The sequence below is a fragment of the Pseudomonas sp. GNP012 genome (assembly GCF_054343835.1).
The window spans coordinates 3,756,048-3,871,390 of sequence record NZ_JBTGUU010000001.1 but is presented as its reverse complement, the minus strand read 5'-3'; the positions used below and the strand labels follow the sequence as shown (position 1 = coordinate 3,871,390).

94 protein-coding genes (2 of these 94 cut by a window edge) are annotated in these 115,343 nt (G+C 60.9%); 49 read left to right on the top strand and 45 right to left on the bottom strand.

Features of this window, described 5'->3' with window-relative positions; all coding sequences use genetic code 11:
- The 3 genes from aceK to ACXX83_RS17355 all read left to right on the top strand — a co-directional run.
- A protein-coding gene (aceK, locus tag ACXX83_RS17365; protein ID WP_116580286.1) for a bifunctional isocitrate dehydrogenase kinase/phosphatase crosses the window boundary here: on the top strand, positions 1-1,651 show its 3' portion. The gene continues 68 nt to the left of window position 1, outside the view; the window shows 1,651 of its 1,719 coding nt (coding positions 69-1,719); the start codon falls outside the window, past its left edge; the stop codon is at positions 1,649-1,651.
- 188 nt (positions 1,652-1,839) lie between these two features.
- Positions 1,840-5,751: an ATP-dependent RNA helicase HrpA gene (gene hrpA / locus ACXX83_RS17360; RefSeq protein WP_458549170.1), complete on the top strand. Its 3,912-nt coding sequence runs from the start codon at positions 1,840-1,842 to the stop codon at positions 5,749-5,751.
- Positions 5,752-6,092: 341 nt separating this feature from the next.
- Complete coding sequence (locus tag ACXX83_RS17355) at positions 6,093-7,214, top strand: beta-ketoacyl-ACP synthase III (RefSeq protein WP_458549169.1); 1,122 nt, start codon at positions 6,093-6,095, stop codon at positions 7,212-7,214.
- Positions 7,215-7,610: 396 nt separating this feature from the next.
- Here ACXX83_RS17355 and ACXX83_RS17350 read toward each other — a convergent pair whose 3' ends face one another.
- Positions 7,611-8,942 (bottom strand): putative porin, encoded by a 1,332-nt coding sequence (locus ACXX83_RS17350; protein WP_458549168.1) that lies wholly within the window; start codon positions 8,940-8,942, stop codon positions 7,611-7,613.
- A 279-nt stretch (positions 8,943-9,221) separates the two neighbouring features.
- On the opposite strand from ACXX83_RS17350, the gene ACXX83_RS17345 reads away from it, so the two are divergent.
- Complete coding sequence (locus ACXX83_RS17345) at positions 9,222-10,346, top strand: GNAT family N-acetyltransferase (protein ID WP_458549167.1); 1,125 nt, start codon at positions 9,222-9,224, stop codon at positions 10,344-10,346.
- Positions 10,347-10,364: 18 nt separating this feature from the next.
- Here the strand turns inward: ACXX83_RS17345 and aqpZ are convergent, their stop codons facing one another.
- From aqpZ to ACXX83_RS17320, 5 genes are all read right to left on the bottom strand, one after another.
- Positions 10,365-11,063, bottom strand: coding sequence for an aquaporin Z (gene aqpZ / locus ACXX83_RS17340; RefSeq protein WP_015096343.1), 699 nt, complete (start codon positions 11,061-11,063; stop codon positions 10,365-10,367).
- Between the two features lie 298 nt (positions 11,064-11,361).
- Positions 11,362-13,194 carry an ABC transporter ATP-binding protein gene (locus ACXX83_RS17335; protein ID WP_458549166.1) on the bottom strand — a complete coding sequence of 611 codons (1,833 nt, stop codon included), beginning with the start codon at positions 13,192-13,194 and terminating at the stop codon, positions 11,362-11,364.
- A 94-nt stretch (positions 13,195-13,288) separates the two neighbouring features.
- Complete coding sequence (locus ACXX83_RS17330; RefSeq protein WP_217836049.1) at positions 13,289-13,846, bottom strand: peptidylprolyl isomerase; 558 nt, start codon at positions 13,844-13,846, stop codon at positions 13,289-13,291.
- Between the two features lie 3 nt (positions 13,847-13,849).
- Positions 13,850-14,653, bottom strand: a complete 804-nt coding sequence (locus ACXX83_RS17325; RefSeq protein WP_095963784.1) for an alpha/beta fold hydrolase — start codon at positions 14,651-14,653, stop codon at positions 13,850-13,852.
- A 14-nt stretch (positions 14,654-14,667) separates the two neighbouring features.
- Positions 14,668-15,591 (bottom strand): PA3225 family LysR-type transcriptional regulator, encoded by a 924-nt coding sequence (locus tag ACXX83_RS17320; protein WP_458549165.1) that lies wholly within the window; start codon positions 15,589-15,591, stop codon positions 14,668-14,670.
- 49 nt (positions 15,592-15,640) lie between these two features.
- Here ACXX83_RS17320 and ACXX83_RS17315 point away from each other — a divergent pair, with 49 nt between their 5' ends.
- From ACXX83_RS17315 to ACXX83_RS17305, 3 genes are all read left to right on the top strand, one after another.
- Complete coding sequence (locus ACXX83_RS17315) at positions 15,641-15,955, top strand: hypothetical protein (RefSeq protein ID WP_015096340.1); 315 nt, start codon at positions 15,641-15,643, stop codon at positions 15,953-15,955.
- 229 nt (positions 15,956-16,184) lie between these two features.
- Positions 16,185-16,784 carry an FMN-dependent NADH-azoreductase gene (locus ACXX83_RS17310; protein ID WP_015096339.1) on the top strand — a complete coding sequence of 200 codons (600 nt, stop codon included), beginning with the start codon at positions 16,185-16,187 and terminating at the stop codon, positions 16,782-16,784.
- A gap of 345 nt (positions 16,785-17,129) precedes the next feature.
- A complete protein-coding gene (locus ACXX83_RS17305; protein WP_217836047.1) occupies positions 17,130-17,996 on the top strand; it encodes a carboxylate/amino acid/amine transporter in 867 nt (288 codons plus the stop codon).
- Positions 17,997-18,112: 116 nt separating this feature from the next.
- On the opposite strand, the gene ACXX83_RS17300 is transcribed toward ACXX83_RS17305, so the two are convergent.
- Positions 18,113-19,000 carry a LysR family transcriptional regulator gene (locus ACXX83_RS17300; protein ID WP_046043699.1) on the bottom strand — a complete coding sequence of 296 codons (888 nt, stop codon included), beginning with the start codon at positions 18,998-19,000 and terminating at the stop codon, positions 18,113-18,115.
- 158 nt (positions 19,001-19,158) lie between these two features.
- On the opposite strand from ACXX83_RS17300, the gene ACXX83_RS17295 reads away from it, so the two are divergent.
- A complete protein-coding gene (locus ACXX83_RS17295; RefSeq protein ID WP_008018228.1) occupies positions 19,159-19,803 on the top strand; it encodes a hydrolase in 645 nt (214 codons plus the stop codon).
- Between the two features lie 135 nt (positions 19,804-19,938).
- Here ACXX83_RS17295 and ACXX83_RS17290 read toward each other — a convergent pair whose 3' ends face one another.
- Complete coding sequence (locus ACXX83_RS17290; RefSeq protein WP_217836046.1) at positions 19,939-21,237, bottom strand: mechanosensitive ion channel family protein; 1,299 nt, start codon at positions 21,235-21,237, stop codon at positions 19,939-19,941.
- A 191-nt stretch (positions 21,238-21,428) separates the two neighbouring features.
- Here ACXX83_RS17290 and ACXX83_RS17285 point away from each other — a divergent pair, with 191 nt between their 5' ends.
- Complete coding sequence (locus ACXX83_RS17285; protein ID WP_007972492.1) at positions 21,429-22,769, top strand: DEAD/DEAH box helicase; 1,341 nt, start codon at positions 21,429-21,431, stop codon at positions 22,767-22,769.
- Positions 22,770-22,832: 63 nt separating this feature from the next.
- On the opposite strand, the gene ACXX83_RS17280 is transcribed toward ACXX83_RS17285, so the two are convergent.
- On the bottom strand, positions 22,833-23,111 hold the full coding sequence (locus ACXX83_RS17280) for a hypothetical protein (RefSeq protein ID WP_458549164.1): 279 nt from the start codon (positions 23,109-23,111) through the stop codon (positions 22,833-22,835).
- Positions 23,112-23,299: 188 nt separating this feature from the next.
- Positions 23,300-24,034, bottom strand: coding sequence for a DUF899 domain-containing protein (locus ACXX83_RS17275; RefSeq protein WP_458549163.1), 735 nt, complete (start codon positions 24,032-24,034; stop codon positions 23,300-23,302).
- Between the two features lie 194 nt (positions 24,035-24,228).
- Between ACXX83_RS17275 and ACXX83_RS17270 the strand changes: the two genes are divergently transcribed.
- Entirely contained in the window at positions 24,229-24,621 is a 393-nt protein-coding gene (locus ACXX83_RS17270) for a transcriptional regulator (protein WP_458374127.1), read from the top strand.
- Positions 24,622-24,758: 137 nt separating this feature from the next.
- Here the strand turns inward: ACXX83_RS17270 and ACXX83_RS17265 are convergent, their stop codons facing one another.
- The 3 genes from ACXX83_RS17265 to ACXX83_RS17255 all read right to left on the bottom strand — a co-directional run bounded on the left by ACXX83_RS17265 (position 24,759) and on the right by ACXX83_RS17255 (position 26,824).
- Positions 24,759-25,628: a DUF6279 family lipoprotein gene (locus tag ACXX83_RS17265; protein ID WP_458549162.1), complete on the bottom strand. Its 870-nt coding sequence runs from the start codon at positions 25,626-25,628 to the stop codon at positions 24,759-24,761.
- A 77-nt stretch (positions 25,629-25,705) separates the two neighbouring features.
- Complete coding sequence (locus tag ACXX83_RS17260) at positions 25,706-26,428, bottom strand: TorF family putative porin (RefSeq protein ID WP_458549161.1); 723 nt, start codon at positions 26,426-26,428, stop codon at positions 25,706-25,708.
- Positions 26,429-26,635: 207 nt separating this feature from the next.
- Positions 26,636-26,824 (bottom strand): PFL_1563 family small protein, encoded by a 189-nt coding sequence (locus ACXX83_RS17255; RefSeq protein ID WP_015096330.1) that lies wholly within the window; start codon positions 26,822-26,824, stop codon positions 26,636-26,638.
- A gap of 351 nt (positions 26,825-27,175) precedes the next feature.
- Here ACXX83_RS17255 and ACXX83_RS17250 point away from each other — a divergent pair, with 351 nt between their 5' ends.
- Positions 27,176-28,012: a CvfB family protein gene (locus ACXX83_RS17250; protein WP_458549160.1), complete on the top strand. Its 837-nt coding sequence runs from the start codon at positions 27,176-27,178 to the stop codon at positions 28,010-28,012.
- A gap of 220 nt (positions 28,013-28,232) precedes the next feature.
- Positions 28,233-29,165: a DMT family transporter gene (locus ACXX83_RS17245; protein ID WP_458549159.1), complete on the top strand. Its 933-nt coding sequence runs from the start codon at positions 28,233-28,235 to the stop codon at positions 29,163-29,165.
- Here ACXX83_RS17245 and ACXX83_RS17240 read toward each other — a convergent pair.
- Positions 29,110-30,291 (bottom strand): MFS transporter, encoded by a 1,182-nt coding sequence (locus tag ACXX83_RS17240; RefSeq protein WP_458549158.1) that lies wholly within the window; start codon positions 30,289-30,291, stop codon positions 29,110-29,112. The two genes, ACXX83_RS17245 and ACXX83_RS17240, sit on opposite strands and share 56 nt — an antisense overlap.
- Before the next feature lie 104 nt (positions 30,292-30,395).
- Between ACXX83_RS17240 and ptrR the strand changes: the two genes are divergently transcribed.
- Entirely contained in the window at positions 30,396-31,289 is an 894-nt protein-coding gene (ptrR, locus tag ACXX83_RS17235) for a putrescine utilization regulator PtrR (protein ID WP_458549157.1), read from the top strand.
- 135 nt (positions 31,290-31,424) lie between these two features.
- Positions 31,425-31,553 carry a PA1414 family protein gene (locus ACXX83_RS17230; protein WP_263986899.1) on the top strand — a complete coding sequence of 43 codons (129 nt, stop codon included), beginning with the start codon at positions 31,425-31,427 and terminating at the stop codon, positions 31,551-31,553.
- A 228-nt stretch (positions 31,554-31,781) separates the two neighbouring features.
- On the opposite strand, the gene ACXX83_RS17225 is transcribed toward ACXX83_RS17230, so the two are convergent.
- The 6 genes from ACXX83_RS17225 to speB form a co-directional block, all read right to left on the bottom strand.
- Positions 31,782-32,033, bottom strand: a complete 252-nt coding sequence (locus ACXX83_RS17225; protein ID WP_217836038.1) for a phosphopantetheine-binding protein — start codon at positions 32,031-32,033, stop codon at positions 31,782-31,784.
- Positions 32,034-32,103: 70 nt separating this feature from the next.
- On the bottom strand, positions 32,104-32,829 hold the full coding sequence (locus ACXX83_RS17220) for an MBL fold metallo-hydrolase (RefSeq protein WP_458549156.1): 726 nt from the start codon (positions 32,827-32,829) through the stop codon (positions 32,104-32,106).
- Positions 32,830-32,915: 86 nt separating this feature from the next.
- Entirely contained in the window at positions 32,916-34,295 is a 1,380-nt protein-coding gene (locus ACXX83_RS17215) for a sodium:solute symporter family protein (protein WP_458549155.1), read from the bottom strand.
- 165 nt (positions 34,296-34,460) lie between these two features.
- Complete coding sequence (locus ACXX83_RS17210) at positions 34,461-35,972, bottom strand: purine-cytosine permease family protein (RefSeq protein WP_458549154.1); 1,512 nt, start codon at positions 35,970-35,972, stop codon at positions 34,461-34,463.
- 54 nt (positions 35,973-36,026) lie between these two features.
- Positions 36,027-36,449, bottom strand: coding sequence for a YybH family protein (locus ACXX83_RS17205; RefSeq protein WP_015096319.1), 423 nt, complete (start codon positions 36,447-36,449; stop codon positions 36,027-36,029).
- A gap of 9 nt (positions 36,450-36,458) precedes the next feature.
- Complete coding sequence (speB, locus tag ACXX83_RS17200) at positions 36,459-37,409, bottom strand: agmatinase (protein WP_007972517.1); 951 nt, start codon at positions 37,407-37,409, stop codon at positions 36,459-36,461.
- Positions 37,410-37,756: 347 nt separating this feature from the next.
- Between speB and ACXX83_RS17195 the strand changes: the two genes are divergently transcribed.
- Together ACXX83_RS17195 and ACXX83_RS17190 are read left to right on the top strand one after the other, a co-directional pair.
- A complete protein-coding gene (locus ACXX83_RS17195; RefSeq protein WP_007972518.1) occupies positions 37,757-38,650 on the top strand; it encodes a LysR family transcriptional regulator in 894 nt (297 codons plus the stop codon).
- Positions 38,651-38,654: 4 nt separating this feature from the next.
- On the top strand, positions 38,655-39,251 hold the full coding sequence (locus tag ACXX83_RS17190) for a tRNA-uridine aminocarboxypropyltransferase (RefSeq protein ID WP_458549153.1): 597 nt from the start codon (positions 38,655-38,657) through the stop codon (positions 39,249-39,251).
- Between the two features lie 145 nt (positions 39,252-39,396).
- Here ACXX83_RS17190 and ACXX83_RS17185 read toward each other — a convergent pair whose 3' ends face one another.
- The 3 genes from ACXX83_RS17185 to ACXX83_RS17175 form a co-directional block, all read right to left on the bottom strand.
- Positions 39,397-40,764, bottom strand: a complete 1,368-nt coding sequence (locus tag ACXX83_RS17185; RefSeq protein ID WP_458549152.1) for an HlyD family type I secretion periplasmic adaptor subunit — start codon at positions 40,762-40,764, stop codon at positions 39,397-39,399.
- A gap of 9 nt (positions 40,765-40,773) precedes the next feature.
- On the bottom strand, positions 40,774-42,933 hold the full coding sequence (locus ACXX83_RS17180; RefSeq protein ID WP_458549151.1) for a type I secretion system permease/ATPase: 2,160 nt from the start codon (positions 42,931-42,933) through the stop codon (positions 40,774-40,776).
- Between the two features lie 149 nt (positions 42,934-43,082).
- Positions 43,083-44,441, bottom strand: coding sequence for a TolC family outer membrane protein (locus tag ACXX83_RS17175; protein ID WP_458549150.1), 1,359 nt, complete (start codon positions 44,439-44,441; stop codon positions 43,083-43,085).
- Positions 44,442-45,027: 586 nt separating this feature from the next.
- Here ACXX83_RS17175 and ACXX83_RS17170 point away from each other — a divergent pair.
- Entirely contained in the window at positions 45,028-57,405 is a 12,378-nt protein-coding gene (locus tag ACXX83_RS17170; protein ID WP_458549149.1) for a retention module-containing protein, read from the top strand.
- A 121-nt stretch (positions 57,406-57,526) separates the two neighbouring features.
- Here the strand turns inward: ACXX83_RS17170 and ACXX83_RS17165 are convergent, their stop codons facing one another.
- The 5 genes from ACXX83_RS17165 to ACXX83_RS17145 form a co-directional block, all read right to left on the bottom strand.
- Complete coding sequence (locus ACXX83_RS17165; RefSeq protein WP_458549148.1) at positions 57,527-58,744, bottom strand: carboxypeptidase regulatory-like domain-containing protein; 1,218 nt, start codon at positions 58,742-58,744, stop codon at positions 57,527-57,529.
- Between the two features lie 102 nt (positions 58,745-58,846).
- Entirely contained in the window at positions 58,847-60,817 is a 1,971-nt protein-coding gene (gene lapD, locus ACXX83_RS17160; protein ID WP_458549147.1) for a cyclic di-GMP receptor LapD, read from the bottom strand.
- 22 nt (positions 60,818-60,839) lie between these two features.
- The gene (lapG, locus tag ACXX83_RS17155; protein WP_458549146.1) at positions 60,840-61,547 is read right to left on the bottom strand and encodes a cysteine protease LapG; all 708 of its coding nucleotides are present in this window, start codon (positions 61,545-61,547) and stop codon (positions 60,840-60,842) included.
- Between the two features lie 110 nt (positions 61,548-61,657).
- A complete protein-coding gene (locus ACXX83_RS17150) occupies positions 61,658-62,053 on the bottom strand; it encodes a YbaN family protein (RefSeq protein ID WP_102673847.1) in 396 nt (131 codons plus the stop codon).
- Positions 62,054-62,063: 10 nt separating this feature from the next.
- Positions 62,064-62,651, bottom strand: coding sequence for a UPF0149 family protein (locus ACXX83_RS17145; protein ID WP_007975277.1), 588 nt, complete (start codon positions 62,649-62,651; stop codon positions 62,064-62,066).
- 386 nt (positions 62,652-63,037) lie between these two features.
- On the opposite strand from ACXX83_RS17145, the gene recQ reads away from it, so the two are divergent.
- From recQ to ACXX83_RS17125, 4 genes are all read left to right on the top strand, one after another.
- A complete protein-coding gene (gene recQ, locus ACXX83_RS17140) occupies positions 63,038-65,164 on the top strand; it encodes a DNA helicase RecQ (RefSeq protein WP_095963810.1) in 2,127 nt (708 codons plus the stop codon).
- 119 nt (positions 65,165-65,283) lie between these two features.
- A complete protein-coding gene (locus tag ACXX83_RS17135) occupies positions 65,284-65,718 on the top strand; it encodes a MarR family transcriptional regulator (protein ID WP_007975279.1) in 435 nt (144 codons plus the stop codon).
- 127 nt (positions 65,719-65,845) lie between these two features.
- Positions 65,846-67,096, top strand: coding sequence for a type IV pilus assembly protein FimV (locus tag ACXX83_RS17130; protein WP_458549145.1), 1,251 nt, complete (start codon positions 65,846-65,848; stop codon positions 67,094-67,096).
- Positions 67,097-67,129: 33 nt separating this feature from the next.
- Complete coding sequence (locus tag ACXX83_RS17125) at positions 67,130-67,417, top strand: Rdx family protein (RefSeq protein ID WP_015096307.1); 288 nt, start codon at positions 67,130-67,132, stop codon at positions 67,415-67,417.
- On the opposite strand, the gene ACXX83_RS17120 is transcribed toward ACXX83_RS17125, so the two are convergent.
- Together ACXX83_RS17120 and ACXX83_RS17115 are read right to left on the bottom strand one after the other, a co-directional pair.
- Positions 67,411-68,304: a DMT family transporter gene (locus ACXX83_RS17120; RefSeq protein WP_217836026.1), complete on the bottom strand. Its 894-nt coding sequence runs from the start codon at positions 68,302-68,304 to the stop codon at positions 67,411-67,413. The genes ACXX83_RS17125 and ACXX83_RS17120 overlap by 7 nt on opposite strands.
- Before the next feature lie 71 nt (positions 68,305-68,375).
- The gene (locus ACXX83_RS17115) at positions 68,376-69,140 is read right to left on the bottom strand and encodes a helix-turn-helix transcriptional regulator (protein ID WP_458549144.1); all 765 of its coding nucleotides are present in this window, start codon (positions 69,138-69,140) and stop codon (positions 68,376-68,378) included.
- Between the two features lie 134 nt (positions 69,141-69,274).
- Between ACXX83_RS17115 and ACXX83_RS17110 the strand changes: the two genes are divergently transcribed.
- Complete coding sequence (locus ACXX83_RS17110; protein ID WP_126046831.1) at positions 69,275-70,090, top strand: UDP-2,3-diacylglucosamine diphosphatase; 816 nt, start codon at positions 69,275-69,277, stop codon at positions 70,088-70,090.
- Between the two features lie 152 nt (positions 70,091-70,242).
- Here ACXX83_RS17110 and ACXX83_RS17105 read toward each other — a convergent pair whose 3' ends face one another.
- Both ACXX83_RS17105 and ACXX83_RS17100 read right to left on the bottom strand, forming a co-directional pair.
- The gene (locus ACXX83_RS17105) at positions 70,243-70,833 is read right to left on the bottom strand and encodes an HD domain-containing protein (protein WP_126046829.1); all 591 of its coding nucleotides are present in this window, start codon (positions 70,831-70,833) and stop codon (positions 70,243-70,245) included.
- A 27-nt stretch (positions 70,834-70,860) separates the two neighbouring features.
- Entirely contained in the window at positions 70,861-71,172 is a 312-nt protein-coding gene (locus ACXX83_RS17100; protein WP_458549143.1) for an Mpo1-like protein, read from the bottom strand.
- A gap of 160 nt (positions 71,173-71,332) precedes the next feature.
- Between ACXX83_RS17100 and ACXX83_RS17095 the strand changes: the two genes are divergently transcribed.
- Positions 71,333-72,394, top strand: coding sequence for an AraC family transcriptional regulator (locus ACXX83_RS17095; RefSeq protein WP_458549142.1), 1,062 nt, complete (start codon positions 71,333-71,335; stop codon positions 72,392-72,394).
- On the opposite strand, the gene ACXX83_RS17090 is transcribed toward ACXX83_RS17095, so the two are convergent.
- Entirely contained in the window at positions 72,351-73,805 is a 1,455-nt protein-coding gene (locus ACXX83_RS17090; protein ID WP_458549141.1) for a TrkH family potassium uptake protein, read from the bottom strand. The two genes, ACXX83_RS17095 and ACXX83_RS17090, sit on opposite strands and share 44 nt — an antisense overlap.
- 121 nt (positions 73,806-73,926) lie before the next feature.
- Here ACXX83_RS17090 and ACXX83_RS17085 point away from each other — a divergent pair, with 121 nt between their 5' ends.
- Positions 73,927-74,493, top strand: coding sequence for an NAD(P)H nitroreductase (locus ACXX83_RS17085; RefSeq protein WP_458549140.1), 567 nt, complete (start codon positions 73,927-73,929; stop codon positions 74,491-74,493).
- A 136-nt stretch (positions 74,494-74,629) separates the two neighbouring features.
- Here the strand turns inward: ACXX83_RS17085 and ACXX83_RS17080 are convergent, their stop codons facing one another.
- The 6 genes from ACXX83_RS17080 to ACXX83_RS17055 form a co-directional block, all read right to left on the bottom strand.
- Positions 74,630-75,973 carry a sensor histidine kinase gene (locus ACXX83_RS17080; RefSeq protein ID WP_458549139.1) on the bottom strand — a complete coding sequence of 448 codons (1,344 nt, stop codon included), beginning with the start codon at positions 75,971-75,973 and terminating at the stop codon, positions 74,630-74,632.
- Between the two features lie 237 nt (positions 75,974-76,210).
- Entirely contained in the window at positions 76,211-76,660 is a 450-nt protein-coding gene (locus ACXX83_RS17075; protein ID WP_458549138.1) for a Spy/CpxP family protein refolding chaperone, read from the bottom strand.
- Positions 76,661-76,909: 249 nt separating this feature from the next.
- Complete coding sequence (locus ACXX83_RS17070; protein ID WP_007975295.1) at positions 76,910-77,587, bottom strand: response regulator transcription factor; 678 nt, start codon at positions 77,585-77,587, stop codon at positions 76,910-76,912.
- A gap of 7 nt (positions 77,588-77,594) precedes the next feature.
- Entirely contained in the window at positions 77,595-78,014 is a 420-nt protein-coding gene (locus ACXX83_RS17065) for an SH3 domain-containing protein (protein ID WP_458549137.1), read from the bottom strand.
- A gap of 111 nt (positions 78,015-78,125) precedes the next feature.
- Entirely contained in the window at positions 78,126-78,425 is a 300-nt protein-coding gene (locus ACXX83_RS17060; protein WP_102699473.1) for a YciI family protein, read from the bottom strand.
- 1 nt (position 78,426) lies between these two features.
- A complete protein-coding gene (locus tag ACXX83_RS17055) occupies positions 78,427-79,023 on the bottom strand; it encodes a septation protein A (protein WP_217836020.1) in 597 nt (198 codons plus the stop codon).
- A gap of 87 nt (positions 79,024-79,110) precedes the next feature.
- On the opposite strand from ACXX83_RS17055, the gene ACXX83_RS17050 reads away from it, so the two are divergent.
- The 7 genes from ACXX83_RS17050 to arfB all read left to right on the top strand — a co-directional run bounded on the left by ACXX83_RS17050 (position 79,111) and on the right by arfB (position 86,848).
- The gene (locus ACXX83_RS17050) at positions 79,111-79,974 is read left to right on the top strand and encodes a PHP domain-containing protein (RefSeq protein WP_015096293.1); all 864 of its coding nucleotides are present in this window, start codon (positions 79,111-79,113) and stop codon (positions 79,972-79,974) included.
- A gap of 13 nt (positions 79,975-79,987) precedes the next feature.
- On the top strand, positions 79,988-80,617 hold the full coding sequence (locus ACXX83_RS17045; protein ID WP_258684840.1) for an L-threonylcarbamoyladenylate synthase: 630 nt from the start codon (positions 79,988-79,990) through the stop codon (positions 80,615-80,617).
- Positions 80,618-81,436 (top strand): segregation and condensation protein A, encoded by an 819-nt coding sequence (locus ACXX83_RS17040; protein ID WP_007975301.1) that lies wholly within the window; start codon positions 80,618-80,620, stop codon positions 81,434-81,436.
- An 11-nt stretch (positions 81,437-81,447) separates the two neighbouring features.
- Complete coding sequence (scpB, locus tag ACXX83_RS17035; protein ID WP_458549136.1) at positions 81,448-82,419, top strand: SMC-Scp complex subunit ScpB; 972 nt, start codon at positions 81,448-81,450, stop codon at positions 82,417-82,419.
- Positions 82,420-82,713: 294 nt separating this feature from the next.
- The gene (gene rluB, locus ACXX83_RS17030; protein WP_015096290.1) at positions 82,714-83,934 is read left to right on the top strand and encodes a 23S rRNA pseudouridine(2605) synthase RluB; all 1,221 of its coding nucleotides are present in this window, start codon (positions 82,714-82,716) and stop codon (positions 83,932-83,934) included.
- An 869-nt stretch (positions 83,935-84,803) separates the two neighbouring features.
- Positions 84,804-86,216 carry an amino acid permease gene (locus tag ACXX83_RS17025; protein ID WP_126046814.1) on the top strand — a complete coding sequence of 471 codons (1,413 nt, stop codon included), beginning with the start codon at positions 84,804-84,806 and terminating at the stop codon, positions 86,214-86,216.
- Positions 86,217-86,434: 218 nt separating this feature from the next.
- Complete coding sequence (gene arfB, locus ACXX83_RS17020; protein ID WP_007984117.1) at positions 86,435-86,848, top strand: alternative ribosome rescue aminoacyl-tRNA hydrolase ArfB; 414 nt, start codon at positions 86,435-86,437, stop codon at positions 86,846-86,848.
- On the opposite strand, the gene ACXX83_RS17015 is transcribed toward arfB, so the two are convergent.
- The 6 genes from ACXX83_RS17015 to phhA all read right to left on the bottom strand — a co-directional run bounded on the left by ACXX83_RS17015 (position 86,845) and on the right by phhA (position 91,252).
- A complete protein-coding gene (locus ACXX83_RS17015) occupies positions 86,845-88,044 on the bottom strand; it encodes an MFS transporter (RefSeq protein ID WP_116580334.1) in 1,200 nt (399 codons plus the stop codon). The genes arfB and ACXX83_RS17015 overlap by 4 nt on opposite strands.
- Positions 88,045-88,143: 99 nt before the next feature.
- A complete protein-coding gene (locus ACXX83_RS17010) occupies positions 88,144-88,341 on the bottom strand; it encodes a hypothetical protein (RefSeq protein ID WP_102699463.1) in 198 nt (65 codons plus the stop codon).
- 74 nt (positions 88,342-88,415) lie between these two features.
- Positions 88,416-88,547 (bottom strand): hypothetical protein, encoded by a 132-nt coding sequence (locus ACXX83_RS17005; protein WP_015096286.1) that lies wholly within the window; start codon positions 88,545-88,547, stop codon positions 88,416-88,418.
- Positions 88,548-88,811: 264 nt separating this feature from the next.
- On the bottom strand, positions 88,812-90,005 hold the full coding sequence (locus ACXX83_RS17000; RefSeq protein WP_458549135.1) for an amino acid aminotransferase: 1,194 nt from the start codon (positions 90,003-90,005) through the stop codon (positions 88,812-88,814).
- Complete coding sequence (locus ACXX83_RS16995) at positions 90,005-90,361, bottom strand: 4a-hydroxytetrahydrobiopterin dehydratase (RefSeq protein WP_007975310.1); 357 nt, start codon at positions 90,359-90,361, stop codon at positions 90,005-90,007. The genes ACXX83_RS17000 and ACXX83_RS16995 overlap by 1 nt, the downstream gene beginning before the upstream one ends.
- A gap of 105 nt (positions 90,362-90,466) precedes the next feature.
- On the bottom strand, positions 90,467-91,252 hold the full coding sequence (gene phhA / locus ACXX83_RS16990; RefSeq protein ID WP_095963831.1) for a phenylalanine 4-monooxygenase: 786 nt from the start codon (positions 91,250-91,252) through the stop codon (positions 90,467-90,469).
- A gap of 384 nt (positions 91,253-91,636) precedes the next feature.
- On the opposite strand from phhA, the gene ACXX83_RS16985 reads away from it, so the two are divergent.
- From ACXX83_RS16985 to pseC, 18 genes are all read left to right on the top strand, one after another.
- Positions 91,637-93,196 carry a sigma-54-dependent transcriptional regulator gene (locus ACXX83_RS16985; RefSeq protein WP_458549134.1) on the top strand — a complete coding sequence of 520 codons (1,560 nt, stop codon included), beginning with the start codon at positions 91,637-91,639 and terminating at the stop codon, positions 93,194-93,196.
- Positions 93,197-93,514: 318 nt separating this feature from the next.
- The gene (locus ACXX83_RS16980; RefSeq protein WP_458549133.1) at positions 93,515-94,255 is read left to right on the top strand and encodes a flagellar basal body rod protein FlgF; all 741 of its coding nucleotides are present in this window, start codon (positions 93,515-93,517) and stop codon (positions 94,253-94,255) included.
- Positions 94,256-94,300: 45 nt separating this feature from the next.
- Positions 94,301-95,086, top strand: coding sequence for a flagellar basal-body rod protein FlgG (gene flgG / locus ACXX83_RS16975; protein ID WP_007975316.1), 786 nt, complete (start codon positions 94,301-94,303; stop codon positions 95,084-95,086).
- A gap of 52 nt (positions 95,087-95,138) precedes the next feature.
- Positions 95,139-95,834, top strand: coding sequence for a flagellar basal body L-ring protein FlgH (gene flgH / locus ACXX83_RS16970; RefSeq protein WP_015096281.1), 696 nt, complete (start codon positions 95,139-95,141; stop codon positions 95,832-95,834).
- 18 nt (positions 95,835-95,852) lie between these two features.
- On the top strand, positions 95,853-96,962 hold the full coding sequence (locus ACXX83_RS16965) for a flagellar basal body P-ring protein FlgI (protein ID WP_217838458.1): 1,110 nt from the start codon (positions 95,853-95,855) through the stop codon (positions 96,960-96,962).
- Positions 96,963-96,973: 11 nt separating this feature from the next.
- Positions 96,974-98,260: a flagellar assembly peptidoglycan hydrolase FlgJ gene (gene flgJ, locus ACXX83_RS16960; RefSeq protein ID WP_458549132.1), complete on the top strand. Its 1,287-nt coding sequence runs from the start codon at positions 96,974-96,976 to the stop codon at positions 98,258-98,260.
- Positions 98,261-98,283: 23 nt separating this feature from the next.
- Positions 98,284-100,329 carry a flagellar hook-associated protein FlgK gene (flgK, locus tag ACXX83_RS16955; protein WP_217836014.1) on the top strand — a complete coding sequence of 682 codons (2,046 nt, stop codon included), beginning with the start codon at positions 98,284-98,286 and terminating at the stop codon, positions 100,327-100,329.
- Positions 100,330-100,342: 13 nt separating this feature from the next.
- Complete coding sequence (locus ACXX83_RS16950; RefSeq protein WP_217836013.1) at positions 100,343-101,914, top strand: flagellar hook-associated protein 3; 1,572 nt, start codon at positions 100,343-100,345, stop codon at positions 101,912-101,914.
- 115 nt (positions 101,915-102,029) lie between these two features.
- A complete protein-coding gene (locus ACXX83_RS16945; RefSeq protein WP_458549131.1) occupies positions 102,030-105,623 on the top strand; it encodes a glycosyltransferase in 3,594 nt (1,197 codons plus the stop codon).
- 441 nt (positions 105,624-106,064) lie between these two features.
- Positions 106,065-106,838, top strand: coding sequence for a glucose-1-phosphate cytidylyltransferase (gene rfbF, locus ACXX83_RS16940; RefSeq protein ID WP_458549130.1), 774 nt, complete (start codon positions 106,065-106,067; stop codon positions 106,836-106,838).
- Positions 106,820-107,902, top strand: coding sequence for a CDP-glucose 4,6-dehydratase (gene rfbG, locus ACXX83_RS16935; RefSeq protein ID WP_015096274.1), 1,083 nt, complete (start codon positions 106,820-106,822; stop codon positions 107,900-107,902). The genes rfbF and rfbG overlap by 19 nt, the downstream gene beginning before the upstream one ends.
- Positions 107,899-108,459, top strand: a complete 561-nt coding sequence (locus ACXX83_RS16930; protein WP_458549129.1) for a dTDP-4-dehydrorhamnose 3,5-epimerase family protein — start codon at positions 107,899-107,901, stop codon at positions 108,457-108,459. Before rfbG ends, ACXX83_RS16930 begins: the two co-directional genes overlap by 4 nt.
- A complete protein-coding gene (locus ACXX83_RS16925; protein ID WP_458549128.1) occupies positions 108,456-109,682 on the top strand; it encodes a methyltransferase domain-containing protein in 1,227 nt (408 codons plus the stop codon). Before ACXX83_RS16930 ends, ACXX83_RS16925 begins: the two co-directional genes overlap by 4 nt.
- Positions 109,679-110,800 carry a DegT/DnrJ/EryC1/StrS family aminotransferase gene (locus ACXX83_RS16920; protein ID WP_458549127.1) on the top strand — a complete coding sequence of 374 codons (1,122 nt, stop codon included), beginning with the start codon at positions 109,679-109,681 and terminating at the stop codon, positions 110,798-110,800. Before ACXX83_RS16925 ends, ACXX83_RS16920 begins: the two co-directional genes overlap by 4 nt.
- A complete protein-coding gene (locus tag ACXX83_RS16915; protein WP_015096270.1) occupies positions 110,797-111,462 on the top strand; it encodes an acetyltransferase in 666 nt (221 codons plus the stop codon). Before ACXX83_RS16920 ends, ACXX83_RS16915 begins: the two co-directional genes overlap by 4 nt.
- 30 nt (positions 111,463-111,492) lie before the next feature.
- Complete coding sequence (locus ACXX83_RS16910) at positions 111,493-112,221, top strand: cephalosporin hydroxylase family protein (protein ID WP_015096269.1); 729 nt, start codon at positions 111,493-111,495, stop codon at positions 112,219-112,221.
- Between the two features lie 52 nt (positions 112,222-112,273).
- On the top strand, positions 112,274-115,198 hold the full coding sequence (locus tag ACXX83_RS16905) for a TIGR00180 family glycosyltransferase (protein WP_458549126.1): 2,925 nt from the start codon (positions 112,274-112,276) through the stop codon (positions 115,196-115,198).
- A gap of 134 nt (positions 115,199-115,332) precedes the next feature.
- Positions 115,333-115,343, top strand: partial view of a UDP-4-amino-4,6-dideoxy-N-acetyl-beta-L-altrosamine transaminase gene (pseC, locus tag ACXX83_RS16900; protein WP_458549125.1) — the 5' portion only. The gene runs 1,180 nt beyond the window's last position; the window shows 11 of its 1,191 coding nt (coding positions 1-11); the start codon lies at positions 115,333-115,335; its stop codon lies off the right edge, out of view.

Genomic DNA, 115,343 nt, shown 5'->3' with positions numbered 1-115,343 from the left:
GCATTTCCGGCAGATCACCGACGGTGCCCGGGCCCGCTTCGAACAGGCCCGGTGGCAAGAGACACAATCGGCGTCGGCAGCGCGGATCAATCTGTACGAAGATAAAGTCAGTGAAACGGTGGAGCGACTGCGCACCGCGTTTGACGCCGAAACCCTGGACGTCAGCTGCTGGCCACTGGTGAAAAGTGCCTACATCAGCCTGATCGACCTGCGCTTCGACGATGAATTGTCCGAGACCTGGTACAACTCGATCTTCTGCGGGCTGTTCAGCCATGACCTGATCAGCGACGGCTGCATGTTCATCCACACCACCCGGCCGAGCCTGCGCCGTGCCCGGGCCGCGCAAACCCGCACCTACAAGCCACAAGGCCAATTGTCGGCGATGCTTGCCAGCATCTTCGCCGACTACCGCTTCAGCGAGGATTACGCCGACCTGTCCGGTGACCTGAAACGCCTCGAAGCGCAATTGCGCGAGAACCTGCCGGACTGGGTGTGCAAGGACCCGGAGCTGAGCGTCGAGCTGTTTTCCTCAGTGCTGTACCGTAATAAAGGTGCGTACCTGGTGGGGCGCATCTACACCGCCGACGAGCAATGGCCGCTGGCAATTCCCTTGCTGCACCTGGAAGGTCGCGGCATCCAGATCGATGCGCTGATCACCGACGAAGCAGACGTGTCGATCATTTTCTCCTTCACCCGCTCGTATTTCATGGTGGATGTGCCGGTGCCGGCGGAGTTCATCGGCTTCCTGCGGCGCATCCTGCCGGGCAAGCACATTGCCGAGCTGTACACCTCGATCGGCTTCTACAAGCACGGCAAGTCGGAGTTCTACCGGGCGCTGATCAATCACCTGGCCAACACCGACGACCAGTTCATCATGGCCCCCGGCGTGCGCGGCATGGTCATGAGCGTGTTCACCCTGCCGGGGTTCAACACCGTGTTCAAAATCATCAAGGACCGTTTCTCGCCATCGAAAAACGTCGACCGCGCCACGGTGATCGAAAAGTACCGCCTGGTGAAAAGCGTCGACCGGGTCGGGCGCATGGCCGATACCCAGGAATTCGCCGACTTCCGTTTCCCGCTGAGCAAGTTCGACCCGGCGTGTCTGGAGGAGCTGCTGGACGTTGCGCCGTCCACGGTGTCGGTGGAAGGCGACACGGTGCTGATCCGTCACTGCTGGACCGAACGGCGCATGACTCCGCTGAACCTGTACCTGGAAAACGCCAACGAGGCGCAGGTGCGCGAAGCCCTGGAAGACTACGGCCTGGCGATCAAGCAACTGGCGGCGGCCAACATCTTTCCCGGTGACATGCTGCTGAAGAACTTTGGCGTCACCCGTCACGGCCGGGTGGTGTTCTACGACTACGACGAAATCTGCTTTCTCACCGAGGCCAACTTCCGCCACATTCCACAACCGCGCACGCCGGAAGACGAGATGGCGTCCGAACCCTGGTACTCGATCGGGCCGCTGGATGTGTTCCCGGAAGAGTTTCCGCCGTTCCTGTTTGCCGACTCGGGGCAGCGCAAGTTGTTCGATCAGTTGCATGGCGAGCTGTACAACGCCGATTACTGGAAAAGCCTGCAGGAGGCGATTCGGGCGGGGAAGGTGATTGATGTGTTTCCGTATCGGCGCAAGGGCCTCGATAACGAGTAGTTCTCTGCGGTTGCTTCGCAATCGATCGCGAGCAAGCTCGCTCCCACATTTGACCGTGGCGTGCCCCGATTTTGTGGTCGCTATAGATCCAGTGTGGGAGCGAGCCTGCTCGCGATCGGCCGCGCAGCGGTCGTAAAATCTGCGACAATCGCCACCCTGCGCCACTAGACGACTGAATTGCGTACCCGATGACCGACGAATCGCCCTCCATCGACAAACTGCTGAAAAACCTCGATCACGCCATGCTCGCCGACCGCCACCGGCTGCGGCGGCAGTTGCTTGAGCTGCGCAAGAAACCCGATGAGGCCAAACTGGGCCAGTGGGTGGCGCGCATGCAGGCGTCCTGTGACCAGGTGCTGGCGCGCCGCGCCAGCCTGCCGGTGATTCGTTACGACGACAGTTTGCCGATTGCCGCCAAGCGCGACGAAATCAAGACGGCGCTGGAAAAGCATCAGGTGCTGATCATCGCGGGCGAGACCGGCTCGGGTAAAACCACCCAGTTACCGAAGATCTGCCTGGAGATCGGTCGCGGCCAGCATGGCTTGATCGGTCACACCCAGCCACGGCGGATCGCCGCGCGCAGCGTGGCCAGCCGGGTCGCCGAAGAGCTGGGCACGCCGTTGGGCGCACTGGTCGGCTATCAGGTGCGCTTCGAGGACCAGAGCGATTCCAATACCCTGATCAAACTGATGACCGACGGCATCCTGCTGGCGGAAACCCAGAACGACCGCTATCTGGAACGCTACGACACGATCATCGTCGACGAAGCCCACGAACGCAGCCTCAACATCGACTTCCTGCTCGGCTACCTGAAAACCCTGCTGCCGCGCCGCCCGGACCTGAAGGTCATCATCACCTCGGCGACCATCGACCTTGAGCGTTTCTCCAAGCATTTCGACGATGCGCCGATTGTCGAGGTGTCCGGCCGTACGTTCCCGGTGGACACCTGGTATCGCCCGCTGACCCTGGAGCAGGACGAAGAGGGTAACCGCGTCGAGGACGACCTGACGGTGGATCAGGCGATCCTCGCCACCCTCGACGAAATCGCCGCGTATGAGCGCAGTGAACGTCGCAGTCCCGGTGACGTGCTGGTGTTCCTGCCCGGTGAACGCGAGATTCGCGACGCCGCCGACATGCTGCGCAAGGCCCAGCTCAAGCACACTGAAATCCTGCCGTTGTACGCGCGCCTGTCGCCGGCCGAGCAGCAGCGGATTTTCCAGTCGCACCCAGGGCGTCGCGTGGTGCTGGCGACCAACGTCGCGGAAACCTCGCTGACGGTGCCGGGCATCCGCTACGTGATCGACAGCGGCACCGCGCGCATCAGCCGCTACAGCTACCGGGCCAAGGTCCAGCGCCTGCCGATCGAAGCCGTTTCCCAGGCCAGCGCCAACCAGCGCAAGGGCCGTTGTGGACGGGTCGAGCCGGGTATTTGCGTGCGCCTGTACAGCGAAGAGGATTTCCTCGGTCGCCCGGAATTTACCGATCCGGAAATCCTGCGGACCAACCTCGCGGCGGTCATTTTGCAGATGTTGCACCTGCGCCTTGGTGAGGTCAGCGCGTTCCCGTTCATCGAGCCGCCGGATGGCAAGGCCATCAGCGACGGTTACAACCTGCTGCAGGAACTCTCGGCAGTGGATCGCAACAGCCAGCTGACGCCGCTCGGTCGCCAATTGGCGCGGCTGCCGGTGGACCCGCGCATGGGGCGCATGTTGCTGGAGGCGGCGAAGCTCGGCAGCTTGCAGGAAGTGCTGATCGTCGCCAGCGCCATGTCGATCCAGGACCCGCGCGAACGTCCTCCGGAGCGTCAGCAAGCGGCGGATCAGGCCCACGCCCAGTGGAAAGACGCCGACTCGGACTTCGCCGGCCTGGTCAACCTGTGGCGCGGATTTGAGGAGCAACGCCAGGCGCTGACCGCCAACCCGCTGCGCAACTGGTGCCGCAAGAATTTCCTGAATTACCTGCGCCTGCGCGAATGGCGCGACTCCCATCGCCAGTTGAGCCTGATCTGCCGCGACATGCAGCTGAGCCTCAATAAAGAGCCGGCGGATTACCCGAAACTGCACAAAGCGGTGCTGGTGGGTTTGCTCAGCCAGATCGGCCAGAAAACCGAAGAGGGCGATTACCTCGGCGCGCGTCAGCGGCGGTTCTGGATTCATCCGTCGTCGGGCATCGGCAAGAAGCGTCCGCAGTGGCTGATGACCGCCGAACTGGTGGAAACCACCAAGCTTTACGCGCGCATGGTGGCGAAGATCGACGCCGACTGGATCGAACCGCTCGCCGGGCACCTGATCAAGAAAAACCACTTCGAGCCACATTGGGAGAAGAAGCGCGGCCAGGTGGTTGCGTTCGAGCAGATCACCCTGTTCGGGTTGATCGTGGTCGGGCGGCGGCCGGTGCATTACGGCCCGGTGGACCCGGTGGTTTCGCGCGAATTGTTTATCCGCGAAGCGCTGGTGCGCGGCGAGATTCAGTCCAAAGCCAAGTGTTTGACCGCCAACAAACAGTTGCTGGAACAACTCGACGAACTGGAAGCCAAGGCCCGCCGTCGCGACATCCTGGCGGATGAAGAAACTCTGTACGCCTTCTACGACGCGCGCCTGCCGGCGGAGATTCATCAGACCGCGACCTTCGACAGCTGGTACCGGATCAACAGTCAGAAAGATCCGCAGCTGTTGATCATGCGCGAAGAAGACGTGCTGGCCCGTGAAGCCAGCGAGGTCACCGCACAGCATTACCCGGATACGCTGCACATCGGCGATCTGGAGTTGGCCCTCAGCTACCACTTCGAGCCCAACCATCCACGGGACGGCGTGACCCTGCGCGTGCCGGCACCGCTGTTGCCGATGCTGCCGCCGGAGCGCCTGGAATGGCTGGTGCCGGGTGTCATCGAAGCCAAGTGCATTGCCCTGGTGCGCAACCTGCCCAAGGCCCTGCGCAAAAACTTCGTGCCGGTGCCGGACTTCGTCAAGGCCGCCCTGCAGCGCATGACCTTTGCCGAGGGCTCGCTGCCCCAGGCCCTGGGTCGTGAGTTGCTGCGCATGACCGGAGCGCGGGTCAGTGATGAAGCCTGGGCCGAGGCGGCACAGCAAATCGAAAGCCATCTGCGGATGAACCTGGAAATCGTCGACGGGCAGGGCAAGTTCCTCGGTGAAGGGCGTGATCTGGCCGAGTTGACGGCGCGTTTCGCCGAGGCCAGCCAGGCCGCATTGGCGGTGCCGCAAACCGCGAAGAGCCAGCAGCCGGTGGAGCCGAAAGTCTTCGCCGCGGTGGCCGAGAAAACCCAGCAGAAGATCGCCGGGCTGTCGATGACGGTCTATCCGGCACTGGTGGAAGAAGCCGGCACGGTCAAGGAAGGGCGTTTCTCGACGCCGGCCGAGGCCGAGTTCCAGCATCGCCGTGCCCTGCAACGCCTGCTGATGCAGCAACTGGCCGAGTCGGCGAAATTCCTCCGTGGCAAGTTGCCGGGCCTGACCGAGCTGGGCCTGCTGTACCGCGACATGGGGCGTGTCGATGCGCTGGTGGAAGACATTCTGCTGGCCAGCCTCGACAGCTGCATTCTCGAAGGTGAAGACCCGCTGCCACGCGATGGCGCCGGATTGGCGTCGCTGGCCGAACGCAAGCGTGGTGCCTGGACCGAGCACGCCGAGCGCATGGCGAAGCTGACCCTGGAAATCCTCAAACTCTGGCATGGCCTGCAAAAACGCTTCAAGGGAAAGATCGACCTGGCGCAGGCCGTGGCCCTGAACGACATCAAGCAGCAGCTCAGCCACCTGGTCTATCCGGGGTTTGTCCGGGAAACACCGATGCAGTGGCTCAAGGAGTTGCCGCGTTACCTCAAGGCCATTGAGCAGCGCTTCGAAAAAATCGCTGCCCAGGTGCAGCGCGACCGGGTCTGGAGCGGCGAATTGAGCGGCCTGTGGACGCAATACCAGACTCGCGCCAGCAAACATGCCCAGGAAGGCAAGCGCGATCCGCAGCTGGAGTTGTATCGCTGGTGGCTGGAGGAATACCGGGTTTCGCTGTTTGCGCAACAACTGGGAACCAAGGTGCCGATCTCCGACAAGCGCCTGAGCAAGCAGTGGAGCCAGGTCGAACCCTAGACCTGAGACCACTGCAATACCCTGTGGGAGCGAGCTTGCTCGCGATGGGGGCATCACATTCAACATCTATGTTGCCTGTCAGGCCGTAATCGCGAGCAAGCTCGCTCCCACAGTTTTGCATGGCCCGCAGGTAGGGTTCATCCAGCAAAAAGGCGCCAAAACCCAAGGTTTATGGCAAACTTCGCGACCATAAACGCCGGTTTCGCGACCTAGAGCCTTCGGCCAGGTCACGTCACGGAATAAAGCGATGCCAGGTTTGCGTCCCCGGACGGGAATAGACCCTTTGTGTGTTGGTACGACGGTACCAATACTTTCTGCCTGAACAGATTAGAGACACGACCATGCATAACGTCGTCATCAGTGGCACCGGCCTGTACACCCCGGCCAACAGCATTTCCAATGAAGAGCTGGTCCAGTCTTTCAATACTTACGTCGCGCAATTCAACGCCGACAATGCCGACGCCATCGCACACGGTGAAGTGCAGGCGTTGACCGAGTCCAGCGCCGCATTCATCGAAAAAGCCTCCGGCATCAAGAGCCGCTTTGTCATGGACAAGGACGGCATTCTCGACCCGCAGCGCATGGCCCCGCGCCTGCCGGAGCGCTCCAACGACGAATGGTCGGTGCTTTGCCAGATGGCCATCGGCGCGGCCGAACAAGCCCTGCAGCGTGCCGGCAAGACCGCAGCGGACATCGACGGCGTGATCGTCGCCTGCTCCAACCTGCAACGTGCCTACCCGGCCATTGCCATCGAAGTCCAGGAAGCGCTGGGCATCCAGGGTTTCGGTTTCGACATGAACGTGGCGTGCTCCTCGGCGACCTTTGGTATCCAGACTGCCGCCAACAGCGTGCAACTGGGCCAGGCCCGCGCGGTCCTGATGGTCAACCCGGAAGTCTGCACCGGCCACCTGAACTTCCGTGACCGCGACAGCCACTTCATCTTCGGCGATGCCGCCACCGCGGTGATCATCGAGCGTGCCGACCTGGCGACGTCCCCGTACCAGTTCGACGTCGTCAGCACCAAGCTGCTGACCAAGTTCTCCAACAACATCCGCAACAACTTCGGCTTCCTCAACCGCGCGGCGCAAGAGGGCATCGGCGCCAAGGACAAACTGTTCGTGCAGGAAGGCCGCAAGGTGTTCAAGGAAGTCTGCCCGATGGTGGCCGAGCTGATCGCTGAGCATCTGCAACAGAACCAGCTCAACATCAGCGACGTGAAGCGCTTCTGGCTGCACCAGGCCAACCTCAGCATGAACCACCTGATCGTCAAGAAACTGCTGGGCCGCGATGCGACCGAACAGGAAGCCCCGGTGATTCTCGACACCTACGCCAACACCAGTTCCGCCGGTTCCGTGATTGCGTTCCACAAGAACCAGGACGATCTGGCCGCCGGTTCGCTGGCCGTGCTCAGCTCGTTCGGCGCCGGTTACTCGATTGGTAGCGTGTTGCTGCGCAAGCGCTGATACTGCGGCTAAAAAGATCGCAGCCTGCGGCAGCTCCTACGGTTTCAACGTGACATCGCGATGAATCCGGTCCTGTAGGAGCTGCCGAAGGCTGCGATTTTTTTGCGGGGAGTTTTTGTCTTGAGGGCTTTTGTGGCGAGGGGGCTTGCCCCCGTTCGGCGACGAAGTCGTCGTAAAACAGGCAGAGGCGGTATGTCTGTCAAATCGCGGTGGCTGGTTCCGGGACCGCTTCGCAGTCCAGCGCGAGCAAGCTCGCTCGCCACATCAAGCTGATTCGAAGGGGGGAGAGAAAACAGTCTCGCGTTGATGCATCGGAGGATGATGGGGACCGATACATCAACGCCAGGCTGTAAAAGGGGCCCGGGCTTCCTTGCCCGAGTCGTGTAGCGGGGTGAATCAGAACTTGGCTTCGGCATCCAGTTGCAGGGTGTTGATGTCCGAATCCTTCTTGTTGATGTTGGCGTTGGTCTGATCCGAGGTCGCCATGTAGTAGGTCGCGCCCAGGGCAAAGTTCTTGTCCAGGTCGTAGCTCACTTTCAGCTTGCTGCCGCGCGAACCGGTGAAGCCGTTGGCGAAGTCGGAGTCGGTGAAGGCGCCCACCACAGAGTTACGCTGCACGTCGCGGTAGTTGTAGTCCACGTTGAAGCCGTAGAGCTTGGACTTCACACCGGCCAGCCAGCCAGTGTCCTGGTCGTTGCTGGCATCGGCGTTGTTCACGTACTGACCGTAGATCGACAGCGGAACCGGCAGGTTGCTGAAGTCCAGCTGACCAAAGCCTTCGTACAGTTTGAACTGTTCGCCCGGGCTGTTGCCGTTGACGGCCAGTGCGCATGGCGTAGTAACGGTACCCGAGGTCGGGCAGGCGCTGCTGTCATCGTTGTCGTAGGCATAGAGACTGCCGCCCAAGGTCATTTTCATGCTGTCGGTGATGGCGAAGCGCGCACCCAACTGGCCGGCGTACAGACGCAGGTCGTGCTTGAATTGCACGCCTTCGCCGTCGACGTTGTCCTTGAGGGTGTAGTGACCGGCGCTACCGAACAGCTCGGTGCGGCCGCTCAACGGGTATTTGTAGGTGACGGCCAGACCTTCCGGGTTGATGTCGCTATCCCAGATGATGTCGCCCATGCTCACCCATTGTTGTGGCATCTTGCCGCCAACCAGGTGCAGGTTCTTGATCGCATCCGGGTGGTAGTCGATGTAACCCTGATCCAGCCAGATCTGCTTCTTGTCGAAGTAGTTGTTCAGGTCCTGGTTGGTCGAGCGAGCGTCGTCGTTGCTGCCGGTGGCGATACGGATGCCAGTGTCGACCTGCGAGTTGATTTCGCTGTAGGCACCCAGGCGGGCACGAATGCGCTGACGATCCTGGTCCTTGTTGTTTGGCACGCCATCGTTGTGGACGTTTTCCTGACGAAAGCGCACATCGCCCTTGAACTGGGTCTTTGCCGCCCATGCAAGCTTCTGGTCGAAGGCGCTCAGTGTGTCGGTTTTCTTCGCGGTGGCCGCGATTTGCTCGTTGGTCTCTTGCTGAGCCTGACGGGCAATCTGCTGTTCTTTCTGATCCCTGGCCAGCTCGGCTTGCAATTCGCTGTACTGCGCGTTGGTGATCGAGCCGTTAGCCTTGAGCATGTCGAGCAGTTTGGCGTCGACTGCGGCACTGGCCGGAACACTCATGGCCAGCAACAGGCCACCGCACAAGGCCGCCGCAGTTTTCGTGGAAGCAAGACGCATATCAATCTCCGAAGATGAGAGGGGATGACAGAGCCATCCGGGACACAACCGACCGTAAGGGCGGAAAACTGTGGCCGGGTATAACCCGGCGCTCTAAAAACAGGCGCCATTATTGCGATGGTTTATTACAGAGCAGTGGCAATGTGATGTCGTGTCGATGACGATACAAAGCTGCCGTGAACTATTGAGTTAGAGCACTGTCGTCGCTTTGCCCGTGTGCAATGTGGAGCGATAGGCGATACTCGCGGGGCTTTCACGCCACGAAGAGTGAGGATGGTGATGCCGTTGCAACGCCTGCAAAAACTGTCAGAAATCGCCCCGCAGACCTGGGATGCAATGGTGCCGGAGAGTCAGCCTTTTCTGCGTCACGCTTTTTTGAGCGCACTGGAAGACAGCGGCAGTGTCGGCCCCCATTCCGGCTGGCAGCCCGAGCATCTGCTGCACGTTGAAGGTGATCGCCTGATCGCCGCGCTGCCCGGTTATCGCAAGTGGCATTCCTACGGCGAGTACGTGTTCGATCACGCGTGGGCCGATGCCTGCGAACGCGCCGGCATCGATTACTACCCCAAGCTGTTGACCGCGGTGCCGTTCAGTCCTGTCGCCGGGCCGCGACTGTTGGCAGCCACGGTCGAAGACGGTTTCGAACTGTTGAAAAGCCTGCCGGGCTATCTTGAACTCGAAGGGCTTTCCAGCGCCCACATCAATTTCACCGATCCATTCACCGATGCGGCATTGAGCGAGCAGCCCGGCTGGTTGCAGCGCGTTGGCTGTCAGTATCACTGGCAGAATCGCGGTTATCGGGATTTCCAGGACTTCCTCGACGTGCTCAGTTCGCGCAAGCGCAAACAGATGCGTAAGGAGCGCGAGCAGGTGGCCGGGCAGGGTTTCGAGTTCGAATGGCTAGAGGGGCGGGAGTTGAGTCAGGCGCAATGGGATTTCGTCTATGCCTGCTACGCCAATACCTACGCGGTGCGCCGGCAAAGGCCGTATCTGACGCGGGAGTTTTTCAGTCTGTTGGCCGAACGCATGCCGGAGTCGATTCGCGTGGTGCTGGCCAGGCAGGGGTCACGGCCGGTGGCGATGGCGTTCAGTCTGGTGGGGGGCGACAGCTTTTATGGCCGTTACTGGGGATGCCTGGCGGAGTTCGATCGCCTGCATTTCGAGACCTGTTTCTACCAGGGGATGGACTACGCCATCGCCAACGGTTTCCAGCGTTTCGATGCCGGTGCGCAAGGCGAGCACAAACTGATTCGTGGATTCGAGCCCGTCATCACCCATTCCTGGCACTACCTGCGGCATCCGGGGTTGAAGGCGGCGGTGAAAGACTTTCTGGAGCAGGAGCGGCTGGGGGTGCTGGCTTATGCTGAGGATGCAAAGTCAGCCTTGCCTTATCGACAAGGCTGATCTTCACCCTATGACGTGTCAGTTGTCTTCCTTACCCAGCCAGCGATACAGCACACCGCCGGCGACTGCGCCGAGTAGTGGTGCGACCCAGAACATCCACAGTTGTTGAATCGCCCAGCCGCCGACGATCAGCGCCGGGCCGGTGCTGCGCGCCGGGTTGACCGAGGTGTTGGTGACCGGGATCGAGATCAGGTGGATCAGCGTCAGCCCCAGGCCGATGGCAATCGGCGCCAGTCCTGCCGGTGCACGTTTATCGGTGGCGCCGAGGATGATCAGGATGAACATCGCGGTCATCACCAGTTCACAGACAAACCCTGCCGCCATTGAATAGCCGCCAGGCGAGTGTTCGCCGTAGCCGTTGGACGCCAGGCCTCCCGCCAGTTCGAAACCGGGTTTGCCGCTGGCAATGAAGTACAGCAGGGCGGCTGCAATCACGCCGCCAATGACCTGGGCGATGATGTAGGCCGGCAATTCCTTCGCCGGAAACCGCCCACCGACCACCAGACCGAGGGATACCGCAGGATTGAGATGACAGCCGGAAATATGGCCGATGGCGAAGGCCATGGTCAGTACGGTCAGGCCAAACGCGAAGGACACCCCGAGCAAGCCGATCCCCACCTCTGGAAAAGCCGCCGCCAACACCGCACTGCCGCAACCACCCAATACCAGCCAGAACGTACCTACCAACTCAGTCGCCGAACGTTTTAACAGAGACATAAGAGAGTGCCCTTTCGAGATTATGCTGCCTTGAGCATCCAGCCGATGGACTGCAGAACCACCTCCAGAACGTTGAAGTGAGTACAGCACGGTTTTTTCAGAATTCCAGCAGGCATGAAAAACCGCCAGGCCCCGTGTTTGACAGGGCCTGGCGGTTTTTCAATCTTCGGTATAACGCTTATCCCTGTGGGAGCGAGCTTGCTCGCGATAGCGGTGGATCAGACGCCATTTCTGTCGACTGACACTCCGTCATCGCGAGCAAGCTCGCTCCCACAGGGGCGGTGTGTTGTTCCGGGACTCAATCGATCCCGACAAACCCGCCGGTCTGGTGTTGCCACAACCGCGCATACAAGCCTCCATGGGCGAGCAATTCGGCGTGGGTTCCGGTTTCGGCGATCTTGCCGTTTTCCAGCACCACCAGCCGGTCCATCCGGGCGATGGTCGAGAGCCGGTGAGCGATGGCGATCACGGTCTTGCCCTGCATCAGGGTTTCGAGACTTTCCTGGATCGCCGCTTCGACTTCCGAATCCAGCGCCGAGGTGGCCTCGTCCATGATCAGGATCGGCGCGTCCTTGAGCAACACACGGGCAATGGCGATGCGCTGGCGCTGGCCGCCGGAAAGTTTCACCCCGCGCTCACCGACATGGGCATCGAAACCGGTACGGCCTTCGGCGTCGGACAGCAAAGGAATGAAACCGTCAGCCCGGGCCTTGTGCACCGCTTCCCAGAGTTGGGCATCGGTGGCGTCGGGTTTGCCGTACAGCAGGTTGTCACGGATCGAGCGGTGCAGCAGCGAGGTGTCCTGGGTGATCATGCCGATGCGTTCGCGCAGGCTTTCCTGGCTGACGTCGGCGATGTTCTGGCCGTCGATCAGGATGCGTCCGCCTTCGACGTCGTACAGGCGCAGCAGCAGGTTGACCAAGGTCGATTTGCCCGCGCCGGACGGGCCGATCAGGCCGATTTTCTCGCCAGCCTTGATGGTCAGGTTGAGGCCGCCGATGATCCCGCTCTTCTTGCCGTAGTGGAAGTCCACTTGCTCGAAACGCACTTCGCCACGGGCCACCGCCAGGGGTTTGGCCTGGTCGCGGTCGGTGACGCTGACCGGTTGCGAAATGGTCTGCAGGCCATCCTGCACCATGCCGATGTTTTCGAAGATGCCGGTCACCACCCACATGATCCAGCCGGACATGTTGACGATGCGGATCACCAGGCCGGTGGCCAGGGCGATTGCCCCGACGCTGATCAGCGACTGCGTCCACAGCCACAGGGCCAGGCCGGTGGTGCAGACGATCAGCAGGCCGTTCATGCTGGTGATGACCACGTCCATGCTGGTGACCACGCGGCCGGCCAGTTGGGCTTTTTCGGTCTGTTCCTTGATCGCTTCGCGGGCGTATTGCTGCTCGAAGTGGGTGTGGGCGAATAGCTTCAGGGTGGTGATGTTGGTGTAGCCGTCGACAATGCGCCCCATGAGTTTGGAGCGCGCATCGGACGCCACCACCGAGCGATCCTTGACCCGTGGCACGAAGTACCAGAGGGCGCCGATGAAGGCGAAGATCCACGTCAGCAGCGGAATTATCAGGCGCCAGTCGGCTTCGGCGAACAGCACCAGCGAACTGATGGCGTAGATCAGCACATGCCACAACGCATCCACCGCTTGCACGGCGGAGTCACGCAGTGAGTTGCCGGTTTGCATGATGCGCTGGGCGATGCGCCCGGCGAAGTCGTTCTGGAAGAAGTTCAGGCTCTGCTTGAGCACGTAGCTGTGGTTCTGCCAGCGGATCATGCTGGTCATGCTGGGGCTGAGGGTCTGGTGCACCAGCAGGTCATGCAGGCCCACGAATATGGGGCGCAGCACCAGCGCCACCACCACCATCCAGGTCAGTTCGAGGGCGTGCTCGCGAAACAGATTGACGTTCGGCGAGCCTTGGGCCAGGTCGATGATGCGGCTCAGGTAGCTGAACAGCGCCACCTCGATCAATGCACCAATCAGGCCGACGATCAACAGGGCGGCGAAACTCGGCCAGACCTGTTTGAGGTAATAGGTATAAAAAGGGAATACACGATCCGGCGGGGACGCCGTCGGTGCTTCACGGAAAACGTCGATCAGTTTTTCAAAGCGGCGATAAAGCATGGGTCATTCGCCCGCGAGCGGGCTCTCCTTTTAACGTTTTGAGCGTTGCCGGCAAACACCGGCAACGGCTCGGACATCCTTGTCCAGCTTAGTCTCAGTCGATGCGCTTGGCCGACTTGATGAACACCGGGTCGGCCGGCACGTCACGCATACCGTTTTTGCTGGTGGTAGGCGTGTTGACGATGATATCGACCACGTCCATGCCTTTGACCACTTTGCCGAAAACAGCGTAGCCGTCACCCTGGTCAAGGAAGTCGTTGTCCTTGACGTTGATGAAGAACTGGCTGGTGGCCGAATCAGGCACGGAAGTTCGGGCCATGGACAAGGTGCCACGAACGTTGACCAGGCCGTTGTTGTGTTCGTTCTTGATCGGCGCCTTGGTTTCTTTTTGCTGCATCTGTTGAGTGAACCCGCCGCCCTGAACCATGAAACCGGGGATCACGCGGTGGAAAATCGTGTTGTTGTAGAAGCCGCTGTCGACGTATTCAAGGAAGTTCTTGGTACTGATCGGCGCCTTGACCGGGTCCAGTTCGATTTCGATCTGGCCGTTGGTGGTTTCCAGCAAAACGTGCGGCGCCTTGGCGGGCGTTGCGGCCATCAGGTTGGCGGCAAACAGGACGGTGCCAGCGGCGAGGGCGATTTTTTTCAGCATGGGTCAGTGATCCTGAGTGGTGGTGTCGACTGCGGTCAGAAAATCCAGCAGCGTTTGGTTGAAGTGTTCCGGCTGGTCCAGTGGCGTGGCGTGGCGTGAATCGGCGATTACCACCAGCCGCGCATCGGGCAGCAGTTTTACGTAGTTTTCCTTCAGCGCCACCGGTGTGTAGTCGCGGTCGGCACTGACGATGAGGGTTGGACAGGTGACCTTGGAAAGTCGTTCCTGGACCCCCCAGCCAACAATGGCATTGAAGCTGGCGAGATAAGCATGTTTGTCGTTTTTTGCCCAGCGCTCGGCCATTTTTTGTCGCAAGTCGGCCTGTTCGGGTTTCGGGAACAACTTGCTGCCCAATGCCTTGCCGATGGTGCGCAGGCTGAGTGCGTGCATCAGGCTCCAGCGCTTGAACCACTGCCAGTAATCGTCGCGGCTGCGCAGTTTGACCTCTGGCGCACTGTTGACGATGCACAGGCTTTTCAGCAGTTTCGGCTGGTCCACACCCAGCTGGAAGCCGATCATGCCGCCCATGGACAAGCCGACGTAGTGTGTCGGGCCGAGATTGAGGTGCTCGATCAGTGCGATCAGGTCGGCGCTGAAACCGGCAATGCTGTAGCGCTCCCGGGGTTTGTCCGAACGGCCGTGACCGCGTACATCCGGGACGATCACCCGGTAGCGGGTGGCCAGTGCCGGGATCTGCTTTTCCCAGTCCAGGGTGCTGGAACCGAGGCCGTGGACCAGCAGCAGCGGCGTGCCGTGGCCATACTCCTCATAGTGCAGGTTGCAACCTTCGTGTTCGAAATAGGCCATGCATACACTCCGTGTCAGGCTTGTTCGGGGGCGGCGAACGGGGCGTCCAGTGGTGCGGTGTCGAAGGTGCGCAGCAGTTCGATGAGAATCTGCGTGGCAGGTCCCAGTGGTTTGTCCTTGTTCGAATACAGGTAAAAGCTCGGGTTGCGGCTGCCGCCCTGATCCAACGGTAGCAGCTTGAGCGTACCTTCCTTGAGTTCCCGTTCGATCAGGTGCCGGGGCAACCAGGCAAAACCCAGGCCGCTGCCGACGAAGGTCGCGGCGGTGGCCAGGCTGCCGACGGTCCAGCGTTGTTCGGCCCCGAGCCAGCCGACGTCCCGAGGTTGCTGGCGGCCCGAGTCGCGGATCACCACTTGCATCTGGCTTTCCAGGTCCTGGAAGCTCAGTTCGCGGTTGAGGCGGTGCAGGGGATGTTCGGGGTGGGCGACCGCAACGAACTCGACGTCGCTCAATTCCGCGCCCAGGTAACCGGGAATACTGAAGCCCGTGATGGCCAGGTCGGCCACGCCTTCGAGCAGGACTTCCTCCACGCCCGACAGCACTTCCTCACGCAGGCGCACCCGGCAGCCACGGCTTTGCGGCATGAACGCGGTCAAGGCGCGGACGAGGCGGGCGCTTGGGTAAGCGGCATCGACCACCAGGCGCACTTCGGCTTCCCAGCCCTGTTCCATGTGATGGGCCAGGTCTTCGAGTTGGCTGGCCTGTTTCACCAGTTGCCGGGAGCGGCGCAACAGCACGCCGCCGGCTTCGGTCAGCACGGCTTTGCGTCCGTCGATGCGCAGCAGCGGCACGCCGAGCTGATCCTGCATGCGTGCCACGGTGTAGCTGACCGATGATTGCGAGCGATGCAGCGCCTCGGCGGCCTGGGCGAAACCACCGTGATCGACCACGGCTTGCAGCGTTCGCCATTGATCAAGGGTCACGCGGGGCGCTTTCATGTTGAGCTCCTCTTGTCCTAAGCTGGCAGCCCTTACTGGAGGCTGCTGAATGAAAAAAATCTGTTGTGTGCTGCTGGCGCTGCTGCCGTTGACGGCGATGGCTTACCCGATCGATGTGAAGAAAGACCTCAACGGCATGAAGATCGATTACCAGACCTACGACACGGATAGCGACATCGGCTCCATCCAGGTGGCCAACTACGGCGACGTCGATGCAAGCTGCAAGGCCGTCTTCATCAATGGCCCGGAAGCACCGCGTACCCGCAAGATCGACGTACCGGCCGGCAAGCACAAAAATGCCACCGCCAAATTCAGCCGCAACATCATCAAGCTGCGCATCGAGCTGACCTGCACCCCGAAATAACAGCAATCTCCTGTGGGAGCGGGCTTGCTCGCGAAGGCGGTGCGTCATTCAACGTTCATGTCGATTGACACGGCCTATTCGCGAGCAAGCCCGCTCCCACAGAGTATGTTGAGCTTATAAACGAATTTATTGATGGGTTATAGCAGTTATTTGCGCTTTTTCATCGATATGACTCTGTTTAACCTTCACTCCATCGACCTACAGCATTCTCAGATGGAGGCTACATCCCATGTCCCGCGTTCTGATCATCGAAAGCAGTGCCCGTCAGCAAGACTCGGTTTCCCGTCAACTGACCCAGACGTTCATCAGTCAGTGGAAAGCCGCTCACCCGAATGACCAGATCACTGTCCGGGACCTGGCGGTCAATCCGGTGCCACATCTGGATATCAACCTGCTGGGTGGCTGGATGAAACCCGCCGAGCAGCGCAGCGACATCGAACAGGCGTCCCTGGAACGCTCCAACCAGCTGACCGACGAATTGCTCGCCGCCGATGTACTGGTCATGGCCGCGCCCATGTACAACTTTGCGATCCCCAGCACGCTGAAAGCCTGGCTTGACCACGTGCTGCGTGCCGGCGTGACCTTCAAGTACACCGAAACCGGTCCACAGGGCCTGCTCAGCGGCAAGCGCGCCTATGTGTTGACGGCTCGTGGTGGCATCTATGCCGGCAGCACCGCCGATCACCAGGAACCGTACCTGCGTCAGGTCATGGGCTTCATCGGCATCCACGACGTGACGTTCATCCACGCCGAAGGCATGAACCTGGGCGGTGACTTCCAGGAGAAAGGCCTGAACCAGGCGAACGCCAGGCTTGCGCAAGTGGCCTGATCCATTAATCGCCAGATAATCGCTGGATGGTCTAGTGACCTGGCGCACCCCTTCAAGCCTGTACGCGCATCGAACCTCCCTTCGCACTTGTTGCTCCTGAGTGCTCTGGCCCGATTGAACGCTTTAGCGAGATCGGGCTTTTTTTTGCCTGTGATTTAACAAGCACCTAAAAAACCCGTGGGAGCGAGCTTGCTCGCGATGACTGAGTGTCAGTCGACAATGATGTTGACTGATCCGCCGCTATCGCGAGCAAGCTCGCTCCCACAATGGATTTTTGTATGGTTTGGGTGTTCGCGATCAGTAGCAAAACCCGCTATCGTCGCCGCCATTCAAAACGAGGCGAGCATGGGCTATCTACTTTTTGTCACGCTGATCCAGGCGTTTTCCTTCAGTTTGATCGGCGAATACCTGGCCGGTCATGTCGACAGTTACTTCGCGGTGCTGGTGCGCGTGCTCCTGGCAGGGCTGGTGTTCATCCCGCTGACCCGCTGGCGCTCGGTGGAGCCGGCGTTCATGCGCGGCATGCTGCTGATCGGCGCCTTGCAGTTCGGCGTGACCTACGTCTGCCTGTACCTGAGCTTTCGCGTACTCACGGTGCCGGAAGTGCTGCTGTTCACCATCCTCACGCCGTTGCACGTGACCCTGATCGAAGATGCACTCAATCGTCGCTTCAATCCTTGGGCCCTGGTCGCGGCGCTGGTGGCGGTGGCGGGGGCGGCGGTGATTCGCTTTGACCGGATCAACCCGGATTTCTTCATGGGTTTCCTGCTGCTGCAACTGGCCAACTTCACCTATGCCGCCGGGCAGGTGCTGTACAAACACCTGGTCGCCCGCCACCCGAGCGATCTGCCGCATTACCGACGTTTCGGCTACTTCTACCTTGGCGCATTGGCGGTGGCGTTGCCGGCGTTTCTGTTGTTCGGCAAACAGAACTTCCTGCCCGAAGCGCCTTTGCAATGGGGTGTGCTGTTGTTCCTCGGTCTGGTCTCGACTGCGCTGGGTTTGTATTGGTGGAACAAGGGGGCGTGCATGGTAAATGGCGGGACCCTGGCGGTGATGAACAACCTGCATGTGCCCGTGGGGTTGCTGATCAATCTGCTGATCTGGAACCAGCATGAAGAACTTGGGCGATTGTTGCTCGGCGGTTCGGTGATTTTGCTGGCGGTGTGGATCAGTCGGTTGGGTATACGCAAGCCTTTGGCCGTTCATTGAGCCTTGTGGGAGCGAGCTTGCTCGCGATGACGGCATGACAGTCGGAAAAGATGTCGGCTGTGAAATAGCTATCGCAAGCAAGCTCGTTCCCACAGGAAGTTGTGTGAATTAATAAATCACTTCGGCGCCAGTTGCCCCACCAGAAACTCGATAAACGCCCGGGTCTTTTGCGGCACCCGCCGCGCCGACGAATACACCGCGTTGATGGTGATCGCCGGGGCCTGCCATTCGCACAGCACCGGCACCAGTCGCCCGGCCGCCAGCGCATCCTCGACGATGAAGTCCGGTAGCAGGGCGATGCCCATGCCGGCTTCGGCGGCCTGGGCGAGCAGGTCGCCGTTGTTGGCGTGCAGTGGGCCGGTGACGTTCACTCGCTGGGTTTCCTTGCCATTGCACAGTTGCAGGCTGACACCGCTCTGCAGATACCCGTAGTTCAGACATTGATGGGTGCGCAGATCCTGCGGAGTCTGTGGAACGCCCGCGCGTTCGAGATAAGCCGGGGACGCCACCATGATGCGCGGTGCGGGCGCCAGTTGTCGGGCGATCATGGTCGAGTCGGGCATGCTGGCGATGCGGATGGTCACGTCAAAGCCGCCCCGCACCGGGTCGACCTGCTGGTCGCTGAGCACCAGTTGCAGTTCGATGTTCGGGTGCTGTTCATGAAACAGCGGAATCAACGGCCCCAGCCGCCGAAGACCAAACGACATCGGTGCATTGACCCGCAACACACCGCGTAACTCGCCGATGCCGTCACGGGCACGTTGCTCGGCCTCATCCAGTGCCGCCAACACTTCCCGTGCTGCATCGAAATACTCGGCTCCGGCCTCGGTCAGGTGCAGGCTGCGGGTGGTGCGTTGCAGCAATTGCACACCGATGGCTTCTTCCAGCGCCTGAATCTGTTTGCTGACTTTCGAGCGCGGCACGTCCATGGCCCGGGCGGCTGCGGCGAAGCCGTTCTCGCCGACCGTGACGACGAAGGCGCGCATGCATTCGATGCGATCCATATTGTCCCTGTTTTAGAATCAATTATTCTCGATTTTAGGTAATTGTCCCTTTTATCGCCAGCCCCTAAAGTGACATCCAAGCCGACAACAACGCCGCTGAAGGCAACGTCGACTAACCCCTTACCCATTCGAAGTATCGACATCAAAAGGAACGCGCCATGTCTATTCGTGAACTGCTCAACCCAACCAACTCCGCCCTGATCCTGATCGACCACCAGCCGCAAATGGCTTTCGGCGTGCAGTCCATTGATCGTCAGACCCTGAAGAACAACACCGTGGGCCTGGCCAAGGCGGCGAAGATCTTCAACGTGCCGACCATCTACACCTCGGTCGAAACCGAAAGCTTCAGCGGCTACATCTGGCCCGAATTGCTGGCGGTGCACCCGGATCAGAAGCCGATCGAGCGCACTTCGATGAACTCCTGGGAAGACAAGGCACTGGTCGACGCGGTGAAAGCCACCGGCCGCAAGAAACTGATCATTGCCGCGCTGTGGACCGAGGTCTGCCTGACTTTCCCGGCATTGGAAGCCCTGGCAGAAGGCTACGAGGTGTACATCGTCACCGACGCTTCCGGTGGTACCAGCAAGGAAGCCCACGACATGTCGGTGCAACGGATGATTCAGGCCGGCGCGGTACCGGTGACCTGGCAACAAGTGTTGCTCGAATACCAGCGTGACTGGGCACACAAGGACACTTACGAGGCGGTGATGGAACTGGTGCTCGAACACAGCGGCGCGTACGGCATGGGCGTGGATTACGCCTACACCATGGTGCACAAGGCACCGCAGCGGCAGGTCAAGTAACTCGCAATTTCTGAAAACGATGTAATTCCGGTGGGAGCGGGCTTGCTCGCGAAAGCGGACTGTCAGTCGACATCAATGTTGAATGACGCACCGCATTCGCGAGCAAGCCCGCTCCCTCATTTGTTTTTTGTGGTGTTACACCCTGCGCTTTTCAGCTTCGGGAATATGGCTCGCGCCCAGTACCGCCGGCAATATCCCCGCCCGCAAATCCGTCCCGCTCGGCTGCTGATACAGGTTCAATCCGAACTCCGGCAGCACCGCCAGCAGGTAGTCGAAAATATCTCCCTGGATCCGCTCGTAGTCGGCCCACGCCGTGGTGCGGGTAAAACAGTAGATTTCCAGTGGAATGCCCTGGGCCGTGGTCTGCATCTGGCGGACCATGCAGGTCATGTTCGGCTGGATCCCCGGATGACTCTTCAGGTAGGCCAGCGCATAGGCGCGCAAAGTGCCGATGTTGGTCATCCGCCGGCGGTTGGCCGACATGGCCGCGACGTTGCCCTGGGCTTCGTTCCAGGCCTTGAGCTCGGCCTGCTTGCGGGTCATGTAGTCGGTGAGCAAGTGCACCTGCGACAGCTTCTGCTCCTCGTCGTCGCGCAGGAAGCGCACGCCGCTGGCGTCGATGAACAGGCTGCGCTTGATCCGGCGGCCACCGGAAGCCTGCATGCCGCGCCAGTTCTTGAACGATTCGGACATCAGGCGCCAGGTCGGAATCGAGACGATGGTCTTGTCGAAATTCTGCACCTTGACCGTGTGCAAGGTGATGTCCACCACATCGCCGTCGGCGCCCACCTGGGGCATTTCGATCCAGTCGCCGACCCGCAGCATGTCGTTGCTGGTCAATTGCACGCTGGCGACGAACGACAGCAGCGTGTCCTTGTAGACCAACAGAATCACCGCCGACATGGCACCCAGGCCCGAAAGCAGCAACAGCGGCGAGCGGTCGATCAAGGTCGCGACGATGATGATCGCGCCAAACACGTACAGCACCATTTTCGCCAGTTGCACATAGCCCTTGATCGAGCGGGTGCGGGCGTGTTCGGTGCGCGCGTAGATGTCCAGCAGGGCATTGAGCAGGGCGCTGACCGCCAGCAGTAGAAACAGGAAGGTGAAGGACAGGGCGACGTTGCCGAGGAAATTCAGACTGGTCTTGCTCAGGTCCGGCACCAGATTGAGGCCGAACTGGATTACCAGCGAAGGCGTGATCTGGGCCAGGCGATGAAACACCTTGTTCTGTAGAAAATCATTGACCCAGTGCAGGGCCGGCTGGCGGCTGAGCATTTTTGCCGCGTGCAGTATGAGGTAGCGCGCCACCCGTCCGAGGAACAGCGCAATGGCCAGCAACAGCAGCAGCGCCAGGCTTGAATGTAAGAGCGGGTGCTGGTCGAGGGCACCCCAAAGGTCCAGGACGTTGATCCAGAGCTGTTTGATATCCATGGTCAAAACGATTCTTCTGTAGGGCGCGAGAGGCGATTAGAGCATTTAAGACGCTTTGTATTGCGTTTCGGGAAAAACAAGGCAACAAAAAACCAACTGTTTACCGCCATTTGCATAAAGAAACTCGGCCTGAGCGCTCGAAACCGTTACCCTATGCAGCTGTTTTTTTGCATTTCTTCGAGGTAGCACCCGTGTTTTCCCAATTCGCCCTGCACGAACGCCTGCTCAAAGCCGTGGCCGAGCTGAAATTTGTCGAGCCAACGCCTGTGCAAGCCGCGGCCATTCCGCTGGCGCTCCAAGGGCGTGACCTGCGGGTGACGGCGCAAACCGGTAGCGGCAAAACCGCCGCATTCGTTTTGCCCATCCTCAACCGTCTGATAGGCCCGGCGAAAATCCGCGTCAGCATCAAGACCCTGATCCTGCTGCCAACCCGCGAACTGGCCCAGCAGACGCTGAAGGAAGTTGAACGCTTCTCGCAGTTCACCTTCATCAAGTCTGGCCTGATCACCGGCGGCGAAGACTTCAAGGTCCAGGCCGCGATGCTGCGCAAGGTGCCGGACATCCTGATCGGTACGCCGGGCCGGATGATCGAGCAACTTAACGCCGGTAACCTCGACCTCAAGGAAGTCGAAGTACTGGTGCTCGACGAAGCCGACCGCATGCTCGACATGGGCTTCGCCGAAGACGTGCAGCGTCTGGTGGACGAATGTACCAACCGTCAGCAGACCATGCTGTTCTCCGCTACCACCGGTGGCTCGGGCCTGCGCGAGATGATCGCCAAGGTCCTGAACAACCCTGAGCACCTGCAGCTCAACGCGGTCAGCCAGCTGAACGACACCACTCGCCAGCAGATCATCACCGCTGACCACAACCAGCACAAAGAACAGATCGTCAACTGGCTGCTGGCCAACGAGACCTACCAGAAGGCCATCGTCTTCACCAACACCCGGGCCATGGCCGACCGCATCTACGGCCGCCTGGTGGCGCAGGAATACAAAGCGTTCGTGCTGCACGGCGAGAAAGACCAGAAGGATCGCAAACTGGCGATCGACCGCCTGAAGCAGGGCGGCGTGAAAATCCTCGTGGCCACCGACGTCGCCGCTCGCGGCCTGGACGTTGACGGCCTGGACCTGGTGATCAACTTCGACATGCCGCGCAGTGGCGACGAGTATGTGCACCGTATCGGTCGTACCGGCCGCGCCGGTAACGATGGCCTGGCCATCTCGCTGATCTGCCACGGCGACTGGAACCTGATGTCGAGCATCGAGCGCTACCTCAAGCAGAGCTTCGAGCGCCGCACCATCAAGGAAGTCAAAGGCACCTACGGCGGACCGAAGAAGGTCAAGGCCTCGGGCAAGGCCGTCGGCGTGAAGAAGAAAAAGACCGACGCCAAGGGCGACAAGAAGAAAACTGCCGCCAAGACCCCGACCAAGCGCAAGAGCGCCAACCGGCCGAAGAGTGATTCCCTGGTCAGCAAGGACGGCATGGCGCCGCTCAAGCGCCGCAAGCCGGAAGCGCCAGCGGCTGAGTAAGTCGCTGTAAGTGACTCAGGAAAAACCCGGACATCGTCCGGGTTTTTTTATACCTGGCGTCTTTCAGCCTTCGGTTTTCTTCTCGGCAGAGCCCAGCTCCTTCAAGCGCTGGTCGATCAACTGGCACTTGTCCGGCAAGTCTTTCGAGGCAGTGCCCAGATCCATCTTCTGCAATTCGTCGTTGATTTCCTTGGCCTTGGCCGGGTTCTGCTCGGTGAGCCTGGCCACTTGCTGGGCCAGTTGTTCGCGTTTGGCGGTGGCTTCCTCGGGAGTGCAGGCCCAGGCGGGCAGGGCACAAGCGAGGGCAGCGGCGAGAGTGAGTGTCTTCAGCAGTGGTTTCATGGGCAGGGGCCTCAGCTCCGGTCAAGGCGGGTTATCCGGTTGAGCGCTGGCCCCTGGGGAAAGTTCAGTCTGTGATATTTGCGTTGGTTATCAGGGCCACTTCGCGGGCAAGCCCACGGGTTTTGTGAACAACACAGAAAACTGTGGGAGCGGGCTTGCCCGCGAAGGCCGCGCCTAGGTGTCTGGGGCTAACCACTGTGGCAGCAACTCGACTTCGCCTGCTCCTCATATTTGTCATGGTGGCGCACCCACTCCATGATTTCCTCCTCGTTGCGACCCTTGGGCGTCAGGTCGAGGTAGTTGTAGGCGCCGACCAGCATGTCCAGGCCGCGGGCATAGGTGGAGTAGGTGTGGAAGATTTCGCCGGCTTCATTGCGATAAAACACGCTGAGACCGGGGAGTTCTTCCTCGGCGCCGTCGGTTTTTTCGTAGTTGTACGTAGCCTTTCCTGCGGCGACCTCTTCGGCCCGGGCACAGACGCCAAAGTCGTAGTTGAAGTCGCATCCTGCCGACGACACCCAGTCGAACTTCCAGCCCATGCGCCGCTTGAACACCTGGAATTCATCGAAGGGTGCGTGGGAAACCGCCACCACTGCAATGTCGTGGTGGGCCAGGTGCTGGTTGGCACCGTCGATGTGATCGCTGAGGTACGAGCAGCCGGGGCAGCCCTCGTCCCAGCCCTCGGCGAACATGAAGTGGTAGATGACCAACTGACTGCGGCCGCCGAACAGGTCCGCCAGTTTCAGTTCGCCATTGGGCCCCTGGAAATGGTAGTCCTTGTCGATTTTCACCCAGGGCAGGGCGCGGCGTTCGGCGCTGAGTTTGTCCCGTTCCCTGGTGAAGGCTTTCTCGTGGATCAGGTGTTGTTTGCGGGCAGCGAGCCATTCTTCCCGCGACACGACGGGGTGATTCTGGATGTTCATGTTGTTTTCTCCTGCGTGGGGCTGGGAGGTGACCTACACAGACTAGTCGTTTGGCTTGGGTGGAATTCGACATGCCGCCGGTCGGTCGTCAGCGAAAGGCCGTCTGAACGGCTGCCGGGCGCACCGGTCACAACCTGTAAGGCCCGTTCAATTGCACGGGCATCCATCGAACGGACACCGGAGGTTGAATCAGGATGACGACTTACAACTGGGACTTGATAGAGCGCTTGCTGCATGAAGCGCAAAACAGCGCGGGCCACAACTTCACGCCGCGGCCTTACGCCGAACAGCATGCGGCGCAGAAGGCCGCGGAAGGCGAGTCGATAGATAATCTTGATCACTTGAAAACGGTGGCTGGCGAGTACGAAAAGCTGCTGCTGATGCGTGGCTATATCGCGCCGCGACCGGAGGAGGAAGGGGGTACGGGTGCCAATTACATTTTGACGGAGCGGGGTTCGTGCTTATTGAGTCTGCTCGACAGCAGTATTCCCGGTAATGATCACCCGCGGCAGGTGCTCGATGAACAGGAGGATGCGCTGGATGAGATGACGTTTGATCAGGTGGCGTCGAAGGCGCAGATTGCCTGAGATGCGGTTGTGCCTTTGTGGGAGCGGCGGTGCGACGATTCGACTTGCTCGCGAAAGCGGTCTGTCAGTCACATCCATGTTGGATGTGACGACGTCTTCGCGAGCAAGCCCGCTCCCACAGGGGATTTGTGTTGCACTTAGCCTTGTTTCGCCGCTTTCAGACACTTCAAGTCACTGAAGTCCTTCCTCACACCCTCGATTTTCTTCAGTAATCGTTCGCGCTGGCTCGGTGTGCTTGCAGCCATGAGATCCACGAACAACGAACGTGCCTGGGCCTCGGTGTTGGCAAAGGCCTGACGATAGGCGGGTGTCCACAAACTCTCGCGATTGATCAGAAGTGTCTCGATTCGTTGTGGGAATTGTGGACTCTGGCGTTGCGCGACGGCCGCGCTGAACTGTTTCTGCCAATGGACACGATTGGCCAGCCACTGCGTATTCTGATCACCCAAGGCCCTGGACCATGTGGTGACCCGTTGTTGCTGGGTGTTGCTCAGTGGGCCGAGCCAGTCGTTCAGGCGCCTCTCCATGCGCGCGCTGCGCTCCTTGATCTGCTGGTCGAGGGTGGGCTTGAGGTATTCCTCCTGGCGTTTGCGCCGGTCCTTGGCGAAGGCATCGTTCATTTCGGCGACTTGCTTGTCATCCAGCCCTTGCAGCAACTCGATGGCCGACGGGGTGATTTCCCGCGCGGTCTCGGCGATCGCCTGTTCGGCTTCTTGGGCGCGGGCCTGCAAGGCGGCATCGGTGACCTGGTTGGTCGCGATCATGGTTTGCAGGCGGTCCAGCCAGTCGAGATAGCCGGGCAGTTGGGTGGTGCAGTGCCAGCTCAGGTGTTCCTTCAAGCGTTCGTCCAGCCAGCTTTTCTGCTCGCCGTTCATGTCCAGGTAGTCGCTGAGCGTCCACGGGATGATCACATCGAGATTGCGGTAGGCCAGGCCCACGCGGCTGCACGCGCCGAGGGCGAGGGTAACGGCCAACACAACGGCGATATGTTTGAGCCAGCGGGACATGGGCGAATCCTTGCGAAAGCCAGTCTTCGGGGTCTGATTCTCTTGTGAGCCCAGGAGGGGGCCGGCAGTTCAGCCGATCAATAGAACGCGTGTTCGGCCTTGAGCGTCACCAGCCCGTCGCATTGGCTGTTGTGCCCGGCATAGGCCGAGCAACCGCTGCCGCTCAGGCTGGAGTCACTGTAGATCAGGTCGAGGTCGATGCCCATGAACGGGCGGGACAATTTCAGCGACCAATCGGTAAAGCTGGCTACATACCCGCCATCCACCGCCACTGGTGTATTGAATTGGTGGGTGGTGTATTTCAGGCTGATGCCGACACCGAACGGTTGATTGCCGCTCAAGTCAGCGAACAGCGTGTTGTTCTGTTTGTCCGGGTCGTTGCTGAAGGCTATGCCGAAACGGCTGCCGAGCAAGGTCAGGCCACCGAACAGTTCCTGGCTGCCAGGGCTGGTGACTTCGGGGTAGCTGTAGCGGATCAGGCCCACTTCGTAGCCGAGGGTTTGGTCGAAGGGTTGTTTAAAGCCCGCGTAGGAATCGATCTCGAGGTCTTTCCCCGGGCTGATGCCCATGCTGGGTGACCATTGGCCCACGTAGAAGCCGCTGTCGTGGCTCAGGTCCAGGCCTCCGTGGAACGAACCGACGGCCGAGGGTTTGACCAGGCCTTGGGCCATGCTGCGGGTGGGGGTGGTGCCGAGTTTGAGATCGAAGGCACCCAGTTCACGCTGAAAGATTTGTGCGTGTGCCGCGGAGCAAAGCAACAGACCGCCGAGCAATGCCGATAAACAGGAAGGTTTGAACATGCGTCACTCCATGAACAGCGAGGGCAGGCTGGCGAGCCCGCTAAAACGCTTGATCCAGACGCTTGCAAGGATACCGGCGAATGATCGGCAGCGAAGGCCGTTCGTCGATTTCCATGGATTTGAAGGGGGGCCGGAGGGAGTGACGAGGGTTCCAGTCCAAGCGCTTCGAGGCTCAAAGCGCTTTGGGACCAGGTGACGCGAGGGGGGTTACTTTTTGCCCAGGGTGATCTGCTTGGACGGGCCGAACGTCTGGCCGCTGACGCCTTTGGCAATTTGCTGGATTTCACCGCCGGACTTGAGGAACGCTGCGATCTGGCTGTTGATCGACTCGCTGGTTTCAACGGCTGGAGCTGGCTTTGCTTTGCTGGTGGATGCTTTTACGCGCATGGCGGCCATTAACCTGTAGAAAATTAACTTGGCCAGGCATCGTACAGGAATTACCTGATAATTGCTTGGCAAATATCCCCTCGCAATAATCGTGAGATCTGGATAATCAGTCCTCGGACAATATTCGAAATATGCGTCTAAGCCGCTGTTTTAAATAAGAACATTGCCTTGAAAAATACTGCGCCACGCTTGTCTGGGCATGGCCTGAATGCCCGGATCGGTCTGACGAGCGGCCAGGCATGCGATGAAAGCCCGTGAAAATCAAGGCCTTCAGAGGATTTTCTGGTGCCACCGGGCCGGGGGCCGAACGCGGCGCTTAAAACCGGGTAGAATGCCGCCCACGCAATGAGGGTATTGGACATGGCTTTAGTCGGGCGTTACAACAGTTTGCAAGTGGTTAAACACACTAACTTCGGTTTATATCTGGACGGTGGCGCGGATGGCGAAATCCTTCTGCCAAATCGTTATATTCCAAAAGATATTCCTAGCGAAGATGAAGACTGGCTCAACGTTTTTATATATCTGGACAGCGATGACAAACTCATCGCCACTACTGAAAAGCCGAAAGTTCAAGTGGGTGAATTCGCCAGTTTGAAAGTTGTTGAAGTCAACAGCATCGGCGTATTCCTGGACTGGGGCTTGCCCAAGGACCTGTTGCTGCCGTTCTCCGAAGAGAAGCGTCAGATGACGGCGGGCGAGTATGTGGTGGTACACGTCTACCTCGACAAGCACACCCGCCGTATCACCGCGACCGCGCGCCTGGACCGCTACCTGGACAAGACCCCGGCCTACTACACGGCTGGCCAGGAAGTGGACTTGCTGGTGGCCGAAGCCACGGACATGGGCTTCAAGGCCATCATCAACAACAAGCATTGGGGCCTGATCCACAAGAACGAAATCTTCAAGTTCATGCGCGCCGGTAAAGAAGAAAAGGGTTTCATCAAGGAAGTTCGCGCCGACGGCAAGATCAGCCTGAGCCTGCAGCCGGTCGGCCAGGAAGCGGCCACCAGCCTGAACTCGAAGATCCTCGCCAAGTTGCGTGAAAACAACGGCACCCTGGCCGTGAGCGACAAGAGCGATCCGGCGTTGATCAGCAGTCTGTTCGGTGTCAGCAAGGGCAACTTCAAGAAGGCCATTGGCGCGTTGTACAAGAATGGCCAGATTGTCATTCATGCCGATCGCATTGATCTGAGTTGATCCCACTCTGCCCCTGTAGGAGCTGCCGAAGGCTGCGATCTTGATTTTAAGGATCAAAAGATCGCAGCCTTCGGCAGCTCCTACGGGGGCATTTTCCGGTCTTCTGGTTGATAATCGACAACACGATTTTTCGCCCCGGTAGATTCTGTTCAACGAAAAGACCGGGGTTTTGCTTTTACTGCCGAGTCTTTGCCATGGATTGTGTCTTCGAGGTGTTCCGGTGAGCGTCACCCGGCGCAGTACCGACGGGTTTGCCCTGCAAGTGATGGTCGGATTGTGCCTGGTCTGGGGCGTTCAGCAGGTGATGATCAAGTGGGCGGCGGCCGATATCGCGCCGGTGATGCAGGCGGCCGGACGTTCCGGCATGTCGGCGTTGCTGGTCGGGCTGCTGATCTGCTGGAAGGGCGGCTGGAACCAGGTGAGTACGACCTGGCGCGGCGGTCTGCTGGCCGGCGCCTTGTTCGGCCTCGAGTTCTTCTTCATTTCCGAAGGCCTGCAACTGACCACGGCGGCGCACATGTCGGTGTTCCTCTACACCGCGCCGATCTTCACGGCATTGGGTGTGCACTGGTTATTGCCAAGTGAGCGTTTGCGACCCCTGCAATGGCTGGGGATTGTCCTGGCCTTTATCGGGATTGCCATCGCGTTTGCCGGCGGGGTGTCCTGGGACAATCTTGATTACCGGATGTTGATGGGCGATGCCTTGGGGGTGCTGGCGGGGGCCGCCTGGGGCGCGACCACGGTGGTGGTGCGCGCCTCGCGCCTGTCGGAAGCACCGGTGACCTTGACGCTGTTCTATCAGCTGATTGTCGGTTTTTTCGGTTTGCTGTTGATCGCTCTGCTCAGCGGCCAGATCACCCATGTCAGCCTGACCACCGTGGCGTTCACCAGTGTGCTGTTTCAGGGCGTGGTCGTGTCGTTCTTCAGTTACCTTGTGTGGTTCTGGTTGTTGCGCCGTTACCTGGCGGCGAACCTCGCGGTGTTTTCGTTCATGACGCCGTTGTTTGGCGTCACCTTTGGTGTCGTGCTGCTGGGGGAGGAACTGAGCCTGAACTTCGTGCTTGGCGCAGTGCTGGTGTTGGCGGGCATCACCTTTGTCAGCGCTGAGCAGTGGCTGCGCCGTCGTTTGCGCAAAGCTCTGGGGCAGCATTGACCGGCGCGAGCAACAGACCGCCGGCGATCAGCAAGCCGCAGCCGGCGACCACCAGTGCCGGCTGCAAGCCGCCACTGAAATGACTGCTGAGCGCCGCCAGCAATGGCCCGCTGAGCTGGCCCACGGCAAAGCAGGCCGTCAGCAGGCCGGCATTGCGTTGGGTGGCATGGGGGGCCAGTTCCCGGGAACGCTGGATCACCAGTTGCATGCAGGCCAGGAACGGCGTGCCACACAGGATCACACCCAATGCCAGCCCCGGACCGTTGGCCAGCAGGCAGGCGAACACACCTGCGGCTTGCAGCCATAATGTTGCCATCAACCAGCGCCTTGTTGCGCCCGCTTTTTGGCGACGCAAACTCACCAGCACCACACCCGTAGCCGCCGCAAGACCGAAGCACGGCCAGAACAGGTCGGCCTGCCATTGGCCATGGAATTGCGCATTGGCCATTTGCGACAGAAAGGTCGCCGGGATGATGTAGCCCAACCCGTACAAGCCGTAGATCAAGCCCAGGCGAGCGATGCCTTGAGTGCCCGATGCGCTGGCGCCGGGTGCAGCGGTCGCGATTGCGCTCGCTTGCGGCAGGAACGGCAGAACCCCCAGCAGCATCGCCAGCCCTGCGGCGGCGTAAACCAGCCACAAGGTGGCGGAACTCTGGCCCAGCAGATTTGAGCCCAGGGCCAATAAGCCTGTGAGAAAAATCCCCAGGCCCGGTCCGGCGAAGACCAGAGCGCCGAGCCGGGGACGGCCGGCCGCTGCCGCGAGCGGCTGGCTCAGTGCGGTGATCATCACCAACACCCAGGCGCTGGCCACACCGGTACCGAAGCGCAGCAGCAGGTGCGACCAGAACCCGTTGGCCCAGAACGACGCCAGGGTCAGCAACACGCAGAGCCACAACCCGCCCAGCAGGCGCCGGCGCACTTGCGCGGGACGCCGGGAAAACATGGCGTCCACCGCGCCGATGAAATAACCGAGGTAGTTGGCGGCGGCAATCAGCCCGGCGGCGGTCAGGTCGATCTGACCTTCGCTGAGCAGGTGTGGCAGTTGCGGCGTCAGGGCAAAACGGCCGATGCCCATGGCCATCATCAGGGCAACGAAACTGGCGGATAAGCGAATCAGGGGAGACATGGTCTGGATACCGTTCAGAAGATCAATGACCGTCAGGCTAGGGCTGATTGACTTTCTTTAAAAATGAATAATAGTGAGTAACTTGTTCTTTTTTGGAGAATGTCGTGGAGTTCAGCCAATTACGCATCTTCCAGGCAGTGGCGCAGGAAGGGTCCATAACCCGGGCCGCCGAACGGCTGCATCGAGTGCCGTCGAACCTGTCGACCCGGCTCAAACAGCTGGAAGAGCAACTGGGTGTAGAGCTGTTCCTGCGCGAGCGTCAGCGCTTGCAGCTGTCGCCTGCGGGGAAAGTCCTGCTGGACTACACCGCCAGGTTGTTTGCCTTGCGCGACGAAGCCAGCGCGGCGGTGCAGGGCGGGCAACCGGCGGGCGACTTTGTGCTCGGCACCATGTACAGCACGGCGGCTATTCACCTTCCGGGGCTGTTGGCGCGCTATCACCGCTTGTATCCGGCGGTGAACCTGCAAGTGCAATCCGGTCCCAGCGGTGAATTGCTCGAAGGCCTGCTCACCGGTCGACTCGATGCGGCGCTGGTGGATGGCCCTATGGAGCTGGCCGGGCTCGACGGTGTGCCCTTGTGCGACGAGCGCCTGGTGCTGATCAGCGAGGCCGATCATCCGCCCGTGCGCAGCGCGCTGGATGTGGAAGGTCGCGCGGTGTTCACCTTTCGCCAGGGCTGCTCCTACCGTATGCGCCTGGAGGCCTGGTTCGCCCATGACCATGCGGCGATGGGCCGGGCGATGGAGATCGAATCCTATCCGGGAATGCTTGCGTGTGTGATTGCCGGTTCCGGTGTGGCGCTGATGTCGGAGTCGATGCTCGCCAGCCTGCCGGGCCGCGAGAGTGTGGCCGTGCATCCGTTGGCCGAGCCGTTTGCCAGCGCGACCACCTGGCTGATGTGGCGCAAGGGCATGGTCGGAGCCAACCTGAATGCCTGGATCGAGCAGCAACAGGCGGTTTTTCCGCCAGTACCGGTGCAGGCGCAGGAAATTGCCTGAACGCCGGCTGATTTTGATGGATTCAGTAACAGATCATTGCGACTTTGCACGAGCATTGCGTAGGACTTCGGACTATTATCAGTGCGAAGGGGCTACAGAATTTTGGCCGCTCGGCACTACCCTGAAGGGGGCACCATGAAAGAGAAAATCCAAAACTGGCTGCATGACCTGGGCGTGGCGCTCGGCCTGATCGAACCGCCAATGCAGCCCGTACCTGTTCGTACTGACGACGAGCAGCGTCGGCGCCAGCAGCGACGCCGGTAATGGCTCCGGATCGCTAGTGAGAGGGGCTTGCTGTGGCGAGGTAGCTTGCTGTGGCGAGGGGGCTTGCCCCCGTCCGGCTGCGAAGCAGTCGTAAATCGCCTGACGTGGTCCGCCAGATGTAACCGGGTTGAAGGGTTTTGGGCTGCTGCGCAGCCCAACGGGGGCAAGCCCCCTCGACACAGAACAGCATCCTGCCATTCAGTCCTGCAACATATTTGGCATTCAGCCTCAATGCCGTCCGATCTCCATCAAGAACCGGCTCAGATCATTCACCGTCCTGGCGGTCTTGAGCATCCGGTCTTCTTCCACGGTAAACGCCGTGACACCCAGTTCATCTTCCAGATGGAAGATCAGCTCTTCGATATCTTTTTTGTCCAATCCCAACTGCGCCAGACTGGCGTTGTCATCGAAGTCATCCCGGCCTTCGAGCAGGCGGCTGATGTAGCGATGTACGACAGCACGAAGGGCGGCTTCTTTCATGATCGTTCTTCGAGGAGGTGGGAGCAGTTCTCCCTGCCGTTGCAGTCCCTGCCGTTGAGTACAGCAGGCTTTAGCCGTGTGAGCGCTGCCATTCGTCAATCATGCCGCGTAAATGTTCTCCGGAAAAACTGCCGAAATGCCCGCCATGCACCGTGCGGATCGGCAGCGCATGCAGGCGTTGCAGGCTGCGTGCGTAGTCCTCGAGGTTGGAATGGTACGCATCTTCGATCAGCGGCCCGTCGTAGATGATGTCGCCGCTGAACAAGGTCTCGGTGGCGGCTTCGTACAGGCAGATGCCACCCGGCGAGTGTCCCGGTGTGTGCACGACCTGCAACACGCGGTTGCCCAGGTCCAGCACATCTCCATCTTCGACAAACCCCGTGGCCGGCGCGGCCTTGACCCGGTATTCGGCGTAACACAGCGGGCAATCGGGGTGCGCCTCGAACATGTCGTCGCCGACAAAGGCTTTGCTCAAGTCGTTATCGCCATCCGGCGCGGCCAGGATGTCTGCCTCGGCCGGATGCACCAGGCGCTCGGCGAATTCGTGATGACCGGCGATGTGATCGAAATGGCAGTGGCTGGCCACGGCCACCAGCGGCCGCTCGGTGATCCACGGCAGTTGCTCGCGCAGGCTGACCAGGCCCGAGCCACTGTCCAGCAGCAGGTCCTTGTCACGGCCCTGGATGTGCCAGAGGTTGCAGCGGTAGAAAGGCCGGATGTACGGCTCGTGAATCAGGCGGATGCCATCGCTGAGATGTTTCACTTCAAACCACTGTTCGCGGCTGACGATCTTCATGAGCAGTTTCCTTCAGACGAAAAAAAACGAGTGTGGCAACCGACGCCACACTCGTCGAAGAAAGCATCGAGTCGTTATGTTTCAGCTTAGGCGGCGCTCGCCACCACAGCCGTGCGACGGGACAACAGGCTGACCACCACGAAGCTCACCAGGCTTACACCGAGGCTGTAGTAGATCGGGGTGTTGGCATCCAGACCGTCCTTGAACATGAACAGCAGCGCGGTGGCAAAGCCCATGCCCATGCTGGCGATGGCGCCGGCGGTGGTGGCGCGTTTCCAGAAGATCGCGCCCATCAGCGGGATCAGCATGCCGCCCACCAACAGGTTGTAGGCCAGGGTCAGGGCGCTGATCACGTCGTTGACCACCAGGGCGATACCCAGCACCACAATACCGGTCAGCATAGTGACCAGACGGTTGAGGCCCAGGCTCGACTGTTTGCCGCCACGCAGTTTCGGCAGCAGGTCTTCGGTCAGGGTGGTGGCAGCGGCCAGCAGGCCGGCGCTGGCGGTGGACATCATGGCGGCCAGTGCGGCAGCGATCACCAGGCCACGGATACCGTCCGGCAGGGACAGTTTGACGATGGCGGCGAAGGCGTTGTTGACGTTGTCCAGATCCGGGATCAGTACGTGTGCAGCCATGCCGATCAGGGCGCAGGCCAGACCGTAGAGGATGCAGTAGATACCGGCAGCGGTACCGGCAACCTGAGCCACTTTGGCGGTCTTGACGGTGAACACCCGTTGCCAGATGTCCTGACCGATCAGGATGCCGAAGAAGTAGATCATGAAGTAGGTGATGATGGTGTCCCAACCGATGGTGGTGAAGCTGAAGCTTGCCGCCGGCAGTTTCAACACCAACTCATCCCAACCGCCGACGCGGTACATGCAGATTGGCAGCAGGATGAACATCAGGCCCACGGTCTTGATCACGAACTGGACGATATCGGTCAGGGTCAGGGACCACATGCCGCCAATGGCCGAATAGATCACCACGACGCCACCACCCAGTAGTACCGAGATCCAGAACGGCAGGCCGAACAACACTTGCAGGACGGTGCCGATCGCCAGGATCGAGGTCACGCCGATCATCAGCGCGTAGGCCAGCATGATCACCGCGCTCGCGGAGCGGGCCATCGGGTTGTAGCGTTTTTCCAGCACCTGGGTAACGGTGTAGATCTTCAGTTTCAGCAGCGGTTTGGCGAGGAACAGGTTCAGCGCCACGATCCCGCAACCCAGCGCGGCGCACAGCCAGAAGCCGGAGATGCCATGCACGTAGCCCAGACGCACGGTGCCCACGGTGGACGCGCCGCCCAGAACGGTGGCAGCCATGGTGCCCATGTACAGGCTTGGGCCGAGGTTACGACCGGCGACCAAAAAGTCTTCGTTGGTCTTGGCCTTGCGCATGCCGTAATAGCCAAGCAGCAACATCGCGGCGGCGTAGATGAGTACAACGAATAAATCCAAAGCCATTATGGCGTGTCTCCGATTGTCTTTTTTATGTGGAACAAAGGCGTTTCTGTGGGGCAGCTTTTTGTGGGAGCGGGCTTGCTCGCGAAAGCGGTCTGTCAGTCACATCAGTGTTGAATGTGCTGCCGTCTTCGCGAGCAAGCCCGCTCCCACAGGTCTTGTGTTACATCAGGCGGCTTGACGCATCGCCGGTTTGGCGAGCGAATCCGTGCTCTTGCTGCGAGGGTCGTTCGGGCCGAACACTTCGCTCGATTCCGGGAACAGGCTCAGCAGCGCCAGGTACACCAGCGAGGCCAGGCCCAAGGTCACAGGCAGGCTGATGTCGATGCCACCGGCCAATTCGCCCAGCGGTCCGACAAACTGACCCGGCAGGTTCACGAAGCACAGGCCGACGGCCGCGCTCGGGATCCAGGCACCCAGGCCACGCCAGTTCCAGCCGTGAGTGAACCAGTAACGGCCACCTTTCTCGCCGCGGGTGAACACTTGCAGGTCATCCGGGCAGTAGAAGCCGCGACGCACCAGCAGGCCGATGATCATGATCACCATCCAGGGGGTGGTGCAGGTGATGATCAGCACGGCGAAGGTCGACACGCTCTGCACCAGATTGGCCGCGAAGCGCCCGATGAAGATGAAGGCAATCGACATCACACCGATCAGCAGCGTTGCCTTGACCCGCGACAGTACCCGTGGGAATACGCTGGACATGTCCAGGCCGGTGCCATACAGCGAAGTGGTGCCGGTGGACATGCCGCCGATCACCGCGATCAGGCACACCGGCAGGAAGAACCAGCTCGGCGATACCGCCAGCAGGCCGCCGACATAGTTGTTGGCCGCGATGTAGTCCGGTGCCTTGATCGCTACGATGGTGGCGGTGGTCAGGCCGAACAGGAACGGGATGAACGTTGCGATCTGCGAAATCACCACCGCCGCCATGATGCGGCGCTTGGAGGTGTCACGCGGAATGTAGCGCGACCAGTCGCCGAGGAACGCACCGAAGGAAATCGGGTTGCTCATGGCCACCAGTGCTGCACCGATGAAGGCGGCCCAGAAACCTGGCTGACCCATGTTCACCGTGCCGGCGTAGTTCACGTCGAAGGGACCGGCGAAGGCGAAGATTCCCAGCAGGAACAGCAGGCTGGCACTCCACACCGCGATCTTGTTGACCCACAGCAGGAAACGGAAGCCATAGATGCACACCGTCAGCACCAGGATCGCGAACAGACCGTAGGCAAGGCCCAGGGTCAGATCGGTTTCCGGCAGACCGACCAGGCGTTTGGCCCCACCGATCAGCGCATCACCCGAACTCCACACCGAGAGCGAGAAGAAGGCGATGGCGGTCAACAGCGACAGGAACGAACCGACGATCCGCCCATGCACGCCGAAGTGTGCGCCGGAAGACACGGCGTTGTTGGTGCCGTTGATCGGGCCGAACAGGCCCATTGGCGCGAGGATCAGCGAACCCAGCAACACGCCCAGCACAATCGCCCAGACGCCCGCCTGGAAAGACAGGCCGAACAGTACCGGGAAACTGCCGAGAACGGCGGTTGCAAAGGTGTTGGAACCACCGAAGATCATCCGGAACAAGTCCGTCGGGCCTGCGGTGCGTTCGTTGTCCGGGATCTGTTCGACCCCGTGGGTTTCAATTTGCGTAAGGCTTTGGTCTTTGTTGTTGTTATTCATGATCTGCTCCGATCATAAAGGCGCGCTCATCGTGCGTGAGCGTCACCTGTTTGGCTAAGGGGGTGGCAGCCCTTCCGGCAAGGCGGACAAGTGTTCGTGACAGGCCAGCCATAGGCCTTGTTGTTCTTGGCCAGACGCTTGTTTCTTGAAAACAATCGTCTCGCGCTCCTGGCTGAAGTGCTGCTCCCCTTGCATGCGCAGCTCGGTGGCTACGTCATGGATGAAAATCGCCACGTCACCCTGCAGGCTGACGAAAGCGTTGCTCGAGGTGCACGAGAGCACCTCGAAGCCATCCTCGGCGCGCCAGCCGTCCCACATCGCCTGATAGGCGTCGCGCGACAGCAGGGGCTTTTCGAGGGTGTAGAAGACGAAGCTGGCTTCAAAGCTGAACGCGCCGAAGTAGGCTTCGCGATCGTTACGGGCAAAAGCGGACACCAGGTCGGCGGCGGCTTTGAGAACCTGATCGCGTTCATTCATGACCAACCCTCAGCGGTGGACTACGCCAGGCAGTACGCAGAGCATTTCGTACAGCAGGTTGGCGGCCAGCAGCGAGGTGTTGCCGGTGGTGTCGTAAGCGGGCGAGACTTCTACCAGATCGCAACCGACCAGGTCGAGGCCTTGGCAGCCACGAACGATCTCGATCGCCTGGATGGTGGTCAGGCCGCCGATTTCCGGGGTGCCGGTGCCTGGTGCCCAGGCCGGGTCGATACCGTCGATGTCGAAGCTCAGGTAGACAGGACCGCCACCGACTTTCTCGCGGACTTCAGCCATCAACGGCTCCAGCGATTTGTGCCAGCACTCTTCGGCCTGAACCACACGGAAGCCCTGGTTGCGGCTCCAGTTGAAGTCGTCAGCGGTGTAGCCCTGGGCGCGCAGGCCGATCTGCACCACGCGGTCCGGATCAATCAGGCCTTCTTCAACGGCGCGACGGAACGTGGTGCCGTGGGCGATTTTCTCGCCGAACATGTGATCGTTCACGTCAGCGTGAGCGTCGATGTGCACCAGGCCGACCTTGCCGTGCTTCTTGTGGATGGCACGCAGGATCGGCAGGGTGATGGTGTGGTCGCCGCCCAGGGTCAGGGGGATCACGTCGTGTTCGAGGATGTTGTCGTAGGACTCTTCGATGATCCGCACGGCATCGAGCAGGTTGAAGGTGTTGATCGCGATGTCGCCGATGTCGGCAACCGACAGCGAGTCGAAAGGCGCAGCGCCAGTGGCCATGTTGTACGGGCGAATCATCACCGATTCAGCGCGGATTTCGCGAGGCCCGAAACGGGTGCCAGGGCGCAGTGAGGTACCGATGTCCAGCGGCACGCCAACGAAGGCAGCGTCCAGACCGGCAGCGGTATTCAAATGGGGGAGTCGCATCATGGTGGCGATGCCGCCGAAGCGCGGCATTTCGTTGCCGCCCAGTGGTTGGTGAAGAATCTTGTCCACGGGTAGGGCCTCATCGTCGTTGTTTTATTTATGTGGTTGCGCCGTTCACGGAAGTACGGGCGCACCTTGTGGCAACGATTCTGCGAAATGTAGTGGCCGGGAAGAATCGCTACGGGCAAATACTTAGTTCAGATTTTTCTAAACTAATTGATGTGGCAGCGATAGACTTCACGCCATACGCAGAACCCCTGATGCCTGGCAATCCAGGGGTGAGCACTGCAACCATTGTGGTAGCGGGCTTGCTCGCGAAGGCGTCGTATCAGTCGCCATCAATGTAAATAGATACACCGCTTTCGCGAGCAAGCCCGCTCCCACAGGGTTTGTGTTCCCTTCCACCGGAGCCCGACATGGCCAACGCTTTACCCGACCTGAAACTATTGCGCATCTTCGTCAGCGTGGTGCGTCACCAGGGCTTTGCCAACGCCCAGCAGGAGCTCAACCTCTCGACGTCAGCCATCAGCACCTACATGAGCCAGCTCGAAGCGGCCCTGGGCCTGGTGCTTTGCCATCGCGGTCGTGGCGGGTTCAGCCTGACCAGCAAGGGTGAGTTGTTCCATCAGGAAACCCTGCGTCTGTTGGGCGAACTCGAAGGCTTCGAGCAGTACGCCGCCGCCCTCAAGGGCGAGTTGCGCGGCACCTTGAACCTCGGGGTGATCGACTCCACCGTCAGCGACAAGGCCCTGCCGTTCGCCGAAGCCATCGGCGCCTACAGCCAGGAACACCCGGCCGTGCACTTGCACCTGTCGGTCATGAGCCCTTACGAACTGCAGCTCGGCGTACAGGACAACCGTCTCGACCTGGCCATCGGTGCGTTTTCCACGCGCATGAGCGGTCTGGTGTATATGCCGCTGTACCGTGAACAACACTGGTTGTACTGCAGCACGCGGCATCCGCTGTTCAACGAGCGGCGCATTCCCGAGCAGGTCATCACTCAGCAGCGCATGGTCGGCCGTGGCTACTGGAGCCAGGCCGAGCTGGCGCGTCACGGCTTCAAGCACAGCGCCGCTACCGTGGAAAGTATGGAAGCCCAGTTGATTCTGGTGCTGTCGGGCGCCTACATCGGCTACCTGCCGGAGCACTACGCCCAGGCCTGGGCCGACAAGGGCGACTTGCGGGTGTTGCTGCCGGCGACCTTTGGTTATCAGGCGCCGTTCTCGATGATCGTGCGCCGGGGCCGTAGCCGCGAGCCGCTGATCCAGACGTTCCGTGATTTGCTTAAAGCCCAACTGAATCAGGCCTGAGAAGATGTCCAGAATCCAATGCCCACGCTGCCTGCGTCCGCAATCTCATTGCCTGTGCCCGTTGATCCCGAATCTCGACAGCCGCACTCGCGTGTTGTTGTTGCAGCATCCGAGCGAAGTGAACCATGCACTCAATACAGCGCGGTTGGCAGCGTTGGGCTTGAACAATGCCGAGTTGATCGTGGGCGAGGTGTTCGAGGATTTGCCGGTGTTGTTGAATCGTCCGGGATATACGGCGCGGTTGTTGTTTCCGGGCGAAGAAGCGCAGCCGATGAAAGCCTATGGCTGCTCTGATGAATCGATGTTGCTGGTCGTCCCGGATGGCACCTGGCGCAAGGCGCGCAAGATGCTGCACCTCAATCCGCTGCTGGCGGCGTTGCCGAGGGTGACGCTGGCCGAAGGCGGTGTGTCCCGTTATCGGCTGCGCAAGGCACCGGGGCCGGGGGCGCTGTCGACCGTGGAGGCGATTGTGCAGGCGCTGGAAACCCTCGAAGCGCCGACTTCGTTTGCGTCGTTGTTGAAGCCGTTCGAAGCGTTGATCGAGGGGCAGATTGCGGCGATGGGGGAGGAGGTTTACCAGCGTAATCATGCCGACAAGTGATCGGTGTATGTGCCGGCCTCTTCGCGGGCAAGCCCGCTCCCACAGTGTTCGTGTTGTACATAAAGTTTGCGAACGCCAATGAACCTGTGGGAGCGGGCTTGTCCGCGAAAGCGGCATATCAGTCACAGCAGATTTTGGAGGCTGCCTACCTTTCCCGCATCGCCTCAGTCCGCGCCTTGAGCACCGGCTTAAGCAGGTAATCCAGCACCGTTTTCTCCCCGGTAATAATGTCCACCGTTGCCACCATCCCCGGGATGATCAGCAGCGGTTTGACATCCCCGCCCAGATGGTTTTTGTCAGTGCGCACCTGAATCAGATAAAAGCTGTTGCCCTTGTCGTCGGTGATGGTGTCGGCGCCGATCAGCTCCAGCTTGGCGCTCAGGCCGCCGTAAATGGTGTAGTCGTAGGCACTGAACTTGACCATGGCTTTCTGGCCCGGATGCAGGAATGCAACGTCCTGCGGGCGGACCTTGGCTTCGATCAGCAGGTTGTCTTCCAGCGGCACGATTTCCACCATGTCACTGCCGGGCTGGACCACACCACCGATGGTGTTGACCTTCAGCACCTTGATGATGCCGTGCACCGGCGAGACCACGGTGGTGCGAGTCACGCGGTCGTCGATGGCGATGCTCGATGCCGTGATTTTCGACAGTTCGGTGCGTTTCTCGTTCAGCTCTTTGGCCGCTTCCGAGCGGAAGGTCTGTTCCGACTCGTCGATCTTGCTTTTGATCTCGTTGATCGCCGATTCCGCTCGGGGGATCGCCAGGGTGGTGGCGTTCAGCGAGCCGCGAATCTCCACGGCGCTGCGTTTGAGGCGCAGGATTTCCACCGGTGACACGGCACCGGTGCCCACCAGCGGCGTGGACATGTTCATCTCTTGTTGCAGGAGCGCCAGGCTGGAACTGAATTGACCCTGTTTCGAGCGGAACTCTGCCAGTTCCTGGGTCTTTTGCCGAAGTTGTTCGGACAGTGTGCGCTGCTCGCTCGCGAGTCGACGTTGCCGCTGTTCGTACAGCGAGCGCTCGTCTTCGGCCACTTGCGGCGCCTTGGCGATCACTTCTTCTGACAGTTTGAACGGCCGGCCTTCGGCTTCGGCTGAAAGCCGTTCGACCTGCGCGGTCAAGGCGTAGCGATCGGCTTCGCTTTCGCCCTTGTTCGACAGGTAGCGCGTGTCATCCAGGCGCAGCAAGGTGTCGCCCTTGTTCACCATCTGCCCTTCGCGCACAAAGATTTCGGTGACGATGCCGCCCTCGAGGTTCTGGATTACCTGGACCTTGCTCGACGGAATCGCCTTGCCTTCGCCCATGGTCACTTCCTGCAACACGGCGAACTTGGCCCAGATCAGTGCGCAGATCAGCAGTGCAGCGGTCAGCCACACGGTGATCCGCGACCAGCGCGGTGAGTCCTGCAACGAGGCGCCGGCGGTTTCCGGCATGAATTCGACTTCGGCGCTTTTGCCGAAGCTGTTGAAGTAGCCACGTCCTTTCGTTGTAACAGGCAGGTCAGCAGACATGGCCAGCTCCTAGACGGCCGCAGAGCCGACACGGCCCTTGCGCAGTGCATCGATGACTGCTTCTTTCGGCCCGTCGGCGACGATCCGTCCGTTGTCCAGCACCACCAGCCGATCCACCAGGCTCAGCATCGAGGTGCGGTGAGTCACCAGCAGCACGGTTTTGCCCTGGACCCAGCCGTGGAGTTTTTGCCGTAGAACGTCTTCGCTGCTGTTGTCCATGGCGCTGGTCGGTTCGTCGAGCAGCAGGATCGGCGGGTCGAGCAACAAGGCCCGGGCCAGCAAAACCGCCTGGCGCTGACCACCGGACAGCAACTGTCCGCGCTCGCCCACGGGCCGGTCGAAGCCTTGCGGGTGTTGCCGGGCCAGTTCGGTGACGCCGGTGAGTTCGGCCACTTCGAGCATGCGTGAGTCACTGATGTAGCGCGCGCCGAGGGTCAGGTTATCGCGCAGGCTGCCGGCCAGCAGCGGCAAGTCATGAGCGACGTAACCGATCTGATGGCGCAGGTCGGCGACGTCAAGCTGTCGCAAGTCCAGGCCATCGAGCAATAGCTGGCCTTCCTCCGGTTCGTAGAAACCCATCACCAGCCGCGCCAGGGTGCTTTTGCCCGAGCCGCTGCGACCGATCACGCCGATTCGCTCACCGGGTTTCACGCTGAAACTGACGTTGGCCAGCGCCGGGGTATTCTGGCCGTTGTAGTGGAAGGTCACACCGACAACATCCAGCGCCCCTTGCAGTTGCGTGCGCTCCAATGGCCGTTGTTTGGCGTCGCGCTCCTGGGGCAGGCCCATCAGCGCGTCGGTGCTTTTCATGGTCAGTTGCGCTTGCTGGTAGCGGGTGATCAGGCCGGCGATCTGTCCCAGTGGCGCCAGTACCCGACTGCCGAGCATGTAGCTGGCCACCAGGGCACCGACGCTGAGATTGCCGGCGATGATGCTGTAGACCCCGGCGACGATGGTCGCCATGCCCGACAGTTGCTGGATGAACAGCGTGCCGTTGGTGGCCAGGGCCGAGAGGTTGCGCGCATGGCTGTCGAGGCGGGTGAGGGCGCCGTGGGTGCTTTCCCATTTGTGCTGGCGTTCGCTTTCGGCGCTGCAGGCCTTGAGGGTTTCCAGGCCGCTGAGGGTTTCGATCAGCAACGCCTGGCGTTCGGCACCGAGGCTGAGGCTTTTCTGTACGGTGTCGCGCAGGCGTACCTGGATCACCATGGCAAAAATGATGGTGATGGGAAACGCCAGAATCGGAATCACCACCAGCCAGCCACCGAGCAGGCCGATCACCAGCAGCATCAGCAGGCAGAAGGGCAGGTCGATCAGGCTGGTGAGAGTCACGGCGGTGAGAAACTCCCGCAGGCCCTGGAAGTCATGAATGCTTTGGGCAAAACCACCGATGGTCGCCGGCCGCGCTTTCATCGCCATACCGGTGATGCGCTCGAACAGGGTGGCCGACAGGATCACGTCGGTTTTCTTGCCGGCGGTATCCAGCAGGTGCGCGCGAACGACCCGCAGCACCAGTTCGAAAGCGGTGCCGATCAGCAGACCGATCGCCAGCACCCACAAGGTCGAAGTGGCCTGGTTCGGCACTACGCGGTCGTAGGTCTGCATCACGAACAGCGGCACCATCAGACCCAGCAGGTTGATCAGGAAACTCGCCAGGATCGCGTCGCTGTACAGCCATTTCGATAGCTTCAGCGTATCGCGGAACCAAGCCTGGACCCGAGGCACCAGCGGCGAGCGCAAGTCTTCGAGTTCGTGGCGCGGCCGGGCAAACAGCGCCTGGCCACTGTAGTGTTCGGCCAGCTCTTCAGGGCTGAGCCATTGTTCGCCGCCGTCGGCTTCGCTGGGCAGGATCAGCACCTTGCCGTCCTCGGCATAACGACGCAGGACGGCCGTGCGGCCATTGTTGAGCAACAGCAGCACGGGCAGGTTGAGCGGCGAGATGTCCTTGAGGTCACGGCGCAGCAGGCGCGCCTGCAAACCGGCCCGGGCCGCTGCACGGGGCAGCAGGTCCAGGCTCAGGCGTTGGTGGGCCATGGGGAGCCCGGCACTGAGGCTGGCGCGACTGACCGTCGCGCCGTGGAGTTTGCAGAGGATCAGCAGACCATCCAGAAGCGGGTCATCGAAGCTCAGGCGCGGATCGACACCGGTGTTGCCGGGTTCCATGCTGGTCAAATTGATTGCTCCCGTTGCTCTGCGGCAATTGACAGATATCTGCATATCTCATTGTAGGAGCTGCCGCAGGCTGGGATCTTTTGATCGTGTTTGCTCAAAAGCAAAGTCAAAAGATCACAGCCTGCCGCAGTTCCCGCACGGGTACTTGGTTATTTCATTTCCGGCAGACGAGCTTCGTTTTTCACTTCGGTCTGGGCGATCGCGTCGGCGGGCAGTACGACCCGTTGTTTGCTCAACAACTGGCCCATGTTCGCCAGGATGCGGTACATCGAAAACTCTTCGGTGTAGCGCACTTCGGTGTAGCGGCGGTTGGCGTTGTAGAGTTCGTTTTCGCTGTCGAGCAGGTCAAGCAGGGTCCGCTGGCCGAGGCCGAACTGATCCTGATAGGCGATGCGTACGCGCTTGCTGGTGTCGGCGTATTCACGGGCGGTCGGGGTTTGTTTCTTGGCATTGACCATGGCGTTCCAGGCCAGGTGAATATTTTCGTTGAGCTGGCGCAGGGCATTGTTGCGAATGTCCATGGCCTGGTTGATCTTGTGCGCGTCGGAGGCCAGGCGCGCCTTGTCACTGCCGCCGCGGAACAGGTTGTAGTTCATTACCACGCCGACCCGCCACTCGTTGTCGTGGCCTTCGTCACCCTGCACGTTGTTGTTCGCGCCCACTGCCGCCTCGGCGTCAAGGCGTGGGTAGAAGGGCGACTTGGCAACTTCGTACTGGCTTTCGGCCGATTGCACGTCGGCCTGGGCGGATTTCAGGTAAGGGTTGTTTTCCACCATGCTCTGCTGGGCTTCGGGCAGGGAGGCAGGGACTTCGCCGCGAATCGATGGCGGGGTTTCGAGTTCATCGGGCATACGCCCGACAACGGCGTAAAAGTTGGACTCGGCGTCAGCCAGATCGACTTCGGCGGTGTCGAGGTTGTTTTCTGCCAGTGCCCGGCGAGCGCTGGACTGGTCGGCATCGGCGTTGCTACCCACGCCACGCTGGGTGCGCAGGCCGATCTGGTCGTTGACCCGCAAGTGCGCTTGCAGGTTGTTCTTGGCCAGGGTCACCAGTTCGCGGCGCTTGAGCACCTCGAGGTAGACCTCGGTGGTGCGCAGGGCCAGATCCTGAGCCGTACCCTGTGCGTAATAGGCTCGCGAGTTGACCACGCCTTTGGTGCGATCGACTTCATTGGCGGTGTTGAACCCGTCAAAAAGCATTTGCCGCAGGCGCAATTCCGACTGGGTGTAGTTGAGAATTTCGGTGTGGTGATTGCCGAGCGCCCGGGTATTGGTGTTATCGCTGTACCCGCGCCCGTAAGCGGCGTTCAGATCTACCGATGGATAAAAGCCCCCTTTCGCGACCTTCACGTCTTCGTCAGCCGACAGACGGCTGTCCACCCGGGATGCCAGTTCCGGGTGCGTCGCGATGGTGCTCTGGATTGCTTCGGTCAGCGTCATGGCCTGAGCCTGGGACGAGCAGGCAATGGCCAAAAGAACCGCGCTGCAGAGGGGGGTTAATAGGCGCATGTACATCTCCCTGATTCCTGATGGTGCTTATCAGTCGCCAATTATTTGACGGCATTTATAGGTAAAGTTGTTTCATCTCTTTAACAAAAGAGCTAAGAACATTCTGAAGCGTAGCTAAGAAATTTTTTTCATAACGGTTATGCCAAAAAAAACTTATGCGCTCTGCGAAATCCAGCACATTGTTCAATTCGAAAGCCCTTGTTTTATGAGCTCTGGGGCGCTCATCGGGGCTTGAGGAAAGTTCCAATCCACTTATCGACATAGAGCGGAGAAGTGCTGGAGGGGAGGGACGCTAGCGATCTGGAGGTGACGGTTTTTTGTCACCTTGGTGATTCAAGATCGTTACGCATCGTTCACAGGCAACGTTGTTGCGCACAGGGATCCGATGCCATTGATTGCAGAGGAGTTTTCCCCAAACCGTAAACAGCGCCGTGAGCGAATGGCTGGGCGAGATGTTGCCAGGGCCACGGCTTACTCAAGTAAACCGTGGCCCGGAACACGATCCGCCAGACAACCCGCTTGAGCCATGAGCACGTTCTTCGCACAAACAAGGTGCCGACAGCGGTTGGCAGCGGAGGAAGTGCACATGGCTACGCTCATTGGAATCGTCAGTAAGGTCATCGGTCAGGTGTTCGCTGTTGCGAGCGACGGCACCCGGCGCGCGCTGGTCGAGGGGGACAAGCTGTTCGCCGGCGACCAACTGAGCACAGGCGCCGAAGGCGCGGTAGCGGTGCATCTGCAAAATGGCCAGGAACTGACCCTCGGGCGCGGCAGCAGCATGCAGATGACCCCGCAATTGCTCGCCAATCAGATTCCCCACGTGCACTCGTCCGAGGCGGTGACGCCGAGCCAGGCGCAACTGACGGATGTCGAACAGCTGCAAAAAGCCATTGCGGCGGGCGACGACCCGACCCAAACCGCTGAAGCCACCGCTGCCGGGCCGTCTACGACTAGCGGTGTACCGGGCGGCGTCCAGGGTAGCGGCCATAGTTTCGTCATGCTCGAAGAAGTGGGCGGGCGAGTCGATCCCACCATCGGTTTCCCCACTGCCGGTTTCAATGGCATTCCCGAATTTCCCGAAGAACGCCTGAACGCTGAACCGGACAATGACGCCGTAGCGGCCGATACCCCTGTGGTGCCGCCAGTGACGCCCGAGGTGCCGAACAATCCGGTCACCTTCGAAGGTCTGTCGGGGCAGAACGGCGAGCGGACTGTCAATGAAGCCAACCTGACCGACGGTTCGGTGAGGAACGAAGGTTCGCTGACGCGAAGTGGCACCTTCACCATCAATGCGCCAGACGGGCTGACCAGCCTGAGCATCGGCGGCATCAATGTGATCAGCGGCGGTGTGGCGGCAGGTTCTGCGCAGTCGATCACCACCCCTCTGGGCAGCACCCTGACCTTCACCGGCTACAACCCGGCCACGGGCGTGGTCAGTTACAGCTACACCCTCAACCGTGCCGAAACCCATGCAAGCGGCGAGGGTGCCAATAGTCTTACCGAGCGCGTTACCGTGGTGGCCAGCGACAGCAATGGCGACAGCGCTACCGGTACGCTGGATCTCACCATCATCGATGACGTGCCCGAAGCAGTCGATGACAACAATGGCATTGCTTCGGAAACCCTGCTGACGCTGAACGGCAACGTGCTGACCAACGATGTGCAAGGCGCTGACCGTGTGCCGGTTGGTGAAAACAGCGGGCCGATCACTCCCGGCACCTTCACCGGTACCTACGGCACCCTGGTGCTGAATGCCAACGGCACCTACACCTACACGCTGAACACCAGCGATGCCGATTTCAAAGCCCTGCACGGCGGTGGTGATGGTACGGACACCTTCACCTACACCATCACCGACGCGGACGGCGACAGCAGCACCGCGAACCTGGTGCTGCAGATCCACAACAACGACGATCCGGTGACGATTGGTGGTTTGAACGTCGAGGGCGGCGAACTCACCGTTTTCGAGAAAAACCTCGGCGATGGCAGCGCACCGGATGCCACGGCGCTGACCCAGAACGGTACCTTCACCGTTACTGCACTGGACGGTGTCACCACCCTGACCGTCGGCGGTATTGCCGTGGTCACCGCGGGTGTGGCCGCCGGCTTCCCGCAATCGATCACCACCCCGTTGGGCAGCACCCTGACCATCACCGGCTTCAACGCCGCGACCGGTGTGGTGAGTTACAGCTACACCCTCAACGACAACGAAGCGCATCCGACGGCTAATGGCGCCAACACATTGCCTGAGCAGTTCGCCGTGACTCTGGTCGATGACAACGGCACCACGGCCACGGGCAGCCTCGACGTGAACATCGTCGATGACCTGCCTCAAGGCGTGAACGACAGCAATGGTACCGCCTCGGAAACCTTGCTGACCCTCAACGGCAACGTGCTGACCAACGACGTGCAAGGCGCCGACCGGGTAACCATTGGTGAAGGCACTGGCCCAATCACCCCTGGCACCTTCACCGGCACCTACGGCACCCTGGTACTGAACGCCAACGGCACTTACACCTACACGCTGAACACCAGCGATGCCGATTTCAAAGCCCTGCACGGCGGTGGTGATGGTACGGACACCTTCACCTACACCATCACCGACGCGGACGGCGACAGCAGCACCGCGAACCTGGTGCTGCAGATCCACAACAACGACGATCCGGTGACGATTGGTGGTTTGAACGTCGAGGGCGGCGAACTCACCGTTTTCGAGAAAAACCTCGGCGATGGCAGCGCACCGGATGCCACGGCGCTGACCCAGAACGGTACCTTCACCGTTACTGCACTGGACGGTGTCACCACCCTGACCGTCGGCGGTATTGCCGTGGTCACCGCGGGTGTGGCCGCCGGCTTCCCGCAATCGATCACCACCCCGCTGGGCAGCACGCTGACCATCACCGGCTTCAATGCGGCCACCGGTGTCGTGAGTTACAGCTACACCCTCAACGACAACGAAGCGCATCCGACGGCTAATGGCGCCAACACATTGCCTGAGCAGTTCGCCGTGACTCTGGTCGATGACAACGGCACCACGGCCACGGGCAGCCTCGACGTGAACATCGTCGATGACCTGCCTCAAGGCGTGAACGACAGCAATGGTACCGCCTCGGAAACCTTGCTGACCCTCAACGGCAACGTGCTGACCAACGACGTGCAAGGCGCCGACCGGGTAACCATTGGTGAAGGCACTGGCCCAATCACCCCTGGCACCTTCACCGGCACCTACGGCACCCTGGTACTGAACGCCAACGGCACTTACACCTACACCCTCAACACCAGCGATGCCGATTTCAAAGCCCTGCACGGCGGTGGTGATGGTACGGACACCTTCACCTACACCATCACCGACGCGGACGGCGACAGCAGCACCGCGAACCTGGTGCTGCAGATCCACAACAACGACGATCCGGTGACGATTGGTGGTTTGAACGTCGAGGGCGGCGAACTCACCGTTTTCGAGAAAAACCTCGGCGATGGCAGCGCACCGGATGCCACGGCGCTGACCCAGAACGGTACCTTCACCGTTACTGCACTGGACGGTGTCACCACCCTGACCGTCGGCGGTATTGCCGTGGTCACCGCGGGTGTGGCCGCCGGCTTCCCGCAATCGATCACCACCCCGCTGGGCAGCACGCTGACCATCACCGGCTTCAATGCGGCCACCGGTGTCGTGAGTTACAGCTACACCCTCAACGACAACGAAGCGCATCCGACCGCCAACGGCGCCAACGCACTGCCTGAGCAGTTTGCCGTGACTCTGGTCGATGACAACGGCACCACGGCCACGGGCAGCCTCGACGTGAACATCGTCGATGACCTGCCTCAAGGCGTGAACGACAGCAACGCTTCCACAGCCTCGGAAACCTTGCTGACCCTCAACGGCAACGTGCTGACCAACGACGTGCAAGGCGCCGACCGGGTGACCATTGGTGAAGGCACTGGCCCGATCACCCCTGGCACTTTCACCGGCACCTACGGCACTTTGGTACTCAACGCCAACGGCACCTACACCTACACGCTGAACACCAGCGACGCGGATTTCAAAGCGTTGCACGGTGGTGGCGACGGCACCGAGACCTTCACCTACACCATCACCGACGCGGACGGCGACAGCAGCATCGCGAACCTGGTGCTGCAGATCCACAACAACGACGATCCGGTGACGATTGGTGGTTTGAACGTCGAGGGTGGCGAACTCACCGTTTTCGAGAAAAACCTCGGCGACGGCAGCGCACCGGATGCCACGGCGCTGACCCAGAACGGTACCTTCACCGTTACTGCACTGGACGGTGTCACCACCCTGACCGTCGGCGGTATTGCCGTGGTCACCGCGGGTGTGGCCGCCGGCTTCCCGCAATCGATCACCACCCCGCTGGGCAGCACGCTGACCATCACCGGCTTCAATGCGGCCACCGGTGTCGTGAGTTACAGCTACACCCTCAACGACAACGAAGCGCATCCGACCGCCAACGGCGCCAACGCACTGCCTGAGCAGTTTGCCGTGACTCTGGTCGATGACAACGGCACCACGGCCACGGGCAGCCTCGACGTGAACATCGTCGATGACCTGCCTCAAGGCGTGAACGACAGCAATGGCACCGCTTCGGAAACCTTGCTGACCCTCAACGGCAACGTGCTGACCAACGACGTGCAAGGCGCCGACCGGGTGACCATTGGTGAAGGCACTGGCCCGATCACCCCTGGCACTTTCACCGGCACCTACGGCACTTTGGTACTCAACGCCAACGGCACTTACACCTACACCCTCAACACCAGCGATGCCGACTTCAAAGCCCTGCACGGCGGTGGCGACGGCACCGACACCTTCACCTACACCATCACCGACGCGGACGGCGACAGCAGCACCGCCAACCTGGTGCTGCAGATCCATAACAACGACGATCCGGTGGTCCTCAACGGCCTCAACGTGTACGGCGGCGAGCTGACGGTCTACGAGAAAAACCTCAATGACGGCAGCAACCCCAACGCGCCAGCCCTGACCCAGAACGGCACCTTCACCGTCACTGCCCTGGATGGCGTCACGACCCTGACCGTCGGCGGCATCGCCGTGGTCACCGCAGGCGTAGCCGCCGGCTTCCCGCAATCGATCACCACCCCCTTGGGCAGCACGTTGACCATCACCGGCTTCAACGCCGCCACCGGTGTCGTGAGCTACAGCTACACCCTCAACGACAACGAAGCGCACCCAACCGCCAACGGCGCCAACACCCTGCCTGAACAGTTCACCGTGACTGCGGTCGACGACAACGGCACCACCGCGACTGGTTCATTGGACGTCAACATCGTCGACGACCTGCCAAAAGGCATGAACGACAGCAATGGCACCGCCTCGGAAACCTTGCTGACCCTCAACGGCAACGTACTGACCAACGACGTGCAAGGCGCCGACCGGGTAACCATTGGAGAAAGCACTGGCCCGATCACCCCCGGCACTTTCACCGGCACTTACGGCACTCTGGTGCTGAACGCCAACGGCACTTACACCTACACCCTCAACACCAGCGATGCCGACTTCAAAGCCCTGCACGGCGGTGGCGACGGCACCGACACCTTCACCTACACCATCACCGACGCGGACGGCGACAGCAGCACCGCCAACCTGGTGCTGCAGATCCATAACAACGACGATCCGGTGGTCCTCAACGGCCTCAACGTGTACGGCGGCGAGCTGACGGTCTACGAGAAAAACCTCAATGACGGCAGCAACCCCAACGCGCCAGCCCTGACCCAGAACGGCACCTTCACCGTCACTGCCCTGGATGGCGTCACGACCCTGACCGTCGGCGGCATCGCCGTGGTCACCGCAGGCGTAGCCGCCGGCTTCCCGCAATCGATCACCACCCCCTTGGGCAGCACGTTGACCATCACCGGCTTCAACGCCGCCACCGGTGTCGTGAGCTACAGCTACACCCTCAACGACAACGAAGCGCACCCAACCGCCAACGGCGCCAACACCCTGCCTGAACAGTTCACCGTGACTGCGGTCGACGACAACGGCACCACCGCGACGGGTTCATTGGACGTCAACATCGTCGACGACCTGCCAAAAGGCATGAACGACAGCAATGGCACCGCCTCGGAAACCTTGCTGACCCTCAACGGCAACGTGCTGACCAACGACGTGCAAGGCGCCGACCGGGTGACCATTGGTGAAGGCACTGGCCCGATCACCCCTGGCACTTTCACCGGCACTTACGGCACTCTGGTGCTGAACGCCAACGGCACTTACACCTACACCCTCAACACCAGCGATGCCGACTTCAAAGCTCTGCACGGCGGTGGTGACGGCACCGAGACCTTCACCTACACCATCACCGACGCGGACGGCGACAGCAGCACCGCCAATCTGGTGCTGCAGATCCACAACAACGACGATCCAGTGGTCCTCAACGGCCTCAACGTGTACGGCGGCGAGCTGACGGTCTACGAGAAAAACCTCAATGACGGCAGCAACCCCAACGCGCCAGCCCTGACCCAGAACGGCACCTTCACCGTCACTGCCCTGGATGGCGTCACGACCCTGACCGTCGGCGGCATCGCCGTGGTCACCGCAGGCGTAGCCGCCGGCTTCCCGCAATCGATCACCACCCCCTTGGGCAGCACGTTGACCATCACCGGCTTCAACGCCGCCACCGGTGTCGTGAGCTACAGCTACACCCTCAACGACAACGAAGCGCACCCAACCGCCAACGGCGCCAACACCCTGCCTGAACAGTTCACCGTGACTGCGGTCGACGACAACGGCACCACCGCGACGGGTTCATTGGACGTCAACATCGTCGACGACCTGCCAAAAGGCATGAACGACAGCAATGGCACCGCCTCGGAAACCTTGCTGACCCTCAACGGCAACGTACTGACCAACGACGTGCAAGGCGCCGACCGGGTAACCATTGGAGAAAGCACTGGCCCGATCACCCCCGGCACTTTCACCGGCACTTACGGCACTCTGGTGCTGAATGCCAACGGCACCTACACCTACACGCTGAACACCAGCGATGCTGATTTCAAAGCCCTGCACGGCGGTGGCGACGGCACCGACACCTTCACCTACACCATCACCGACGCGGACGGCGACAGCAGCACCGCCAACCTGGTGCTGCAGATCCATAACAACGACGATCCGGTGGTCCTCAACGGCCTCAACGTGTACGGCGGCGAGCTGACGGTCTACGAGAAAAACCTCAATGACGGCAGCAACCCCAACGCGCCGGCCCTGACCCAGAACGGCACCTTCACGGTCACCGCCCTCGATGGCCTGCAAACCCTGACCGTGGGCGGCATTACCGTGGTCAGCGGTGGCGTGGCCGCCGGGTTCCCACAATCGATCACTACCCCCTTGGGCAGCACGTTGACCATCACCGGCTTCAACGCCGCCACCGGTGTCGTGAGCTACAGCTACACCCTCAACGACAACGAAGCGCACCCAACCGCCAACGGCGCCAACACCCTGCCTGAACAGTTCACCGTGACTGCGGTCGACGACAACGGCACCACCGCGACTGGTTCATTGGACGTCAACATCGTCGACGACCTGCCAAAAGGCATGAACGACAGCAATGGCACCGCCTCGGAAACCTTGCTGACCCTCAACGGCAACGTACTGACCAACGACGTGCAAGGCGCCGACCGGGTAACCATTGGAGAAAGCACTGGCCCGATCACCCCTGGCACTTTCACCGGCACCTACGGCACTTTGGTGCTGAATGCCAACGGCACCTACACCTACACCCTCAACACCAGCGATGCCGACTTCAAAGCCCTGCACGGCGGTGGTGACGGCACGGAAACCTTCACCTACACCATCACCGACGCGGACGGCGACAGCAGCACCGCCAATCTGGTGCTGCAGATCCACAACAACGACGATCCAGTGGTCCTCAACGGCCTCAACGTGTACGGCGGCGAGCTGACGGTCTACGAGAAAAACCTCATTGACGGCACCGACCCTAACGCTCCGGCCCTGACCCAAAACGGCACGTTCACGGTCACCGCCCTCGACGGCCTGCAAACCCTGACCGTCGGCGGCATCGCCGTGGTCAGCGGTGGCGTGGTCGCCGGGTTCCCGCAAACTGCCGTCACGCCGTTGGGCAGCACCCTGACCATCACCGGCTACAACCCAACCACCGGCGTGATCAGCTACAGCTACACCCTGAACGACAACGAAGCCCATCCAACCGCCGACGGCATCAACAGCCTCATCGAGAACATCAACGTCGTCGCTACCGACACCGATGGCGACATCGCGAACGGGCAGATCAACGTCAACATCATCGACGACCTGCCGACCGCCAAAGCTGATGCGGACTCGGTGCAGGAGGGCGGCACCGTCAGCGGCAATGTGCTGGACAACGACATCGGTGGTGCCGATGGTCCGGCTGCTGCTGGCGCCGTGGTCGGCGTGCGCGCGGGTAGCGATACATCAACCTCGGCCATCGGCGGGCTGGGCAACCCGATCAACGGCACCTACGGTTACCTGACCCTCGATGCCAACGGCAACGCCGTGTACCACAGCACGCCTAACGCGGTGAGCGGCCCTGGCGCGGTGGATGTGTTCACCTATACCGTGCGCGATTCCGATGGTGACGAAAGCACCACCACCATCACCATCGACGTCTACAACAGCTGCCTGAAAGCGGTCAGCGACAACGATGTGACGGTCTACGAAAAAGCCCTCGACCTGAGCCAGGGCGGCCAGGACCTGGCAGCCGGTACGGTCGTCGGCAGCGATCCGACCAGCACGGGCGAAACCGCTTCCGGCACACTGGTGGGCTCGGTCACTCACGCCGTCGGCGCGATCACCTACGCCCTGGTCGGTAGCAACGTGGGGGCATACGGACAGATTCAGCTCAACGCCAACGGCACCTACACCTACACCCTGACGACCCCGCCGAGCACCACACCGAACGCCAATGACGGCCCGAACGTGATGCACGAGACCTTCAACTATCAGGCTACCGACTCGCTGGGCAATATCGTCACCAGCACCATCGTGGTGGACATTGTCGATGACGTGCCTAAAGCGATGAACGACAGCAACCTCGGCACCGCTTCGGAGACAGCGCAAAGCCTCAGCGGCGATGTGTTCGGCAACGACGTGATCGGCGCTGATAAAGTCGCCGTTGGCCCGAATGCCGGCCCGGTCACCCCAGGCACCTTCACCGGTACCTATGGCACGCTGGTGCTCAATGCCAACGGCACCTACACCTACACGCTCAATCCCAATAGTGCGGACTTCAAAAACCTGCATGGCGGTGGCAGCGATACCGAAACCTTCACCTACACCCTCACGGACGCCGACGGTGACATCAGCACCGCCAACCTGGTGCTGAACGTCTATAATAACGACGATAAGGTCACCCTCAACGGCCTTGACGTGTATGGCGGCGAGCTGACGGTCTACGAGAAAAACCTCAGTGACGGCACCAACCCCAACGCCCCGGCCCTGATCCAGAGCGGCACCTTCACGGTCACCGCCCTCGACGGCCTGCAAACCCTGACCGTGGGCGGCATCACTGTCGTCAGCGCAGGCGTGGCCGCCGGCTTCCCGCAAACCGCCGTCACGCCGCTGGGCAGCACCTTGACCATTACCGGATACAACCCGGCCACTGGTGTGATCAGCTACAGCTACACCCTCAACGATAACGAAGCCCATCCAACGGCCAACGGCACCAACAACCTCATCGAGAACATCAACGTCGTAGCCACCGACACCGATGGCGACATTGCGAACGGGCAGATCAACGTCAACATCGTCGATGACTTGCCGAGCGCCAAACCTGACTCGTCGTCGGTAACGGAGGGCGGCACGGTCAATATCGGTGTGCTGGGCAATGACATCAGCGGCGCCGATGGTCCGGCGACGGTGGTCGGCGTGCGCGCCGGCGGCAATACCGCGACCTCGGCAGTCGGCGGGCTGGGTAACCCGATCAACGGCACCTACGGTTACCTGACCCTCGATGCCAACGGCAACGCGGTGTATCACAGTAACCCGGATTCGGTCGGCGCTGCCGGGGCCACGGACACGTTCACCTACACCGTGCGCGACGCCGATGGCGATGAAAGCACCACCACCATCACCATCGATGTGGCCAACAGCATTATCAAGGCCAACCCCGATAGCGACGTGACGGTCTACGAAAAAGCCCTCGACCTGAGCCAAGGCGGCCAGGACCTGGCCGCCGGTACGGTCACCGGCAGCGACCCGGGCAATACCGGTGAAACCGCGTCCGGGACCCTGGTCGGATCTGTCTCGGGTGCCAGCGGCGCGCTCACCTACACCCTGGTCGGCAGCGCCACCGGCACCTACGGGCAGATCCTGCTCAACCCCGACGGCAGCTACACCTACACCCTGACCTCGGCGCCAAAAACCTCGCCGAATGCCAACGACGGTCCGAACAGTCTGACTGAAAGCTTCACCTACAAGGCCACCGATGCGTCGGGCAACAGCAGCACCAGCACCATCGTGGTCAACATTGTCGATGACGTGCCCAAGGCGGTGGCATCGGATCGCTCGGTGGCGGCGGTGGAAATCGATTCCAACCTGCTGATCGTGCTCGACGTCTCCGGCAGTATGGCCGACGCTTCCGGCGTACCGGGCCTGTCGCGCCTGGCCCTGGCCAAGCAGGCCATCAGCGCCTTGCTGGATAAATACGACGATCTGGGCGATGTAAAAGTGCAGCTCGTCACCTTCAGCAGCAGCGCCACCGACAGGACCTCGGTGTGGGTCGATGTCGCCACCGCCAAGACGCTACTCGCCGGTCTGACTGCGGACGGCGGCACCAACTACGACGCGGCGGTGGCGACCATGCAGACCGCGTTCAACACTTCGGGCAAACTGACCGGTGCACAAAACGTCGGCTACTTCTTCTCCGACGGCAAGCCCACCACCGGCCAGGAAATCGGCACCGCCGACGAAACCGCGCTGAAAGCCTTCCTCGATGCCAACAACATCAAGAACTACGCGATCGGCCTGGGCAGCGGTGTGAGCAACGCCAACCTCAATCCACTGGCCTATGACGGCAGCAGCCACACCAACACCAATTCGGTGGTGGTGACCGACCTCAACCAGCTCAACTCGGTGCTGTCCGGCACTGTGATCGGCGCACCGGTGACCGGTTCGCTGCTGGGCGAGGGCGGTACATTCGGCGCCGACGGCGGCTTCATCAAGACCATCACGGTGGACGGCACCACGTACACCTACGATCCGAGCGGCAACAGCAATCAGGGGGCGCTGACCTACAGCGGCGGCGTCAACCATGGCACGTTCAACACCGTAAACAACACGTTGAGCATTGCCACCAACAACAGCGGTACCTTGCTGGTCAATCTGGATACCGGCGAATACACCTACATTTCGCAGAAAACCACCTCGGTGGTGATCACCGAAAACATCGGATTCACCGTCAGCGACAACGACGGCGACCTGGCCAGCTCCACCCTGACGATCAAAGTCATTCCGAACGCACCGCCAGTGGCCGCCGATGACCACGTCATCACCAACGTGCTCTCGGGCACCGTCGTGGTACCGGGCGAACTGTTGCTGGCCAACGACACCGACCCTAACGGCGATCAGCTCTCGGCGACTCCGACCTCCTTCAATACCGGCTGGATAGCGAGGGGAGCGGACTTCATTGGCACCAATCCGAGCTTCGGTTTCACCGGCAACAATGCGAAGACCGTGACCATAGCCCGCAGTGCCTTCGTCGCCGACGCAGTGGCCATGACCGCTATGCTGGTGGTCAGTGGCGCGCTGGGTTCGGTCGGCAGCAATACCGGTGACGACTTCATTACCGTCAACCTCAAGGACGGCGAAACCCTCAACCTGAATCACAACCTGGCGGCCGGGCGTATCAGCATGGAGTACTCGGTCAACGGCGGTGGGTTCACCTCCATCACCGACGGCCAGACCATTACGGCGACAGGGGATGGGACCTACCAGATCCACGTCATCAACATCCCCAACAGCTCGGGTGGCAACGGTTCTGAAAACTATCAACTGACCATGACCGTCAACTACGCCGGGGCCCATGACATTGCCCCGGATTTCCACGGCACCTACACCGCCAACGACAACCATGGCGGCAGCGACTCGGCTAACCTGACCATCAGCTATCAGGACGGCCACACCCTCACCGGCACCAGCGGGGATGACATCCTGGTGGCGGGCACGGGCAGCAACATCATCAATGCCGGCGAAGGCAACGATGTGCTCACCGCCGGCTCCGGCAACAACGAACTGCACGGCGACGCCGGCAATGACTTGCTCTACAGCGGCCCGGGCAATGACACCCTGGATGGCGGTACGGGCATCGACACGGCCAGCTATGCCCACGCCACCGCCGGGGTCACGGTCGACCTCAGCCTGCTCGCTGCGCAGAACACCCTCGGCGCGGGCACGGACACCCTGATGGCTATCGAAAACCTCACCGGCTCTAACTTCAACGACACCCTGAGCGGCGATAACACCAACAACGTGATCAACGGCGGCCTGGGCAACGACATCCTCAATGGCGGGGGTGGCGATGACTTGCTGATCGGTGGCCTGGGCAACAACACCCTCAGCGGCGGGGCAGGGGCCGACACCTTCCAGTGGCTCAAGGGCAACAGCGGTCATGACGTGATCACCGACTTCACGCCCGGCACCGACAAGCTCGACCTGTCGCAACTGCTGCAAGGGGAGAACGGCACCACGGCTTCGCTGGACGACTACCTGCACTTCACCGTCACCGGCAGCGGGGCGTCGACGGTGACCAGCATCGACGTCAGCGCCATGGCCGGCGCCGCACCGAACCAGACCATCGACCTGGCCGGCGTCGACCTCGCCAGCCAATACGGTGTCACGCCGGGAGCGGGTGGGGTGGTCGCGAGCGGGCATGACACGGCGACCATCATCAACGGCATGCTCAACGATCATTCGTTGAAGGTGGATACCGTGTGACCTGAAATCTGAACGGAAAAACCCGCCATTGCTGTGTAAGGGATGGCGGTTTTTTTCATTCAATAGTTTCTAACCAGGGCTCTGCCTGGCCACTGGAGTCTTTAACGCTTGCGATGACTGCTTATACGTTCGGTACCCCGGTAGTAATCGTCCAGGGGGCGGACTCTGAGTTGTCACCATAGTCTGCCACCGCGATGAATTGATAAGTGGTTCCGTATTCCAGACCTGTAACCAATCTGGCCCATTTACCCGTATCGTCGGTCGGTTCCGGCTTCGGCCCGGTGACGCCATTGATCTTCAGCTTGATCTGCGCTGACTGGGCCGCATCACCCCTGACAATGACATGGTTGTATGGGGTGGTATCGTTGTCCTGGATCAGGCCGTCCGAATCGTACACACGGGTATTGTGCGGTTTGATGGTGGATTCCACGATAAAGGTGCGGGGCGGGGCGCTGATTTCCCCATCGCCATAGTCCGCCTTGGCAGCGAGGCTGTAGTCTCCGTCTGTCACATCGAGCAGGATTTTCCAGGCTCCATTGACGGGATCAGCAGTTGCGACGGCATCTTTTATGGGGGCGTCGCCATTGAGTAGCTGAATGCTCTCACCGAGCATGGCATGCCCCTTGATGATCAACTGACTCTTGCCAGTGGTGCAACCTTCAGGAACAGAAGGGCCGCCTTCGGATTCGAGGACGTCATCCAGGCTCAGTTTCACATCCAATATGACGCGGAAGGTAAACGCACTGGATTCTTTGCCATTGGCGGCCCTGATCTTGATGCTGTAGTCGCCTGCGGTAAGCCCGTCGAGGGTGAGCTGGAACCGCCCGACAGCATCCACCATGGTTTTCTTGCCCGTGGTGGTGTCGCCGTTGAACGCTTCAACTTCCATACCGGGAGGTGCGTAACCGGAGAACTCCAGCGAGTCGTCGTCGTAGGTATCGTCATCTTTAATCGGGCCATTCTTGCCGATGACTGTGTCGATGATCGGCGTCTCGGTCGCCAGGACGATAACGTACGGTGGTCTGGAGCGATCTTGAGGCGGGTTTTTCTCGATAGCGTAAAGGCTGTAGCGCTGGAAGCCTCGCAAAGTGACCTCTTTGATCCAGTCTCCGTAATCATCGCTGGTCACGTCAGTAATTGTGCCCGCCTCATCGCGAATCCAGAGCTCCCTAGTTGGCTTGGCCGTACCCTTGAAGTTCAGGGTTTTGTCAAAAGTTACGCTGTTATTGCCAACGAGATGACCGTTGCTGTCTCGGACTTCATCGAAGGTTACTTTCGCTATTGTTTCACTCTGTGTGTTTGGCATGATTGCCGAGGTTTTCGGGGGAATAGTGGTCATGATGACTCCGGGTGTTGAAGAAATTTGGATGCCGGAGTGATTTAGAACCTCGTCAGATAACCTGCCTACTCTCATAAGTGACAGCTGTAAGTTGGTTTTCGGTCAATGGTCGAAGTTACCTTGGAGGCCAGGCAAGGTTGGCTCCGGCGGCCCGATCAACCGCCCCATCGCGCCGAAAACACCCAGCTCTCTGATGGCCACCAACTCCCCTGACGTCTCGACCATCTCGGCAATCAACGGCAAATCAATGCTGTGGGTCGCGCGAAAGATTGCGTCGATGAACAGCCGCTTGTCAGGCTGCTCGTCGATGTTGCGAATGTAGGCTCCATCGATTTTCAGGTACGCCAAACCCAACTGGGTGAGGTTGCCGATCTGGCTGAAACGCCCGCCGAAGTGTTGCAGGCCGATGCGATAACCGGTGTTCAGCAGGCTGTGGCTCAAACGCTGCAGTTCTTCAGGGGAGGGCAACTGGCGCTCGTCGATTTCCAGGGTCAGCAGCGGTGCCAGTTCGGGAAGAGAGTCGAGCAGGTCGAGGATTGTTCGCCATTGCACCGGGTCGCGCAGGGTGCTCCCGTACAGGCTCAATGCCAAGGGCCTGCGGTTGACCACCAGGTCGTCCAGCGTGGCTTCGAGCATGGCCAGGTCGAAGCGTGCCGACCAGCCGAGACGCTCGATCCACGGCAGGAAATGCCCGGCGGCAATTGCTTCGCCCTGTGGATCGAGCAGGCGTGCGAGTACTTTGTGATGCAGTACCTGGCGGGTGTCGGCGCATTGCACGACGGGCTGGAAGTACAACTGCATCTTGCCTTCGGTCAAGGCATCGTCGATCCAGGTGCGCCAGTCGTGCTGGGAGTGATTCGGCGCGGTGTCATGGTGGCCCAGATACACCCAGGGTCGCTCGGGACGTTGCCGGGATTCAGTCAATGCCTGATCAAGGCGCAGCAGTACGTTGCCGATCGGCTCTCCGGGGCGATAGGCGACAACGCCCAGGTGGGCGACGGGCATGCAATCGCTGGCGCCGGTCAGGCGCAGGTTCTCCAGGCTGACGCTGACATCGGCGGCCAGGCGCACGGCGCTTTCGGCGTCCAGACCCGGTGTCAGCAGGCTGAATTCGCCACCGCGATTGCGCGCCGCCAGCCAGGTGCGACGCTCCGGCAATTGGGTCAGGCGCCTGAGCAGTTCACCTGCGGCGCTGATCAGTGCGTCCGTTCGTTGGCCGCCCAGTCGCTGGTTGAGCCCGTTCAGGTCGTTGATCCGCAACATCAGCAGGTGGCCATCGCGGCTCTGTTCGCACACTCTCAAGTGGTGGGCCAGTTGTTCGTCGAGCAGGCGCCGGTTGGCCAGGCCTGTAAGGCTGTCCAGATAGGATTCGGCCCGCAGTTTTTCGCTGCGCGCAGCTTCTTCGACAAATAGCGCCTTGAGCTTTTCGACCATCTGGTTCATGGCCAGCACTACCCGTTTCAGCTCCGGTGTGCGTGGCAGGTTGGGCAGGCTGAGAAACTCGCGTTTACTGATGGCTTCGGCTTGTCGGACCATGCTGTCGAGTGGGCGGAACTGCCTGCGCAGCATCCACCCTCCAATCACCGCACTGAACAGCCCGCACAACAGCAACCAGATCAGACTGCCGAGGGTGCTGTCCCAGAGCTTGGCCAGGGCGAATTGAGGATTGCTCAGTACTTCGACCCGTGCCAGCTGTTCCCAGCCGCGCATGACCAAGGCGTCGCCACCTTCCGGGCGCAGGTTGACCAGGTTGACGAACCAGTCAGGCACGCCGTCGATTTTTGTCGGTGCGCTGCGCTCCACCAGGGTTTGCTGATCCTTGAGCCTGATCACGCGAATGCTGCTGAAATAGCCGCTGTCGAAAATCGAACTGACCATCAGCTCCATCATTGCCGGGTCATCGACCTGTGCCGTCAGCGACAGCCCCAGAGCGGTGGCCGCGTCCTGGGCGTGGGCACGCAGCTGACTGAGCGTTTGCTCGCGGGAGCTTTCCAGACTGGCAAAAAAACTGCCGCTGAACGCCACCAGCAGGAACAGGCAGATGGCCAGGAACAACTGTTTACGCAGTGTCATGTCTCGCTCCTTGCCATGGCGGTTAGCCGTCGCCGATGTCGAACCCTTCACTCTGCATCTTTTTCAACACGTCCTGCCAGCGCGACAGCTTTTTCGAGTCGCTGCTGCGTTGGCCGCCATTCTTGCCCGGCAGATACAGGCCTTCGGCGTTGAAGGCATACACCGGCAGCAAGTCTTTGCGTTGGGAGGCGGGGCGGATATCGCCGATCAGGTTGTCCAGCACCAGTGGATCGGCCGTGGGGGCGCTGTAGAACGTCAGCACCATGTGCGCCTGGTTCTGGCTCAGGGCCTTGACGTAGGTGATGCGCAGTTTTTCGCTGGGAAAACCTAGTCGGCGCAGGCTGAAATACTTCGCCAGCGCGTAGTCCTCGCAATCGGCGGCACCCTTGATCAGGGCTTCGACGGGCGTGGCCCAGTAATCGGTCTGTTGCCAGATGCGCGTGTCGTCCTGGAAATTCAACTGCTGATTGAAGAAGCGGTTCACCGCGTTGAGCTGCTCACGTTCGGGCGCGCCGCGTGCACTTTGCAGCATCTGACTCCATGCCTCGATCCGGTTCCGTGCCGGTCCCGGCGGGCCGTAGCGTTTTTCCACGGTTTGCAGGATCTGCGCAAAATCCCAGTCGGCCCGGACGCCGTTGAAAACGGTCAGTAGCAAACCGGCCAGCAGCAACCCGCCACCGAGCCGAAGTCGGAGCGCTGGCCATCCTGGACTACGCAGACTGCGGGCCATGTCTGGCTGCTCGAGTGTAGGTTCGTGGAGTTTAGGTGGAGATTTTGCAGGGGGAGGGCAGGTCGTCGGGCGAAGGCCGCTCACTGAGCTTTTTGTGGTCCCGGGAGACTTCAGGATTTGCGCAGGGTTTTTTGCCTGAGGATGTAGATCGTCACCAGCACCGCACTGGTCAGCATGAACCCCCGTGCCCAAGGCAGCGGCACCAGATAACAGGACAACAGGATGCTCGCCCACATCAGGCCGATGGCGTAGACCTTGCTCTTGAGCGGAATGCCGTTGCCGTCGAGGTAATCGCGAATCCACGGACCAAGCCGCGGATGTTTAACCAGCCATTGATAGAAGCGCGGCGAACTGCGGGCAAAGCAGGCGGCCGCCAACAGCAGGAAGGGGGTGGTGGGCAATACCGGCAGGAAAATCCCGATGACCCCCAACGCTACGCTCAGCCAGCCGATGGCCAGCAGCACGTAGCGCAACATCAGGGGGCGGTTGCCTATGGGGTTGTCCATAGGCAAAACCTTAGTGGTGACGGGGTTTGAGAATCGCCGGTTTTTCGTCTGGTGCGTTGCACAGCAGGTACAGCGCAGTCAGGGCTTCCGGGATCTGCACGATCATGTCGTCCATCAGGTTGGCGTCGGCGGCAATGTCGGAGAATTCCGGTTGCTCGTCGAACAGGCCCGAACCGACCATGATCGGCAGCAGCATTTCGCTGACTTCGTCTTCGGCGGTTTCAAACCAGGCTTCTTCGCGCAGGAACACGCCCTCCATGAAACCGATGCACCAGCCGCGCAGTTCGGAATCGTCCGGGTCGTCGCCCAGGTCCAGGTCGCACGGCAACTCGAACTCCTCGTCGGAGGCCAGTTGACGGGCGATGTGGGCCTTGAGGCCGATCAGCGTGGCTTCGATCTCTTCGCGCTGGGCTTCGCCACTGTAATGCGGCTCTTCGGCGAACAGTGCGTCGATCCATTCACGGTCCGGGACCACTTCGGAACAGATCGACAGCGCAGTGAGGTAGCCGTGGGCGGCCACGTAGTCCAGCGCCTCGTCATGCAGTTCATCAGCGTCGAGGAAGACTTGCAGGCGGGTTAGTTGCTCAGCGAAGGACATTAAAGGACTACCTTGGGGAATGTTCGATGCGGGAATTCTAGGCCTTCTTGAGCGCTTGGGCCAGCCGCACGGCATATTTGCACCTTTGTGGGAGCGGGCTTGCTCGCGAAGGCGGTGTTCCAGGCTGCATTAATGTTGACTGACACTCCCTCTTCGTCGGAACGCCGCCCGGACCAAGCCCGCTCCCACAGTCCGATTGTGTGAGTCTTATCAGCGGTGCCCTTTGCCGGACGGGGCTCGGGTATACTCGCGCGTTTTGTGATGCCCTGCTGGCTTCACGGCTGAAATGTGAAGCGTCATGCAATGCGCACTTACGATTTGTCGGTGCAGCGTCGCGGGTTCTGAACCAGCCTTGCAGGGATGTTTCGGTGATTTTTGGAGTTTTTATGCTCGAACAGGCTCAACGCGTCCTCAAGGACATCTTCGGCTACGACAGTTTCCGTGGCCGCCAGGGTGCAATCATTGAGCGCGTGGCCAGCGGTGGCGATGCCCTGGTCCTGATGCCTACCGGTGGCGGCAAGTCATTGTGTTTCCAGGTTCCGGCGCTGCTGCGCGAAGGCCTGGCCGTGGTGGTCTCGCCGCTGATCGCCCTGATGGACGACCAGGTCGCCACCCTCGAAGAACTGGGCGTGGCCGCCGCCGCGTTGAACTCCACCCTCAGCGCCGAGCAGCAGCGCGACCTTGCCGCCCGCATCCGCCGCGGTGAAGTGAAAATGCTCTATCTGGCGCCGGAGCGTCTGGTCCAGCCGCGCATGCTGTCATTTCTGCAGGGACTGAACATTTCCCTGTTCGCCATCGACGAAGCCCACTGCGTGTCGCAATGGGGGCATGACTTCCGTCCGGAATACCTGCAACTGGGCCAGTTGGCGGAAATGTTCCCCGACGTGCCGCGCATCGCCCTGACCGCCACGGCCGACAAGCGCACCCGGGAAGAAATCGTCACCCGGCTGCATCTGCAAGACGCCGAGCGCTTCCTGTCGAGCTTCGACCGACCGAACATCTTTTATCGCATCGTGCCCAAGGAGCAGCCGCGCAAGCAGTTGCTGGCGTTCCTCGCCGAGCGCCGCAGCGATGCGGGCATCGTGTATTGCCTGTCGCGCAAGAAAGTCGAGGAAGTCGCCGCGTTCCTCAGCGAACAGGGCTTCCCGGCGCTGCCGTACCACGCCGGTCTGCCCAACGATTTGCGGGCTTACCATCAGAAGCGCTTCCTCAATGAAGAAGGCCTGATCATGGTTGCCACCGTGGCGTTCGGCATGGGCATCGACAAGCCCAACGTGCGTTTTGTCGCGCATCTCGATTTGCCGAAATCCCTGGAGGCCTACTACCAGGAAACCGGTCGTGGTGGCCGTGACGGCCTGCCGGCAGACGCCTGGATGGCCTACGGCCTGCAGGACGTGGTGATGCTCAAGCAGATGCTGCAGAACTCCGAAGGCGACGAGCGCCACAAACGCCTGGAGCAGCACAAGCTCGACGCCATGCTTTCCCTGTGTGAAGAAACCCGCTGCCGTCGGCAAACGCTGCTGGCCTACTTCGACGAGGACATGCCCCAGCCTTGCGGTCATTGCGACAACTGCGTCGACGGCGTGCAGACCTGGGATGCCACCGAGCCGGCGCGTCAGGCGCTGTCGGCGATCTACCGCACCGGTCAACGCTACGGTGTCGGACACCTGGTGGATGTATTGCTGGGCAAGGACAACGAAAAGGTCCGAAACTTCGGCCATCAGCATCTTTCGGTGTTTGGTGTTGGCAAGGCGATGACAGAGGGCGAGTGGCGCTCGTTGTTCCGCCAACTGGTGGCCCGTGGTCTGGCCGACATCGACCTCGAAGGCTACGGTGGCCTGCGCCTGAGCGACAGTTGCCGGCCGCTGCTCAAAGGCGAGGTGACCCTGGAGTTGCGCCGCGATCTCAAGGCGCAAACCGTGGCGAAAAGCAGCAAGAGCCAGGCGAGCCAGCTGGTGCGGGGCGAGGAGCGCGAACAGTGGGAAGCCTTGCGCGCCCTGCGGCGCAAGCTCGCCGAAGAACATGGCGTGCCGCCGTATGTCATCTTCCCCGACTCGACCTTGCTGGAAATGCTGCGCAGCCAGCCGACCTCGCTGGCGCAAATGGCCACGGTCAGCGGCGTCGGCGCGCGCAAGCTGGAGCGTTACGGCGAGGCCTTCCTCGAAGTACTCGGCGGCCAGGTCGAGGCGCCGAAACCGGTGGCCGACGTACGTCACGAATTGATCACGCTGGCGCGGGCGGGGATGACACCGGTGCAGATCGCCGGTCAGTTGCAGTGCTCGGAAAAGAACGTCTACACCATGCTGGCCGAAGCGATCGGCAAGCAGCAGTTGTCGCTGGAGCAGGCGCTGGATCTGCCTGAAGACCTGATGGGTGAAGTCCAGGACGCCTTCCTCGACGGCGAAGGCGAATTGCCGCCGGTTTCCGAGATCGCCGCGCTGTTCGCGGGCCGGGTACCGGAAGGGGTTTTGTATTGTGTTCGCGCTGCCTTGCAGTCGGAATTCGAGATTTGAGACATCCGTAGTGCTGATGTAACGATTCAGTACAGATCAAGCCTTGCCTCGGATCGAGGCTCATGCTTAGCTGACTAATAATTAGTTTTTATTTATTTCAGTCTAATCATGAGTGTTTTATGCCGTTAACCGATCAACACCGCTTTGGCATGCAATTGGCCCAGATGTCCCGTGGCTGGCGTGCCGAACTGGACCGCCGTCTGGCGGGCATGGGCTTGTCCCAGGCGCGCTGGCTGGTGCTGCTGCACCTGGCCCGTTTCGAAGAAGCTCCGACCCAGCGGGAGCTGGCACAAAGCGTTGGCGTCGAAGGCCCGACCCTGGCCCGTTTGCTCGACAGTCTGGAAAGCCAGGGTCTGGTGCAACGCCAGGCTGTGCTGGAAGACCGTCGGGCGAAGAAAATCGTGCTCTGCGCCCCGGCACTTCCCCTGATCGAACAAATTGAAACCATTGCCACGCAACTGCGTCACGAACTGTTCGAAGGCGTCGATGAGGCGGATTTGAAGGTGTGCATGCGGGTTCACGGCCATATCCTGGGCAACCTTGAAAAATCCTGAGGCATAACCGACTGCCAGGCTTTTGAGAGACCGCATTGCGCAGACTATAAGAACTACTCGGCGATATCGTGTTCGTAACGGATGTACGAACACGTACGGGTAGTTTTTGTAGATCTCAAGGATGCTCATGCTCAAGTGTTGGCGGTTGGTTTTGCGCGGTTGTTCACAGGGGTTGCTGGCTGGGGCGGCGATCACTTACTCGGCATGGGCACCGGCGCAGGGCCTGGGTGAAATCACCCTGCATTCGGCGCTGAATCAACCGCTGCGTGCCGATATCGCCCTGGTGGATGCGGCTGGCCTGGAGGAGGGCGAGCTGTCGGTGGGCCTGGCATCGGCAGACGAGTTCAGCCGTGCCGGGGTCGACCGGGTCTTTTTCCTCGACAATCTGACATTCACTCCGGTCCTGCGCGGCAAGCGCAGCGTGATCCAGGTGACATCCAGCAAACCGGTCAGTGAACCCTTCCTGAATTTCCTCGTGCAGCTCAATCAGCCCGGCGCCCGGTTATTGCGCGAGTACACGGTGCTGATCGATCCACCGGGGTCGCCAGGCATTGTTGCCGCCACCGATGAGCCGGTTTCCCGTTCCCTGGCGTCTGCATTCCCCAAGGTTCAACCGGTCGAAACGCCGCCACCCGTGGCAAGGACGACGCCAGCAACTGACGTCTCCATGGTTGATCCCGCTGTCGAACTACTGGCTGCCAGCACCCTGCAGAACCACCAGCTTCAATCCACAGTCGATGAACTCAATGCGAAGCTGCAAAGCCAGGATGAGCTGATCGACGGCCAGAAACAGCAGTTGGCCGAACTGCAAACCCAACTGGCTGAACTCAAGAAGGTAAAGGCGCAACCCATGGTTTCTGATGCAGTGGCACCGGCCCCCGCCATTGCTGACCCCCCCAGGGTTGGCTGGTTGCAGATTGCCGGTGTGTCGGCGTTGATGGGGTTGCTGGCGCTGGGCTGGTTTGTACGTCGTCGGCGCCAGCAGCATCAGGCCACGGATTCAGAGGCTCTGCCGTCGCCACATGAGCCGTCGGCTGAGTTTTTTACCGAGCCAGTGATCTGGCCGCCCGTCGCGCAATCGCCCACTGCGCAGCGCGACGGGGTGCCAGCCAATGTTGAACTCGAGTGGGTCGATAACCGTCACACCATCCCGGTCGCTGCTGCCGTGGCGGCTCCGGGTTTGGCGATACCCGGCGAATCCGTCATTGACGATGAGTACCGGCTCAACCTGGAGGAGCTGTCCATGGCGTCGAGTTGGGACGTAATCAGCCCGGACGAGACCAGGCAGCCGGTGGCTCTGGCCATGATCGAGCCTGCGTTCGGGTTAGAGGCACAACCTGATCAGCCGACTCGACAGTCACCGGCCGGGCTATCATAGCGGCGTCGTCAAACTCTGGAGTCAAGCCCCATCATGACCGCCCACAAACCGGAAATCGTCATCACCTATTGCACGCAATGCCAGTGGCTGTTGCGTGCGGCCTGGCTGGCCCAGGAACTGCTCAGCACCTTTGGTGACGACCTGGGCAAAGTCTCCCTGGTGCCGGGCACCGGCGGGGTCTTCCATATTTTCTGTGACGCCGTGCAGATCTGGGAGCGCAAGGCGGACGGTGGCTTCCCTGAAGCCAAAGTGCTCAAGCAGCGGGTCCGCGACCAGATCGACCCGGACCGCGACCTTGGACACAACGACCGCACTCAGTGAGACGCAGCCTCGGCGATAATGGCTTTCTTGCTCGAACTGCTTGAGAGCCTGCTGGATACCACTATTGCCACAATGATCAACGCACCTCCCAGCAACATGCGCAGGGTCGGGTTTTCGTTGAACAGCAGCCAGGCGACGGTGATGCCGTAGACCGGCTCCAGGGCGAACACCACGGCGGCGGTGCGTGCCTTGATCACCGCCAGGCTGGCGACAAACAAACTGTGGGCGACACCGGTACAGAACACCCCGAGCAGGCCGATCCACAGCCAGTCGATGGCGCGTACTTCGCTCAATTGAGGCGCCGCCACGGGTAGCAGGCACAGGGCAACCACCACGTTCTGGCACAGCGCGGCCTGCACGGGCGGGACGCGCCCGGAGCCGGCACGGTTGGTCAGCGACAGCAGGGCGAACAACAACCCTGAACCCACGGCCCACAGCAGGCCGGTGGTGGCGCCGCTGGCCAGGTCAAAATCAGGCGTGACCAGCACCAGCCCGACACTCACCAGCAGCACCAGCACAATCTCATTGGCGCGAATGCGCTCGCGGAAGATCAACCCTTCGAGGATCACGGTAAAGGCCGGGAAACTGGCGAAGCCGAGCGTTGCAATCGCCACGCCTGCGACTTTCACCGCAATGAAGAAACTCACCCAGTGCCCGGCGAGCAACAAGCCACCGAGCAGCAGCCGACGCCAGTCCACGGCCTCGAGTTTCTGCCAGCGCGTCTGACTGGCGAACCGTGCAAAAAACGCCAGTGCGAGCACGGCAAAAGCGGCACGGCCGAACACGATGATCGCCGGTGATGCGGCAGCCAGTTTGCCGAACACGCCGGTCAGGCCGAACATCAATGCGCCGATATGCAAGGCGCCAAGTGCGGTACGGGGAGTCATTGCAATCCTTGATGACAAACGAACAGAGGCCTCATTGAAGCGCGTAATGGCCCGTCAAGTCTGTCGGCAGACTAGCGTTTTTTGTCGCCAGCCTCGCGCCGCAGTTTTCCGGGCGATGCCCCGAACTCGCGCAGCACCGCCGCCGCGAAGGCACTCTGGGAGCTGTAGCCGACGCGGCTGGCAATCTCGCCGATGGGCAGCGCCGAGTTGCGCAGCAAGCCCACAGCGATATGCAGGCGTCGGCTGCGGATGTAGTCCATCGGCGTCTGCCCGCATTCAGCCACGAACCGCGCATGCAAACGGGCACTGGAGAGGCCGGCCACCCGGGCCAGGTCGGCCACCTGCAGCGGGTACGCCGCGTACTGATCGATGTGTGCATTCAGCGCGGCATAGGGCAGGCGCCGACCGCCGACGGCATCGGGCCTGGCGTTGTTCAGGCTGGCCAGCAACAGCACCGCACCTTGTTGTGCGATCAGCGGATCCTCGACCGGACTGTTCGCCAGCCAGCTGACCAATTGGCTTTGTCCCGCGTCCAGGGGCAGGCGGCCGGCGTTGTCGAGCAAGCGTCGGCTGGACTCGGCGTGATCGCCCAACGACTGCGAAACCCATTGTTCGCCGGGCACATCCAGCACCAGGCAGCGGCTGCCATTGGCGCTGCCACACGCGTGATGCGCGCCGGAGGGCACCACCACGAAACTCTGCTGGACCACCTGGCTGCCACGGCCGTCGACCTCGAAATCCAGGGCGCCCGAAAGCCCGAACACCAGTTGCGCGTGGTCGTGGCTGTGGACGATCAGGTCGTGGCTGTATTGGCGCAGCGTGAGGATCGGTCTCATCGCGGGTCTCCCGGTTCAGGGCGTCAGTCTACACCGAGCGGGCCAACAAGCGTTGTCACAGGACTGACTTGACGCTGTCATGGACCATTAACCGGGCCGCGGCAGACTTGGCAAAACTTGCCAGAGGGTTGCCCATGACCAGCGCCGAGCTCGCCAAACCCACCCGTAAGCAACGCGTACGGACGCTATGGATTTCCGACGTGCATTTGGGCACCCGGGATTGCCAGGCTGAACACCTGTCGCAGTTTCTCAAGGGCTACCACGCGGACAGAATCTACCTGGTCGGCGACATCATCGACGGCTGGAAACTGCGCGGCGGCATGTATTGGCCGCAGGCGCACACCAACGTGATCCGTCGCCTGTTGACCATGAGCAAACGTGGCACCGAGGTGATCTACGTCACCGGCAATCACGATGAGTTCCTGCGCCGCTATTCGAAACTGATTCTGGGCAATATCCAGTTGGTGGACGAAGCGGTACACGTCACCGCCGACGGCCGGCATCTGCTGGTGATCCATGGCGACCAGTTCGATGTGATCACCCGGTATCATCGCTGGCTGGCCTTTCTCGGCGATTCGGCCTACGAATTCACACTGACCCTCAACCGCTGGCTCAATCATTGGCGCGCGCGATATGGCTACGGCTACTGGTCGCTGTCGGCCTACCTCAAGCACAAGGTGAAAACCGCGGTCAGTTTCATCAGCGACTTCGAGGAAGCCATCGCCCATGAATGTGTCAAGCGCGAGCTGCACGGCGTGGTGTGCGGGCACATTCACCATGCAGAGATTCGCAAGGTGGGTGAGGTGGATTATCTCAATTGCGGTGACTGGGTAGAGTCGTGCACGGCTCTGATCGAACATTGGGATGGTTCGATCGAGCTGTATCGGCTGGCGGATGCCCAGGCGCGGGAGGCGCAGATGAAGGCGGCCAAGGTTGCCGAGTTGGCCTGACAGTCATTCGGTGTTGGTGCTGGCCTCTTCGCGGGCAAGTCGGATCGCCGCACCGCCGCTCCCACAGTGATCCCGGTCGATCACAACTTTTGTATACACCAGAGAACCTGTGGGAGCGGGCTTGCCCGCGAATGGACCGCGCAGCGGTCCTGTCAGGCTGGCGAGTGTTCTTCCATCGCCGCCTTGTAGATCGAGTTCCTGGGGTGCGCAAACAACCGCTCCATCATCGGCTCGAAGAAGCTCAATGGCAGCGTGTCATACGCCGGATCAAACGCCGCCGCATCGTATTTGGCACAGAACTCTACGGTCGCCTGGTACTGCGGATGGTCCTGGAACTGCTCACGCAGATGCCGATCCATGCCCAGGTGATGGAAGAAGTAGTAGCCCTGGAAAATCCCGTGCTTTTCCACCATCCACAGGTTCTCGGCGCTGACGAACGGCTTGAGGATTGCTGCGGCGATGTCCGGGTGGTTGTAGGAGCCCAGGGTGTCACCGATGTCATGGAGCAGGGCGCAGACCACGTATTCCTCGTCGCGACCATCGCGAAAGGCGCGGGTGGCGGTTTGCAGGGAGTGGGTCAGGCGATCCACCGGGAACCCGCCAAAATCCCCCTCCAGTAACTTCAGGTGCGCCACAATCCTTGTCGGCAATTGTCGCGCGTAGGCACTGAAGTCTGCGGCGATGATCGCCCAGTCTTCCTGCGTGCCATCCTTCATGTGGGTGAAGCGGGCATTGGCATTCATAGGCAACTCTCTTGTGACGGATGTTCTCTAGAACGGAACGCGCCCCAGCACCATGTCCCGGTACATGACAAAATCGCCGAGCAGGCTATAGAGGGGGTGTTGGAACGTTGCCGGGCGGTTCTTCTCGAAGAAGAAGTGACCGACCCAGGCAAAGCTGTAACCCGCCACAGGCAGGGCCCACAACAGCATCCAGGCTCCGCGACCGATGGTCAGCGCCAGTATCAAGATTACCAGCGTCGTGCCGATAAAATGCAGACGGCGGCAGGTACTGTTGCTGTGTTCGCTGAGGTAATACGGGTAGAACTCAGCGAAACTGTTGAATCGTTTGATGTTTTCCACGACTGCGATCTCTGTGGTTATTGTTCTGGCTGCAAGTTGTTCTGCGGGTAGCTTATTTGAGTCTAGAGTGATCAATGGCATCAGCCAGTGACAATAGGCGCCACTTTAGTATCCTTCGGTCAATAGCCGTCGCATGCGGCTCACCATGTAAGAAAACGCCATGAGCGAACGAACGACTTCTGCAAGCTGGGCGATGGGGATTGTCAAAGCGCTGGAGATGGACGGCCTGGATTGCCGGGTTCTGTTCAAACAGCTGGGGCTCGACTACGCGGCACTGGATGATCCGGATGCACGCTTCCCGCAAGATTCCATGACACGGCTTTGGCAACGCGCGGTCGAACTGTCCGGCAACCCGGCCATCGGCCTGAACATGGGCAAGTTGGTGCGACCGGCGCAGTTCCATGTGACCGGTTACGCCTTGATGTCCAGCCAGACACTGGCCGAAGGTTTTCAGCGTCTGGTGCGCTATCAGCGGATCATCGCCGAAAGTGCCGACTTGAGTTTCCAGTTGCTGGACGAAGGCTATGCGCTGATTCTGACGGTGCATGGCGACCATCTGCCACCGACCCGGCAGAGTGCCGAAGCTTCACTGGCCTGCGCCCTGGCGCTGTGCAGCTGGTTGACCGGGCGAACGTTGCAACCACGCAAAGTGTTGCTGCAAGGCGCTGAGCCGGCCAATCCGGAACCCTATAAACAAGCCTTCCATGCACCGCTGGTGTTCAACGCGCCTTACGATGCGCTGATTTTCGAGCGTTCGGACATGGAAGCGCCCTTGCCGACGGCCAACGAAGCCATGGCGTTGCTGCATGACCGCTTTGCCGGTGAGTACCTGGCGCGCTTTTCCGAAAGCCGCGTGACACACAAGGCGCGGCAGGTGTTGTGCCGCCTGTTGCCCCAGGGCGAGCCCAAGCGCGACGCCGTGGCGCAGACACTGCATCTTTCCCAGCGCACCTTGCAACGGCGCTTGCAGGAAGAGGGCACGAGTTTTCAGGCGCTGCTGGACGATACCCGGCGCGAACTGGCCGAGCAGTACCTGGCTCAACCGAACATGACCTTGCTGGAAATCGCCTACTTGCTGGGGTTCGCCGATCCGAGCAACTTCTTCCGCGCTTTCCGCCGCTGGTTCGATGCCACACCCGGCGAGTACCGGATGCGGCTGATGCAGGCACCTGAAGCGGTCAATGACGCCAAAATGCCGGAATACACAGCACAAACACAGTGATGATCTCCAGTCGGCCGAGCAGCATGCCGAACGACAGAATCCACTTGGCGGCATCGGGCAGGGTCGCGAAGTTACCTGCCGGGCCGATGGTCTCACCGAGCCCCGGGCCGACACCGGACACGGTACTGGCCGCGCCGGTGAGGGCGGTCATCCAGTCCACGCCGAGCAGCGACAGCAGCAGCGCAATCACGCAGATGGTGATCGCAAAGAAGAACGAAAAGGTCAGGATCGAACGCACGATTTCTTCGTCGAGGCGGTGACCGTTGTACTTCTGCTTGATCACCGCGCGCGGATGAATCAGCTGGTTAAGGTTGGCCTTGAGCAGGATATAGGCCACCTGGAAGCGGAAAATCTTGATACCGCCCGCGGTCGAGCCGGAACAACCGCCGACAAACCCCAGATAGAAAAACAGCATCAGCGAGAAATTGCCCCAGAGGCTGTAGTCCCCCAGTGCAAAACCGGTGGTGGTCACTACCGACGTCACGTTCAGCGCCACATGCCGCAACGCCTCCAGCCAATGCAGCTGGGTCGTCCACCAATACCAGGTGCCGAGTACCAGCCAGGTCACCAGCAGCATGCCGAGCAGGCCTTGAACCTGTTCATCCTTGATCAGCGCCCGACGGTTGCCACGCAAGGTGGCGACATACAGGGTGAACGGCAGGGCCCCGAGAATCATGACGACGATCGCGACCCAATGCACCGCAGGCTCCGGCCACTTGGCCAAAGACTGGTCGGAGGTGGAGAAGCCACCGGTGGAAATCGCCGACATGGCGTGGTTGATCGCGTCGAACAGGCTCATCCCGGCCCACCAGAACGCCAGGCTGCCGACAATGGTAATGCCGACGTAGGTTGCCACGATCAGGCGCGCCACCATGTGCGAGCGGGGCATGACTTTTTCCGAGCGGTCCGACGATTCGGTTTGGAACAGCCGCATGCCGCCGATGCGCAGCAGCGGCAGAATCGCCACCGCCATGCCGATGAAGCCGATGCCGCCGAGCCAGTGCAGCAACGAGCGCCACATCAGGATGCCGGGGGACATGGTGTCCAGGCCGCTGAGTACGGTTGCGCCAGTGGCGGTGATGCCGGACATGCTTTCGAAGAACGAGTCGGTGTAGCTGATGTTTTGGGTCAGCAGGAACGGCAGCGCGGCGAAGATGCACACCACCAGCCAACTGCTGACGGTCAGCAGGTACATGTCTCGGGGGCGCAGGTGCACGTGCTCGGGGCGCCCCGGAATCACCAGCGCCAAACCGGCGACAAAGGTGATCATGCTGGCCCAGAGGAACGACGGCAGATCGCTGGTGCGGTCGAAAATGACCAGCGTGGCCATGGGTATGACCATGGAGATCGCCAGCGTGATCAGGAAGATGCCGATGATGAAACCAATGATCCGTAAGGTCGGCAACGCCATGAGGTCCGCTCGGCTGATAGAGGAAAGGGCGCCATTCTACCTGTGAGGCAGGGCATGTAAACCGGCACTGCTGCGGCAGTTACAGCTAGAATAGCCGCACAAATTTTTCAGGAGGTGGCCGATGCAGGCTCTCGACGCTTTGCTCAACCGTGTTTCCGTTCCGCGACTGATTGACCCTGCACCCACTGCCGAGCAGCGCGAGGTGCTGTTCAGTGCCGCCATGCGCGCTCCGGATCACGGTCACTTGCAGCCTTGGCGCTTCCTGACGGTGGAAGGCGCGGCACGCGAGCAAATGGGCGAGTTGCTGGCCGAAGCGGCGAAGCTTTCGGACAGCGAAGTCAGCGAAGCGGTCATCGACAAGGCGCGCAATAATCCGCTGCGGGCGCCGCTGGTGGTGGTGGTGATTGCGCGGTTGCAGGATCACGTCAAGTATCCGAAGTCCGAGCAGTTGCTGGCGGCGGGCTGTGCGGCCCACGGGATCTTGCTGGCGGCCTATGCGCAGGGCATTGGCGCGGTGTGGCGTACCGGTGACCTGGCGTACTCGCCGCATGTGGCCAAGGGTTTGGGCCTGGCGGAGGGGGAAGAGGTGATTGCTTTCCTGTACCTGGGCACTCCGCAGAAAGAACCGCGGGTGGCCGAGAAGGTCGACCTGGCCGAGTTTGTCAGCGCCTGGTCCGGGAAGGTCTGACACCGCAAACCCTGTGGGAGCGAGCTTGCTCGCGATAGCGGCAGTACATTTAACATTGAAGTGACTGAAAAACCGCCATCGCGAGCAAGCTCGCTCCCACAGTCGATCTGTGTCATTCAGAGTCGGGGTGACAGCCTCAGGGCTGTACGACAGCCCCCGGCACCAACGGCAATTCCAGGCTGGCAATGAACCCGCCTTCAGGGTGATTGGCCAGTACCAGGCAGCCGCCATGGCGCTCCGCCGCTCGCCGTGCGATCGCCAGACCCAGGCCGTGTCCGGCTGCGGTCTGCCCCGGTGCACGATAGAACGGCTCACCGAGCTGGCTCAAATATTCGGCACTGACCCCAGGCCCGTGATCGCGCACGGTCACGACGATCCGCTCACCTTGGCGCAGCGCCTGCATTTCGATCGGCAGGCCACCCACCGGATTGAAACGCTGGGCGTTGCGCAGCAAGTTGTCGACGGCCCGTTCGATCATGGTCGGCCAGCCCTTCAGATTCAGTTGCGACTCGGCTTCGAGGTGTACCAGCTGCTCGGGTGAAGCGAGTTGAGCATCCTTCTGTAAGGTATTGAGCAAGGCATTCAGATCCACCTCTTCGGCACTGGCGTTATCGGAGTCGACCCGCGCCAGCACCAGGATTTCGCTGATCAGCGCTTCCAGTCGGTCACATTCCCGGGTCAGGCGCGGCCATAGCTGTTCCCGTTCCTGTGGGCCGGCCCGTTCGGCGAGCGCCAGCGCGATACGCAGACGGGCCAGAGGCGAGCGCAGTTCGTGGGAGACATCGCGCAACAGTTGCCGCTGGCTGCCAATCAGACTCTGCAGGCGCGCACCCATGCGGTTGAAGTCATTGGCCAGGACGCCAAACTCATCGCGACGGTTGGCCAGCTTGACCAGGCTGTTCTGTTGATACGTGGTTTGTCCCAGGTCATGCACCGCTCCGCGCAGACGGCTGAGCGGGCGAGTGATGGAAAAGGTCACCAGCAGGCTGAACAGGGTCAGCACCACCAGGGCGATTCCCAGGGCACTGAGCGGCCAGAGCAGGCTCTCGCGGTGCCAGGCGTTCAGTTCCGGGTGTGGAATGCGATAGATGAACAGGAAGGTGTCACCGGTTTTTTCACTGGTGAACTCATCGGTCAGACGCCGCCATGGCAGGCGCCGGTCATCATTGTTCTGGCGCGCCTCAAAGGCCGCCGCACGTCTGGGGAAGGTGCCGCGCACCACCGGATCGCCGCTTTCGTTAAGCACCTGAACGTCGATGTGATACTGGCGTTTGCGTTGCTGGAGAATGTCCTGGGCGGCGTCTTCGCCCTGACTTTCGTAAGTCTGCGTCCACTGTTCGGCCAGCGTGTTGAGGCCCGGGTGGCGGCTGAGAATCCATGCGTCCTGGTTGAGCATGTGCCCGAGCAGGATGGAAAGCCCTGCAACCAGAGCGATGGCCAGCCAGAAGCTGGCCAGGATACGCCAGAACAATGAACGCACAGGAAATCCTCAAACAAACACAGAATCCCATGTAGGAGCGAGCCTGTGGCGAGGGGGCTTGCCCCCGTTCGGCTGCGCAGCAGTCGTAAACCCGTTACATGCGGTTTAACGTTGAGATGCCGGGGTCGCTTCGCAACCCAACGGGGGCAAGCCCCCTCGCCACACAGGCTCGCTCCTACAGTAGATCAAAAGCATCAGACCCAACGGCGTTCAGCCGTCGGGTCCGGGGTCAGCGCATTATTGCGCTTTTTGCGGTTGTTGCGCTTTCCACGCCTTGAACTCGGTCCATTCGGCGCGACGCTCAGCCTGTTTCTTCTGGATCTCGTCGAATTGCTTCTGTTGATCCGGTTTCAGCAGTGCCCGTACGTCAGCTTCGGCTTTCTTGTGGTTGGCGGCCATTTCATCTTTCATGGCTTTCTGGTCGGCTGGCGAGAGTTTCTCCAGGTACTTGTCAACCAGTTGCTTACGCTCGTGCATCTGCTCGCCCATGATCTTGCGCATCTGCTCGCGCTGTTCGCGGCTCAGGTCCAGTTCACTGTACGGGCCTTTGCCGTGCATGCCGTGCATCTGACCACCGTGGCGCGAACCGTCCATCGGCCCACCCATCGAGCCTGCGCCTTCAGGCATGGCCAGGGCAACGGTCGGCAGGGCAGCCGCGAACATCAGAGCGATAAGAGTCTTGCGCATGGTGAATCTCCTTGTCTCGTTCCCGGTACGTTCCGGATGAGTACAGATTACGCAGATCAAGGTCAGCGGCAGTCAGCGAAGAGTAAAGCTTGGGTAAAGACGATTTCGCGCCGACCTGACAAAACTTCAGATGACTGTAGGAGCGAGCTTGCTCGCGAAGATTTCGAGGTCGGCGCTTCTTGTCAGACAGTGCACGTCATCGTTCACGTCCATCGCGAGCGAGCTCGCTCCTACAGGGGGCACATGGTTTCAGAGGCTGTAGTAGTAGCCGCGGCTGCGCAGGGCCACGATGCGCGGACGGCCGTCGGGGTGTGGACCGATCTTCTTGCGCAGGTTGCTGACGTGCATGTCCAGGCTGCGGTCGTACAGGGTCAGCTTGCGGCCGAGGGCAATCTGCGCCAGTTCCTGTTTGTCCAGGGGTTCGCCGGGCTGCTTGAGCAGGGCTTCCAGCAGCCGGCTTTCGGAAACGGTGAGGGTGAACTCCTGCTCGTCGATGCTGACCACGCCGCGCACCGGGCTGAAACACAGGTCGCCCAGCTCCAGCTGGCTGGACACCGCTGCCGGGTGGCTACGGCGCAGGACGGCGCGCAGGCGGGCGGTCAACTCTCGCGGGTCGCAGGGTTTGGCCAGGTAATCGTCGGCGCCAAGTTCCAGGCCGAGAATACGGTCCAGGGGCTCGCCCCGGGCCGAGAGCATCAGCACCGGCAAATCCGGGTGATCGCTGCGCAACTGCTTGAGCAGTTCCAGGCCGCTGCCATCGGGCAACATCACATCCAGTACCACGGCCGCCGGAGCGGTTTCGGCCAGCGCACGGCGCGCGCTCTGGCCGTCGTGACAGGCTCGTACCTGAAACCCTTCCTGGCTCAGCCAACTGCTCAGGAGCTCACACAGCTCCTGGTCATCATCAATCAGTAACAGCTCGCTCATGACTCACTCAATTTAGCCATTGTCGACGTTTTCGACTTGCTCCACTGGCGAAGATACCGCAGAGCAGCGCCAATAGCGCTACCCCGGCACCAATGACAAACCATTGTTGCTGGTCGGTCAGCAGACGCGGCAGCGGACTGCTGGCCTGGGCTTCCTTGAGTTGCAGCTTCAAGCGCTGGTTCTCCTGGCGCAACCGGGCCAGCAGCGGGCTTTCGCGTTCGCCATCGGCATCGGCAGTTTGCAATTGTTTGCTCAGCTCTTCCCGTTGCCGTTCGCTTTCTTTCAAGCGTTGCTGCAGCTCGGTGATCTGGCTGCCGGCGCTCAAGGAAAGGGGCGTCGAGTTTCCACCCTCGGCGTATTCTTCACCGTGGGCGGGCGCCCCGATCGACAACGTGACCAACATCAGACACAACGGACCCTTGCGCATCGCGACTCCTGATTCCAATACGGGTATTGGGCAAGTTGTCGGCCGATAAACAGGAATAATGAGCGATTGAGAACGCGATGAACCGACAAGGTTCATCGCGTGGGGGATTTGTTACGGCAGGACTTGCTTGAACGGCTTGACCAGAACGTTGGCGTAGACACCGGCAGCAATGTACGGATCGGCGTCGGCCCAGGCCTGGGCGGCGCCCAGGGAATCGAACTCGGCGACGATCAGGCTGCCGGTGAAACCCGCCGCGCCCGGATCATTGCTGTCGACGGCCGGGTGTGGGCCGGCCAATACGATGCGACCTTCGCCCTTGAGCGCTTGCAGGCGCTCGAGGTGCGCAGGCCGTGCGGCCAGGCGGGCTTCCAGGGAGTTGGCGACGTCTGTGGCAATGATTGCGTAAAGCATGTCAGTCCTCGGTTTTTGGCGTAGTGGTGTCGGCATCGTGCAGATGGCGGGACAGGTAAATGCCCTGGCCGATCAGGAACAGCAAAGTCATGCCCAGGCTGCCGAAGACCTTGAAGTCGACCCAGTAGCTCTGGAAGGTGAACGCGACAAACAGGTTGGCGGCACCGCAAAACAGGAAGAAAGCGATCCAGGCGATGTTCAGGCGTGTCCAGACCGGCTCCGGCAAGGTCAGCGCGTGGCCCATGATGCGTTTGATCAGCAGGCTGTCACCGACGAAGTGGCTGCCGATGAACGCCAGGGCGAACAGCCAGTTGACCACCGGGGCTTTCCACTTGAGGAACGTCTCGCTGTGGAAGGCCAGGGTCAGGCTGCCGAAGACCAGGCAGGCGATGAGGGTCAGCCACTGGCTCTTTTCCAGCTTGCGCTGTTTGACGAACAGCGTGCCGTAGACCACCAGGGAACTGACGATCAGCATCGCGGTGGCGCTGTAGATACCGCCTACAGTGAGCTCATGGCCGGCGATGTCGACGACCCGTGGGTCGATTTTGAAGACGATGAAAAACAGCAGGAGCGGGATGAAATCGATGAATTGTTTCACAGTGGCAGCCAGAAGCAGGATGTGGCGGCATAATAACAAACATATGGGCGCGCGATAGCGCCAGCTGATTTGAGGTTACAAAGCCCTGTGAATGTTGATTTGCACTGCCATAGCACGGCCTCCGATGGCGCCCTGGCGCCTGCGGTTCTGGTGGCGCGGGCGTTCGAGAAAGGCGTGCGAGTCCTGGCCTTGACCGATCACGACACCCTTGAAGGGCTCGACGAGGCGCGGCACGCGGCTGCCGCACTGGGGATGCAACTGGTCAACGGCGTCGAATTGTCCTGCACCTGGGGTGGCGCGACCATTCATGTGCTGGGCTACGGTTTTGACGTGAACGCCGCGCCGCTGGTCGAGGCCATCGCCAGATTGCATGATGGCCGTTGGCTGCGCTCCGAGGAAATCAGCCGCAAACTGGCGCTCAAAGGCATGCCGGGGGCGCTGGATGGCGCCCGGGAGATCCAGCAGGCGCTGGGCGACAGCGGTAACGCGCCGGCCCGCCCGCACTTTGCGGACTGGATGGTGCGTGAAGGTTTCGTCAAGGATCGCGCCGAGGCGTTCCGCAAATGGCTGGGTGCCGGCAAGCTGGGCGACGTCAAGCAACACTGGCCGACCCTGGAAGAAACCGTCGAAACCCTGCGCGCGGCCAAGGCCTGGGTCAGCCTGGCACACCCCTGGCACTACGAATTCACTCGAAGCAAGCGACGTCGCCTGATTGCCGACTATATTCAAGCAGGGGGCCACGCCATCGAAGTGGTCAATGGTTACCAGCCTGCCGAACAAGTGGGCAGCCTGGCCATTCTGGCCCGCGAGTTCGGTCTGCTGGTCAGCGCCGGCAGTGATTTTCATGGCCCCGGAGGCTGGTCGGAGATCGGCGAATACCGGCCGCTCCCGGAGGATCTGCCACCGCTATGGTGTCGATTCAAACATGACCCAGTTATTGCCGCCGTCTGAACAGGTAGAGAATGTGAGTCAATTTTTCCAGATTCATCCGGAAAACCCGCAAGCGCGCCTGATCAAGCAGGCAGTCGAGATCATCCGCAAGGGCGGGGTGGTGATTTATCCCACAGACTCTTCCTACGCCATTGGTTGCCAGATCGGCGACAAGGTGGCTGTGGAGCGCGTTCGGCGCCTGCGGCAGCTGGATGAAAAGCACAATTTTGCGCTGATCTGCAGCGATTTGTCGCAACTGGGACTGTTTGCCAAGATCGACACCGGCACTTTCCGCATTCTCAAGGCTCATCTTCCGGGGCCTTATACCTTCATTCTCAACGCCACCCGCGAAGTGCCGCGGTTGTTGTTGCACCCCAAGAAACGTACCATCGGCCTGCGCGTGCCGAGCCACCCGATTGCCCTGGCACTGCTGGAGCAGCTCGGCGAGCCGTTGATGAGCGTGACCCTGATCATGCCCGGCGATGAAGATCCGTTGACCGACCCGCACGAGATGCGCCAGTTGCTCGAGCACCAGGTCGACCTGATCATCGATGGCGGCTTTGGCGGGATCAAGGCGTCCACCGTGATCAACCTCGCCGACGGCGAACCGGAAGTCATCCGCGTCGGTTGCGGCGACCCTGCGCCGTTCATGGTCGAGGCCTAGATGTCCGCAGTAGAACCCGTCGACAGTCAGGCCGGAGCCCAGCAGGAACTGCCCTTCGCCATGGTCTACGGCCAGGCGGTCATGGAAATGCCGCTGGACCTGTACATCCCGCCGGATGCCCTCGAGGTCTTCCTCGAAGCCTTCGAAGGCCCCCTCGACCTGCTGCTGTACCTGATCCGCAAACAGAACATCAACATCCTCGACATCCCGGTGGCGGAAATCACTCGCCAGTACATGGGCTACGTCGAGTTGATGCAGTCGGTGCGCCTGGAACTGGCCGCCGAGTACCTGGTGATGGCCGCGATGCTGGCCGAGATCAAGTCGCGGATGCTGCTGCCGCGGGCCGAAACCATCGAAGACGAAGAGGACGACCCGCGCGCCGAACTGATCCGCCGCTTGCAGGAATACGAGCGTTTCAAGGCCGCCGCCGAAGGCATCGATGGCTTGAGCCGCGTCGGTCGCGACGTGGTGGTGCCCAAACTCGACGCCCCGGAGGCCCGGGCTCGCAAGTTGTTGCCGGACGTGCGCCTGTCCGAGTTGCTGTTGTCCATGGCCGAGGTATTGCGCCGTGGCGACATGTTCGAAAGCCATCAGGTCAGCCGCGAGGCGCTGTCTACCCGCGAGCGCATGAGCGATGTGCTGGAGCGGCTCAAGGGCGGCGGTTTCGTGCCGTTTGTCGAGCTGTTCACCGCTGAAGAAGGGCGCCTTGGCGTGGTGGTGACCTTTATGGCGATCCTTGAGCTGGTCAAGGAATCCCTGGTCGAGCTGGTGCAGAATGAGCCATTTGCCGCGATCCACGTGCGAGCCCGAGCCGAATAACGAGTCGAAACATGAACCTGACTGAACCCCGTGACCTGGCACCCTTGCTTGAAGCCTTTCTGTTGGCTTCGGGAAAGCCGCAATCCTTGGAAAGCCTGTTCGAGCTCTTCGAGGAGGGCGAGCGCCCGGAACCGCCGGTCTTCAAGAAGGCCCTGACAATGCTCGCCAAGTCTTGTGATGGCCGCGCGTTTGAACTCAAGGAGGTGGCCTCGGGGTACCGCCTGCAAATTCGCGAGAAATTTGCGCCGTGGGTCGGGCGTCTGTGGGAGGAGCGCCCGCAGCGTTACTCCCGCGCCATGCTCGAAACCATGGCCCTGATTGCCTATCGTCAGCCGATCACCCGCGGCGAAATCGAAGACGTGCGGGGGGTGGCGGTCAACAGCAACATCGTCAAGACCTTGATGGAGCGCGAGTGGATCCGCATCGTCGGCTACCGCGACGTACCTGGCAAACCGGCGATGTTCGCCACCACCAAGGCGTTCCTCGATCACTTCAACCTGAAAAACCTCGACGACTTGCCACCCTTGGCGGAGCTGCGCGAGCTGGAACCGGACCCGGTGCTCGATTTCGACGACGCCCCCGTACCCGCCGGGTTGCAAGAGTTGGCCGACGCCAGCGCGGAACCGGAAGTACCGAAGGAAGAAACCAGTTTCCACACGCTGTTGCTGGAGCTCGATAGCATGGAGGAGGGGATCAAGACCGATTTCGATGATCTGTTGCGTGATGGCGCGGTGACTGAGTTTGATTCGGAACAGCCCGACATCGAGCCTGAACCTGAAGTTGCCCGGATCGAGCCTGAGCCGGACATTGAACCGGAGCCGGACGACGACATCCTCGGCGTGGCCGAGGCCCGGGAAAAACTCCTGGCTGCGGTTGCTGCGCTTGAGCAGCCAAAGCCTGAGCCTGAACTGAGCGACGAAGAGGCCGAAGCCCTGGCCCTGGCCGAAGCCATCGAGGCCGAGCGCCGTCAGTTCGAAGATTGACCGCAGCTTTTACGATCACTAAAGACCTCTGTGGGAGCGGGCTTGCCCGCGAATGCGGTGGGTCAGCCAATAAATATGCCGGCTGACACGCCCTCTTCGCGAGCAAGCCCGCTCCCACAGGGGGATGTGTTCACCGCAAGGCTGCGGGTCACCGGTCAGCGGAAAAACCAATAACCTTGCCTTGATGAGCTAGTCTGTGATGCGCAAACGCCCGCATGCGCGTATGATTCGCGACCCTTCGGCGATCTCTTCGCCAAAGTACCCAGATTTCAGATCACACCGGGAGGTGCCCAGATGAGTATCAAAGACCAGCAAGACGACCAGCCAATCGGCCCAGCAGGCGAAAAACTGCAGAAAGTCCTCGCCCGTATCGGCGTCGGCTCGCGCCGTGACGTGGAAGCCTGGATCAGCCACGGCCGCATCAAGGTCAACGGCAAAGACGCCACCCTTGGCCAGCGCGTCGACATGCACGACGCCATCACTATCGATGGCAAGGTGATCAAGCGTGAAGAGGCCGCCGAATCGGTGCGCCGCGTGATCATGTACAACAAACCCGACGGCGAAATCTGCACCCGTGTCGATCCGGAAGGTCGTCCGACCGTGTTCGACAAAATGCCGCGCCCTAAAGAGGGTCGCTGGATCAACATCGGTCGCCTGGACATCAACACCACCGGTCTGCTGATGTTCACCACCGACGGTGAGCTGGCCAACCGCCTGATGCACCCTTCCTACGAAATGGACCGTGAATACGCGGTACGTGTGCGTGGCGAAGTCGATGACGAGATGATCGAGCGTCTGAAGGCTGGTGTTGTCCTTGAAGATGGCCCGGCCAAGTTCACCGATATCAAGCAGGCGCCAGGCGGTGAAGGTTTCAACCACTGGTACCACTGCGTGGTCATGGAAGGTCGTAACCGCGAAGTTCGTCGCCTGTGGGAATCCCAGGGCCTGGTGGTCAGCCGTCTGAAGCGCGTGCGTTTCGGTCCGGTGTTCCTCAACTCCGACCTGCCGATGGGCCGCTGGCGCGAAATGAGCCAGTACGAAGTCGACATTCTGAGTGCCGAAGTCGGCCTGACGCCGGTCGCGATGCCTCAGATGAACGCCAAGAGCAAAGACAAGCTTGACCGTATGCAGCGCAAATCGTCGCGTCCGATGGCCAAGACCGAGCGCGTGCGTACCCTGCGTCCAGCCGCTGGGGGGGCTGCCGCTCCTGTTGCTCCACGTGCCAGCCGCGAGCCGCAGATCGAAGGCGAGCGTCCAGGTCGCAAACCTGCTGCGCGTCAGGACGGCGAACGTGGTCCACGCACGCCACGTCCGGCCAATGGCCGTACCGAGCGTGGCGAAGGCCGTGGTACGCCGGTAGCCGATCGCCCGGCCGACACCAAGCGCCCGGCCAAGCCGGCGCCGAAGCGTCCGGGGATCAAGCTGGTCGACGGTGACACGCCATCGGGCAAGCGCCGTGGCGCACCGGCCGGTTCCGGCCAGCGTCCGGGCTTTGGTCGTCGCAAGCCGGAGTGAGGCAGCGGTAAGCTTCAAGCTGTAAGCGACACGTTAAAAAACGCCAGCCTTCGGGTTGGCGTTTTTTTTGGCTGGCTTTAAGTGTGTGTCGTTTTTGAGGGCCTCTTCGCGGGCAAGCCCGCTCCCACAGGAGACCGGATTGTTCTGGAGAAATGCGATCCACTGTGGGAGCGGGCTTGCCCGCGAAAGCGCCAGTCGCCGCACCGGGACGTCCGAAGTGGAAAGCCAGAATTACGCCCTGTAAAGAAAACCTGACGAAATTCACAGATTAATCCCGTGAAATCGCTCCTCGTCGAATACCGTAAGAAAACTCTTACGCATCATTACCTTCCAGCGCTCTTCCAGCGCTCTGGCCCGCTTGTTTCACCGCTCCATGCAGGGTGTTATGCGCGCCATGCCTGTCGTGCAGGTGCATAACAAAAAGGAGGCGCAATGAACGCCGTATTCCATCTCCATCTCTCTGCGAGAGGCGGTTTTCCTGCCTTTCCCGTCGATGATCCGCAAGGATCTGACCCATTTTTTGCAGCCGCCCGGGCCTCCCGGGGCGGACACAGGCAATCCCGGCCATAGACACGCTTGTCCAGCGGGTCTGGCAGCAGGGGGTTACAGGTGTACAATGCGCCGCGTTTTACCTGTGACCTCCTGCGCATTTGCGCAACCCTCAAGGCTATCCGCCTTGTTCACTCCGCCGCGTCACGAGCGTGTCGGGTTCGATTTCGTCACAGATAAAAACAAACAGGTGACGCATGACCGTTGTAAATACGCTGAACTCCTGGTGCCTGCGCTGGGGTTTGATCGGTGCCGCTTAACGCCTTTCTTGAGCAGCAACGTCGACTGAACATCATCAAACCTTGCGTGAGACCCTTTTCATGAGTGGACAAAACCCGCAATCAGGCGAGCTGAAACGCGGCCTGAAAAATCGCCACATTCAATTGATTGCCTTAGGTGGTGCGATCGGTACCGGTCTGTTCCTCGGCTCGGCCGGGGTACTCAAGTCCGCCGGCCCGTCGATGATCCTCGGCTATGCCATCTGCGGCTTCATTGCTTTCATGATCATGCGCCAACTGGGCGAAATGATCGTCGAAGATCCGGTGGCCGGCTCCTTCAGCCACTTCGCCCACAAGTACTGGGGCGGCTTTGCCGGTTTCCTGTCGGGCTGGAACTGCTGGATTCTGTACATCCTGGTGGGCATGTCGGAGCTGACCGCGGTCGGCAAGTACATCCACTACTGGGCACCGGACATCCCGACCTGGGTTTCCGCAGCGGGCTTCTTTGTGCTGATCAACGTCATCAACCTGGCCAACGTCAAAGTGTTTGGCGAGGCCGAGTTCTGGTTTGCGATCATCAAGGTCGTGGCGATCGTCGGCATGATTGCCCTGGGCAGCTACCTGCTGGTCAGCGGCAATGGCGGTCCGCAAGCGGCGGTGAGCAACCTGTGGTCCCACGGTGGCTTCTTCCCGAACGGCATCAGCGGTCTGGTGATGGCCATGGCTTTCATCATGTTTTCCTTCGGTGGCCTGGAAATGCTCGGCTTCACCGCTGCAGAAGCCGACAAGCCGAAAACCGTGATCCCGAAAGCGATCAACCAGGTGATCTACCGGATCCTGATTTTCTACATCGGTGCCCTGGTGATCCTGCTGTCGTTGACCCCGTGGGACAGCTTGCTGACCACCCTGAACGCCTCTGGTGATTCCTACAGCGGCAGCCCGTTCGTGCAAGTGTTCTCGATGCTGGGCAGCAACACCGCGGCGCACATCCTCAACTTCGTGGTCCTGACTGCGGCGTTGTCGGTGTACAACAGCGGCACCTACTGCAACAGCCGCATGCTGCTGGGCATGGCCGAACAGGGCGATGCGCCGAAAAGCCTGGCGAAGATCGACAAGCGTGGCGTGCCCGTGCGTTCGATCCTGGCCTCGGCCGCCGTGACCCTGATCGCGGTGCTGCTGAACTACCTGATTCCGCACAGCGCGCTGGAGTTGCTGATGTCGCTGGTGGTGGCCACCCTGGTGATCAACTGGGCGATGATCAGCTACTCGCACTTCAAGTTCCGCCAGCACATGAACAAAACCAAACAGACGCCGCTGTTCAAGGCCCTGTGGTACCCGTACGGCAACTACATCTGCCTGGCGTTCGTGTTGTTCATTCTCGGTGTGATGCTGTTGATTCCGGGGATCCAGACATCGGTGTACGCGATTCCGGTATGGCTCGTGTTCATGTGGGTCTGCTACGGCATCAAGAACAAGCGCAGTGCTCAACATGCGTTGCAGGCGGCAGTGAAGTAACTCTCCGCAGAAACGACAAACCCGGCCATGCGCCGGGTTTGTTGTTTTCAGGCTCACACAAATCCCCGGTGGGAGCGGGCTTGCTCGCGAATGCGGTGTGTCAGCTAAGTAAATGGTGACTGACACTCCCTCTTCGCGAGCAAGCCCGCTCCCACAAGGACCGCGTCTGCCCAGTCTATTCAAGGTATCCTGCACCCTCTGAATACGGACGCTTTTCCATGCTGGTGATTTCCAACAACGTGCATCTGCCCGATGCCGAGATCGAGTTGACGGCCATTCGCGCCCAGGGCGCGGGCGGGCAGAACGTCAACAAGGTGTCGAGCGCGGTGCACCTGCGCTTCGACATTCCGGCGTCGTCCTTGCCCGAGTTCTACAAGGAGCGGTTGCTGGCGTTGCGCGACAGCCGCATCACCAGCGACGGTGTGCTGATCATCAAGGCCCAACAGTACCGGACGCAGGAGCAGAACCGCGCCGATGCGCTGTTGCGCCTGACCGAGTTGATCCAGAGTGCCACCAAGGTCGAGAAAAAGCGCCGTCCGACCAAGCCAACACTCGGCTCCAAGACTCGTCGTCTCGAATCCAAGAGCAAGCGCGGCAACATCAAGGCCGGGCGCGGCAAGGTCGACTTCTAGCGGGCGTCCCGCGCCTCGCGTTGCTTTGGTGCCTGCCGGTACAAGTAAAGGCTCAGTATCAATCCGCTCAATGCGGCGAGGGCGGCAAACAGGAAGATCGAAGCAAAACCAAAGCCCGCCGCAATGGCCCCGGCCAGCGGCCCGGTGATCCCCAGCGACAAGTCGATGAACAGCGAATAGGCGCCGACGGCTGCGCCACGGCTGGAGGCCGGCACCAGATTCACCGCTTCCACGCCCAGCGCCGGGAACACCAGCGAGAAGCCGAAGCCGCTCAGCGCCGCACCCGCCAGTGCCCAATGCGCATCCGGTGCCAACCACAGCAGCAATAACCCCAGGGTTTCCACCGACAGGCAGGCAATGGCGACGCGAAAGCCGCCGAGACGGTTGATCAGGTTGCCGAACAGCAGGCGCGCGCCGATGAAGCTGGCGCCGAACAGGCTCAGGCACAGCACCGCGTTGTCCCAGTGTTGCGTGGCGTAATACAGGGTAATGAAGGTGGCGATGGTGCCAAAGCCGATGGAGCCCAGGGCCAGGCCACAGCCGTGGGGGAAGACCCGCCCGAGCACATGCATGAACGGCAGGCGCTCGCCGGCAACGATCGGCGCGGCGGTTTTCGGCCAGGCCAGCAGCAGGCCGAGCACGGCCAGCAGCACAATGCTCACGCCCATGCTCCACAAACCCAGTTGATGGACGATCAACACGCCCAAGGGTGCGCCGACGGCCAGTGCGCCGTAGCTGGCGATCCCGTTCCAGGAAATGACCTTGGCCGTGTTCGCCGCGCCGACCCGGCCGATGCCCCAACCAATTGAGCCCGAGCCTACCAGGCTTTCCGCGCTGCCGAGAACCAGGCGGCCGATCAACAGGCTGATCAGGCTCAAGGTCGGGAGGCTCTGGGTCCAGGCCGAGATCAACATGAACACGCCGCTCAGGCCGCAACCGGCCAGGCCATACATCACGGCCAGTTTGCTGCCCTTGTTGTCGATGATCTTCCCGGCATAGGGGCGGCTGAGCAGGGTGGCCAGGTATTGCACGCTGATCACCAGGCCCGCGATCACCGCGCCGAAACCCAGGTCGCTGTGGACGTAACCGGGCAATACGGCCAGGGGAATGCCGATGTTCAGGTAGCCGATAAAGGTGAAAAGGACGATGGAAACGACTTGCAGCGTGACCGCCAGGGGGCGCTGGTTTTCAGGCATGGGTAAAGGTCCACGGTAAAGCAGGATAGATAGGCTGCTTATGATAGCGGTGTGGACGGACGTTGGTTGTGAAAAAGTAAAACTATTTGCCCGGCGGCGTCATTCAGCTTTGACGGGAGCAACCAGTTGCGTAGTGACCAGGGCGGCCAGCGCATTTTCCTGGGTGCCGAAGCGGGCGAGCAGGGCGGCTTGTTTCTCGGGGGAGAGGCGATTCCAAATCTCGATCATTTTCTCGGCGGTGCCAATCAGGACGCTGGCCTGCTTTTCATCAAAGGTTTCGCTGAGTTCATCGGTCATGGTGCGGGCTCGCGTTTCAGGCAGTGTGGAAAGCGCATGTTAGCGCTTTCCACACGGTCTGTACGGCGGGTGTTTCAGTCTTCGCTGTCAGCCTGGCGGCGGTCAGTGGCTTCTTTCGGCTCGGGCTGTTGGGCGCCGGCTTGTTGCGTGGTCGTCTGCTCAGGTACGTGCAGGCTTGGGAAGGGGAGATTAGGAATCTCGTGCATGGTTGCGCTCCTCGCTAAGTCTGTTGATAGATCTGGTAGATCCGCGCTTTAAAAAAGCCTGGGCAGGATACAGCACTGAAAATGACAAACGGACTTTTATATCCATTTGTTTCGACGGATGGGATTGTCTAGACATGACTGGAAGAGCGACACAAAACAAATGTGGGAGCGAGCTTGCTCGCGATAGCGGCCTGACAGTCAACAGAGATGTTGAATGTTATGGCCTCATCGCGAGCAAGTTCGCTCCCACAGGGTTTGGTGGTGTTATTTGCAGACTGCGGCAATCGCCTCGGCCAACAGATCCAGGCGCGTGGCATCGATGCCTGCAACGTTGGCTCGGCCGGAGTTGACCATGTACACGCTGTGATGATCCCGCAGGTTCTTCACTTGTTCTGGCGACAGGCCTGTGTAGGAAAACATCCCGCGTTGCACGCCAATGTGCGCAAACCGCTCGCGCAAACCGTGAGGCTCCAGTGCTTCCACCAGACCGCTGCGCAGTTGGGCGATACGCAAGCGCATGCCTTCCACCTCGTCAGCCCAGAGGTTTTTCAACTCCGAGTCGCCGAGGATGGTCGCGACCACGGCCGCACCGTGATCCGGCGGTGTCGACCACAGGTTGCGGGCGATGTTGGCCAGCTGGCTGCGGATATCGGTGAGCTTGTCCGCGGTTTTCGCACAGACAATCAGCGCGCCGGTGCGGTCGCGGTACAGGCCGAAATTCTTCGAGCAAGAGCTGGTGATCAGCAGTTCCGGCAACTCGGCAGCGAACAGCCGGGTCGACCAGGCATCCTGCTCCAGGCCATCGCCAAAGCCCTGGTAGGCAAAGTCGATCAGTGGCAGCAGTTCGCGCTTGCGTACGACCTCCAGCACCCGCTGCCAGTCATCCTGGGACAGGTCGAAACCGGTCGGGTTGTGGCAGCAGGCATGCAGCAACACCACGTCACCCTTGGGCGCTTCGTTGAGCACTGCCAGCATGCCGTCGACATCCAGTCGGTTGTCGCTGCCGACGTAGGGGTAATGGCTGACCTTGACCTTGGCGGCCGCGAAAATGCTTTCGTGGATCGGCCAGGTCGGGTTGCTCAACCAGACGCCGCGCCCCGGCAGGCACTGGGCGATGAAGTCAGCGCTCAGGCGCAAGGCCCCGGTGCCGCCCGGAGTCTGGGTGGCGCCGGCGCGTTGTGCGCTGATCAGCTTGGAGTCGGCGCCCAGCACCAGCTCATTGATCGCTTTGCCGAACGCCGGTTCGCCATGACCACCGATGTAGGTCTTGGTGGACTGGCGATCCACCAGGCGCTGTTCGGCAAGCTTCACCGAAGCGAGAATTGGCGTCAGGCCCTGGGCGTCCTTGTAGACGCCCACGCCCAAGTCGAACTTGCGCGGGTTCGGGTCCTGCGCGTAGGCCTCCATCAGGCCCAGAATCGGGTCGCCAGGCACTCGACCGATGGCGTCGAAGTGCATTACTTGCGCCCCTCGGCGTCCTTCGCTACTTCGTCAGTGCGCGCGGCCATGATGAAGTCGTTGCGGTGCAGGCCCTTGATCGAGTGGCTCCACCAGGTCACGGTCACTTTGCCCCACTCGGTCAGCAGGCCCGGGTGATGGCCTTCAGCCTCGGAGATTTCACCGACGGCGTTGGTGAAGGCCAGTGCATGTTTGAAGTTCTTGAACAGGAAGACCTTTTCCAGCTGCATGATGCTGTCACGTACTTCGATGTTCCAGTCCGGGATCTGCTTGATCAGGATCGGCAGTTCTTCGTCGCTGACTTGTGGGGCGTCGGCGCGGCAGGCTTCGCAATGGGCTTGGTTCAAGGTGGACATGGTGTGTTTCCTGTAATCGAGTGTTTTTATATCGGTCGACAGTGCCGTCACGCTAAACCAAAGCGACGGTGACTGACAGACTCACTTGTCAGCAAAAGTCGCGGTTCACGCGGCCTTTGGGGGGAATTTCGGCGTGTGCAGACCCATCTGCATCGCTTGCTTGACCATGCCCATGATGTCTTCGTGGGCCAAGTCGAACAGGCGCTTGAGGTTCGGCAGAACGAAATACAGGGGTTGCAGGATGTCGATGCGGTAAGGCGTGCGCATGCATTCCAGCGGGTCGAAGGCTTGGTGTTCAGGCTCGTTCGACAGGCTGTAGACGGTCTCTTTCGGTGAGGACAGGATGCCGCCGCCGTAGATGCGCTGGCCTTGCGGGGTGTCGAGCAGGCCGAACTCGATGGTCATCCAGTACAGGCGCGCCAGGTACACGCGTTCTTCCTTGGACGCCTTGAGGCCGAGCTTGCCGTAGGTGTGGGTGAATTCAGCGAACCAGGGGTTGGTCAGCAGCGGGCAGTGACCGAAGATCTCGTGGAAAATGTCCGGCTCTTGCAGGTAGTCCAGTTCTTCGCGGGTACGAATAAAGGTCGCCACCGGAAACTGTTTGCTGGCCAGCAATTCGAAAAAGGTCTGGAAGGGAATCAGTGCGGGAACCCGGGCAACCTGCCAGCCGGTGGTTTCACCGAGGACCTTGTTGATTTCGCCGAGTTGAGGAATGCGGTCGTGGGGCAGACCGAGTTTTTCGATACCGTCCAGGTACTCCTGGCACGCACGCCCTTCGATCACTTTCAGTTGGCGAGTGATCAGCGTGTTCCACACCGCGTGTTCTTCGGCGGGGTAGTCGATAAAACCTTGCGCATCGGGCTCGCGAGCCACGTATTGCGTCTGCTTCATGCTGCTCTCCTGCTAGGGGATTTCGTTCTTGTTATGTACTGCTATGGACCTAGAAATACCCCAAGGATTGCACTGTTGCAGCAGGTGATCGGCGTCTCGGGCAGGAAAAACCCTCAATAATCGTAAAGTTTTCGTTACGTTATGGTGGTTGGCGCGTAGCTATTGAGATTTGCAGGTATGAAAAACGCTTTGTCTGTCACATAATCTTGACGACTTTCTGAGCTCCTCGGCAGAAAAATATGCCCGAAGGCGCTGCAATACCCTTGTGGGAGCGAGCTTGCTCGCGATGAGGGTGTGTCAGAAGAGATTAATTTGCATGACCCACCGCTATCGCGAGCAAGCTCGCTCCCACAGGTTCAATCACTGCTTTTTCAGGCCTTTTTCATGCGTATCAAAGTCCACTGCCAGAACCGCATCGGCATCCTGCGCGACATTCTCAACCTGCTGGTGGAGTACGGGATCAACGTGGCCCGCGGTGAAGTGGGGGGTGAGCATGGCAACGCCATCTACCTGCATTGCCCGAACCTGATCAACATCCAGTTCCAGGCCTTGCGACCGAAATTCGAAGCGATTGCCGGGGTCTTCGGCGTCAAGCGTGTAGGGCTGATGCCCAGCGAGCGTCGGCACATGGAACTCAATGCCCTGCTCGGTGCGCTGGAGTTTCCGGTGCTGTCGATCGACATGGGTGGTTCCATCGTCGCGGCTAACCGGGCAGCGGCGCAGTTGCTGGGGGTGCGGGTCGACGAGGTGCCGGGTATTCCATTGTCGCGCTACGCCGAAGATTTCGATTTGCCAGAACTGGTGCGCGCCAACAAATCGCGAATCAACGGGCTGCGGGTCAAGGTCAAGGGTGACGTATTCCTGGCCGACATCGCGCCCTTGCAGTCGGAGCACGACGACAGCGAGGCCATGGCCGGTGCCGTGCTGACGCTGCACCGCGCCGACCGGGTGGGTGAACGCATCTATAACGTGCGCAAGCAGGAATTGCGTGGCTTCGACAGCATCTTCCAGAGCTCGAAAGTGATGGCCGCGGTGGTGCGCGAAGCGCGGCGCATGGCGCCGCTGGATGCGCCGCTATTGATAGAGGGCGAAACCGGCACCGGCAAAGAGTTGCTGGCGCGGGCCTGCCATCTGGCCAGTCCGCGTGGGCAGTCGCCGTTGATGGCGCTCAATTGTGCCGGGCTGCCGGAGTCCATGGCCGAGACGGAACTGTTCGGTTATGGTCCCGGTGCCTTTGAAGGGGCGCGGGCCGAAGGCAAGCTCGGGCTGCTGGAGCTGACGGCGGGCGGTACGCTGTTTCTCGATGGCGTCGGGGAAATGAGCCCGCGCTTGCAGGTGAAATTGCTGCGCTTTTTGCAGGACGGCTGCTTCCGTCGTGTGGGCAGCGACGAGGAGGTCTACCTCGACGTGCGAGTGATCTGCGCGACCCAGGTCGACCTGTCCGAACTGTGCGCGCGCGGCGAGTTCCGCCAGGACCTCTATCACCGCTTGAATGTGTTGTCCCTGCACATCCCGCCGCTGCGCGAATGCCTCGACGGTTTGACGCCGCTGGTGGAGCACTTCCTAGATCAGGCCAGTCGGCAGATCGGTTGCCCCTTGCCCAAGCTCGCCCCAGCGGCCATGGAGCGGCTCAGCCACTACCATTGGCCGGGCAACGTGCGGCAACTGGAGAACGTGCTGTTCCAGGCGGTTTCCCTGTGCGATGGCGGCACGGTCAAGGCCGAGCATATTCGCCTGCCGGATTATGGCGTGCGTCAGCCCCTTGGCGATTTTTCGCTGGAGGGCGGGCTGGACGAGATTGTCGGGCGTTTCGAGAAGGCGGTGCTGGAACGGTTGTATTCCGAGCATTCGAGCAGTCGGCAGCTGGGCAAGCGGTTGGGGGTTTCGCATACCACCATTGCCAACAAGTTGCGTGAGTATGAGGTGGGCAAGACCGAGACCTGACTTAAGCTCGCTGTGTTTGTGCCGGCCTCTTCGCGGGCAAGCCCGCTCCCACTGGTTTGGTGAACGCCACAGATCACTGTGGGAGCGGGCTTGCCCGCGAAGGCGACAGATCAGTCACTCAAGAGGCCGGCACTTGCCACCCACCGGCATGACACCGCCGGTTTTTCGTCTTTGACACAAATCACCAATCCCCTCTGATCTCCTCAAGTCCCCTGTTTGCCGGCCCCCGCGCCGCCAAAAACAAGTTGGTCTGCAAATTGCTTATGGCTCAGCAACACAGCAGTGGGCGGCAAACGTCCGGCAGGCAGAGGAAAGAGTGTGGACAAGTACCTTTATGTGGCAATGACCGGCGCCAGCCAGAATGCACTGGCGCAAAAGGCGCATGCCAACAACCTCGCGAACATCTCCACCAACGGCTTCCAGAAAGACCTGGAGCAGGCCCGTTCGATGCCGGTGTTCGGTGACAGCTTTCCGGCGCGTGCGTTTGCCATGTCCGAACGCCCGGCCACGGATTTCTCCCCGGGCTCACTGGTGGAAACCAGCCGCGACCTGGACGTTGCCGTGCAAGGCGGCGGCTGGATTGCCGTACAGAATCCCGATGGCGGTGAAAGCTACGTGCGCACCGGCAGCCTGAACGTTGACGCCCTGGGCGTGCTGCGTGCCGGCAACGGCATGCCGGTCATGGGCAATGGCGGGCCGATTGCCGTGCCGCCGGAGCAGCAGATCGAAGTCGGCGAGGACGGCACCATCAGCATCCGCGCGATGGGCGAAGGTCCGCGGGTGATGGCTGAAGTGGACCGCATCAAGCTGGTCAACCCGGACCTGAAGAACATGACCAAAGGCCTGGATGGTTCGATCCACACCAAGGACGGCAAGCCGGCGCAGGCCGATGCCGACGTCAAGCTGGTGTCCGGGTTCCTCGAGTCGAGCAACGTCAATGCCGTGGAAGAGATGACCTCGGTACTGGCCTTGTCCAAGCAGTTCGAGCTGCACATCAAGATGATGAACACCGCCAAAGACGATGACCAGGCCATGGCTCGGGTCTTGCAGATCAGCTAATTACCAGAACGTCGCGCCGTAAAACAGGCGCACGAGGAGAATCGAATGCTTCCGGCTCTATGGGTTGCCAAAACAGGTCTGTCCGCCCAGGACACCAACCTGACCACCATTTCCAACAACCTGGCGAACGTGTCGACCACGGGTTTTAAACGTGATCGCGCCGAGTTCCAGGACCTGCTTTACCAGATCAAGCGTCAGCCAGGCGCCCAGTCGACCCAGGACAGCGAACTGCCGTCGGGTCTGCAACTGGGTACCGGTGTGCGCATCGTCGGCACCCAGAAGAACTTCACCGCCGGCAGCCTGCAAACCACCGAGCAGCCACTGGACATGGCCATCGACGGTCGCGGTTTCTTCCAGATCCTGCAACCGGACGGCACCACGTCCTACACCCGTGACGGTACCTTCCACCTGGACTCCAACGGCCAGATCGTCAACGCCAGCGGCTTTGCCCTGGAGCCGGCGATTGTCATTCCGAACGACGCGCAGACCTTCACCGTCGGCCGCGACGGCACCGTGTCCATCACAGTTGCCGGCAACCCGGCTGCCCAGGTGATCGGCAACCTGCAGACCGCCGACTTCATCAACCCGGCCGGCCTGCAGGCAGTGGGCAACAACCTGTTCCTGGAAACCGCCGCCAGTGGTGCGCCGCAAGTCGGCACACCGGGCCTGAACGGTTTCGGCACCACGCTGCAGAACACCCTGGAAACGTCCAACGTCAGCACCGTTGAGGAGATGGTCAACATGATCACCACCCAGCGCGCCTACGAGATGAACTCCAAGGTGATCTCCACCGCCGACCAGATGCTCTCGTTCGTAACGCAGAACCTGTAATCAAGTCTATGGGGCGGCCATGAGGCTGCCTGCAACACCGTGAGGTAGGGTCATGAATCGCTATGTATCTGTTCTGGCACTGAGTGGGATTGCCGCGCTCGCAGGCTGCGTGCCTGCGACGCCCAAGCCCAATGACCCTTACTACGCCCCGGTGTTGCCGCGCACGCCGTTGCCGGCGGCCGCCAACAACGGCTCTATCTATCAGGCCGGTTTCGAACAGAACCTCTACAGCGACCGCAAGGCGTTCCGGGTCGGTGACGTCATCACCATCACCCTGAACGAAAGGACCCAGGCCAGCAAAAACGCCAACTCGCAAATCGGCAAGAACAGCAAGGCCAACATCGGCCTGAGTTCGCTGTTCGGCAGCAGCGCCACCACCAACAACCCGTTCGGCGATGGTGACCTGAGCCTGAGTGCCAGCTACGAAGGTGACCGCGCGACCAAGGGTGACAGCAAGGCGGCGCAGGGCAACACCCTGACCGGCTCGATCACCGTGACCGTTGCCGATGTGTTGCCCAACGGCATCATCGCGGTGCGCGGCGAGAAGTGGATGACCCTCAATACCGGCGATGAGCTGGTGCGGATTGCCGGCCTGGTTCGCGCCGATGACATCTCGACCGACAACACCGTGTCGTCGACCCGTGTCGCCGATGCGCGCATTACCTACTCGGGCACCGGCTCGTTTGCCGATGCGAGTCAGCCAGGCTGGTTCGACCGTTTCTTCCTCAGCCCGCTGTTCCCTTTCTAGGTGGCTTTCCAGTTGAGCATGTTGAACTTCAAACACCTTATGGTGGCTGCCCTGATGCTGTCGGCAGCCTTCAATGCTCAAGCCGAGCGCCTCAAGGACATCGCCAGCATTTCCGGCGTGCGTTCCAACCAGTTGATCGGCTACGGCCTGGTGGTCGGGCTTAACGGCACCGGCGACCAGACGACGCAGACCCCGTTCACCCTGCAGACCTTCAACAACATGCTTTCGCAGTTCGGCATCAAGGTGCCGCCGGGTTCGGGCAACGTGCAGTTGAAGAACGTGGCGGCCGTGTCGATCAGCGCCGATCTTCCGGCGTTTGCCAAGCCGGGTCAGCAGGTCGACATCACTGTTTCCTCCATCGGCAACTCCAAGAGCTTGCGCGGCGGCACCTTGCTGCTGACGCCACTCAAGGGGATCGACGGCAACGTCTATGCGGTGGCCCAGGGCAACCTGGTGGTCGGCGGTTTCGATGCGGAAGGGCGTGACGGCTCGAAGATCACCGTCAACGTTCCGTCGGCCGGGCGCATCCCCGGTGGTGCATCGGTGGAGCGCGCGGTGCCGAGCGGTTTCAACCAGGGCAACAGCCTGACGCTGAACCTCAACCGTTCCGACTTCACCACGGCCAAGCGCATCGTCGACAAGATCAACAACATGCTCGGCCCTGGCGTGGCCCAGGCCATCGACGGCGGTTCGATTCGCGTCACCGCGCCGCTCGATCCAAGCCAGCGGGTCGACTACCTGTCGATCCTGGAAAACCTCGAGATCGATCCGGGCCAGGCGGTGGCGAAAGTCATCATCAACTCCCGTACCGGCACCATAGTGATTGGCCAGAACGTCAAGGTTTCTCCGGCCGCCGTGACCCACGGCAGCCTGACCGTGACCATCACCGAAGACCCGATCGTCAGCCAGCCCGGCCCTCTGTCCAACGGCACGACGGCGGTGGTGCCGCGTTCGACGGTCAATGCCCAGCAGGAAGCCAAGCCGATGTTCAAGTTCGGCCCTGGCACCACCCTCGACGAGATCGTGCGGGCGGTGAACCAGGTCGGCGCGGCACCGGGTGACCTGATGGCCATCCTTGAAGCGCTGAAGCAGGCCGGCGCCCTGCAAGCCGACCTGATCGTGATCTGAGGACGGCCATCGTGGATATGCGCAAGAGCGGTCTGGTCAGCAGCAGCGATTCGGGTTCCTACTCGGACCTCAATCGTCTGAATCAGCTCAAGGTCGGCGACAAGAACAGCGACGACAACATGCGCAAGGTGGCGCAGGAGTTCGAGTCGCTGTTCCTCGGGGAAATGCTCAAGTCCATGCGTTCGGCCACTGAAGCGCTGGGCCAGGACAATCCGATGAACACCCCGGCAGCCAAGCAATATCAGGAAATGTACGACCAGCAACTGGCCGTTTCCATGTCCCGCGAGGGCGGTGGTATCGGTCTGGCTGACGTGCTGATGCGCCAGATGTCGAAGAATAAACCGCTGGCGCCGGGTGAGGCCGCCGCAGCGTCTCTGGCCAAGCAAGAGACCGCGAAAGCCGCCGTGCAAACGCCGGTGGCGGCCGGCACGGTGGCTATCAACGGACCGCTGTCGCGGGTCAATGGGCAGCGTCCGTTGTGGGCTTCGCGCTCGGTCCATGCGCCGCAGGAGGCGGGTGAGGGTGGTCATCGCAATGACGTGGCGCTGATCAATCAGCGACGCCTGGCATTGCCGCCGAAACTGGCTGATCGTCTATTGGCCGGGCTGGTGCCTTCGGCGACGCCCGCGGCCACGACGATCAACAAGACCCCGTTGCCTGAGCGCGCGACAAGCACCGGCACGGGACCGCTGTACAACGGCGACTGGCTGGCGACTGCGCAGCAATCCTCCTCTGGCGGCATGCAGATCTACGGTCGCGCCATGGCGCAGATTCCGCTGGCGCCAGCGAAGAAAGCCTTCGGTTCCGCTGACCAGTTCGTCAACACCATGTTGCCGATGGCCAGGGAAGCGGCGGCCCGCATTGGTGTCGATCCGCGTTACCTGGTGGCCCAGGCGGCCCTGGAAACCGGCTGGGGCAAGTCGGTCATGCGTGCTCAGGACGGCAGCAGCAGCCACAACCTGTTCGGCATCAAGGCCGGCAACAGTTGGCAGGGTAATTCGGCGCGGGCGATCACCAGCGAATTCCGAAACGGGCAGATGGTCAAGGAGACGGCCGAGTTCCGTTCCTACGACTCCTACGAGGACAGTTTCCATGACCTTGTGACTTTGTTGCAGACCAATAATCGCTATCAAGATGTCGTGAAGTCGGCCGATAACCCAGAACAGTTTGTACGCGAGTTGCAGAAGGCCGGTTACGCAACCGACCCGGACTACGCGAGCAAGATTTCGCAGATAGCCAAGCAGATGACGAGTTACCAGAACTACGCTGCGGCGGGCGTTTCCACCACGCCTTTATAGGCACAAGGTATAAGGTCTGAAACATGAGTTTGCTCAATATCGGGATGTCGGGGCTGAATGCTGGCCATAACTCGTTGGTGACGACGGGTAACAACATTGCCAACGTCGACACCGCCGGGTACTCGCGCCAGCAAACTGTGCAGGGCACCAAAGGCTCGATTCAGTACGGCAACGTGTTCATCGGTACCGGCACGACGCTGGCCGATGTGCGCCGCGTGTACAACTCCTATCTCGATTCTCAGCTGCGTACCGCCACCTCGCTCGACAGTGAAGCGGCGTCGTACAACGCTCAGGCCACTCCGCTGGACGCCACGCTTTCCGATACCAACACCGGGCTGACCGGTGTGCTGCAAAAGTTCTTCACCTCGATGCAGGGCGTTTCGACTTCGGCCACCGACGACACGTCCCGCCAGTCGGTGCTGACCGGTGCGCAGGCCCTGTCCGCCCGCTTCAATTCGATTGCCAAGCAGTTGAACGACCAGAACACCAACCTGAACGGCAGCCTGGGCGACATGGCGGATCAGGTGAACAAGCTGTCCACCAAGATTGCCACGCTCAATCAGAAGATTTCCGAACTCTCCACCGGCACCAACCAGCCCAACGACCTGCTCGATTCGCGCAACGAAGCCGTGCGTCAACTGTCCGAGCTGGTCGGTACCCAGGTGGTCGAGCGTGGCAACAGCTACGACGTCTACATCGGCAGCGGTCAGCCACTGGTGGTCGGCAACACTACCAACACCCTGCAAACCGTGCCGGGCAAAGATGACCCATCGCGCATGGCGTTGCAGCTCAACCGTGGCTCCAGCACCATCGACGTGACTTCGGTGGTCAGCGGCGGTGAAATCGGTGGCCTGCTGACCTACCGCAAGGAAGTGCTCGACCCGTCGCTCAATGAACTGGGGCGCGTTGCACTGGTGGTGGCGGACCAGATCAATCGTCAGCAGGCGCAGGGCATCGACAAGAACGGTGATTTCGGCGCGGCGATCTTCAGCAACATCAACAGTGCCGCGCTGATCAGTCAGCGCAGCATTGCGGCGGCGGGCAACAGTGCCGGCTCCGGCAACCTGGATGTCACCATCAAGGACACCGGCAAGCTGACCACCAGCGACTATCAGGTGACGTTCACCAGCGCGACCAACTACACCGTCAAGCGCTCGGACGGCACCGACATGGGCGCGTTCAGCACCACCACGACTCCGGCTCCGGTGATCGACGGCTTCAGCCTGAACCTGAACGGCGGTGCGCTGAGCGCCGGCGATTCGTTCAAGGTGACACCGACCCGCGGCGCGGCGGCCGGTATCCAGACCGTGCTCACCGACCCGAAAAAAATCGCGGCCGCAGCCCCCCTGACCGGCGTGACCAGTGCCAACAACACCGGCACCTACACCCAGCCGACGCTGACCAGCACCCTCGATATCTACAACCCGGCGGCCCAGGCGGAAATGCAGACCGCGCTCAAGTACTCGACACCGGTCAAGCTGGTGTTCGGGGCAGCCAGCGGCGGTAGCCAGACCTACAACATGGTCGATGCCAAGGGTAACTCGATCGGCGCCGGCACCATCGTTCCCGGCCAGAGCAACACCTTGAACCTCAAAGTGGGCATGGTCGATGCCAGTGGTGCTCCGGTCATGGACACCAGTGTCACGCCGGCCGTGCAGAAGACCTTCACCGTGCAGACCACGGTCGGTGCCACGCCGGCCAGCGGTGAAAGTTTCACCATCAACCTGACTGGCGCGGCGTCTTCGGACAACCGCAACGCCCAGGCGCTGGTCGGATTGCAAACCAGACAGACGGTAGACACCGGCACGGCGAGCAAGGGCATCAGCCTGACCGACGCCTACAACAAGCTGGTCACCAACGTCGGCGCCAAGGCAGCCCAGGGCAAGTCCGACAGCGAAGCCACCACGGCGATCCTGGCCAATGCCAAAGGGGCGCGGGATTCGAATTCCGGGGTAGACCTGGACGAAGAGACCGGCAACCTGGTCAAGTACCAGCAGTACTACACCGCGTCTTCGCAGATCATCAAGGCTGCGCAGGAAATTTTCACCACGCTGATCAACAGCCTTTAAGGAGTCGTAATTCATGCGCATTTCCACCGCCCAGTATTACGAAATCACCGCTGCCAATTACCAGCGCAACTTCAACAAGGCCATCGCGACCAGCAATGAAGCCAGCAGCCTGACCCGTATCAATACCGCTGCCGATGATCCGATCGGCGCCGGTCGTTTGCTGCAACTGGGCCAGCAGAGCGCGATGCTTGATCAGTACGGTACCAACATCGGCAGCACCAAGAATGCATTGAGCCTGCAGGAAACGACGCTCAACGCCATCGGTACTGCTTTGCAGCGCGCCAAGGAATTGGCCCTCGCCGCCAGCAACGGCATTGCCACCGACGCGGACCGCAAGGCCTATGCGTCGGAACTGGGGCAGATCCAGCAACAAGTGCTGGGCCTGATGAACTCCAAGGATTCGAGTGGCAACTACCTGTTCTCCGGTTCGAAAACCGACACCGCGCCTTACTCGCAGAACTCGGACGGCACCTACACCTACAACGGTGACCAGACCAGCGTCGACCTCGGCATCGGCGATGGCATGACGGTGGCGACCAACACCACCGGTTGGGATGCGTTCCAGCAGACCATCAACACCAGCCGTACCAAGGCGACCCTGACCGCTCCGGCGGTGGATGATGGTCGCGTGGTGTTGTCCAACGGGACGGTCGGCGCCAGCTCTACCTACAACGCCAAGTTCACGGGCGGCCAGCCCTACACCGTCAGTTTCCTCAGCAGCACCCAGTTGAAGATCACCGACTCGCTGGGCAACGACGTGACCACCGAAGCCAGCCAGAACGGCGTCATCAGCAACGCCAATGGTGCCAACCAGACGGTCAGTTTCCGTGGCGTCGACCTGAAGCTGAACATCAACCTCAAAACCGGCGATACCAACCCGGATGCGGTGATCGCCGGTCACAGTTTCAACCTGTCTTCCTCGTCGGACACCTTCAACACGTCGCGCAGTGCCGGGAACCCGTCGACCGCGGTCATCACCGGCTCCAGCGTGACGGACCCGACGGCGTACACCAATGCGTTCCCGTCGGGCGGGGCGATCCTCAAGTTCACCAGCGCCACCGCTTTCGACCTGTATGCGGCGCCGATCACCGCCGACAGCAAGCCGGTATCGTCGGGCACCGTATCCGGCGGCAACGCGACTGCGGCGGGCGTGACCTTTGCCTTGGGCGGCGGCGTCCCGGCGTCCGGCGATCAGTTCGTGATTCAATCCAATAATCATCAGACCCAGAACGTGCTCGACACCCTGGGCCAGATGATCACCGCACTGAATACGCCAATCGACGGCGACCCGGTGGCCAAGCAGAAGTTTCTCGGCGCCATGGAGTCGGGAATGGGCAACATCGACAGTGCGGCCAACCAGATCGGCTCGGCCATCACCTCGATTGGTGCCCGTGGTCAGGCGCTGGATAACCAGACCGCGACCAACGAAAGCCTGACCCTTGCGAACACCGCGAGCCAGTCGTCGATTCGCGATTCGGACCCGGCTGAAGTCATGACCCGCCTGACCTTGCAGCAGACCATGTTGCAGGCTGCACAGCTGGCATTCAGCAAGATTTCCCAGCTGGGCCTGTTCAACAAGATCTGACGGTGGTCGGGCGCGCAGGTGCCCGCTTGCCTTGCCCCTTGAGCATTTATCGTCTTTTTTGCGGTAACAAAGGGCTCGCTTTTCAGGGCGGGCTCGCGCCGCCTGTGAGCCCGCCGTGAATTCACTTCCGCTTGTCAGCCTGGTCATCCCCGCCTTCAATCCACGCTTTTTCGGTCGTGCGTTGCACACGGCTGTGAGCCAGAGCTACGGCAATCTGGAAATCATCGTTTGCGATGACAGTCGCGGTCATGAGATCGAAGAGATCGTGGCTTCGGCGGTTGAGCAGGGCGCGACCGTGCGCTATGTGCGCAACGCCCGAACCCTGGGCCTGGTGGGCAACCTTCAGGCTTGCCTGGAGCAGGCGCAAGGCGAGTACATCAAGTTTCTTTGTGATGATGACCAGTTGTTCTCGGCCTGCATCGAGGTTCAGGCCCAGGCGCTCATCGACAGCGCTGACGTCAATCTGGTGGTGGCCCAGCGGCTGCTCTGGGATGCCGACGACATGCCGCTGCCTTCGCGCCTGGAGAACACTCCGCTTTCCCCGGTGGGCGGGGTGTTCAAGGGCGAGGACTTGCTGGCGATCTTCGAAAACTTCCCGGTCAACATCCTTGGTGGCTTCAGTAACGCGATGTTCCGTCGGGCTGACGTGCTCGAACTGTTCCCGGCGCTGACTCAGCCCGGCCATTGCTTCGTCGCGACCCTCGATTTCGCCTTGTACGTCTGCCTGATGCGGCGCGGCAATCTGGCGGTGTCCAATCACGTGCTCGGCGTGGAACGCTTGTATCCGGAGCGTTTGAGCGGCCAGCAATCGATGAAGGACGCGGCCGAAACCGAGCGGCAATGGTTGTCGCAAATGCTCAAGGCCCGTGGTGGCGAGTCCGCACCGGCTCAGGGTTGGGTACGCTACGTACCTCTGACCCAGGTGGACGAAACGCCACGGGTTTGGGAAGAGTTGCCGCTGAGCCGGACCCTGGGTACGAAACAGACCACCCAGGATTGGCACGTCGGCATCGCCAGTGTCAGTTTCGCCCAGTTGTATGCCCAGTGGCTGGCGTGTCGCACGCTCACTGACGGTCAGCGCGAACTGCTGCCGGACACGCTGGAAGCCTGGCCAACCCGACCCAAAATCGTGCCGATCATCATTGATGAGCAAGGCAGCCGTTCGGCGCTGGAACTCACCCTGCAGTCACTGGCGGAGCAGGATTACGCCCCTGAACTGACGCTGGTGCTGTCGGCATCCTGTACTGAGGCCAGGCTGGACGAGCGTGTGTTCCGCTTGCCTTTGCAGGACGACTGGCAGCAGCAGCTCAACGAGCTGTTGCCACAACTGGAAGGCGCTGACTGGTTCTATCTGCTGCGTGCCGGTGATCGTCTGGTGGCGCCGGCCTTGCTGGTCATGGCTGAACGAATTGCGCTGTCACGCGAATTGACCTGCCTGTACAGCGACGAAGGTGGCCTGCATCAGGGGGAGTCGGCCGAACCTGCATTCAAACCGGACTTCAACCTCGATCTCATGCGCAGCTACCCTTACGTCGGGCGAGCGCTGGCGTTCCAGCGCGAGCAGTTCCTGGCGCTCGGTGGTTTCGATTCGACCTACGGCGAACTGGCCCCTCACGATGTCTTGTGGCGAATGGTTGAAAGTGCCGGCACGCAGGTGATCGGGCACGTTTGCGAGGTGCTGCTGGAGTCGGCATTCGATTTGGCCAAATGGCTGTCGCTGCCGGACGTGGTGGACACCAATCCGCGCCTGCTGGAGGCGCATTTGCATCGCCTGGGTGTCGCCCACGACATTCGCCAGGGCAGTTCGCCGCTGCTCAACCGGGTCGATTACCTGCATGCCGATCGGCCGCTGGTGTCGATCGTGATCGTCAGCAAGGACCAGACCCTGGCGTTGCAACGCTGTGTCGAAAGCCTGCTGGAGAAAACCGCGTACGGCGAATACGAGTTGCTGTTGGTCGACAATGGCAGCCAGAGCGCAGAGGCGCTTGAGTGGTTCGCCGGCATGGCGCAATTGGGCAGCGAGCGGATACGGGTGCTGCGCTGTGAGTTGCAAGGCAATGCGGCAGCGGTGCGTAATTTCGCCGTGCAGCAGGCGGCTGGCGAATACGTCCTGATGCTCAATCCCTACACGGTGATCACCCAGGCGCAATGGCTGGGCGAGTTGCTCAATCATGCACAGCGTCCGGAAGTCGGCGTGGTCGGGGCCAAGCTGTTCAACCCCGATGGCCGCGTGCTGCATGCCGGCCTGATCCTCGGGTTGCAAGGGCCGGCCGGCGTGCCATTCCATGGTGAGACGCTGCACGCGGCGGGCTACATGTACCGCTTGCAGGTCGCTCACAATTTCAGTGCCGTCGGCGGCGATTGCCTGATGGTGCGCAAGGCGGTTTTTGATGCGGTCGGTGGCCTGGATGAGCAGGACCTGGCGCAGTCCCTCAACGAGGTGGATCTGTGTCTGCGCGCCGGCCAGGAAGGTTACCTGGTGGTCTGGACGCCTCACGCTCAACTGGCGTTGGGCGCGCAACCGGCTGCGGTTGCGCAGGAAGGTGATCAGGCCCGGGCCGAGCAGGAACAGGAAGTTTTCTATAAGCGCTGGCTGCCGATCGTGGCCCGTGATCCGGCCTACAACACCAACCTGGCGTTGCAGGGATTGGGCGGGGCGAGCTTCAGTCTCGAACCCGGCCTGCGATCCGGCTGGAGCCCGTTTTCCAAGGCGCACTTGCCGAAGATTCTCGCGTTGCCGGTCAACGCATCCGCCATCGGCCATTACCGGGTCACGCAACCGCTGATCGAGCTCGAGGCGGCCGGCAGGGCTCAGGGGCGCATTCATTACAACCTGCCGACCATCATCGAGGTCGAACGCCATTCGCCTGACGTGATCATCTTGCAGGGGCGCTATTCCGAAGGTCCGATCAACGAAATCCCGAGCCTGCAAAAGTACTCCAGCGCACGGCGCATCTATGAGCTGGATGACTTCGTGATCAACGTCCCGCACCGCAATGCGCATATCCGCAACATGCCGGGCAAGGACGAAATGGAGAAGCTGGTCCGTCGCGCCATCGGCATGTGCGATCGGGTAGTGGTCTCCACCGAGCCGCTGGGTAACGCGCTGTCGGACATGCATCACGACATTCGCGTGGTGCCCAACATGTTGGCGTCGCACTTGTGGACCGACCTGCGCAGTCAGCGCCGCACCTCGAAAAAACCTCGGGTCGGCTGGGGTGGGGGTACCAGCCACCACGGTGACCTGGCGGTGATCGCCGATGTGGTCCGCGAACTGGCCAATGAAGTCGACTGGGTGTTCTTCGGCATGTGCCCGGACGATCTGCGCCCGTACATGCATGAGTTCCATGGCGTGATCGGACTGGACGTGTACCCGGCCAAGCTGGCCAGCCTGAACCTGGATCTGGCGTTGGCGCCGCTGGAGTTCCACATCTTCAACGACTGCAAGAGCAACCTGCGTTTGCTGGAGTATGGCGCCTGCGGTTACCCGGTGATCTGCACCGACACCGAAGCCTATCGCGGCTACTTGCCGTGCACCCGGATCAAGACCAACTCCACGGATGAATGGCTGCAGGCGATCCGCATGCACCTGGCCGATCCGGACGCCAGCTATCGCATGGGCGATGAGTTGCGCGAGATCGTGCTGCGTGACTACGTGCTGCGCGGCGACAATTTGCGCTACTGGGAAAATGGCTGGCTGGCGGACTGACCGTTCGCGCATCTCTCCAGACCAGGCAGGCGACGTTGAGTCGCCTGCCTTTTTTTTGCTTATTTCACTGGCTTGAGCATGGGCACGGCCCCTTGTAGGAGCCAGCTTGCTGGCGATGGTCGTTAACGATAACGCGGGTGAACTGGATAAACGCGGCGCACTTGAGTCCATCGCCAGCAGGCTGGCTCCTACAGTTTCCCGGGAATGCGTGAAGAATCTTTTTTTTGCCGCTTTCACGGGTTTGGAGATCGCATCATTTTCGACTCGGACGCGGTCTGACAGGAGCTGGCGCGTTTCCTGCAAGTCCCCCTTATATCGCCATAAAACGAGCACTTCCGGTGAGTCCGGTGGCGTCCAGAACGGCGGCAGGTTTAACCCAGATGGCCCGCAAAAGCTTGATACAGCTTGGCTGAGCCCTGTGACGAACAAGAGGGAAAGGGGATGAAGGCAGTTATTTTGGCGGGTGGCCTGGGTACGCGCATCAGCGAGGAGTCGCACCTCAAGCCCAAGCCGATGATCGAGGTCGGCGGCAAGCCAATTCTCTGGCACATCATGAAACAGTACTCCGCTCACGGAATCCACGATTTCGTGATCTGCCTTGGCTACAAGGGTTATGCGATCAAGGACTTCTTCGCCAACTATTTTCTGCACACCTCCGACGTCACGTTCGACATGCGCAACAACCGCATGGATGTTCACCAGAACTACAGCGAGCCATGGCGCGTCACGCTGATCGACACTGGCGAAGAGACCATGACCGGCGGCCGCTTGCGCCGCGCCCGACGCTACCTTGAAGACGAACAGGCCTTCTGTTTTACCTACGGCGACGGCGTGTCGGACCTTAATATCGGTGCCTTGGTGGATTTCCATCTCAGGCACGGAAAACTGGCGACCGTTACCGCGGTACAGCCACCTGGCCGCTATGGTGCGCTCAACCGCGATGGCGACAAGGTCCTGGGATTCACCGAAAAACCTCGCGGCGACGGTGGCTGGATCAATGGCGGGTTCTTTGTCCTGTCGCCCAAGGTGCTGCCGTTGATCGACGGCGACGACACCTCGTGGGAATCCGGCCCGCTGGACGGCCTGGCCGAGCGCGGCGAACTCATGTCGTTCCAGCACGACGGTTTCTGGCAACCGATGGACACCCTGCGTGACAAGAACCACCTCGAGGCGTTGTGGCAGAGCGGGGAGGCCCCATGGAAACAATGGGACTGAGCCCGCAATTCTGGCGCGGCAAGCGGGTGCTGGTCACCGGCCACACCGGGTTCAAGGGCAGCTGGCTGACGTTGTGGTTGCAAAGCCTGGGTGCCGAGGTGAGCGGGTTTTCCCTCGACCCGTCCACCGAACCGAGCCTGTTCGAACTGGCTCGCGTTCACGAAGGCATCAACGATCAGCGCGGTGACTTGCGTGACCTGGGCGCGTTGCTGGAGCTGATCGCCGAGGTCCAGCCGCAAATCGTCCTGCACCTGGCGGCCCAGCCGCTGGTGCGCGAAGGTTATCGCGACCCGTTGGGCACGTACTCCAGCAACGTCATGGGCACCCTCAACCTGCTCGAAGCGATCCGTCAGGTCGGCGGCGTGCGCGCCTGCGTGCTGGTGACCACCGACAAGGTCTACGCCAATCAGGAGTGGCTGTGGCCGTACCGCGAAAACGAAGCGTTGGGCGGACACGATCCCTACAGCAGTAGCAAGGCGTGCTGCGAATTGCTGGCGCAATCCTATGCCGCCTCGTTCTTTGCGCCCCAAAAGCACGCCGAGCATGGCCTGGCGTTGGCCACGGCCCGCGCCGGCAACGTGCTCGGTGGCGGCGACTTCGCCCCGGAGCGGTTGATTCCAGATGTGCTACGGGCATGGTCGGCGGACGAGCCCGTGACCTTGCGCTATCCGCAGGCGGTGCGCCCGTGGCAACACGCGCTGGAACCCCTGGCCGGCTATCTGCAATTGGCTGCCGGCCTGTATGAGCAAGGCCCGAAATTCGCCGGCGCCTGGAATTTCGGTCCCGGTGAAGCGGACATGTGCAGCGTCGGTGAAGTGGTCGAACTGCTCGCCAGCCGTTGGCCGCAAGCGCGCGGACTGCGCATCGAACCGAGCGATATGCACGAGGCCGGCCTGTTGCGCCTGGACAGCAGCCGCGCCCGTCAATTGCTCGGCTGGCAACCGCGCTGGTCGTTGCAGCAGTGCCTGACCCAGACCCTGGATTGGCATCTGGCATGGCAGAACGGCGATGACATGCGCGCCATCAGCCTGGCGCAATTGAACCTGTACCGAGGCGCGCTGTGAGTGAATTTCTACTGAAGGCGTTGCCGTTGAAGGGGTTGTTCTGCGTGCAGCACAAACGCTTCGAGGACGAGCGCGGGCACTTTTCCCGGTTGTTTTGCGAGGGCAGCTTGAGTGCGTTTGGCCAAGCGTTTCATATCCGCCAGATCAATCATTCCTGCACCCGCGAACGCGGCAGTGTGCGTGGCCTGCATTACCAGAATGAGCGCGCGCCGGAAGCCAAGTTGATCACCTGCCTGCGCGGTGAAGTCTGGGATGTCGCGGTGGATTTGCGTCCCGACTCCGAAACTTTCCTGCATTGGCACGCCGAACACCTGCGTGCCGGCGATGGCCGCAGCCTGTTGATTCCGGCCGGGTTCGCCCACGGCTTCCAGACCCTGAGTGCCGACGCCGAGCTGCTTTACCTGCACAGCAACGACTACACACCGGAACACGAAGGTGGTTTGTCGGTGCTCGATCCAAGGCTGGCGATTGCCTGGCCGTTGCCTGTCAATAATCTGTCGGTGCGCGATGCCAGTCATCCGCTGCTCGATGAACACTTTGCCGGAGTGCGTCTATGAACTGCCGTGGTTGCGCGACAGCGCTGACCCTGCCGCTGATCGATCTGGGCACCTCGCCGCCGTCCAATGCCTACGTGCGTGCCGACCAGCTGGAGAAGGTCGAACAATGGGTGCCGCTGAAGGTTGCCGTGTGCCAGCAGTGCTGGCTGGTGCAAACCGAGGACTACACCAGCGCCGACAGTCTGTTCGACGCCGAGTACGCCTACTTCAGTTCGTTCTCCAGCACCTGGCTGGCCCATGCAGAGCGCTATGTGGCCGAGATGGTCGAGCGCTTCGGCCTGACCGCCGACAGTCGCGTGGTGGAAGTCGCGGCCAATGACGGGTACCTGTTGCAGTACGTGGCCCGGCGCGGCATCCCTTGCCTGGGCGTCGAGCCGACCCGCAGCACCGCGCAAGCGGCACGGGAAAAAGGCCTGGAGATCCGCGAATTGTTTTTCGGTCGCGACAGCGCCGTGCAGTTGAAAAACGAAGGCTGGGGCGCCGACCTGATGGCCGCCAACAACGTGTTGGCCCACGTCCCGGACATCAACGATTTTCTGTGCGGTTTCGCAACCCTGCTCAAACCGACGGGCGTGGCGACCTTCGAGTTCCCGCAGTTGCTGACGCTGATGGCTGGCCAGCAGTTCGACACGCTGTACCACGAACACTATTCCTACCTGTCGCTGACCGCTGTGCAGACCTTGTGCGAGCGCAATGGCCTGCAAGTGTTCGACGTCAGCCAGCTCTCGACCCATGGCGGTTCGCTGCGGGTGTTCGTGCAGCGACTGGACGGCGAGCGTCGCGAAGTGCAACCGGCGGTCCGGCAACAACTGCAGGCCGAACTCGCCGCCGGAGTGAAAACACCGGCGTACTACACGACCCTGGCCCCCGCCGCCGAGCGCATCAAGCATGGCCTGCTGCGCTTTTTGTTGCAGGCCAAGGCCGATGGCAAGCGCGTGGTCGGCTACGGCGCCGCCGCCAAGGGCAACACCCTGCTCAACTACGCCGGGGTCAAGCCGGACCTGTTGGCCTGGGTTGCCGATGCCAACCCGCACAAGCAAGGCAAGTACCTGCCCGGCAGCCGCATTCCGATCGTGTCGCCGGCACAGATCGACATCGAGAAACCGGACTACGTGCTGGTGCTGCCGTGGAACCTGCTGGATGAGATCACCCAGGCCTTTGCCGGCATTCGCGCATGGGACGGTCGTTTTGTCATTGCCATTCCCGAGTTGATCATTCGATGAGCCGAATTCATTACACCAAACCCAGTGTCGGTGAGCTGGAAGCTGACTATGTACTCGATGCCGTCCGCCATGGTTGGGGAGAGCGTTGCTACGAATACCTGACGCGGTTCGAAAAGTCCTTTGCCGAGCACGTGGGTGCGACCTATGCGATTGCAACGTCCAGTTGCACCGGCGCGCTGCACATGGGGATGGCAGCACTGGGCATCGGTGCCGGCGACGAGGTGATCCTCGCCGATACCAACTGGATCGCTTCGGCCGCCCCAATCACCTATCTGGGCGCGACGCCGGTGTTCGTCGACGTACTGGCGAACAGTTGGTGCCTCGACCCGCAGCAGGTTCGACGGGCGATTACCCCACGAACCAAAGCGATTCTGGCGGTGCACCTCTATGGCAATCTCTGCGACATGGATGCGTTGCTGGCCATCGGTCGCGAGTTTGGCCTGCCCGTCATCGAAGACGCAGCCGAGGCAATTGGCTCGCAGTGGCGCGGTCAGGCGGCTGGCTCGCTGGGCGCGTTCGGCGCGTTCTCCTTTCACGGCACCAAGACCATGACCACCGGCGAAGGCGGCATCTTCGTGACCTCGGACAAGGCCCTGTATGAGCGCGTACTGACCCTGTCCAACCATGGCCGGGTGGCGGGCAGCAGCAAACAGTTCTGGCCGGATTTCCTGGGGTTCAAATACAAAATGAGCAACCTGCAAGCGGCCGTCGGTTGCGCGCAGGTTGAGCGGATCGACGAGTTGATCGAGCGCAAGCGTGCGATCTTCGCCAACTACGCCGACGCCCTGGCTGCATTGCCGGGTTTGTCCATGAACCCTGAGCCCGAGCATGTGCGCAACGGTTACTGGATGCCCACCGTGGTCTTTGACCGCGAACTGGGGATTACGCGGGACATGTTGATCGCAGCCTTCCAGGCCGCCGATATCGACGCGCGGGTGTTCTTCTGGCCGCTATCGTCCTTGCCGATGTTCAGCGAACTGACGGCTGACTCGCCCGTGGCGCATTCGCTGCCGGAGCGCGCGATCAATCTGCCGAGCTACCACGACATGACCGATGACGATCAACACCGGGTCATCGAGGTGTTGCGCGCGCTGGTGCTCAAAAGGACCCGGCTATGAAGTTTTACCTGCTGGGGGCGGCCAACCCTGAAGCGGTACGGATGATCCTCACCCTGCAACGCAGCCAGCCGGATGTGCAGTTCGCCTTTCTCGATAATGATCCGGCGAAGCAAGGCACGCTGTTTTATGGCGTGCCAGTGGTGGGTGGCACCGACAAGGTGGCCGAGCTGAAAGGGCCCGACACACGTTTTGTCAATTTGATCACCGGCAGCACCGCGCTGCGCCATCGGACCACCTGCGAGATCGTCGAGGCGGGTGGCACCCTGGGCAACTTCATCCACCCGGGCATCGATCTGACGATGACCACAATGGGCGTCGGCACCTATCTGCAAGAGGGCGTGATCATGCAGGCGCAAGTCAGCCTGGGTGACAACACCAGTATCAGTGCTGGCAGCGTGGTCGGGCATGAAGGGCAGATCGGCCATTCGGTGTTCATGGCGCCGGGTGTCTGCATTGCCGGTTGTGTCGAGATCGGTGACGGCACCTTCATCGGCACCAACGCGACGATCCTGCCGCGTTTGCGCATTGGTCGTTGGGTCACCATCGGTGCGGGCGCCGTGGTGACCAGAGACGTTCCAGACTTCGCGGTTGTAGTGGGCAGTCCCGCCAGGACCATCAAGACCAATTCTGTTTCCATTCAAGACGGTCGGGTTTTCAAGTAACCACCGCGACTAATTTCCGGAGAGCCTGTAATGAATCCTCATGAGCAGTTTCGTGAAGAAGTAAAAGAGAACATCGAAGGCCTGCAACAGGACAAAGCGTTGCAAGCCACGTCGCTGGACTGGGTTGGGACGACCGCCAGGCATAAGTACACCTACAACTTCAGCTGGATGGGCCGCCCGATCATTCAGTTCCCCCAGGACATGGTCGCCATGCAGGAGATCATCTGGGCGCTGCGGCCGGACATCATTGTCGAGACCGGTATCGCCCACGGCGGCTCGCTGGTGTTTTACGCTTCGATGCTGGAACTGATCGGCCATGGTGAGGTGCTGGGCGTCGACATCGATATCCGCCAGCACAACCGTGAAGCGATCGAAGCGCATCCAATGAGCAAGCGGATCCAGATGATCCAGGGTTCGAGTATCGATCCGGCGATCGTCGATCAGGTCCGTCAGCGTGTCGAAGGCAAGAAAGTGCTGGTGGTCCTGGACTCCAATCACACCCACGAGCACGTCCTTGAAGAGCTGCGGGCCTACGCGCCGATGACCTCGGTGGGCAGCTACTGCGTGGTGATGGATACCGTGGTGGAAGACATGCCGGAAGACGCCTTCCCGGATCGCCCGTGGGGCAAGGGCGACAACCCGAAGACCGCGGTATGGGCCTACCTGGAAGAAAACCGTGATTTTGAAATCGACCAGGCCATTCACAGCAAGCTGCTGATCACCGTCGCGCCGGATGGCTATCTGCGTCGCGTGCGGTAATCGACAAGACATCGTTGGGTTTTTTCGGCGATAAGCCGTTGTGGGGAAAGGTATGCAAGGCAAGAACAATTCTGGACACGGGCTGGCACTCAACGAACAGTTGACCGTGGTGCTGATGTCTCACGAGCGGCCGGCGTTTTTACGTCGGGCTGCACGTTTCTACAGCGACTTGCCTTGCAGGATTCTGGTGCTCGATTCTTCGACTGAAGGCCAGCCAGGCCTGGCCGGGCAGTTTGAAAATGTGGACTACCAGCATGTCCCGCAGTTTGGCTACTGGGGTGTTCGTGCCAAGCTGGCCTTTGGCGTGGAGCAAGTGACCACACCGTTCATGGTGTTCGCCGCCGACGATGACTTCCATGTGCATGACGCCCTGCGCGCAGCCGTGGCATTCATGGAGGCCAATCCCGACTACGGCCTGTGCCACGGTTACAGCATGATGTACCTGTCACAACCCAATAGCGTCAGCTACTTCCGGCGTGACAAGAAGGTTTGCGAAGACTATTGCTCCGAGCACGCCGAGGAGCGTGTGCTCGATTACATGCACCAGTACCTCCCGCCATTTTATGCCGTGCAGCGCACCGACCTGGTACGTGACTGGTATCAGGTCATGCCCCACGATACGTCCTTTCAATGGCAGGAAATCGGTCACACGCATTACATGCTGGCGCGGGGCAAGGCGCGGATTCTGCCGATCCCGTATGTCGTGCGTGAGATGAATTACGGGTACTCCGACCACAACACCGAGATCTTCCACACGCTGGCTCATACCGATGCCAAGTCGGTCGCCGAGCGTGAAGCCTTCGCCGCGTTCCTCTTCGGGCTGCCGACTCAAGTTCAAGGCCAAGACCCGGAGCAAGGCCGGCAGTTCGCGCTGCAAAGCTTTGAAGCCCTGGCCGATAGTTTGCGCACCGGTCGCGCACTGACCACCGAGCTGATTATCGAGTCCGCCTGGACGAATGTCGAGAAAGGCCCTGAGCGCCGTTTCGGCCCCAAGCAATATGTCGAAATGCCGTTCTACAACCAGGCGTTTTTCGATCAGTTGACCCAGTTCGAGTTCCTGTTGCACGCCATGCCGGCCGGTCGCGTTCAGTTGGCAGGCCTGGAGGGTATCTGGACCCGTCAGCAGAGCCTGATGCTGGCGCGTAACAACGACACGCCGGAAAGTGTGGTCGACCGTTTGTGGCAAGCCCACGACAGCAACGTGTTCAACCGCACGGTGGTCAAGCGTCTGGTGACTCAGCTGGAGTTGCTGGGCGAAGATGAAGAGGCGCAGTCCCTGCGCGACTGGGCTGCACGCCTTGAGGCGGTGTCGGTCGAGGGTAATTGTGCAACGTTCGACAAGATGCTCTCCGGTCGCCTGCTCAAATGGCTCGCGCCCCGCCAGCCTGATGCTGACGAGGCGGAGTCGATCGCCCAACACCTGGCGGTCAACGGTGGCGGTCCACAGTTCGGGATCCTCCTGCTGGACCTGGACAACGATATCGACAAGCTGCAAGTCTCTCTCGACAGCCTGCTCGAAGGTCACGCCAAGGCGTTCAGGATTGTGGTCTTCACCACCGGTGAAGCCCCAGCGGCGACCACCGCGCAGAACACTCTGCACTTTGTCCGGGTCACGCCAGGCAACTACGTCGACAAACTGAACCAGAGTGCTCGTCAGTCGCCTTGCGACTGGCTGATGCTGGCTGAAGCCGGCGACGAGTTCACCGCCGGCGGCCTGTTGCGCGCCAGCCTGGAACTGCTGTCTGACACGCAATGTCGTGCCGTCGCCACCGACGAAATCCAGCGCACCGCCGAAGGCGCGCTGGTGGACGTGTTCCGTCCGGGTTTCAACCTTGATTTGCTGCAAAGCCTGCCGGCCCTGATGGCGCGTCACTGGCTGATCCGCCGGGAAGTGTTTATTGAAGTCGGCGGCTACCAGCCTGACTTCAGCAAGGCGCTGGAATTCGACTTGTTGCTGCGCATCATCGAGCAGGGCGGCCTCAATGGGCTGGCCCACCTGGATGAACCGCTGGTGATTGCCCGGGCCCCGGTACTGGAAGAGAATGCCGATGAACGCCTGGCGTTGTTGCGTCACCTGGGCAATCGTGGCTACAAGGCCAAGGTCACTTCGACGGTGCCGGGTACCTGGCAGATCGACTACCGCCACAGCGAACGCCCGCTGGTGTCGATCATCCTGCCAGCCGGGGATGACCTGGCGGCGCTGCAACAGTGCCTGCAAGCCGTGTTGCTGCGCACCCGCTACATCCGGTACGAAGTGCTGATCGCACTCAACCCGAATCAGTCGGCCGAGGTCAACGATTGGCTGGGTACCTACCAGCATCCGAAAGTCAGCGTACTGCGTGCCGACCGGACCCTGAGCGATGTGGCGTTGTACAACGCTGCCAGCCAGCAGGCGCGAGGCGAGTACCTGGTGCTGTTGGCTGCCGACAGTGAAGTGGTCAACCCGAACTGGCTGGAGTCGCTGCTCAATCACGCCCAGCGTCCTGAGGTCGGCGTGGTCGGTCCGAAGTTGATCGACCGCGACGGCAAGGTCACCCAGGCCGGCCTGATTCTTGGCATGAACGGTGGTGTGGGCTCAGCCTTTGTCGGTGAAAAACACGATGCCAAAGGTTACCTGCACCGGTTGGCGCTGGAGCAGAACTACTCGGCGGTGTCGAAGGTGTGCCTGATGGTGCGTAAAGCGTTGTTCGACGAGCTGGACGGTCTGGACGGTGTGACGTTCGCCGACGGCTTGAGCGACGTCGATCTGTGCCTCAGGGCCGGTCAGGCCGGTTACCTCACCGTGTGGACGCCGCTGGTACAGGTCATTCATTGCGGTGAAGTGCCACAGGTGCCGCAGGCCCTCGATGCATTGCGTGACAAGTGGGCGGCAGCCTTTGCCCAGGACCAGGCCTATAACGCCAATCTGGCCTTGAGCGGCAAAGGCTTTGCCCTGGGCGAAGCTGCCCCGGTGAACTGGGTTCAGTTGCTCGGCTAGGCCCGGCGAACAGGTATAAGGATTCAAGGCATGTCCAACGGAACATCGATTTTCATCTCAGGCGACACCGGTTCGTACGGGCGTCATTTCGTCCGTCCTTTTCCGGGCAAGCTCGCCCATGCCTGGATGCCAGCATGATTCCTTA

Coding starts and splice junctions, on each gene's coding strand:
- ACXX83_RS16920 (WP_458549127.1), top strand. CDS start 109,679: ATGAGCCGAATTCATTACACCAAACCCAGTGTCGGTGAGCTGGAAGCT.
- ACXX83_RS16995 (WP_007975310.1), bottom strand. CDS start 90,361: ATGTCCACCTTGAACCAAGCCCATTGCGAAGCCTGCCGCGCCGACGCC.
- ACXX83_RS16965 (WP_217838458.1), top strand. CDS start 95,853: ATGTTGAACTTCAAACACCTTATGGTGGCTGCCCTGATGCTGTCGGCA.
- ACXX83_RS16950 (WP_217836013.1), top strand. CDS start 100,343: ATGCGCATTTCCACCGCCCAGTATTACGAAATCACCGCTGCCAATTAC.
- ACXX83_RS17170 (WP_458549149.1), top strand. CDS start 45,028: ATGGCTACGCTCATTGGAATCGTCAGTAAGGTCATCGGTCAGGTGTTC.
- ACXX83_RS17105 (WP_126046829.1), bottom strand. CDS start 70,833: ATGAATGCCAATGCCCGCTTCACCCACATGAAGGATGGCACGCAGGAA.
- ACXX83_RS16925 (WP_458549128.1), top strand. CDS start 108,456: ATGAACTGCCGTGGTTGCGCGACAGCGCTGACCCTGCCGCTGATCGAT.
- ACXX83_RS17295 (WP_008018228.1), top strand. CDS start 19,159: ATGTCTATTCGTGAACTGCTCAACCCAACCAACTCCGCCCTGATCCTG.
- ACXX83_RS17040 (WP_007975301.1), top strand. CDS start 80,618: ATGTCCGCAGTAGAACCCGTCGACAGTCAGGCCGGAGCCCAGCAGGAA.
- recQ (WP_095963810.1), top strand. CDS start 63,038: ATGCTCGAACAGGCTCAACGCGTCCTCAAGGACATCTTCGGCTACGAC.
- ACXX83_RS17280 (WP_458549164.1), bottom strand. CDS start 23,111: ATGAAACCACTGCTGAAGACACTCACTCTCGCCGCTGCCCTCGCTTGT.
- ACXX83_RS17255 (WP_015096330.1), bottom strand. CDS start 26,824: ATGGCCGCCATGCGCGTAAAAGCATCCACCAGCAAAGCAAAGCCAGCT.
- ACXX83_RS17000 (WP_458549135.1), bottom strand. CDS start 90,005: ATGCACTTCGACGCCATCGGTCGAGTGCCTGGCGACCCGATTCTGGGC.
- ACXX83_RS17015 (WP_116580334.1), bottom strand. CDS start 88,044: ATGCCTGAAAACCAGCGCCCCCTGGCGGTCACGCTGCAAGTCGTTTCC.
- hrpA (WP_458549170.1), top strand. CDS start 1,840: ATGACCGACGAATCGCCCTCCATCGACAAACTGCTGAAAAACCTCGAT.
- ACXX83_RS17010 (WP_102699463.1), bottom strand. CDS start 88,341: ATGACCGATGAACTCAGCGAAACCTTTGATGAAAAGCAGGCCAGCGTC.
- ACXX83_RS17220 (WP_458549156.1), bottom strand. CDS start 32,829: ATGAAGATCGTCAGCCGCGAACAGTGGTTTGAAGTGAAACATCTCAGC.
- ACXX83_RS17355 (WP_458549169.1), top strand. CDS start 6,093: ATGCATAACGTCGTCATCAGTGGCACCGGCCTGTACACCCCGGCCAAC.
- ACXX83_RS17325 (WP_095963784.1), bottom strand. CDS start 14,653: ATGGCCTATTTCGAACACGAAGGTTGCAACCTGCACTATGAGGAGTAT.
- ACXX83_RS17260 (WP_458549161.1), bottom strand. CDS start 26,428: ATGTTCAAACCTTCCTGTTTATCGGCATTGCTCGGCGGTCTGTTGCTT.
- ACXX83_RS16915 (WP_015096270.1), top strand. CDS start 110,797: ATGAAGTTTTACCTGCTGGGGGCGGCCAACCCTGAAGCGGTACGGATG.
- ACXX83_RS17250 (WP_458549160.1), top strand. CDS start 27,176: ATGGCTTTAGTCGGGCGTTACAACAGTTTGCAAGTGGTTAAACACACT.
- lapG (WP_458549146.1), bottom strand. CDS start 61,547: ATGGCCCGCAGTCTGCGTAGTCCAGGATGGCCAGCGCTCCGACTTCGG.
- ACXX83_RS17275 (WP_458549163.1), bottom strand. CDS start 24,034: ATGAACATCCAGAATCACCCCGTCGTGTCGCGGGAAGAATGGCTCGCT.
- lapD (WP_458549147.1), bottom strand. CDS start 60,817: ATGACACTGCGTAAACAGTTGTTCCTGGCCATCTGCCTGTTCCTGCTG.
- ACXX83_RS17125 (WP_015096307.1), top strand. CDS start 67,130: ATGACCGCCCACAAACCGGAAATCGTCATCACCTATTGCACGCAATGC.
- ACXX83_RS17270 (WP_458374127.1), top strand. CDS start 24,229: ATGACGACTTACAACTGGGACTTGATAGAGCGCTTGCTGCATGAAGCG.
- ACXX83_RS17075 (WP_458549138.1), bottom strand. CDS start 76,660: ATGCGCAAGACTCTTATCGCTCTGATGTTCGCGGCTGCCCTGCCGACC.
- ACXX83_RS16905 (WP_458549126.1), top strand. CDS start 112,274: ATGCAAGGCAAGAACAATTCTGGACACGGGCTGGCACTCAACGAACAG.
- ACXX83_RS17060 (WP_102699473.1), bottom strand. CDS start 78,425: ATGCTTTACGCAATCATTGCCACAGACGTCGCCAACTCCCTGGAAGCC.
- ACXX83_RS17215 (WP_458549155.1), bottom strand. CDS start 34,295: ATGGCTTTGGATTTATTCGTTGTACTCATCTACGCCGCCGCGATGTTG.
- rfbG (WP_015096274.1), top strand. CDS start 106,820: ATGGAAACAATGGGACTGAGCCCGCAATTCTGGCGCGGCAAGCGGGTG.
- ACXX83_RS17095 (WP_458549142.1), top strand. CDS start 71,333: ATGAGCGAACGAACGACTTCTGCAAGCTGGGCGATGGGGATTGTCAAA.
- ACXX83_RS17070 (WP_007975295.1), bottom strand. CDS start 77,587: ATGAGCGAGCTGTTACTGATTGATGATGACCAGGAGCTGTGTGAGCTC.
- rfbF (WP_458549130.1), top strand. CDS start 106,065: ATGAAGGCAGTTATTTTGGCGGGTGGCCTGGGTACGCGCATCAGCGAG.
- ACXX83_RS17150 (WP_102673847.1), bottom strand. CDS start 62,053: ATGGACAACCCCATAGGCAACCGCCCCCTGATGTTGCGCTACGTGCTG.
- phhA (WP_095963831.1), bottom strand. CDS start 91,252: ATGAAGCAGACGCAATACGTGGCTCGCGAGCCCGATGCGCAAGGTTTT.
- ACXX83_RS17090 (WP_458549141.1), bottom strand. CDS start 73,805: ATGGCGTTGCCGACCTTACGGATCATTGGTTTCATCATCGGCATCTTC.
- ACXX83_RS17350 (WP_458549168.1), bottom strand. CDS start 8,942: ATGCGTCTTGCTTCCACGAAAACTGCGGCGGCCTTGTGCGGTGGCCTG.
- ACXX83_RS17210 (WP_458549154.1), bottom strand. CDS start 35,972: ATGAATAACAACAACAAAGACCAAAGCCTTACGCAAATTGAAACCCAC.
- rluB (WP_015096290.1), top strand. CDS start 82,714: ATGAGTATCAAAGACCAGCAAGACGACCAGCCAATCGGCCCAGCAGGC.
- ACXX83_RS17175 (WP_458549150.1), bottom strand. CDS start 44,441: ATGCGCCTATTAACCCCCCTCTGCAGCGCGGTTCTTTTGGCCATTGCC.
- ACXX83_RS17145 (WP_007975277.1), bottom strand. CDS start 62,651: ATGTCCTTCGCTGAGCAACTAACCCGCCTGCAAGTCTTCCTCGACGCT.
- ACXX83_RS17190 (WP_458549153.1), top strand. CDS start 38,655: ATGTCCAGAATCCAATGCCCACGCTGCCTGCGTCCGCAATCTCATTGC.
- ACXX83_RS17310 (WP_015096339.1), top strand. CDS start 16,185: ATGTCCCGCGTTCTGATCATCGAAAGCAGTGCCCGTCAGCAAGACTCG.
- ACXX83_RS16985 (WP_458549134.1), top strand. CDS start 91,637: ATGCGTATCAAAGTCCACTGCCAGAACCGCATCGGCATCCTGCGCGAC.
- ACXX83_RS17240 (WP_458549158.1), bottom strand. CDS start 30,291: ATGTCTCCCCTGATTCGCTTATCCGCCAGTTTCGTTGCCCTGATGATG.
- ACXX83_RS17230 (WP_263986899.1), top strand. CDS start 31,425: ATGAAAGAGAAAATCCAAAACTGGCTGCATGACCTGGGCGTGGCGCTC.
- aqpZ (WP_015096343.1), bottom strand. CDS start 11,063: ATGTCTCTGTTAAAACGTTCGGCGACTGAGTTGGTAGGTACGTTCTGG.
- ACXX83_RS17315 (WP_015096340.1), top strand. CDS start 15,641: ATGAAAAAAATCTGTTGTGTGCTGCTGGCGCTGCTGCCGTTGACGGCG.
- ACXX83_RS17115 (WP_458549144.1), bottom strand. CDS start 69,140: ATGAGACCGATCCTCACGCTGCGCCAATACAGCCACGACCTGATCGTC.
- ACXX83_RS17135 (WP_007975279.1), top strand. CDS start 65,284: ATGCCGTTAACCGATCAACACCGCTTTGGCATGCAATTGGCCCAGATG.
- ACXX83_RS17320 (WP_458549165.1), bottom strand. CDS start 15,591: ATGAAAGCGCCCCGCGTGACCCTTGATCAATGGCGAACGCTGCAAGCC.
- ACXX83_RS17335 (WP_458549166.1), bottom strand. CDS start 13,194: ATGCTTTATCGCCGCTTTGAAAAACTGATCGACGTTTTCCGTGAAGCA.
- arfB (WP_007984117.1), top strand. CDS start 86,435: ATGCTGGTGATTTCCAACAACGTGCATCTGCCCGATGCCGAGATCGAG.
- ACXX83_RS17185 (WP_458549152.1), bottom strand. CDS start 40,764: ATGTCTGCTGACCTGCCTGTTACAACGAAAGGACGTGGCTACTTCAAC.
- ACXX83_RS17195 (WP_007972518.1), top strand. CDS start 37,757: ATGGCCAACGCTTTACCCGACCTGAAACTATTGCGCATCTTCGTCAGC.
- ACXX83_RS17305 (WP_217836047.1), top strand. CDS start 17,130: ATGGGCTATCTACTTTTTGTCACGCTGATCCAGGCGTTTTCCTTCAGT.
- scpB (WP_458549136.1), top strand. CDS start 81,448: ATGAACCTGACTGAACCCCGTGACCTGGCACCCTTGCTTGAAGCCTTT.
- ACXX83_RS17345 (WP_458549167.1), top strand. CDS start 9,222: ATGCCGTTGCAACGCCTGCAAAAACTGTCAGAAATCGCCCCGCAGACC.
- ACXX83_RS17205 (WP_015096319.1), bottom strand. CDS start 36,449: ATGAATGAACGCGATCAGGTTCTCAAAGCCGCCGCCGACCTGGTGTCC.
- ACXX83_RS17065 (WP_458549137.1), bottom strand. CDS start 78,014: ATGCGCAAGGGTCCGTTGTGTCTGATGTTGGTCACGTTGTCGATCGGG.
- ACXX83_RS17300 (WP_046043699.1), bottom strand. CDS start 19,000: ATGGATCGCATCGAATGCATGCGCGCCTTCGTCGTCACGGTCGGCGAG.
- ACXX83_RS17085 (WP_458549140.1), top strand. CDS start 73,927: ATGCAGGCTCTCGACGCTTTGCTCAACCGTGTTTCCGTTCCGCGACTG.
- ACXX83_RS17290 (WP_217836046.1), bottom strand. CDS start 21,237: ATGGATATCAAACAGCTCTGGATCAACGTCCTGGACCTTTGGGGTGCC.
- flgK (WP_217836014.1), top strand. CDS start 98,284: ATGAGTTTGCTCAATATCGGGATGTCGGGGCTGAATGCTGGCCATAAC.
- ACXX83_RS17120 (WP_217836026.1), bottom strand. CDS start 68,304: ATGACTCCCCGTACCGCACTTGGCGCCTTGCATATCGGCGCATTGATG.
- ACXX83_RS17265 (WP_458549162.1), bottom strand. CDS start 25,628: ATGTCCCGCTGGCTCAAACATATCGCCGTTGTGTTGGCCGTTACCCTC.
- ACXX83_RS17330 (WP_217836049.1), bottom strand. CDS start 13,846: ATGCTGAAAAAAATCGCCCTCGCCGCTGGCACCGTCCTGTTTGCCGCC.
- ACXX83_RS17025 (WP_126046814.1), top strand. CDS start 84,804: ATGAGTGGACAAAACCCGCAATCAGGCGAGCTGAAACGCGGCCTGAAA.
- flgG (WP_007975316.1), top strand. CDS start 94,301: ATGCTTCCGGCTCTATGGGTTGCCAAAACAGGTCTGTCCGCCCAGGAC.
- ACXX83_RS17110 (WP_126046831.1), top strand. CDS start 69,275: ATGACCAGCGCCGAGCTCGCCAAACCCACCCGTAAGCAACGCGTACGG.
- ACXX83_RS17225 (WP_217836038.1), bottom strand. CDS start 32,033: ATGAAAGAAGCCGCCCTTCGTGCTGTCGTACATCGCTACATCAGCCGC.
- ACXX83_RS17165 (WP_458549148.1), bottom strand. CDS start 58,744: ATGACCACTATTCCCCCGAAAACCTCGGCAATCATGCCAAACACACAG.
- ACXX83_RS17005 (WP_015096286.1), bottom strand. CDS start 88,547: ATGCACGAGATTCCTAATCTCCCCTTCCCAAGCCTGCACGTACCTGAG.
- ACXX83_RS16910 (WP_015096269.1), top strand. CDS start 111,493: ATGAATCCTCATGAGCAGTTTCGTGAAGAAGTAAAAGAGAACATCGAA.
- flgH (WP_015096281.1), top strand. CDS start 95,139: ATGAATCGCTATGTATCTGTTCTGGCACTGAGTGGGATTGCCGCGCTC.
- ACXX83_RS17130 (WP_458549145.1), top strand. CDS start 65,846: ATGCTCAAGTGTTGGCGGTTGGTTTTGCGCGGTTGTTCACAGGGGTTG.